The sequence below is a fragment of the Quatrionicoccus australiensis genome (genome assembly GCF_020510425.1).
GTDB lineage: Bacteria > Pseudomonadota > Gammaproteobacteria > Burkholderiales > Rhodocyclaceae > Azonexus > Azonexus australiensis_A.
This window is the reverse complement of the sequence record NZ_JAHBAH010000001.1, coordinates 1010373-1125715: the sequence shown is the minus strand read 5'-3', so window position 1 is coordinate 1125715 and position 115343 is coordinate 1010373. Positions and strand designations below refer to the sequence as shown.

General features: G+C 61.9%; 98 protein-coding genes and 1 tRNA gene (2 of these 99 cut by a window edge). 77 read left to right on the top strand and 22 right to left on the bottom strand.

Annotated features, from left to right (window positions below; all coding sequences use genetic code 11):
- From KIG99_RS05505 to KIG99_RS05485, 5 genes are all read left to right on the top strand, one after another.
- Positions 1 to 744: the 3' end of a response regulator gene (locus tag KIG99_RS05505; protein WP_226459229.1), read on the top strand. It extends 1806 nt beyond the left edge of the window; only the last 744 of its 2550 coding nucleotides appear in the window; its start codon lies off the left edge, out of view; the stop codon is at positions 742 to 744.
- Positions 745 to 868: 124 nt separating this feature from the next.
- Positions 869 to 2017, top strand: a complete 1149-nt coding sequence (carA, locus tag KIG99_RS05500) for a glutamine-hydrolyzing carbamoyl-phosphate synthase small subunit (protein ID WP_226461792.1) — start codon at positions 869 to 871, stop codon at positions 2015 to 2017.
- A gap of 21 nt (positions 2018 to 2038) precedes the next feature.
- Positions 2039 to 5245, top strand: a complete 3207-nt coding sequence (carB, locus tag KIG99_RS05495; RefSeq protein WP_226459228.1) for a carbamoyl-phosphate synthase large subunit — start codon at positions 2039 to 2041, stop codon at positions 5243 to 5245.
- A 68-nt stretch (positions 5246 to 5313) separates the two neighbouring features.
- Complete coding sequence (greA, locus tag KIG99_RS05490) at positions 5314 to 5790, top strand: transcription elongation factor GreA (RefSeq protein ID WP_226459227.1); 477 nt, start codon at positions 5314 to 5316, stop codon at positions 5788 to 5790.
- Positions 5791 to 5793: 3 nt separating this feature from the next.
- Positions 5794 to 6255 (top strand): DUF4149 domain-containing protein, encoded by a 462-nt coding sequence (locus tag KIG99_RS05485; protein WP_226459226.1) that lies wholly within the window; start codon positions 5794 to 5796, stop codon positions 6253 to 6255.
- Here KIG99_RS05485 and KIG99_RS05480 read toward each other — a convergent pair whose 3' ends face one another.
- On the bottom strand, positions 6256 to 6618 hold the full coding sequence (locus KIG99_RS05480; RefSeq protein WP_226459225.1) for a YhbY family RNA-binding protein: 363 nt from the start codon (positions 6616 to 6618) through the stop codon (positions 6256 to 6258).
- A 31-nt stretch (positions 6619 to 6649) separates the two neighbouring features.
- On the opposite strand from KIG99_RS05480, the gene rlmE reads away from it, so the two are divergent.
- The 22 genes from rlmE (at position 6650) to KIG99_RS05370 (ending at position 27939) form a co-directional block, all read left to right on the top strand.
- The gene (gene rlmE, locus KIG99_RS05475) at positions 6650 to 7267 is read left to right on the top strand and encodes a 23S rRNA (uridine(2552)-2'-O)-methyltransferase RlmE (RefSeq protein WP_226459224.1); all 618 of its coding nucleotides are present in this window, start codon (positions 6650 to 6652) and stop codon (positions 7265 to 7267) included.
- Positions 7268 to 7322: 55 nt separating this feature from the next.
- Entirely contained in the window at positions 7323 to 9203 is a 1881-nt protein-coding gene (ftsH, locus tag KIG99_RS05470; RefSeq protein WP_319002359.1) for an ATP-dependent zinc metalloprotease FtsH, read from the top strand.
- Positions 9204 to 9259: 56 nt separating this feature from the next.
- The gene (gene folP, locus KIG99_RS05465) at positions 9260 to 10081 is read left to right on the top strand and encodes a dihydropteroate synthase (protein ID WP_226459223.1); all 822 of its coding nucleotides are present in this window, start codon (positions 9260 to 9262) and stop codon (positions 10079 to 10081) included.
- A gap of 10 nt (positions 10082 to 10091) precedes the next feature.
- The gene (gene glmM, locus KIG99_RS05460; RefSeq protein ID WP_226459222.1) at positions 10092 to 11450 is read left to right on the top strand and encodes a phosphoglucosamine mutase; all 1359 of its coding nucleotides are present in this window, start codon (positions 10092 to 10094) and stop codon (positions 11448 to 11450) included.
- Positions 11451 to 11526: 76 nt separating this feature from the next.
- Positions 11527 to 12276 (top strand): triose-phosphate isomerase, encoded by a 750-nt coding sequence (gene tpiA / locus KIG99_RS05455; protein WP_226459221.1) that lies wholly within the window; start codon positions 11527 to 11529, stop codon positions 12274 to 12276.
- A gap of 11 nt (positions 12277 to 12287) precedes the next feature.
- Positions 12288 to 12659: a preprotein translocase subunit SecG gene (gene secG / locus KIG99_RS05450; protein WP_404817870.1), complete on the top strand. Its 372-nt coding sequence runs from the start codon at positions 12288 to 12290 to the stop codon at positions 12657 to 12659.
- 53 nt (positions 12660 to 12712) lie between these two features.
- Positions 12713 to 12797, top strand: a tRNA-Leu gene (locus tag KIG99_RS05445).
- 64 nt (positions 12798 to 12861) lie between these two features.
- Positions 12862 to 13233: an NADH-quinone oxidoreductase subunit A gene (ndhC, locus tag KIG99_RS05440; RefSeq protein ID WP_226459219.1), complete on the top strand. Its 372-nt coding sequence runs from the start codon at positions 12862 to 12864 to the stop codon at positions 13231 to 13233.
- A 3-nt stretch (positions 13234 to 13236) separates the two neighbouring features.
- Positions 13237 to 13713 (top strand): NuoB/complex I 20 kDa subunit family protein, encoded by a 477-nt coding sequence (locus KIG99_RS05435; RefSeq protein WP_226440981.1) that lies wholly within the window; start codon positions 13237 to 13239, stop codon positions 13711 to 13713.
- Between the two features lie 18 nt (positions 13714 to 13731).
- Complete coding sequence (locus tag KIG99_RS05430; RefSeq protein WP_226459218.1) at positions 13732 to 14337, top strand: NADH-quinone oxidoreductase subunit C; 606 nt, start codon at positions 13732 to 13734, stop codon at positions 14335 to 14337.
- Positions 14330 to 15583 (top strand): NADH-quinone oxidoreductase subunit D, encoded by a 1254-nt coding sequence (locus KIG99_RS05425; protein WP_226459217.1) that lies wholly within the window; start codon positions 14330 to 14332, stop codon positions 15581 to 15583. Before KIG99_RS05430 ends, KIG99_RS05425 begins: the two co-directional genes overlap by 8 nt.
- On the top strand, positions 15583 to 16056 hold the full coding sequence (nuoE, locus tag KIG99_RS05420) for an NADH-quinone oxidoreductase subunit NuoE (protein ID WP_226459216.1): 474 nt from the start codon (positions 15583 to 15585) through the stop codon (positions 16054 to 16056). The genes KIG99_RS05425 and nuoE overlap by 1 nt, the downstream gene beginning before the upstream one ends.
- Positions 16056 to 17384: an NADH-quinone oxidoreductase subunit NuoF gene (gene nuoF, locus KIG99_RS05415; RefSeq protein WP_226459215.1), complete on the top strand. Its 1329-nt coding sequence runs from the start codon at positions 16056 to 16058 to the stop codon at positions 17382 to 17384. Before nuoE ends, nuoF begins: the two co-directional genes overlap by 1 nt.
- 51 nt (positions 17385 to 17435) lie before the next feature.
- On the top strand, positions 17436 to 19766 hold the full coding sequence (nuoG, locus tag KIG99_RS05410) for an NADH-quinone oxidoreductase subunit NuoG (protein ID WP_226459214.1): 2331 nt from the start codon (positions 17436 to 17438) through the stop codon (positions 19764 to 19766).
- The gene (gene nuoH, locus KIG99_RS05405; protein ID WP_226459213.1) at positions 19767 to 20816 is read left to right on the top strand and encodes an NADH-quinone oxidoreductase subunit NuoH; all 1050 of its coding nucleotides are present in this window, start codon (positions 19767 to 19769) and stop codon (positions 20814 to 20816) included.
- A gap of 10 nt (positions 20817 to 20826) precedes the next feature.
- Positions 20827 to 21315 carry an NADH-quinone oxidoreductase subunit NuoI gene (nuoI, locus tag KIG99_RS05400; protein WP_226440974.1) on the top strand — a complete coding sequence of 163 codons (489 nt, stop codon included), beginning with the start codon at positions 20827 to 20829 and terminating at the stop codon, positions 21313 to 21315.
- 12 nt (positions 21316 to 21327) lie between these two features.
- The gene (locus KIG99_RS05395; protein WP_226459212.1) at positions 21328 to 21924 is read left to right on the top strand and encodes an NADH-quinone oxidoreductase subunit J; all 597 of its coding nucleotides are present in this window, start codon (positions 21328 to 21330) and stop codon (positions 21922 to 21924) included.
- A gap of 14 nt (positions 21925 to 21938) precedes the next feature.
- Entirely contained in the window at positions 21939 to 22250 is a 312-nt protein-coding gene (gene nuoK / locus KIG99_RS05390) for an NADH-quinone oxidoreductase subunit NuoK (protein ID WP_203467144.1), read from the top strand.
- A gap of 2 nt (positions 22251 to 22252) precedes the next feature.
- Positions 22253 to 24328, top strand: coding sequence for an NADH-quinone oxidoreductase subunit L (gene nuoL / locus KIG99_RS05385; protein ID WP_226459211.1), 2076 nt, complete (start codon positions 22253 to 22255; stop codon positions 24326 to 24328).
- 31 nt (positions 24329 to 24359) lie between these two features.
- The gene (locus tag KIG99_RS05380) at positions 24360 to 25841 is read left to right on the top strand and encodes an NADH-quinone oxidoreductase subunit M (protein WP_226459210.1); all 1482 of its coding nucleotides are present in this window, start codon (positions 24360 to 24362) and stop codon (positions 25839 to 25841) included.
- Between the two features lie 12 nt (positions 25842 to 25853).
- Positions 25854 to 27332, top strand: a complete 1479-nt coding sequence (nuoN, locus tag KIG99_RS05375; RefSeq protein ID WP_226459209.1) for an NADH-quinone oxidoreductase subunit NuoN — start codon at positions 25854 to 25856, stop codon at positions 27330 to 27332.
- A 64-nt stretch (positions 27333 to 27396) separates the two neighbouring features.
- The gene (locus tag KIG99_RS05370; RefSeq protein ID WP_226459208.1) at positions 27397 to 27939 is read left to right on the top strand and encodes an NUDIX domain-containing protein; all 543 of its coding nucleotides are present in this window, start codon (positions 27397 to 27399) and stop codon (positions 27937 to 27939) included.
- A gap of 123 nt (positions 27940 to 28062) precedes the next feature.
- On the opposite strand, the gene KIG99_RS05365 is transcribed toward KIG99_RS05370, so the two are convergent.
- From KIG99_RS05365 to fabI, 6 genes are all read right to left on the bottom strand, one after another.
- Entirely contained in the window at positions 28063 to 30945 is a 2883-nt protein-coding gene (locus tag KIG99_RS05365) for an adenosylcobalamin-dependent ribonucleoside-diphosphate reductase (protein ID WP_404817901.1), read from the bottom strand.
- 231 nt (positions 30946 to 31176) lie between these two features.
- Complete coding sequence (locus KIG99_RS05360; RefSeq protein WP_226459206.1) at positions 31177 to 32352, bottom strand: acetate/propionate family kinase; 1176 nt, start codon at positions 32350 to 32352, stop codon at positions 31177 to 31179.
- A gap of 1 nt (position 32353) precedes the next feature.
- A complete protein-coding gene (locus KIG99_RS05355; RefSeq protein WP_226459205.1) occupies positions 32354 to 33772 on the bottom strand; it encodes a bifunctional enoyl-CoA hydratase/phosphate acetyltransferase in 1419 nt (472 codons plus the stop codon).
- Positions 33773 to 33921: 149 nt separating this feature from the next.
- Positions 33922 to 34410, bottom strand: coding sequence for a hypothetical protein (locus KIG99_RS05350; RefSeq protein ID WP_226459204.1), 489 nt, complete (start codon positions 34408 to 34410; stop codon positions 33922 to 33924).
- 52 nt (positions 34411 to 34462) lie between these two features.
- The gene (locus KIG99_RS05345; RefSeq protein ID WP_226459203.1) at positions 34463 to 35041 is read right to left on the bottom strand and encodes a hypothetical protein; all 579 of its coding nucleotides are present in this window, start codon (positions 35039 to 35041) and stop codon (positions 34463 to 34465) included.
- A gap of 90 nt (positions 35042 to 35131) precedes the next feature.
- Positions 35132 to 35935: an enoyl-ACP reductase FabI gene (gene fabI / locus KIG99_RS05340; RefSeq protein ID WP_226459202.1), complete on the bottom strand. Its 804-nt coding sequence runs from the start codon at positions 35933 to 35935 to the stop codon at positions 35132 to 35134.
- Between the two features lie 257 nt (positions 35936 to 36192).
- Between fabI and KIG99_RS05335 the strand changes: the two genes are divergently transcribed.
- The 9 genes from KIG99_RS05335 to KIG99_RS05295 all read left to right on the top strand — a co-directional run bounded on the left by KIG99_RS05335 (position 36193) and on the right by KIG99_RS05295 (position 46931).
- The gene (locus KIG99_RS05335) at positions 36193 to 37989 is read left to right on the top strand and encodes an NADH-ubiquinone oxidoreductase-F iron-sulfur binding region domain-containing protein (RefSeq protein WP_226459201.1); all 1797 of its coding nucleotides are present in this window, start codon (positions 36193 to 36195) and stop codon (positions 37987 to 37989) included.
- A gap of 2 nt (positions 37990 to 37991) precedes the next feature.
- On the top strand, positions 37992 to 38789 hold the full coding sequence (locus tag KIG99_RS05330; protein WP_226459200.1) for a 2Fe-2S iron-sulfur cluster-binding protein: 798 nt from the start codon (positions 37992 to 37994) through the stop codon (positions 38787 to 38789).
- Between the two features lies 1 nt (position 38790).
- Positions 38791 to 39342: an NADH-quinone oxidoreductase subunit B family protein gene (locus KIG99_RS05325; RefSeq protein ID WP_226459199.1), complete on the top strand. Its 552-nt coding sequence runs from the start codon at positions 38791 to 38793 to the stop codon at positions 39340 to 39342.
- 13 nt (positions 39343 to 39355) lie between these two features.
- Entirely contained in the window at positions 39356 to 40819 is a 1464-nt protein-coding gene (locus KIG99_RS05320; RefSeq protein WP_226459198.1) for a Ni/Fe hydrogenase subunit alpha, read from the top strand.
- Entirely contained in the window at positions 40816 to 41385 is a 570-nt protein-coding gene (locus KIG99_RS05315) for a hydrogenase maturation protease (protein WP_226459197.1), read from the top strand. The genes KIG99_RS05320 and KIG99_RS05315 overlap by 4 nt, the downstream gene beginning before the upstream one ends.
- On the top strand, positions 41382 to 41906 hold the full coding sequence (locus tag KIG99_RS05310; RefSeq protein WP_226459196.1) for a hypothetical protein: 525 nt from the start codon (positions 41382 to 41384) through the stop codon (positions 41904 to 41906). The genes KIG99_RS05315 and KIG99_RS05310 overlap by 4 nt, the downstream gene beginning before the upstream one ends.
- Positions 41907 to 42018: 112 nt before the next feature.
- On the top strand, positions 42019 to 43005 hold the full coding sequence (locus KIG99_RS05305) for an HlyD family secretion protein (RefSeq protein ID WP_226459195.1): 987 nt from the start codon (positions 42019 to 42021) through the stop codon (positions 43003 to 43005).
- A gap of 6 nt (positions 43006 to 43011) precedes the next feature.
- On the top strand, positions 43012 to 45795 hold the full coding sequence (gene rbbA / locus KIG99_RS05300; protein WP_226459194.1) for a ribosome-associated ATPase/putative transporter RbbA: 2784 nt from the start codon (positions 43012 to 43014) through the stop codon (positions 45793 to 45795).
- Positions 45796 to 45797: 2 nt separating this feature from the next.
- A complete protein-coding gene (locus KIG99_RS05295; RefSeq protein WP_226459193.1) occupies positions 45798 to 46931 on the top strand; it encodes an ABC transporter permease in 1134 nt (377 codons plus the stop codon).
- 51 nt (positions 46932 to 46982) lie between these two features.
- On the opposite strand, the gene KIG99_RS05290 is transcribed toward KIG99_RS05295, so the two are convergent.
- Entirely contained in the window at positions 46983 to 47180 is a 198-nt protein-coding gene (locus tag KIG99_RS05290) for a hypothetical protein (protein WP_226459192.1), read from the bottom strand.
- A 539-nt stretch (positions 47181 to 47719) separates the two neighbouring features.
- Here KIG99_RS05290 and kdpF point away from each other — a divergent pair.
- The 11 genes from kdpF to KIG99_RS05235 all read left to right on the top strand — a co-directional run bounded on the left by kdpF (position 47720) and on the right by KIG99_RS05235 (position 58615).
- Complete coding sequence (gene kdpF, locus KIG99_RS05285; RefSeq protein WP_226459191.1) at positions 47720 to 47812, top strand: K(+)-transporting ATPase subunit F; 93 nt, start codon at positions 47720 to 47722, stop codon at positions 47810 to 47812.
- Positions 47809 to 49587 (top strand): potassium-transporting ATPase subunit KdpA, encoded by a 1779-nt coding sequence (gene kdpA, locus KIG99_RS05280; protein WP_226459190.1) that lies wholly within the window; start codon positions 47809 to 47811, stop codon positions 49585 to 49587. The genes kdpF and kdpA overlap by 4 nt, the downstream gene beginning before the upstream one ends.
- 18 nt (positions 49588 to 49605) lie before the next feature.
- Positions 49606 to 51672 (top strand): potassium-transporting ATPase subunit KdpB, encoded by a 2067-nt coding sequence (gene kdpB / locus KIG99_RS05275; protein ID WP_226459189.1) that lies wholly within the window; start codon positions 49606 to 49608, stop codon positions 51670 to 51672.
- A gap of 11 nt (positions 51673 to 51683) precedes the next feature.
- Positions 51684 to 52256 carry a potassium-transporting ATPase subunit KdpC gene (gene kdpC / locus KIG99_RS05270; RefSeq protein ID WP_226459188.1) on the top strand — a complete coding sequence of 191 codons (573 nt, stop codon included), beginning with the start codon at positions 51684 to 51686 and terminating at the stop codon, positions 52254 to 52256.
- Between the two features lie 17 nt (positions 52257 to 52273).
- A complete protein-coding gene (locus tag KIG99_RS05265; RefSeq protein ID WP_226459187.1) occupies positions 52274 to 53083 on the top strand; it encodes a TorF family putative porin in 810 nt (269 codons plus the stop codon).
- Positions 53084 to 53093: 10 nt separating this feature from the next.
- On the top strand, positions 53094 to 53660 hold the full coding sequence (locus KIG99_RS05260) for a PTS sugar transporter subunit IIA (RefSeq protein ID WP_226459186.1): 567 nt from the start codon (positions 53094 to 53096) through the stop codon (positions 53658 to 53660).
- Positions 53661 to 53758: 98 nt separating this feature from the next.
- Positions 53759 to 54166, top strand: coding sequence for a hypothetical protein (locus KIG99_RS05255; RefSeq protein WP_226459185.1), 408 nt, complete (start codon positions 53759 to 53761; stop codon positions 54164 to 54166).
- Positions 54167 to 54351: 185 nt separating this feature from the next.
- Positions 54352 to 57060 carry a two-component system sensor histidine kinase KdpD gene (gene kdpD / locus KIG99_RS05250; protein WP_226459184.1) on the top strand — a complete coding sequence of 903 codons (2709 nt, stop codon included), beginning with the start codon at positions 54352 to 54354 and terminating at the stop codon, positions 57058 to 57060.
- Positions 57061 to 57753: a two-component system response regulator KdpE gene (gene kdpE / locus KIG99_RS05245; protein ID WP_226459183.1), complete on the top strand. Its 693-nt coding sequence runs from the start codon at positions 57061 to 57063 to the stop codon at positions 57751 to 57753. It begins immediately after the preceding gene.
- Positions 57754 to 57761: 8 nt separating this feature from the next.
- Positions 57762 to 58067, top strand: a complete 306-nt coding sequence (locus tag KIG99_RS05240) for a hypothetical protein (protein WP_226459182.1) — start codon at positions 57762 to 57764, stop codon at positions 58065 to 58067.
- Between the two features lie 272 nt (positions 58068 to 58339).
- Positions 58340 to 58615 carry a hypothetical protein gene (locus KIG99_RS05235; protein WP_226459181.1) on the top strand — a complete coding sequence of 92 codons (276 nt, stop codon included), beginning with the start codon at positions 58340 to 58342 and terminating at the stop codon, positions 58613 to 58615.
- 21 nt (positions 58616 to 58636) lie between these two features.
- On the opposite strand, the gene KIG99_RS05230 is transcribed toward KIG99_RS05235, so the two are convergent.
- Together KIG99_RS05230 and KIG99_RS05225 are read right to left on the bottom strand one after the other, a co-directional pair.
- Positions 58637 to 61726 (bottom strand): ATP-binding protein, encoded by a 3090-nt coding sequence (locus KIG99_RS05230; protein WP_226459180.1) that lies wholly within the window; start codon positions 61724 to 61726, stop codon positions 58637 to 58639.
- A 95-nt stretch (positions 61727 to 61821) separates the two neighbouring features.
- Positions 61822 to 62265: a universal stress protein gene (locus KIG99_RS05225; RefSeq protein WP_226459179.1), complete on the bottom strand. Its 444-nt coding sequence runs from the start codon at positions 62263 to 62265 to the stop codon at positions 61822 to 61824.
- An 84-nt stretch (positions 62266 to 62349) separates the two neighbouring features.
- Here KIG99_RS05225 and KIG99_RS05220 point away from each other — a divergent pair, with 84 nt between their 5' ends.
- The 9 genes from KIG99_RS05220 to KIG99_RS05180 all read left to right on the top strand — a co-directional run bounded on the left by KIG99_RS05220 (position 62350) and on the right by KIG99_RS05180 (position 71208).
- The gene (locus KIG99_RS05220) at positions 62350 to 63759 is read left to right on the top strand and encodes an MBL fold metallo-hydrolase RNA specificity domain-containing protein (protein WP_226459178.1); all 1410 of its coding nucleotides are present in this window, start codon (positions 62350 to 62352) and stop codon (positions 63757 to 63759) included.
- Between the two features lie 41 nt (positions 63760 to 63800).
- Positions 63801 to 65549: a PHA/PHB synthase family protein gene (locus KIG99_RS05215; RefSeq protein WP_226459177.1), complete on the top strand. Its 1749-nt coding sequence runs from the start codon at positions 63801 to 63803 to the stop codon at positions 65547 to 65549.
- Positions 65550 to 65637: 88 nt separating this feature from the next.
- Positions 65638 to 66258, top strand: coding sequence for a chemotaxis protein (locus KIG99_RS05210; protein ID WP_226459176.1), 621 nt, complete (start codon positions 65638 to 65640; stop codon positions 66256 to 66258).
- A 20-nt stretch (positions 66259 to 66278) separates the two neighbouring features.
- On the top strand, positions 66279 to 67019 hold the full coding sequence (locus KIG99_RS05205; RefSeq protein WP_226459175.1) for an oxygen-binding di-iron domain-containing protein: 741 nt from the start codon (positions 66279 to 66281) through the stop codon (positions 67017 to 67019).
- A 79-nt stretch (positions 67020 to 67098) separates the two neighbouring features.
- Complete coding sequence (locus tag KIG99_RS05200) at positions 67099 to 67545, top strand: hemerythrin domain-containing protein (RefSeq protein ID WP_226459174.1); 447 nt, start codon at positions 67099 to 67101, stop codon at positions 67543 to 67545.
- Positions 67542 to 67781: a DUF2249 domain-containing protein gene (locus tag KIG99_RS05195; RefSeq protein ID WP_226459173.1), complete on the top strand. Its 240-nt coding sequence runs from the start codon at positions 67542 to 67544 to the stop codon at positions 67779 to 67781. Before KIG99_RS05200 ends, KIG99_RS05195 begins: the two co-directional genes overlap by 4 nt.
- 24 nt (positions 67782 to 67805) lie before the next feature.
- The gene (locus tag KIG99_RS05190) at positions 67806 to 69101 is read left to right on the top strand and encodes a hypothetical protein (protein WP_226459172.1); all 1296 of its coding nucleotides are present in this window, start codon (positions 67806 to 67808) and stop codon (positions 69099 to 69101) included.
- Complete coding sequence (locus tag KIG99_RS05185) at positions 69098 to 69478, top strand: SirB2 family protein (RefSeq protein ID WP_226459171.1); 381 nt, start codon at positions 69098 to 69100, stop codon at positions 69476 to 69478. Before KIG99_RS05190 ends, KIG99_RS05185 begins: the two co-directional genes overlap by 4 nt.
- Before the next feature lie 122 nt (positions 69479 to 69600).
- Positions 69601 to 71208, top strand: coding sequence for a methyl-accepting chemotaxis protein (locus KIG99_RS05180; RefSeq protein WP_226459170.1), 1608 nt, complete (start codon positions 69601 to 69603; stop codon positions 71206 to 71208).
- A gap of 83 nt (positions 71209 to 71291) precedes the next feature.
- Here the strand turns inward: KIG99_RS05180 and KIG99_RS05175 are convergent, their stop codons facing one another.
- From KIG99_RS05175 to KIG99_RS05165, 3 genes are read right to left on the bottom strand one after another with little or no spacing between them, the layout of a single operon-like run.
- The gene (locus KIG99_RS05175; RefSeq protein WP_226459169.1) at positions 71292 to 72143 is read right to left on the bottom strand and encodes a cache domain-containing protein; all 852 of its coding nucleotides are present in this window, start codon (positions 72141 to 72143) and stop codon (positions 71292 to 71294) included.
- A gap of 32 nt (positions 72144 to 72175) precedes the next feature.
- Positions 72176 to 72823 carry a response regulator gene (locus tag KIG99_RS05170; RefSeq protein ID WP_226459168.1) on the bottom strand — a complete coding sequence of 216 codons (648 nt, stop codon included), beginning with the start codon at positions 72821 to 72823 and terminating at the stop codon, positions 72176 to 72178.
- Positions 72824 to 72851: 28 nt separating this feature from the next.
- The gene (locus tag KIG99_RS05165) at positions 72852 to 74135 is read right to left on the bottom strand and encodes a sensor histidine kinase (protein ID WP_226459167.1); all 1284 of its coding nucleotides are present in this window, start codon (positions 74133 to 74135) and stop codon (positions 72852 to 72854) included.
- A 206-nt stretch (positions 74136 to 74341) separates the two neighbouring features.
- Here KIG99_RS05165 and KIG99_RS05160 point away from each other — a divergent pair, with 206 nt between their 5' ends.
- From KIG99_RS05160 to KIG99_RS05150, 3 genes are all read left to right on the top strand, one after another.
- Positions 74342 to 76210, top strand: coding sequence for a methanol/ethanol family PQQ-dependent dehydrogenase (locus KIG99_RS05160; protein WP_226459166.1), 1869 nt, complete (start codon positions 74342 to 74344; stop codon positions 76208 to 76210).
- A 193-nt stretch (positions 76211 to 76403) separates the two neighbouring features.
- Positions 76404 to 76904, top strand: a complete 501-nt coding sequence (locus tag KIG99_RS05155) for a pentapeptide repeat-containing protein (protein WP_226459165.1) — start codon at positions 76404 to 76406, stop codon at positions 76902 to 76904.
- A 5-nt stretch (positions 76905 to 76909) separates the two neighbouring features.
- Complete coding sequence (locus KIG99_RS05150; RefSeq protein ID WP_226459164.1) at positions 76910 to 77371, top strand: c-type cytochrome; 462 nt, start codon at positions 76910 to 76912, stop codon at positions 77369 to 77371.
- A 75-nt stretch (positions 77372 to 77446) separates the two neighbouring features.
- Here KIG99_RS05150 and KIG99_RS05145 read toward each other — a convergent pair whose 3' ends face one another.
- From KIG99_RS05145 to KIG99_RS05135, 3 genes are all read right to left on the bottom strand, one after another.
- Positions 77447 to 78709, bottom strand: a complete 1263-nt coding sequence (locus KIG99_RS05145) for a type II toxin-antitoxin system HipA family toxin (protein WP_226459163.1) — start codon at positions 78707 to 78709, stop codon at positions 77447 to 77449.
- The gene (locus KIG99_RS05140; RefSeq protein WP_226459162.1) at positions 78690 to 79028 is read right to left on the bottom strand and encodes a helix-turn-helix domain-containing protein; all 339 of its coding nucleotides are present in this window, start codon (positions 79026 to 79028) and stop codon (positions 78690 to 78692) included. Before KIG99_RS05140 ends, KIG99_RS05145 begins: the two co-directional genes overlap by 20 nt.
- Before the next feature lie 246 nt (positions 79029 to 79274).
- Positions 79275 to 81059 carry a PQQ-dependent methanol/ethanol family dehydrogenase gene (locus KIG99_RS05135; protein ID WP_264180395.1) on the bottom strand — a complete coding sequence of 595 codons (1785 nt, stop codon included), beginning with the start codon at positions 81057 to 81059 and terminating at the stop codon, positions 79275 to 79277.
- Positions 81060 to 81474: 415 nt separating this feature from the next.
- On the opposite strand from KIG99_RS05135, the gene KIG99_RS05130 reads away from it, so the two are divergent.
- The 7 genes from KIG99_RS05130 to KIG99_RS05100 are packed head-to-tail and all read left to right on the top strand — an operon-like array spanning position 81475 to position 89186.
- Entirely contained in the window at positions 81475 to 82254 is a 780-nt protein-coding gene (locus KIG99_RS05130) for a quinoprotein dehydrogenase-associated SoxYZ-like carrier (RefSeq protein WP_226459161.1), read from the top strand.
- A complete protein-coding gene (locus KIG99_RS05125; RefSeq protein WP_226459160.1) occupies positions 82251 to 83189 on the top strand; it encodes a quinoprotein relay system zinc metallohydrolase 1 in 939 nt (312 codons plus the stop codon). Before KIG99_RS05130 ends, KIG99_RS05125 begins: the two co-directional genes overlap by 4 nt.
- Complete coding sequence (locus tag KIG99_RS05120) at positions 83179 to 83940, top strand: energy transducer TonB (RefSeq protein ID WP_226459159.1); 762 nt, start codon at positions 83179 to 83181, stop codon at positions 83938 to 83940. The genes KIG99_RS05125 and KIG99_RS05120 overlap by 11 nt, the downstream gene beginning before the upstream one ends.
- A complete protein-coding gene (locus KIG99_RS05115) occupies positions 83937 to 86240 on the top strand; it encodes a TonB-dependent receptor (protein WP_226459158.1) in 2304 nt (767 codons plus the stop codon). Before KIG99_RS05120 ends, KIG99_RS05115 begins: the two co-directional genes overlap by 4 nt.
- 2 nt (positions 86241 to 86242) lie before the next feature.
- Positions 86243 to 87607: a HAMP domain-containing sensor histidine kinase gene (locus KIG99_RS05110; protein ID WP_226459157.1), complete on the top strand. Its 1365-nt coding sequence runs from the start codon at positions 86243 to 86245 to the stop codon at positions 87605 to 87607.
- Positions 87604 to 88251, top strand: coding sequence for a response regulator (locus KIG99_RS05105; protein WP_226459156.1), 648 nt, complete (start codon positions 87604 to 87606; stop codon positions 88249 to 88251). The genes KIG99_RS05110 and KIG99_RS05105 overlap by 4 nt, the downstream gene beginning before the upstream one ends.
- Before the next feature lie 2 nt (positions 88252 to 88253).
- Positions 88254 to 89186 carry an alpha/beta fold hydrolase gene (locus KIG99_RS05100; RefSeq protein ID WP_226459155.1) on the top strand — a complete coding sequence of 311 codons (933 nt, stop codon included), beginning with the start codon at positions 88254 to 88256 and terminating at the stop codon, positions 89184 to 89186.
- A gap of 244 nt (positions 89187 to 89430) precedes the next feature.
- Here KIG99_RS05100 and KIG99_RS05095 read toward each other — a convergent pair whose 3' ends face one another.
- A complete protein-coding gene (locus KIG99_RS05095) occupies positions 89431 to 91428 on the bottom strand; it encodes a sigma-54-dependent Fis family transcriptional regulator (RefSeq protein ID WP_226459154.1) in 1998 nt (665 codons plus the stop codon).
- Positions 91429 to 91784: 356 nt separating this feature from the next.
- On the opposite strand from KIG99_RS05095, the gene KIG99_RS05090 reads away from it, so the two are divergent.
- The 5 genes from KIG99_RS05090 (at position 91785) to KIG99_RS05065 (ending at position 98591) form a co-directional block, all read left to right on the top strand.
- A complete protein-coding gene (locus tag KIG99_RS05090; protein ID WP_226459153.1) occupies positions 91785 to 93932 on the top strand; it encodes a hydantoinase/oxoprolinase family protein in 2148 nt (715 codons plus the stop codon).
- Positions 93933 to 93943: 11 nt separating this feature from the next.
- Positions 93944 to 96268 carry a hydantoinase B/oxoprolinase family protein gene (locus tag KIG99_RS05085; protein WP_226459152.1) on the top strand — a complete coding sequence of 775 codons (2325 nt, stop codon included), beginning with the start codon at positions 93944 to 93946 and terminating at the stop codon, positions 96266 to 96268.
- Positions 96269 to 96304: 36 nt separating this feature from the next.
- Positions 96305 to 96808, top strand: coding sequence for an acetone carboxylase subunit gamma (locus tag KIG99_RS05080; protein WP_226459151.1), 504 nt, complete (start codon positions 96305 to 96307; stop codon positions 96806 to 96808).
- A gap of 176 nt (positions 96809 to 96984) precedes the next feature.
- The gene (locus KIG99_RS20935) at positions 96985 to 98376 is read left to right on the top strand and encodes a 3-oxoacid CoA-transferase (RefSeq protein ID WP_455431249.1); all 1392 of its coding nucleotides are present in this window, start codon (positions 96985 to 96987) and stop codon (positions 98374 to 98376) included.
- A complete protein-coding gene (locus KIG99_RS05065) occupies positions 98373 to 98591 on the top strand; it encodes a hypothetical protein (protein ID WP_226459150.1) in 219 nt (72 codons plus the stop codon). Before KIG99_RS20935 ends, KIG99_RS05065 begins: the two co-directional genes overlap by 4 nt.
- Before the next feature lie 51 nt (positions 98592 to 98642).
- Here KIG99_RS05065 and KIG99_RS05060 read toward each other — a convergent pair whose 3' ends face one another.
- The 3 genes from KIG99_RS05060 to KIG99_RS05050 form a co-directional block, all read right to left on the bottom strand.
- Positions 98643 to 98993: a thioredoxin family protein gene (locus KIG99_RS05060; RefSeq protein WP_226459149.1), complete on the bottom strand. Its 351-nt coding sequence runs from the start codon at positions 98991 to 98993 to the stop codon at positions 98643 to 98645.
- Positions 98994 to 99163: 170 nt separating this feature from the next.
- Complete coding sequence (locus tag KIG99_RS05055) at positions 99164 to 99688, bottom strand: superoxide dismutase family protein (RefSeq protein WP_226459148.1); 525 nt, start codon at positions 99686 to 99688, stop codon at positions 99164 to 99166.
- A 117-nt stretch (positions 99689 to 99805) separates the two neighbouring features.
- Positions 99806 to 100258, bottom strand: coding sequence for a DUF3465 domain-containing protein (locus tag KIG99_RS05050; protein WP_226459147.1), 453 nt, complete (start codon positions 100256 to 100258; stop codon positions 99806 to 99808).
- Positions 100259 to 100501: 243 nt separating this feature from the next.
- Between KIG99_RS05050 and KIG99_RS05045 the strand changes: the two genes are divergently transcribed.
- Positions 100502 to 102646: a TonB-dependent receptor family protein gene (locus KIG99_RS05045; RefSeq protein WP_226459146.1), complete on the top strand. Its 2145-nt coding sequence runs from the start codon at positions 100502 to 100504 to the stop codon at positions 102644 to 102646.
- Positions 102636 to 103136 (top strand): DUF302 domain-containing protein, encoded by a 501-nt coding sequence (locus KIG99_RS05040; RefSeq protein ID WP_226459145.1) that lies wholly within the window; start codon positions 102636 to 102638, stop codon positions 103134 to 103136. Before KIG99_RS05045 ends, KIG99_RS05040 begins: the two co-directional genes overlap by 11 nt.
- A gap of 21 nt (positions 103137 to 103157) precedes the next feature.
- Here the strand turns inward: KIG99_RS05040 and KIG99_RS05035 are convergent, their stop codons facing one another.
- On the bottom strand, positions 103158 to 105170 hold the full coding sequence (locus KIG99_RS05035; protein ID WP_226459144.1) for a sigma-54-dependent Fis family transcriptional regulator: 2013 nt from the start codon (positions 105168 to 105170) through the stop codon (positions 103158 to 103160).
- 234 nt (positions 105171 to 105404) lie between these two features.
- On the opposite strand from KIG99_RS05035, the gene pedF reads away from it, so the two are divergent.
- Genes pedF through KIG99_RS05015 form a run of 4 tightly spaced genes read left to right on the top strand, consistent with a single transcriptional unit; the run spans position 105405 to position 108136 of the window.
- On the top strand, positions 105405 to 105833 hold the full coding sequence (pedF, locus tag KIG99_RS05030) for a cytochrome c-550 PedF (protein ID WP_226459143.1): 429 nt from the start codon (positions 105405 to 105407) through the stop codon (positions 105831 to 105833).
- A complete protein-coding gene (locus KIG99_RS05025; protein WP_226459142.1) occupies positions 105823 to 106671 on the top strand; it encodes a substrate-binding periplasmic protein in 849 nt (282 codons plus the stop codon). The genes pedF and KIG99_RS05025 overlap by 11 nt, the downstream gene beginning before the upstream one ends.
- Before the next feature lie 8 nt (positions 106672 to 106679).
- Positions 106680 to 107606, top strand: a complete 927-nt coding sequence (locus KIG99_RS05020) for a beta-propeller fold lactonase family protein (protein WP_226459141.1) — start codon at positions 106680 to 106682, stop codon at positions 107604 to 107606.
- On the top strand, positions 107603 to 108136 hold the full coding sequence (locus KIG99_RS05015; RefSeq protein ID WP_226459140.1) for a cytochrome b: 534 nt from the start codon (positions 107603 to 107605) through the stop codon (positions 108134 to 108136). Before KIG99_RS05020 ends, KIG99_RS05015 begins: the two co-directional genes overlap by 4 nt.
- A gap of 134 nt (positions 108137 to 108270) precedes the next feature.
- Here the strand turns inward: KIG99_RS05015 and KIG99_RS20750 are convergent, their stop codons facing one another.
- Positions 108271 to 115343, bottom strand: the 3' portion of a protein-coding gene (locus KIG99_RS20750; RefSeq protein WP_319002358.1) for a hypothetical protein. The gene runs 859 nt beyond the window's last position; the window shows 7073 of its 7932 coding nt (coding positions 860-7932); the start codon falls outside the window, past its right edge — the gene reads right to left on this strand; the stop codon is at positions 108271 to 108273.

The following is a 115343-nucleotide window of genomic DNA, read 5'->3' as shown; positions in this document are numbered from 1 at the left end:
CTACGTCTGCTGCAGCACAAGTCGCACCGCGTGGTGGTCGCCAATAATGGCGCCGAGGCGGTGGAGCAGTTTGACGAGAAGCACTTTGACGTCATCCTGATGGACATGCAGATGCCGGTGATGGGCGGTATCGAAGCCACGGAGGCGATACGCTCGCGCGAAATGCGGCGCAGCTGGGTGGTCTCGCACGCATTCAAGCCGGTCTATATCGTCGCGATGACCGCCAACGTGATGTCCAGTGACCGTGATCGCTGCCTGGAAGCGGGCATGAATGACTATGTCGCCAAGCCCTTGCGTTCGGACATGCTCTATGCGGCCCTGGCCAGAGCCTCCGGTGAGGCCGGTGACGTGCTTGAGGTGCTGGTGGCGGAGCCCGAGCTTGTTGCTGGCGTGCAGCTTGATCTGCGCAGCGCCCTGCGGGACATCGGCGACGCCGATTTGTTCGCAACCATGGCCGGTATGCTGGTCGCCGAATGGGATGAGCATGTTGCCAGGGTTGCTGCGGCGCTGCAGGCGGCCAATGCGCACGAGTTGCGCATGCATGCACATACCCTGAAGAGTCTGCTCGCCATGTTCCATGCCGAATCGGCGCGGCGCCGGGCGATGGATCTTGAGCAGGCTGCCATGTCGGTTGAAAGCGTTGATTGGCCGAGTTGTCAGCTGATTTTCGCTGGCCTCGCCGAAGAAATGACCCGTCTGCGACCGCTCCTTGAGGACTATGTGAGAACTCGTGTAATCCCTTGAATTTGCCTGAAAAGCTACTTTTCGGCTAAAATAGGAAGGTTAAAAAGCACAAGCGGGAGGGCGCGAGCCTTCCCGCTTGGCACATGAATAAATAGAAATTTTAGGAGAGCCGGTCGTGTCATTGCTGCCCTCATTCATACCCGCCATTCTCGCCCTCGCCGACGGAACGGTATTCAAGGGCCAGTCCATCGGCGCTGATGGTGTTACCAGTGGCGAAGTGGTGTTCAACACCGCCATGTCCGGTTATCAGGAAATCCTTACCGATCCTTCCTATTGCCGCCAGATCGTCACGCTGACCTACCCGCATATCGGCAACACCGGTTGCAATGCGGAGGACTTCGAGTCCAACGCCAATTACGCTGCCGGTCTGGTCATTCGTGATCTGCCGCTGGTTGCGTCGAGCTGGCGTACCCAGGACGACCTGTCGTCCTATCTGAAAAAGCACGGTATCGTCGCCATTGCCGGCATCGATACGCGCAAGCTGACCCGCATCCTGCGGGAAAAGGGCGCCCAAGCTGGCTGCATTCTGGCCGGCGAAATCGACGAGTCCAAGGCGCAGGCGCTGGCCAAGGCTTTCCCCGGTCTGGCCGGCATGGATCTGGCCAAGGTGGTTTCCGCCAAGGAAAGCTACGCCTGGACCGAAGGCGAATGGACGCTGCAAGGTTATCAGCAAGGTCCGGCGCCGAAATTCCATGTCGTTGCCTACGACTTCGGCGTTAAGAAGAACATCCTGCGCATGCTCGCCCAGCGCGGTGTCAAGCTCACCGTCGTGCCGGCCCAGACGCCGGCTGCCGATGTCTTGGCGCTCAATCCGGACGGTATCTTCCTGTCGAACGGCCCTGGCGATCCGGAACCCTGCGATTACGCCATTGCGGCGATTCGCGAATTCCTCGAGCGTGGCATTCCGACCTTCGGCATCTGTCTCGGCCATCAGTTGCTGGCCCTGGCTTCCGGCGCCAAGACGCTGAAGATGAAGTTCGGTCACCACGGTGCCAACCACCCGGTCAAGGATGTGGATACCGGCCAGGTGCTGATCACCAGCCAGAACCACGGCTTTGCGGTCGACGCCGATTCTTTGCCGAAAAACCTGCGTGCCACGCACGTCTCGCTGTTTGACGGTTCCCTGCAAGGCATCGCCCGCACCGATGTGCCGGCTTTCTCCTTCCAGGGGCACCCGGAAGCCAGTCCCGGTCCGCACGACGTGGCTTACCTGTTCGATCGCTTCCTTGACACCATGACGCGTGGCGTTGCCGCGCTCAACAACGCGCAATAAGCGGCACAGAGAGAGATAAAGATGCCGAAACGTACAGACATAAAAAGTGTTTTGATTATTGGCGCCGGCCCGATCATCATCGGTCAGGCCTGCGAATTCGACTACTCCGGCGCCCAGGCCTGCAAGGCCCTGCGCGAAGAGGGTTACAAGGTCATCCTGGTTAACTCCAACCCGGCGACGATCATGACCGATCCGGAGATGGCCGACGTCACCTACATCGAGCCGATCACCTGGCAGGTTGTTGCCAAGATCATCGAAAAGGAACGCCCGGACGCGCTGCTGCCGACCATGGGCGGCCAGACCGCGCTGAACTGCGCGCTTGATCTCGACCGCGAAGGCGTGCTCGAGAAGTTCAGCGTCGAACTGATCGGTGCTTCCAAGGAAGCCATCGACAAGGCCGAGGATCGCCAGAAGTTCAAGGATGCGATGACCAAGATCGGTCTCGGTTCCGCCAAGTCGGCCACTGCGCACAGCATGGAAGAGGCTTACCAGGTGCAGGCCGTGATCGGCTTCCCGACCATCATCCGGCCGTCGTTCACGCTGGGCGGTACGGGCGGCGGTATCGCCTACAACATGGAAGAGTTCGAGACCATCTGCAAGCGCGGCCTCGAAGCTTCGCCGACCAATGAGCTGCTGATCGAAGAGTCGCTGCTCGGCTGGAAGGAATACGAGATGGAAGTGGTCCGCGACAAGGCGGACAACTGCATCATCATCTGCTCGATCGAAAATCTCGATCCGATGGGCGTGCATACCGGCGATTCGATCACCGTTGCGCCGGCCCAGACGCTGACCGACAAGGAATACCAGATCCTGCGTAACGCCTCGATCGCTGTGCTGCGCGAAATCGGCGTCGATACCGGCGGTTCGAACGTGCAGTTCTCGATCAACCCGAAGGACGGTCGGATGATCGTCATCGAGATGAATCCGCGCGTTTCGCGTTCGTCGGCACTGGCTTCCAAGGCGACCGGCTTCCCGATCGCCAAGATCGCCGCCAAGCTGTCGGTTGGTTACACGCTGGACGAACTGTCGAACGACATCACCGGCGGCAAGACCCCGGCGTCCTTCGAGCCGTCGATCGACTACGTCGTCACCAAGGTGCCGCGTTTCGCCTTCGAGAAATTCCCGCAGGCCGACAACACGCTGACCACGCAGATGAAATCGGTCGGCGAAGTCATGGCGATTGGTCGCACCTTCCAGGAATCGCTGCAGAAAGCCTTGCGTGGTCTGGAAGTCGGTGTCGACGGTTTCAACCTGAAATCGGTCGATCCGGAAACCATCGACGAACAACTGGCCCGGCCAACGCCGGATCGCCTGTGGTACGTCGCCGATGCGTTCGGTGTCGGCATGTCGGTTGACAAGGTTTTCGAGCTGACCAAGATCGATCCGTGGTTCCTGGTGCAGATCAAGGAGATCGTCGATCTCGAGCTGGAAGTGGAAAAGCGCGATCTGGCCTCGTTGACCGCTGAGGAATTGCGTTTCCTGAAGCGCAAGGGTTTCGCCGACCGTCGTCTGGCTTATCTGCTGAAAACCAGCGAGTCCGAATTCCGCGCCCGTCGTCATGAGCTGAACGTGCGTCCGGTGTACAAGCGCGTCGATACCTGCGCCGCCGAATTCTCGACCGATACCGCCTACATGTACTCGACCTACGAGGACGAGTGCGAGGCCAATCCGACCGACAAGAAGAAGATCATGGTGCTGGGTGGCGGTCCGAACCGCATCGGCCAGGGCATCGAGTTCGACTACTGCTGCGTGCATGCCGCGATGGCGATGCGCGAAGACGGTTACGAAACGATCATGGTCAATTGCAACCCGGAAACCGTGTCGACCGATTACGACACTTCGGATCGCCTGTATTTCGAGCCGCTGACGCTGGAAGACGTGCTGGAAATCGTCGCCATCGAAAAGCCGGTCGGCGTCATCGTCCAGTACGGTGGTCAGACCCCGCTCAAGTTGGCGCTGGCCCTCGAAGCCAATGGCGTGCCGATCATCGGCACGACGCCGGAATCGATCGACATCGCCGAAGACCGCGAGCGCTTCCAGAAGCTGCTGCACGAACTCGGCCTGAAGCAGCCGCCGAACCGCACGGCGCGCACCGAAGAAGACGCCCTGCGCCTGGCTGCTGAAATCGGCTATCCGCTGGTCGTCCGTCCGTCCTACGTGCTGGGCGGCCGCGCCATGGAAATCGTCCATGAGCAGAAGGATCTGGAGCGCTACATGCGTGAAGCCGTCAAGGTTTCGCACGATTCGCCGGTGCTCCTCGATCGCTTCCTGAACGATGCCGTTGAATGCGACGTCGATGCCCTGTCGGATGGTGATGAAGTCATCATCGGCGGTGTCATGGAGCACATCGAGCAAGCTGGTGTGCACTCCGGCGACTCGGCCTGCTCGCTGCCGCCGTATTCGCTGTCGGTTGCCGTGCAGGATGAACTGCGCCGCCAGACCAAGCTGATGGCCAAGGCGCTCAACGTCTGTGGTCTGATGAACGTGCAGTTCGCGATCAAGGACAACGACGTCTACGTGCTCGAAGTCAATCCGCGCGCCTCGCGTACCGTGCCCTTCGTCTCCAAGGCGACCGGCCTGCAACTGGCCAAGATTGCGGCGCGCTGCATGGCGGGCCGCAGCCTGAAAGATCAGGGTGTAACCGCCGAAGTCATCCCACCGTATTTCTCGGTCAAGGAAGCTGTTTTCCCCTTCGTCAAGTTCCCCGGTGTCGATACCATTTTGGGCCCGGAAATGAAGTCGACCGGTGAGGTGATGGGCGTCGGCGTGACTTTCGCCGAAGCCTTCGTCAAGTCGCAACTGGCCGCCAGCGTCAAGCTGCCGACCAGCGGTCGCGTCTTCATGTCGGTCAAGGACAGCGACAAGGCCAAGGCAATCGAGATCGCCCGCCATCTGGTCGACGCCGGTTTCCACATCGTGGCGACGCGCGGTACGGCGCATGCCATTGAAGCGGCCGGTTTGCCGGTGCAACAGGTCAACAAGTTCACCGAAGGTCGTCCGCACATCGTGGATATGATCAAGAACAACGAGATTGCCCTGATCATCAACACGGTTGAAGAAAAGCGCCAGGCAGTGAATGACTCGCGTAACATCCGTACCTCCGGCCTGCAGGCCCGGGTTACGATGTACACGACGATCTGGGGTGCCGAGGCGGCTGCCGAAGGTATCCGCAATCTGGGTGAATTGGTGGTGTATCCGATTCAGGCTCTGCATCAGCAGTTGCACTGAGACAAACCCGAAACCGCCGGGTGGCCCTTTTTCGGGCGCCGGCGGTTTTGCTTTTGCTGGAATAAATGATGAATAAAATCCCGTTGACCGTCGCCGGTGCCGAAAAATTGCGCGAAGAGCTGCATCGCCTCAAAACGGTGGAGCGTCCTTCGGTAATCGCTGCGATTGCGGAAGCTCGTTCGCATGGCGATCTTTCCGAGAATGCCGAGTACGATGCCGCCAAGGAGCGTCAGGGTTTCGTCGAAGGGCGCATCCAGGAAGTCGAAGGCAAGCTGTCGAATGCCCAGATCATCGATCCGAAGCTGCTCGATGCAGATGGTCGCTGCGTTTTTGGCGCGACGATCGATATCGAGGATCAGGATTCCGGGGGGGCGGCGACCTATCAGATCGTCGGTGAAGACGAGGCCGATATCAAGCTGCGCAAGATCTCGGTGAATTCGCCGATGGCGCGCGCCCTGATCGGCAAGTACGTCGGCGATATCGCCCAGGTGCAGGCACCGGGCGGGATTCGTGAATATGAAGTGATTGACGTTCGCTACGAATAATTCGTGCGCAAGCTTTCCGAAGCGGTTTATTTTTTTCTGATTACGCTATGGGTCGGTGGTCTGTGGGCCATCGGCTACATGGTGGCTCCCGTCCTGTTTGCCAGTCTGGGTGACCGTCAGTTGGCCGGTGTGGTTGCCGGCAAGCTGTTTGCACTGATTGGCTGGATCGGTTTGGCAAGCGCGGCCAGTCTGCTGCTTATCATGCTTTCCCGGAGCGGCCTGCGAGCAGGCAAGAACGGGTTATTCTGGGTGGTCGTCGTGATGGCGCTGATGACTGCGGCCAGCCTGTTCGGTATCCAGCCGCTGATGGTTCAGCTCAAGGCAGATGCCTTGCCGCGCGAAGTCATGGAAAGTGTATTGCGCGACCGCTTTGTTGTCTGGCACGGGGTTTCCAGCATTCTCTACTTGTTGCAGAGTTTGCTGGGCCTGTGGCTGGTGTTGTGGAGCAGTCGCGGGCTGAAATGATCAGCCCTGGAAGGCGCGCTTGCTTTTGCGTGGCGCGGCGGCCGGGCGGCGCGCCGGTGCAGGCTTGGCGGCCTTGGCGGCAGCGCTGCCGGCAGGGGCTGGACGGTATACGATGAGCAGCTTGCCGATATGTTGTACGGCAGCGGCGCCCAGTTCGGTGCAGATCTGTTCAAGATAGGCAAGGCGGTTTTCACGGCTGTCGCCATAAACGCGGATCTTGATCAGTTCGTGAGCCGTCAGATTGACGTCGATTTCCTTGAGGACAGCCTCGGTGAGGCCATTTTCGGCAATGGAAACGACGGGATTCAGGTTGTGGGCACGGGCGCGCAGTTCGCGGCGCTCGATAGACGATAATTGCAGCATAGTAAACCTTTCAAAAACGGCATTTTACCGAATGAAGAGAACCAGGACCAGCAAAGCTTGGATGCGCGAGCATGTCAACGACACGTATGTGCAGCTTGCCAAGAAGGAAGGCTGGCGTTCGCGAGCCGCTTTCAAGTTGATGGAGATAGACGACAAGGACAAGTTGCTGCATGCCGGCGAGGTTGTTGTCGACCTCGGGGCGACCCCTGGCGGCTGGTCGCAGGTGGCTGCCAAGCGAATCGGCGAGAGCGGCATGGTAGTTGCGCTCGATTTGCTTGAGATGGAACCCATCCATTGTGTCGAGTTCATCCAGGGCGACTTTCGTGAAGATGATGTGCTCAAGCAACTCGAAGAAAAGCTTGGCGGGCGTCGGGTGGGGCTTGTAATGTCGGACATGGCACCCAACATGTCGGGTGTGCCCCTCGTCGATCAGGCGCGGATCATGTATCTGGCGGAGTTGGGTCTGGAATTTTCCAAAGCCCATTTGAAACCGGATGGCGCATTTCTGGTCAAAGTATTTCAGGGAACGGATTATGAAAGTTTTCTTCGCGCCATGCGCGAAGCTTTCAAGACGGTTGTGGTTCGTAAACCCGATGCCTCGCGTGATCGCAGTGCCGAGCTTTATTTGCTCGGTCGTGTGTTGCGCTGATAGTTGTGTATAAAATGGCGTTTTTGTCGTTCGACGCCGTCGAAGGAGAGCAAGCTTGAACAACATGTTCAAAAACCTCGCAATCTGGCTCGTCATCGGTCTGGTGCTGATGACGGTGTTCAATCAGTTCAACAGTCGTCAGGTTGCGACGGGGGCGGTCGAATACTCCCAGTTCATCGAAGAGGTGAAGCAGGGCCGGATCAGCAAGGTGGTCATGGAAGGTCGCACGCTGAAGGCGACGACCAACGACGGCAAGCGCATTACTTCCTACGCGCCTCCTGATCTCTGGCTGGTTTCCGATCTGCTGAAGAGCGGCGTCAAGATCGAGGCGAAGCCGGAGGAAGAGCCCTCCTTCCTGATGAATCTTTTCGTCAGCTGGTTCCCGATGTTGCTGCTGATCGGTGTCTGGGTGTTTTTCATGCGCCAGATGCAGGGTGGCGGCAAAGGTGGCGCCTTCTCCTTCGGCAAGTCGAAGGCCCGCATGATGGACGAGTCGACCAATATCATCACTTTTGCCGATGTCGCCGGTTGCGATGAGGCGAAGGAAGAGGTTCAGGAAATCGTTGATTTCCTGCGCGATCCCTCGAAATTCCAGAAACTGGGCGGCCGCATCCCCAAGGGCGTGCTGATGGTCGGCAACCCCGGTACTGGCAAGACCCTGCTCGCCAAGGCGATTGCCGGCGAAGCCAAGGTGCCGTTCTTCTCGATTTCGGGTTCCGATTTCGTTGAAATGTTTGTCGGCGTCGGCGCCGCGCGCGTTCGCGACATGTTCGAAAATGCCAAGAAGCATGCGCCGTGCATCATCTTCATCGACGAAATCGATGCCGTCGGTCGCCATCGCGGCGCTGGTCTTGGCGGTGGTAACGACGAACGTGAACAGACGCTCAATCAGTTGCTCGTCGAGATGGACGGTTTCGAGGGCCATACCGGCATCATCGTGATTGCCGCGACCAACCGTCCGGACATTCTCGATCCGGCGCTGCTGCGTCCGGGCCGGTTCGACCGTCAGGTTGTCGTGCCGTTGCCTGATATCCGCGGCCGTGAGGAAATCCTCAAGGTGCACATGCGCAAGGTGCCCATTTCCGGCGACGTCAAGGCTGACATTATTGCTCGCGGTACGCCTGGTTTCTCCGGTGCGGATCTGGCCAATCTGGTCAATGAGGCGGCCTTGTTTGCAGCGCGTGGCAACAAGCGCCTGGTTGATATGGATGACTTCGAAAAAGCCAAGGACAAGATCATGATGGGCGCCGAGCGCCGCAGCATGGTGATGTCTGAAGAAGAAAAGATGAATACCGCGTACCACGAGTCCGGTCATGCGGTGGTCGCCAAGGTGATGCCGAAGTCCGATCCGGTGCACAAGGTCACGATCATCCCGCGCGGTCGGGCGCTTGGCCTGACCATGCAATTGCCGGAACAGGATCGTTATGCCTACGACCGGCAGTATCTGATGAGCCGTATTGCCGTGCTGTTTGGTGGCCGGATCGCCGAAGAATTGTTCATGGATCAGATGACGACCGGTGCTTCCAACGACTTTGAGCGGGCAACTGCGATGGCGCGCGACATGGTGACTCGTTACGGCATGTCCGATCTGGGAGTCATGGTCTACGGCGAAAATGATGGCGAGGTTTTCCTTGGTCGTTCGGTGACGCAGCACAAGAACGTTTCCGAGGCGACCATGCAGAAGGTTGATGCAGAGATTCGCCGCATTATCGATGAGCAGTACGCTCTGGCTCGCAAGATTCTCGAAGAGAACCGCGACAAGGTTGAGGCCATGACCAAGGCCTTGCTGGAATGGGAAACCATTGATGCCGAGCAGATTGACGACATCATGAACGGCAAGCCACCGCGTCCGCCCAAGCCGACCCAGATGAAGCCGCGCTCCTCGGCGCCGGACGACTCTACTGGTGCCGAACCGAGTGCTGCAGCTGCGGTCTGAGTTTCTGATTTGTTGATACAGCCGGGGGCTTGCTCCCGGCTTTTCCTTTTCTAGTCATGTCAATTCTGCAATGCGGCCATTTCCGGCTATCCCTGGAGCGTCCCCTGATCATGGGGATAGTCAATCTGACGCCAGACTCGTTTTCCAGCGACGGGCTGGTCGGCGATCTGGAAAGGGCGGTTGATCACGCCAGGCATCAACTCGAGGCGGGGGCGGATATTCTCGACATCGGTGCCGAGTCCTCGCGTCCGGGTGCCATTCCAACCCTTGAAGATGAAGAGTTGCGTCGCCTTCTGCCTTTGCTTGAGCGTATTGCCGATTGGGGGGTGCCGATCTCGGTCGATACCTACAAGCCGGCGGTGATGCGAGCGGCGTTGGCCGCCGGTGCGACGATGATCAATGACATTTCGGGCTTGCGGCATCCGGAGGCGCTCGCTGCTGTACGGGGCAGCGATTGCGCGGTTTGCATCATGCACATGCAGGGTGAGCCGGGTACGATGCAGCAGGCGCCGGAGTATGCGGATGTGGTGGCCGAGGTTGGTATGTATCTGGATCAGCAGCTTGCGTGCTGCCTTGCGGCGGGGGTCGGGGCGAATCGTATCGTGCTTGATCCCGGCTTCGGTTTTGGTAAAACGCTGGCCCACAATTTGGCCCTTTTTCGTGCGTTGACCGCTATGGCGGCCGGGGGCTATCCGTTGCTGGTCGGGGTTTCGCGCAAGACCATGCTGGGGGCGATTACCGGTCGTCCGGTCGAGCAGCGTCAGGCGGCGAGTGTGGCGGCGGCAATGCTGGCGGCGCAAAAGGGTGCGAAAATATTGCGCGTGCATGATGTGGCTGCTACGCGAGACGCTTTGGCTGTGCTCGCGGTTGTTGAATAGGGAGAAGAAAATGTCTAGAAAATATTTTGGAACGGATGGTATTCGTGGTCGGGTGGGGGTTGCGCCGATTACGCCCGATTTCGTCATGCGGCTTGGTTATGCGGCAGGCAAGGTCCTGGCGGAGAGTGCCAAGATGCCGGTGGGCGAACGTCCTTCCGTGCTGATCGGCAAGGATACCCGGCTCTCCGGCTATATGCTCGAATCGGCCCTGGAAGCGGGATTTGCCGCGGCCGGTGTCGATGTCTGTCTGGTTGGGCCGATGCCGACCCCTGCTGTGGCCTATTTGACTCGCGCCCTTCGTTTGCAGGCGGGGATCGTGATTTCGGCGTCGCACAACCCCTACTACGATAACGGGATCAAGTTTTTTTCGGCACAAGGAACCAAGCTGCCGGATGCTATCGAGCATGCGATCGAGGCGGCGATTGATCAGCCTATGGCCTGTGTGGCGCCTGCCGATCTTGGGCGGGCGCGGCGTATCGATGATGCGCGCGGGCGTTACATCGAATTCTGCAAGAGCACCTTCCCCAATGATCTTGACTTGCGGGGCCTGAAAATTGTCGTTGATTGTGCGCATGGCGCTGCTTACCACACGGCTCCGGATGTGTTTCACGAACTTGGTGCCGAAGTGGTTCGCATCGGGGTGCAGCCCAACGGCTTGAATATCAACGATGGCTTTGGGGCAACCGCGCCGCAGGCGCTATGTGATGCCGTGCTGGCGCAGCGTGCCGATCTCGGCGTTGCGCTTGACGGGGATGCTGACCGGATTCAGATGGTTGATGCCGGTGGTCGTCTGTATGACGGCGACCAGTTGCTCTATGCCATCGTATGCAACCGGGCGCGACATGGCCGGGTGAGTGGCGTTGCCGGGACTTTGATGACGAATCTGGCGCTTGAGCATGCGCTGGCAAAAATGGGGATACCTTTCGGAAGGGCTGCAGTTGGCGATCGCTACGTTGTTGAAATGCTCAATGAACGTGGTTGGCTGTACGGCGGCGAGAACTCCGGTCATATTCTTGCGATGGACAGGCATACGACCGGCGACGGTACCGTGGCTGCATTGCAAGTGCTGGCTGCCTTGCGCGAGGCAGGGGGTAGCTTGCGAGAGTTGCTGGCAGGGCTGGAGCTATATCCGCAGAAGCTGATCAATGTGCCTATCGTCAAAGGTTTTCCCTGGCGCGACGATCCCGCTATTCAGTCTGCGCTGGCAGAGGTCGAGCGGCGAATGGAAGGAAGAGGGCGGGTGTTGTTGCGGGCTTCGGGTACGGAGCCGTTGCTGCGCGTCATGGTTGAGGGTGAAGATGCCGCGATGGTTGTCGCGGCCGCCGAAGAGTTGGCGACGGTGGTGCGCGAGGCGGTGCATCCTTCTTGAGGCTGTGTTGCCTTGACCCTAATTCACGCTGGCAGCTATAATCCGAAGGTTTTTGCCAACCGAGGCTGACTGATCTATGCGGAAAAAGCTTGTTGCCGGGAACTGGAAGATGCATGGTGGTCTCCAGGCGAATGCGGCTTTGCTCGATCAGATTGCTGACGGTTTGCCAGGTGTTGCTTGTGATGTGCTTGTCTGTGTGCCTTTCCCTTATTTGTCTCAGGTGGCGGAGCGGCTTGTTGATTCGCGAGTGGCTCTTGGGGCGCAAAATGTAAGTGAGCATGCTGCTGGTGCTTTTACGGGTGAGGTTTCGGCCTTCATGCTGGCTGAGCTGGGTTGTTCTTTTGTCATTGTTGGGCATTCCGAGCGGCGTGCCTTGTATGGCGAAAGCGATCTGGTGGTGGCGCACAAGTGCCAGGCTGTTCTGGCGGCGGGAATGCAGCCCGTGCTTTGTGTTGGCGAAACGCTGGCGGAGCGCGAGGCTGGAGAAACTCTTGCCGTGGTTGCCCGGCAGTTGCATGTGGTAATTGATTGTGTGGGTGTCGAGAGTTTTGCCCGCATGGTTGTTGCTTATGAGCCGGTCTGGGCGATTGGTACCGGTTTGACGGCTTCCCCTGCTCAGGCGGAGGCCGTGCATGCGGCGATTCGTCTGCAGTTTGCCGGGCTTGATTCGGTGGTTGCTGAGGGCTTGCGCATTCTTTATGGTGGTAGTGTCAAGCCACAGAATGCGCTGGAATTGTTTGCGCAGTCCAATATCGATGGCGGTTTGATCGGTGGGGCGGCGTTGGTGGCGGATGATTTTCTTGCGATTTGCCGTGCGGCAAATTGATGGGCGGTGAAATGAACTGGTTCTTCTCTGTTGTTTTGACGGTGCATATTCTGGTTGCGCTGGCCATTATCGGTCTGGTGCTGATGCAGCATGGTAAGGGTGCCGATATGGGGGCTGCTTTTGGTAGCGGAGCTTCCGGTAGTTTGTTCGGTTCGTCGGGTTCGGCTAATTTTCTCAGTCGGACGACCGGTGTTTTGGCTGCGGTGTTTTTTGTTACCAGTCTGGCGTTGGCTTATGTTGCTTCCAGCAAGCCAAAAACGACTGGTAGTGTGATGGAAGAAACGGTACAATCGCAGGCGGTTTCGCAGCCGGTTCCGGCTGCGGGGGATTCTTCGGCAGCGTCTGCTGGCGCGGGTTCCAAGGCGAAAGACGTACCTAAGTAAGTAGTATGGTCTGCCTGGCAGAGTTTCCTCGCCGGTTGGGTCAAAAATGCAGTGCCGACGTGGTGAAATTGGTAGACACGCTATCTTGAGGGGGTAGTGGCGCAAGCTGTGCGAGTTCGAGTCTCGCCGTCGGCACCAATAAATGGGCAGTGACCGAAAGGTTTGCTGTTTCTTACAAGAAACTGAATATTGGCGGCGGGTCATGGAAAACTACTTTCCAATCCTGATGTTCGTTCTGGTGGGTGTTGCAGTGGGTGTTCTGCCCGTTGCAATGGGTTTTGTGCTTGCGCCTAGCAAGCCTGATCCGGAGAAGCTTTCTCCCTACGAGTGCGGCTTTGAGGCTTTCGAAGATGCGCGCATGAAGTTCGATGTGCGCTATTACCTGATAGCCATTCTTTTTATCTTGTTTGATCTGGAAATCGCTTTCCTCTTCCCTTGGGCGACGATTTTCAAAGATATCGTCGCGACCGAATCGATCAAGTTGTTCGGTTTCATCGAAATGCTGGTTTTTGTCGCCATTCTGGTCGTTGGCTATGTGTATGCCTGGGCCAAGGGTGCGCTGGAATGGGAATAAAGCATGTCCATTGAGGGAATTCTCCAAGAGGGTTTTGTCACCACGACGGCTGACAAGCTGATCAATTACATGCGTACCGGCTCGATGTGGCCGATGACTTTTGGTCTGGCTTGTTGTGCGGTCGAGATGATTCATGCGGGTTGTGCGCGTTACGATCTGGATCGTTTTGGGGTTGTTTTTCGCCCTAGTCCGCGTCAGTCTGATGTGATGATCGTGGCGGGTACCCTGACCAACAAGATGGCGCCTGCCTTGCGCAAGGTCTATGACCAGATGGCTGAGCCGCGCTGGGTTATCTCCATGGGCTCTTGTGCCAATGGCGGTGGCTACTATCATTACTCCTATTCTGTGGTGCGTGGTTGTGACCGGATTGTGCCGGTTGATATTTACGTACCTGGTTGTCCCCCGACGGCAGAGGCCTTGTTGTACGGCATTATTCAGCTGCAAAACAAGATTCGTCGTACCAATACCATCGCCCGTTAATTGCCAAGGCTGATCACTATGTCCGCCAAGCTGGAAACGCTTAGCCAGAACTTACAGAAGCACTTTGGTGACAAGATTTTGTCGCAGAAGCTTGCTTTGGGTGAGGTGACCATCGAGGTTGCCGCTGCCGATTATCTTTCCGTAATGCAGACGCTGCGCGACGAGGCCGAGTTGGGCTTTGAAGAGTTGATCGATCTGTGTGGCGTCGATTACTCCACTTATGGTGATGGGGCTTGGCAGGGCAAGCGTTTTGCCGCTGTGTCGCATCTGCTCTCGCTTGCCAATAACTGGCGTTTGCGAGTTCGTGTTTTTGCCGAGGATGATGATTTCCCGGCGGTTGCATCCGTAACCGGGGTCTGGACCAGTGTCAATTGGTTCGAACGCGAAGCCTTTGATCTGTATGGCATTGCTTTCGTTGGGCATGATGACCTGCGCCGCATTCTTACGGATTACGGATTTATTGGTCATCCTTTCCGCAAGGATTTTCCTATTTCGGGCCACGTCGAGATGCGCTACGACCCCGATCAGGCGCGTGTTATTTATCAGCCGGTGACCATCGAGCCGCGCGAAAACACTCCGCGCATCGTGCGCGAAGACACTTTCGGGGATACTGCTCATGGCTGACATCCGTAATTTCACCCTGAACTTCGGTCCGCAACACCCGGCGGCGCACGGTGTGCTGCGTCTGGTGCTTGAGTTGGATGGCGAAGTCGTTCAGCGTGCCGATCCGCATATCGGTCTGTTGCATCGTGCTACCGAGAAACTGGCGGAAACCCGTACTTGGGTTCAGTCTGTTCCTTACATGGATCGTCTCGACTACGTGTCGATGATGTGTAACGAGCACGCTTACTGTCTGGCGACGGAGAAGTTGCTCGGTATCGAGGTGCCGGAGCGCGGCAAGTACATTCGCACGATGTTTGACGAAGTCACCCGCATCCTGAATCACTTGTTGTGGATCGGTTGTCACGCACTCGACGTTGGTGCGATGACCATGGCGCTTTATACCTTCCGTGAGCGCGAGGACCTGATGGACGCCTATGAGGCGGTCTCCGGGGCTCGTTTGCATGCTGCCTATTACCGGCCGGGTGGTGTTTATCGCGACTTGCCGGATCGCATGCCGCAATATGAAGCTTCGACCTGGACCAGTGCCAAGAAGGCGGGGGAACTCAACGAGAATCGCAGTGGTTCTCTGCTCGATTTTCTCGAAGATTTCACCGATCGTTTCCCGACCTATCACAGCGAATATCACACGTTGCTGACCGACAACCGGATCTGGAAGCAGCGTCTGGTCAACGTCGGTGTGGTGACCCCCGAGCGTGCCAGGCAGATGGGCTTTACCGGAGCGATGTTGCGCGGTTCCGGTATTGCCTGGGATTTGCGCAAGAAGCAGCCGTATGCTGCTTATGACAAGGTTGATTTCGATGTGCCGGTGGGCGTCAATGGCGACAGCTATGACCGTTATCTGGTTCGGATGGAGGAAATGCTCCAGTCAAACAAGATCATCAAGCAATGTATTGCCTGGCTGCGTGTCAACCCCGGCCCGGTGATCACCGAGAATCACAAGGTTGCACCGCCTTCGCGCGAAGGCATGAAGTCCAACATGGAAGAGCTGATTCACCATTTCAAGCTTTTCACTGAAGGTATTCATGTTCCGGCTGGCGAGGCGTATTCCGCTGTAGAACACCCGAAGGGCGAGTTCGGCATCTACTTCATTTCCGATGGGGCGAACAAGCCGTACCGGATGAAGATTCGTGCGCCGGGCTATGTCCATCTGGCTGGTATGGATGAGATGTCCAGAGGCCACATGCTTGCCGACGTCGTTACGATTATCGGTTCCCAGGATATTGTTTTTGGCGAGATCGACCGCTGATGTTTTCCGCTGAAACCCTCCAGAAATTTGCGCGCGAAGTCGCCAAATACCCCGCCGAACAGAAACAGTCGGCGGTCATGGCCTGTCTCGCTCACGCCCAGGAAGAAAAGGGCTGGCTGCCTCCCGAAGTGATCGAGGCTGTCGCCGTTTATCTTGGTATGCCGCCGATGGCGGCCTACGAAGTGGCTTCCTTCTACAACATGTATGACCTCAAGCCGGTTGGGAAGTACAAGATCACGATCTGTACGAACCTCCCCTGTGCGCTGTCCGGTGGCTACCATGCCGGCGAATACGTGCAAAAGAAGCTCGGTATTGGCTACGGTGAGACCACTGCCGACGGCAAATTTACGCTGAAAGAGGGCGAGTGCATGGGCGCCTGTGGCGACGCACCGGTCTTTATCGTGAACAACCGCTCGATGTGCAGCCACATGCATCCGGAACAGATCGACAAGCTGCTCGAGGAGCTCAAATAATGACGATGCTCGGTTCGATCAACGGCGTCCTGATGGAAGGTCTGGATGGCGACAAGACCTGGCGCCTGCAGGACTACGTGGCGCGTGGCGGTTATTCGCAATTGCGTCGCATCCTTGCTGACAAGCTGTCGCAGGAAGATGTCATTGCTGAGGTCAAGAAATCGGTTTTGCGTGGTCGTGGCGGTGCTGGCTTCCCGACTGGCCTTAAGTGGTCATTCATGCCGCGCTCCTTTCCTGGTGACAAGTACATAGTCTGCAACACCGATGAGGGTGAGCCGGGGACCTTCAAGGACCGCGATATCATGGCCTACAACCCGCATGCGGTGATTGAAGGCATGGCCATAGCAGCCTACGCAATGGGCGCAACCCGCGGCTACAACTATGTTCACGGCGAAATCTGGGAAATTTACCAGCGCTTTGAAGCTGCGCTCGACGAAGCTCGCGCAGCCGGCTTCATCGGCCAGAAGATTCTCGGTTCAGAGTTCAACTTCGAGCTGTTTGCCCATCATGGTTATGGTGCCTACATCTGTGGCGAGGAAACCGCGCTGCTCGAATCGATCGAAGGCAAGAAGGGCCAACCGCGCTTCAAGCCGCCATTCCCGGCCTCCTTTGGCCTGTATGGCAAGCCGACGACGATCAACAACACTGAAACCTTCGCTTCCATTCCCTTTATCCTGAAAATGGGTGGCGAAGAGTTCCTCAATCTGGGTAAGCCCAATAACGGCGGCACCAAGCTGTTCTCTGTTTCGGGTCATGTCAATCGGCCCGGGAATTACGAAATTCCGCTTGGTACACCGTTCGCCACCCTGCTCGAAATGTGTGGCGGCATGCGCGGCGGGCGCAAGCTCAAGGCAGTCATTCCCGGTGGCTCGTCTGCCCCGGTTATGCCGGCCAGCGTGATCATGGACTGCACCATGGATTACGACTCGATCAGCAAGGGCGGCTCGATGCTCGGTTCGGGTGCCGTGATCGTCATGGATGAGACGGTCTGCATGGTCAAGGCTCTGGAACGACTGTCATTCTTCTACCACGAGGAGTCCTGCGGTCAATGTACGCCCTGTCGTGAAGGTACGGCCTGGATGTACAAGATTATTCACCGGATCGAAAACGGTCTGGGCAAACCCGAAGACCTCGACCTGCTGGGCAGCGTTTTGGGAAATATCTCCGGTCGCACGATCTGTGCGCTCGGTGACGCTGCTGCCTTCCCGGTGCAGAGTTTCCTGAAGCATTTCCGCAGCGAGTTCGAATACCACATCGAGCACAAGACCTGTCTGGTGCCCAAGGATGTGCAATGGGCGGGTAGTGGTTTCCACAAGGTGGCGGCTTAAGCCCCTCCTTCCAAGCGATAGATACGAAAGAACTGGCTACAAGGTAGCGACATGCTAGAAATCGAGATCGACGGCAAGAAAGCGCAAGTGCCTGACGGCAGCACGGTGATGGACGCCGCGCAGCAGGTTGGGGTTTACATTCCGCATTTCTGCTACCACAAAAAATTATCGATTGCCGCCAACTGCCGCATGTGTCTTGTGCAGGTGGAAAAGGCACCGAAGCCGCTGCCTGCCTGTGCGACGCCGGTGACCAACGGCATGAAGGTATTTACCCACTCCGAACTGGCCGTCAAGGCACAGAAGGGGGTGATGGAATTCCTGCTTATCAACCATCCGCTGGATTGCCCGATCTGCGATCAGGGCGGCGAATGTCAGCTGCAGGACATGTCGGTCGGTTATGGTCCGATGAAGAGTCGGTATACCGAAGAGAAACACGTGGTGTTCCACAAGAATGTCGGGCCGCTGATCTCCATGGAAGAGATGAGCCGTTGCATTCACTGCACCCGTTGCGTTCGCTTTGGTCAGGAAGTGGCCGGGATCATGGAGCTTGGCATGGCCAATCGCAACATGCATTCCGAAATTACGACCTTCCTCGGTCGTACGGTCGACTCCGAATTGTCGGGCAATATGATCGATCTCTGTCCGGTCGGCGCCTTGACTTCCAAGCCTTTCCGCTACACCGCCCGCTCGTGGGAGTTGCAGCGCCGCAAGTCGGTCAGCCCGCACGATTCCGTCGGTGCCAACCTAGTTGTCCAGGTCAAGCACGACAATGTGATGCGCGTCCTGCCGCGCGAAAACGAAGCGGTCAATGAGTGCTGGATCTCCGACAAGGAGCGTTTCTCTTACCAGTCCCTGAGTTCCGATCAGCGCCTTACCAAGCCCTTGGTCAAGCAGGGTGGCGAGTGGCGTGAAGTCGACTGGAATGTGGCACTCGACTACGTCGCGCATGGTCTCAAAGACGTTGCTCGCAATCACGGTGGGGACGCGATCGCTGCGCTGGCATCGCCGGCGTCGACGCTGGAAGAACTTTATCTGCTGGGCAAGGTCTTCAAGGGCCTGGGTAGCGGCAATGTCGATTTCCGTCCGCGTCAGCTCGACTTCGGTACCGATTTCAAGCGCGCCGGTACGCCGTGGCTAGGCCTCAAGCTTGCCGACATCAAGGATCTTGATGCCGCCCTCGTCGTCGGTTCCTTCCTGCGCAAGGATCATCCGCTGATCGCCCAGCGCCTGCGTCAGGCCGCCAAGAAATTTACCAAGGTCAGCCTGTTGTCGGTGACTTCCGACGATCAACTGATCCAGTTGCACGCCAACCTCACGGTTGCCCCCGCGCAACTGGCGCAGTCGCTGGCTGCCGTGGTCAAAGCAGCTGCCGAACTCAAGGGCACTGCCGTTCCGGCCGGTCTGGAAGGCGTCGCTGTTTGCGAAACCAGCAAGAAGATCGCACAGAGCCTTCTTGAAGGCGAAAAGCGCGCAGTCTTCCTCGGCAATGTTGCGACGCAGTCGGCGCAAGCCACCCAGTTGCATGCCTTGGCGCTTGAACTCGGCAAGCTGACCGGTGCCACCGTCGGCTTCCTTGGTGAAGCCGCCAACGTCGTTGGTGGTCATTCTGGCTGGGCCCTGCCGTCCGGTGCCAATGCACGTCAGATGTTCGAACAGCCGCGCAAGGCCTACTTCCTGCTCGGCATCGAACCGGAATTCGATTATGCGAACCCGCAAGTTGCGTTTGCTGCATTGAAGCAGGCCAGTCTGGTCGTCTTCGCTTCGGCTTTCAAGAATGATCTTGCCCTCGAATACGCCGATGTGATCCTGCCGATTGCGCCTTATACCGAAACGGCGGGTACCTTCGTGAATATCGAAGGTCGTGTCCAGAGCTTCAATGGTGTCGTCAAGGCCCGCGGCGATGCCCGTCCGGCCTGGAAGTTGTTGCGTGTTCTCGGCAACGTCCTGACCCTCGATGGTTTTGCTTACGAATCCAGCGAAGCGGTGCGTGACGAAGTGCTTGGCAAGGATGCCGAGTTTGTCGCCAACCTCGACAATGGTTTGAACGGCGTCGCAATTCAACTGCCGTCCGGTGTTGAAGGCCTGCAACGTATTGCCGATGTGCCGATCAACTTTGCCGATCCGATGGCTCGTCGTTCGCCGGCGTTGCAACAGACTGCTGATGGTGTCGCACCCAGCGCCCGCATCAATGAACAAACCCTGGCGCAGCTTGGTTTGGTGGCCGGTTCACCGGTTCGCCTGAAGCAGGGCAGCGGCGAGGCCGTCCTGACCGCCAAGGCAGACAACAATGTACCGCTCGGTTGCATCCGTGTTGCCGCGGCGCATGCCTCGACCGCCGGTCTTGGCGAGATGTTTGGCCTGATTACCGTGGAGCGTGCATAAATGGACGCACTGATGAATTTCGGTCTGGGTATCTTTGGTGGTGCCTGGCCTGCCGTCTGGACCCTGCTCAAGATCGTCCTGATCGTTGCCCCGCTGATGCTGAGCATTGCCTATCTGACCTGGGCGGAACGCAAGGTGATCGGCTACATGCAGGTTCGTATCGGTCCGAACCGGGTTGGTCCCTGGGGCTTGATCCAGCCGATCGCCGACGGTCTGAAGCTGTTGATGAAGGAAATCGTGGTGCCGAGCGGTGCCAACAAGGCGATCTTCATCATTGCGCCGATGCTGGCCATCGCGCCGGCGCTGGCTGCCTGGGCTGTCGTGCCTTTCACCGATACGCTGGTGCTTGCCAATATCGATGCCAGCCTGCTTTACATCATGGCCATCACCTCGATGGGCGTCTACGGCATCATCCTGTCGGGCTGGGCATCCAACTCCAAGTACGCTTTCCTTGGTGCCATGCGTGCCGCGGCCCAGATGGTTTCCTACGAAATCTCGATGGGCTTCGCGCTGATCTGTGTGCTGATGGTGTCCAACAGCCTGAACCTGGTCAGCATCGTGCATGCGCAGGAACATGGTCGTTTTGCCGACTGGGGCCTGGGTTTCCTTTCATGGAACTGGTTGCCGCTGTTCCCGATGTTCCTGGTTTACCTGATCTCCGGGGTTGCCGAAACCAACCGTGCGCCGTTCGACGTTTGCGAAGGTGAATCGGAAATCGTTGCCGGTTTCCACGTTGAGTATTCGGGCATGGCCTTCGCGGTATTCTTCTTGGCCGAATACGGCAACATGATTCTGGTCTCCACGCTGACCTCGATCATGTTCCTCGGCGGTTGGTTGTCTCCGGTCGGTTTCCTGCCGGATGGCATTCTCTGGCTGTTTGCCAAGGTTGCCGCGATTCTCTTCCTGTTCCTCTGGTTCCGTGCCACCTTCCCGCGTTATCGCTACGACCAGCTGATGCGTCTGGGCTGGAAAGTGTTCGTGCCGGTTTGCCTGGTTTGGCTCGTTGTCGTGGGATGCTGGATGATGTCCCCGCTGAATATCTGGAAGTGAGGAGAGACTGATGGGTTCGATGAAGGAAATCTTCAACAGCCTGCTCCTCAAGGAGCTGTTGAAAGGTATGGCGGTGACCGGCAAGTATTTCTTTGCCCGCAAGATCACCGTTCAATATCCCGAGGAAAAAACGCCGCAGAGCTTCCGTTTCCGCGGTCTGCACGCCCTGCGCCGCTACCCGAACGGGGAAGAGCGTTGCATCGCCTGCAAACTGTGCGAAGCGATCTGTCCGGCGATGGCGATCACCATCGAGGCCGAGCCGCGTGACGATGGTTCGCGCCGTACGACGCGTTACGACATCGATCTGACCAAGTGCATCTTCTGCGGCTTCTGCGAGGAAGCCTGTCCGGTCGATGCGGTCGTCGAGACCCGCGTTTTCGAGTACCACGGCGAGAAGCGTGGTGACCTGTACTACACGAAGCAGATGTTGCTGGCCAATGGCGATCGTTATGAAGATCAGATCGCCAAGGACCGTGCCCTTGATGCTTCCTACCGATAACGGGAACACGTGATGGATTTTCAGACTCTGGTCTTCTTCTTCCTGTCGGCGATACTAATCGTCGCCAGCCTGCGCGTGATTACTGCCCGTAATCCGGTCCACGCCGCCCTGCACCTGATTCTCGCCTTCTTCACCTGTGGCGGTATCTGGGCTTTGCTGCAGGCCGAATTCCTGGCCATCGCCATCATCCTCGTCTACGTCGGGGCGGTCATGGTGCTGTTCCTGTTTGTCGTGATGATGCTCGACATCAACATGGATCGCATTCGTCAGGGTTTTTGGAACTACCTGCCGCTGGGGGCCATCCTTGGCCTGCTGATGGTCCTCGAGATGGGCCTGGTGCTGGGCAGCAAGTATTTCCAGGTGCCGGCCGCAGAAGCGCTGGTGCCGGCCGGTATTTCCAATACCAAGAGTATTGGCGCGCTGATGTTCAGCGAATATGTCTATCCGTTTGAACTCGCTTCCATCGTGCTGCTCGTCGGCATGATCGCAGCGATTGTTCTGACCTACCGTGGTCCCAAGAAGACCAAGTACACCAACCCGAATCAGCAGGTCTTCGTCAAGGCGAAGGATCGCGTCCGCGTGCTGCAGATGCCGGTTGAAAAAGACTGAACCCCGGGAAGACCATGCTAACTCTGTCACTCTCGCATTTCCTGATTCTGGGCGCGATCCTCTTCGCGATCAGCGTTGTCGGCATCTTTCTTAACCGGAAGAACCTGCTGGTGTTGCTGATGGCCATCGAACTGATGCTCCTGGCGGTCAACATGAATTTCGTGGCCTTTTCGCACTACCTGCAGGACTTGTCCGGCCAGATCTTCGTCTTTTTCATTCTGACTGTCGCCGCAGCCGAATCTGCCATTGGCCTCGCCATACTGATCGTGCTGTTCCGCAACCTCAAGAGCATCCATGTGGATGACCTGGACAGCCTGAAGGGTTAACCATGGAAATGCAGAAACTTTACCTGCTCGTCCCGCTCGCGCCGTTGTTCGGCGCGATGATTGCCGGCCTTTTTTGTCGCGTGATTCCGCGTTGGCTGGCGCATACCGTCACCATCGCCGGGGTTGGTGCTGCCTTCGTCCTGTCCCTGATCATCTTTAAGGACGTGCAGGCCGGTCACACCTTCAACGGCCCGGTTTATACCTGGCTGACTACCGGTGATTACAAGTTTGAAGTCGGTTTCCTGATCGACACGCTGACTACCACGATGATGCTGGTTGTCACCTTCGTGTCGTTGATGGTGCACATCTACACCATCGGTTACATGCAGGAAGACCCGGGTTACAACCGTTTCTTCAGCTACATCTCGTTGTTCACTTTCTCCATGCTGATGCTGGTGATGAGCAATAATTTCATGCAACTCTTCTTCGGCTGGGAAGCGGTTGGTCTGGTTTCCTACCTGCTGATCGGTTTCTGGTATACCCGTCCGACGGCGATCTTCGCCAACATGAAGGCCTTCCTGGTCAATCGCGTCGGTGACTTTGGCTTCATTCTCGGCATTGGTCTGGTTCTGGCCCACTTCGGTTCGCTCGATTACGCCACCGTGTTTGCCAAGGCACCGGAGCTGGCCACTAAGACGATCAACATCTGGGGTTCGGCCGAGTGGTCGCTGCTCAGCGTCACCTGTATCTGCCTGTTCATCGGCGCCATGGGCAAGTCAGCTCAGGTTCCGCTGCATGTCTGGCTGCCGGACTCGATGGAAGGCCCGACCCCGATTTCCGCGCTGATTCACGCTGCAACCATGGTGACTGCCGGTATTTTCATGGTGTCGCGCATGTCGCCGCTGTTCGAACTGTCGACGACGGCCCTGTCCTTCGTTCTGATCATCGGTGCAATCACCGCGCTGTTCATGGGCTTCCTCGGCATCATCCAGAACGACATCAAGCGCGTCGTCGCCTACTCGACGCTGTCGCAGCTCGGTTACATGACGGTCGCACTGGGTGCCTCCGCCTACTCGGTCGCCATCTTCCACCTGATGACGCACGCTTTCTTCAAGGCGCTGCTGTTCCTTGCCGCCGGTTCTGTCATCATCGGCATGCACCACGATCAGGACATCCGCAACATGGGCGGCCTGCGCAAGTACATGCCGATCACCTGGCTGACCTCGCTGGTCGGTTCGCTGGCCCTGATCGGTACGCCCTTCCTGTCGGGCTTCTATTCGAAGGATTCGATCATCGAAGCGGTTGAGCTGTCGCATATTCCCGGTGCCGGCTTTGCATACTTTGCCGTACTGGCAGGTGTCTTCGTAACCGCCTTCTACTCCTTCCGGATGTACTTCCTCGTCTTCCACGGCGAAGAACGTTTCGGCAAGGCAGATGCCCATCACGATGATCATCACGCTGCGCATGACGCCGATGCCCATGACGCCCACGGCGATCATGATGACGCGCACGATGCGCATGAACATCACGGTCTGGCCCCGGGTCAGAAGCCGCATGAAACGCCGTGGGTTGTCACGCTGCCGCTCGTCCTGCTGGCTATTCCGTCGCTTGCCATCGGTTTCTTTGCCATTGAGCCGATGCTCTACGGCGAATACTTCAAGGGCGTGATCTTTGTCGATAACGAAGCTCACCCGGCGATGGAACACCTGGCGGAACACTTCCACGAGCACTTCCACGACGCGTTCGGCATGGCTACGCATGCTTTCACCAGTCTGCCCTTCATCCTGGCTTTCGCTGGGGTCGCCCTCTCCTGGTTCTTCTACATGAAGCGTCCGGATATCCCTGCAGCGATTCAGCGTCGTTTCTCGGCAATCAACACGCTGTTTGAAAACAAGTACTACTTCGACAAGATCAACGAAGTCGTTTTCGCCGGTGGTGCCCGTCTGCTGGGCAAGACCTTCTGGCAGGTTGGCGATGTGGCCATCATCGACGGCATGATCGTCAATGGTTCCGCCCGCCTGGTCGGATGGATTTCATCGATAGCCCGTCTGTTCCAGACCGGTTACGTCTATCACTACGCTTTCACCATGATCATCGGCCTCTTTGCGCTGATGACCTGGTCGATATTCCGCGCCTGATCGTAGAGCCCGCAGAGTACCAAGGAAAAACATGTCGAATTACCTGCTCTCACTTGCCATCTGGATCCCGATTTTCGGCGGCTTTGGCGTACTTGTCGCCGGCAGTCTGGGTGATGACTCCAAGGCGCGTGCCACTGCGCTGTTGGTCGCTGTTGTCGGCTTTCTGGTCACGATCCCGTTGTGGACCGGTTTTGATGTTGCCAATGGCGGCATGCAGTTCGTCGAACTGAAGACCTGGATTCCCCGCTTCAATATCAACTATCACCTCGGGGTTGACGGCATTTCGATGCTCTTCGTGCTGCTCAATGCCTTCATCACGATCATTGTTGTTGCGGCAGGCTGGGAAGTGATCCAGAACAAGGTTGCCCAGTACAACGCGGCTTTCCTGATCATGTCCGGTTTGATGAACGGTATTTTCACCTCGCTTGACGGAGTGCTGTTCTATGTCTTCTTCGAAGCTTCGCTGATCCCGCTCTACCTGATCATCGGTATCTGGGGCGGCCCGAAGCGTGTATACGCCGCTTTCAAGTTCTTCCTCTATACCCTGTTCGGTTCCCTGCTTCTGCTGATTGCCCTGATGTATCTGTTCATCCAGTCGGGCGGCAGTTTCTCGATTCTCGAATGGCACAAGCTGCCGCTGCAACTTGGTCCGCAGATCTGGATTTTCCTGGCCTTCATGATTTCCTTTGCGGTCAAGGTGCCGATGTGGCCGGTGCATACCTGGTTGCCGGATGCTCACGTCGAAGCGCCGACCGGTGGTTCCATCGTGCTGGCCGCGATCGCCCTGAAGCTCGGTGCTTACGGTTTCCTGCGGTTCTCGCTGCCGATCGCGCCGGATGCCTCGCATGAGTTGTCGAGTCTGGTCATCGGCCTGTCGCTGATCGCTGTGGTTTATATCGGCTTTGTCGCACTGGTTCAGTCCGACATGAAGAAGCTGGTGGCCTATTCGTCGATCGCGCACATGGGCTTTGTGACCCTGGGTTTCTTCCTGTTCAGCGCGATCGGTATCGAAGGCGCTCTGGTTCAGATGGTTTCGCACGGTTTCGTGTCGGGCGCCATGTTCTTCTGTATTGGCGTCATGTATGACCGCGTGCATAGCCGGCAAATTGCCGATTACGGCGGTGTGGTCAATACCATGCCGAAGTTCGCTGCCCTGTTCATGCTGTTCTCGATGGCCAACGCCGGTTTGCCGGCTACCTCCGGCTTCATCGGCGAATTCATGATCATTCTGGGTGCCGTCAAACTTAATTTCTGGGTTGCCTTCGCTGCCGCCAGCTCGCTGATCGTCGGCGCTGCCTACACCTTGTGGATGTACAAGCGCGTGGTCTTCGGCGATGTTGCCAACCACCACGTGGCCGAGATGAGCGATATCAACAAGCGCGAGTTTGCCATTCTTGGCGTGCTTGCCCTCTGCACGCTGGGTATGGGTCTCTATCCGCAACCCTTCACGGAAGTCATGCACGCTTCGGTCAACGAGCTGCTGAATCACGTCAACATCAGCAAGATTCACTAAACGGTAGCCGACATGTTCGACAATTTCGTTGTTCCCGATCTCCTGCCCGCCGCTCCGGAAATTTTCCTGGCGGTCATGGCCCTGGCCATTTTGATGATCGACCTGCTGGTCAAGGATAGCCGTCGTACGGTGACCTTCGTGCTGACCCAGCTGACCCTGGTCGGCTGTGCACTGCTCCAGTTCGGAAGCAGTACCGGCGAGATCGTCTATACCTTCAGCAACATGTTTGTCGACGATCTGATGTCCGACCTGCTGAAGCTCTTCCTGTACATGACCGTCATCGTTGTGATGTTCTACTCGCGTGGCTACATCATCGAACGTCCGACCATGAACAAGGGCGAATACTACGTACTGACGCTGTTCGCGACGCTGGGCATGATGGTGATGATTTCCGCCAATCATTTCCTGACCATCTATCTTGGTCTGGAACTGCTCTCCCTGTCGCTCTATGCAATGGTGGCGATGAATCGCGACTCGGCGACTTCAACCGAAGCTGCGATGAAGTATTTCGTGCTCGGCGCCCTGGCTTCCGGCCTGCTTCTCTACGGCATGTCGATGATCTACGGCGCCACCGGTACGCTGGAAATCACCGGTGTCGGCGAGCGTTTGCTGAGTGGCGGTGTCAACAAGAGCGTGCTGGTCTTTGGCCTGGTCTTCCTGGTTTCCGGCCTGGCCTTCAAGCTTGGCGTGGTGCCGTTCCATATGTGGATTCCTGACGTCTATCACGGCGCCCCGACCTCGGTCACGCTGTTCATCGGTTCCGCCCCGAAGCTGGCTGCGTTCGCCATCGTCATGCGCCTGCTGGTCAATGGCCTGATCACCATGGCTGCCGACTGGCAGATGATGCTGATCATCCTTTCCGTGCTGTCCATGGCAATCGGTAATCTCGCCGCCATTGCCCAGACCAATCTGAAGCGCATGCTGGCCTATTCCGCGATTTCGCACATGGGCTTCATGCTGCTCGGCATCACCACCGGCGTGGTCAGCGGCGATGCGCGCTATGCGCTCAATGCCTACAGCTCTGCCATGTTCTACGTCATCGCTTACGTGATGATGTCGGCCGGTACTTTCGGCATGATCCTGCTGATGTCGCGTGCCGGCTTCGAGGCCGATAACCTTGAAGATTTCAAGGGGCTCAACAAGCGTAGCCCGTGGTTCGCCGGCGTCATGCTGATGCTGATGTTCTCGATGGCGGGTGTGCCGTTCTTTATCGGCTTCTTCGCTAAGTTCTCGGTGCTGCAGGCAGTCGTCGCAGCCGGTTACATGTGGCTGGCCATCGTCGCAGTGCTGTTCTCGCTAATCGGTGCCTTCTACTATCTGCGTGTGGTCAAGCTGATGTACTTCGATGCGCCGGCCGACGAAACGCCGATCGCTGCCGGTCTCGACATGAAGATTCTGGTTTCGGTGAATGGTCTGGCGGTAGCCGGCTTCGGGATCTTCCCGCAGATGATCATGTCGCTGTGTGCCTATGCACTGCTGCGCTCGCTTTGAGTAGTACCCCGATCTGAATTGAACGCCCCGCTTGTCGGGGCGTTTTACTTTGTGGAGTCGATACATGTCGCACGATAGTCACCTGATTGAATCCGAGATCACATCGGAAAGCGTGTTCAAGGGTTGCCTGCTCAACGTTCGCAAGGACTCTGTGCGGCTGCCCGACGGCAATGAGTCGGTGCGCGAATACATCGTGCATCCCGGCGCCGTCGTCATCCTGGCTTTCCTGCCCAACGGCAATCTGTTGTTCGAGCGCCAGTTCCGCTACCCGCTACGCCGCGTTTTCCTTGAGTTGCCGGCGGGCAAGATTGATCCGGGCGAAGCGATCCTCGATACCGCCCGCCGCGAATTGCGCGAAGAAACCGGCTACGAAGCGAGCGACTGGGAATACCTCGGCGTGATGCATCCCTGCATCGGCTACTCGGACGAGCGCATCGAAATTTTCGCAGCGCGCGGCCTGCATCCGGCCGGCGCGCAGGAGCTGGATCACAACGAGTTCCTGGAGGTCGTCGAATTGTCCCCTGCGGATGCCAAGCAGGCGGTCTGGGATGGCCGGATCACCGATGCCAAGACCATCACCTCCTTGTTCTGGCTGGACAAGCCCTGAGCAAAAATGGCCTTTTCCAGCGGTCGACCGCTGGAAAAGGCGGAATTCCGGATTCAGGTTTTCCTGCCCAGAAATGCAAAACGCCCCGGTTTTCCGGGGCGTTTTCTTTGTCGCAGCCTGAACTTAGCCGCAGGTTCCGACCGCGCCGCAGGCTGTACAGAAGTCACAGCCATCCTTGCGGATCATCGTGTGGTTGCCGCACTCGCCACAGAGCTTGCCCTGCGTCGGCAGCACCTTGTTGCTGGAACTGTCTTCCGGCGCTTCAAGGATGCCCATCTGCTGGAGCGGGAAGCCCTTGTCATCGAGGATGCCGAGCATCGAGTAGCGATGGATGATCAGGTTGGCGATGTAGGCGACCGTGGATGGATAGGTCTGCTGCTTGCGCGAACCCGGTACGAAGGCCATGAAATCGCCGAGCGGTTCCGGATAGTCGAGCAGCTTGCGCAGCTTCATGCCGATCCAGGCCGGGTCGAGCACGCGCATGTCGAGCGACAGCAGCTTGCACAGGCCATCGAGGGCGCGCGGGTAGTTGCCGGCCAGCCACATCGAGTAGGGGCGGGTGACGCCATCCGGCAGCGTGATTTCCTTGAGGCCGAGAACGAAGTCTTCGCCGCTTGACGGATTGGTCACGTCGACCGTCCAGGACAGCGTGCCGTCGGTGCCGGTCTTCGGTTCCTTGGCGCTGAACAGGGCATCCTTCACCGGCGTCGGGCCGTCATGCTTGAAGGCGCCGAGTTGTTCGCAACGCCAGCGGATGATCTGGGCCATTGCCGAGACAACGGACGGCACGCGCTTGCGTTCGCCATGCGGCGGCATCGGCAGTTCGAAGGAGTCGCCCGGCGTCTTGGCCAGGGCATCCAGCTTCATTTCCAGCCAGCCGTGATCGTTGGCGCGCATGTCCATCGACAGGGTCTTGGCAACGGCACCCAGGCCACGCGGTTCGGCCGGGCCGTTCGCCCAGACTTCGAACGGCCAGGCACGGCCTTCCGGTTCGACGTGGCCGACGAACAGCGCAAACTTACCGATCGGCGAGTCGAGCATGTAGGTCCAGCACAGGTTGCCTTCCGGCAGGTTCGGGCGGCCCGGCCAGCGCAGGCTGGAGAGCACCGGTGCCGGCAGGTTCTTGATCGACAGGCGACGGTTGGCGTCAGAGACGAAATCCTGCGGCGACTTGGCATCAGCGGCAGCGGCGGCTTCGGCCTTGCTCGGCTCCGGCGTGACGGAGAGAACGGAACCCAGGATGCTGTTCGGACGATAGGTGGCCAGACCCTTGAGGCCGGATTTCCAGGCGCTCATGTAGAGATCCTGGAAGTCTTCGTAGGGGTAGTCGCCCGGCACGTTGACCGTCTTCGAGATGGCGGTGTCGATATGTGGCGCAACGGCAGCAACCATGTCCTTGTGCGCGGCAGCCGAGATTTCCAGGGCGGTAACGAAGTACTCGGGCAGCTTGCTGACATCGCCGCCGAGGTGCTTGTACAGGCGCCAGGCGTAGTCCTCGACCGAGTATTCCTTGAGCGTGCCATCCGGCATGCGCTTCTTGCGGCTGTAGGTCCAGGAGAAGGGCGGTTCGATACCGTTCGATGCGTTGTCGGCGAAGGCCAGCGAAATGGTGCCGGTCGGGGCGATCGACAGCAGGTGCGAGTTGCGCAGGCCGTGCTTGCGGATCTCGGCCTTGACGTCGCCCGGCAGGCGGGACGCGAAGTTACCACCGGACAGATACAGTTCGGCATTGAACAGCGGGAAGGCGCCGCGTTCCTTGGCCAGTTCGACCGAGTACAGGTAGGCGGAGTCGCGCATGTGTTCGGTGATGCGGGTGGCCATGGCACGGGCTTCCGGCTTGTCGTAACGCAGGCGCAGCATAGCCAGGGCATCGCCCAGGCCGGTGAAGCCGAGGCCGACGCGGCGCTTGTTGGCGGCTTCCTGCTGCTGGCGCTCGAGCGGCCAGTGCGTGGCATCGAGCACGTTGTCGAGCATGCGGGTCGAGACGCGGCAGACTTCGGCGAATTCGTCGAAATCGAACTCGGCCTGTTCGGAGAACGGGTGACGCACGAACAGGGTCAGGTTGATCGAACCCAGGCAGCAGCAGCCGTACGGCGGCAGCGGCTGTTCGGCGCAGGGATTGGTCGCCTCGATCACTTCGCAGTAATTGAGGTTGTTGTCCTTGTTCATGCGATCGAGGAACAGGATGCCCGGTTCGGCGTGGTCGTAGGTCGACTTCATGACCTGGTCCCACAGATCGCGGGCGCGTACCTTGCGATAGACCCACAGGCCGTCTTCACGCTGGAAGGCGCCGGAGGACTTCATGTCGCCGTTCGGTTCGGCGCGATGGGTCAATTCGACGTCGCCATCGCAGTCGACCGCTTCCATGAAGGCATCAGTGACGCCGATCGAGATGTTGAAGTTGGTCAGGTCGCCCTTGTCCTTGGCGTGAATGAATTCCTCGATGTCCGGATGGTCGCAGCGCAGCACGCCCATCTGGGCGCCGCGGCGGGCTCCGGCGGACTCGACGGTTTCGCAGGAGCGGTCGAAGACGCGCATGTACGACACCGGGCCGGAGGCGCGTGACTGGGTGCCTTTGACGCGAGCGCCTTGCGGCCGGATGGAGGAAAAGTCGTAACCGACGCCGCCACCACGGCGCATGGTTTCCGCGGCCTGGGCGAGGGCGGTATAGATGCCCGGCTTGCCGTCGGTGTTTTCGACGATGGAATCGCCGACCGGTTGCACGAAGCAGTTGATCAGGGTCGCCTGCAGATCGGTACCGGCGGCGGAATTGATCCGGCCGGCCGGGATGAAACCGTTTTCCTGGGCCCACAGGAACTTCGATTCCCAGTGCGCGCGATCCTTTTCCTGCTCGATCTGGGCCAGGGCGTAGGCGACGCGACGACGCACGTCGTGAACGTTGGTTTCCTTGCCTTTGGCGTACTTCTCGATCAGGACTTCAGCCGAGATTTCCTGTTCGGCGAGCGGGGCGAATTCGGGTGCGGCTGGAATGTCGGTCAGTGACAGTTGTTCGGCGACTGGGCTCAATTTTTGCTCCTCAGCATTGTGTGCATTGATTGGTTTGTTGATTTTTTGAATGACCAACAATCTACTATATCTAGTAGGTCAATACAATCCGTTGACTAGATACGGGGTTCTGTGCCGGTCATGCAACCCCCTTGTCATGCTGCTGAAAAGCCCGAAAAAACAAAGCCCCGGCGGCTTTCGCGACCGGGGCTTGCGGTGAAAATATTTTTGTTAAAGGGCGAGCAGGGTCTGTGCGTGATGCGCCATCATCCACTCTTCGTTGGTCGGAATAACCAGCACGTCGACGCTGCTGGTGCCGGCGGCAATATTCAGATCGTGACGGGCGTTGGCTTCCGGATTGACGCGAATGCCCAGCCATTCGGACAGCAGGCAGACGCGGCGACGGACTTCGGCGGCGTGTTCGCCGATGCCGCCGGTAAATACCAGGGCATCGATGCCGCCGGCCGCGGCGGCGAGCGAACCGAGTTCGCGGGCGATGCGATAGCAGAACAGGTTAACCGCTTCCTCGGCTTCCGGCTTGTCGGAAGAGAGCAGGGTGCGCATGTCCTGGCTGATGCCGGAAACGCCGAGCAGGCCGGATTCCTTGTAGAGCATCTTGGTCATGTCCTTGACGCTGAGGCCCTTGGTTTCCATCAGGTGCAGGATGACACCGGGGTCGAGGTTGCCGCAGCGGGTGCCCATGACCAGGCCGTCGATGGTCGAAAAACCGAGCGTCGTGGCGACGCACTTGCGATTGACCATGGCCGCCATGCTGGCGCCGTTGCCGAGGTGGGCTACGATGACGCGGCCGTCGGCACGCCGGGAGTGTTGCGGCAGGGCGCGCGCGATGTACTCGTAGGACAGACCGTGGAAGCCGTAGCGCCTGACGCCTTCGGCGGTGATCGAGCGGGGCAGGCCGAAGATCTGGGCGACGTCGGGCTGGCTGCGATGGAAGGCGGTGTCGAAGCAGGCGATTTGCGGCACTTCGGGCAGCAAGGCCTGCAGCGCGAGAATGCCGGCGACGTTGTGCGGCTGGTGCAGCGGCGCGAGCGGGAAGTAGCTGGTCAGTCGCGTCAGCACATGCGGTGTGACGACGATCGGCTTGGAATAGTGTTCGCCGCCATGCACGACGCGGTGGCCGACGGCGACGATTTCCCAGTCCTGGTGGCTGGCGGTGAACCAGTTGAGCAGGGCGTCGAAGGACTGGTCGTGATTGACCTTGCCCAGCGATTCTTCGGCAATCAGTTTGCCGGCGCGGTTCTTGGCAACCAGCTTGGTGTCTTCGGCGCCGATGCCGTCGATCTGGCCCGAGACTTCGGCGATCGACAGAATGGGGCGGGCAAGCGGGAAGAGCGCGAATTTGATCGATGAAGAGCCGGCGTTGATGGTGAGAATACCCTGTTGCATGTCAGGCGTTTCCTTTGTTGCGGTTGGCGTGGGCAATCAGTGCGGCGATGACGCATGAAGCCGTGCGGGTTTCGGCCGAGTCAGCACGGCTGGTCAGCACTATGGGGACCCGGGTGCCGAGCACGATGCCGGCAGTCAGGGCGTTGGCGAGATATTCGAGTTGCTTGGCAACCATGTTGCCGGATTCAAGATCGGGTACGACGAGAATCTCGGCATGGCCGGCGACCGCGGATTTGATGCCCTTGGTCTTGGCGGCGACGATGGAAACGGCATTGTCGAAAGCGAGCGGGCCGTCCAGGATGCCGCCGCGAATCTGGCCGCGATCAGCCATCTTGCACAGTGCAGCGGCGTCCAAAGTGGACTGGATTTTCGGGTTGACCGTCTCGACGGCCGAGAGAATCGCCACCTTGGGTTCCGGGATGCCGATGATGTGGGCCAGCTCGATGGCGTTCTGGATGATGTCGACCTTGTCTTCCAGGGTCGGTGCGATATTGATTGCCGCATCGGTGATCAGCAGCGGCCGGTGATAGGTCGGCACATCCATGACGAAAACGTGACTGATCCGGCGCGAGGTGCGCAGGCCGTTGGCGCGCGAGACAACCTCGCCCATCAGCTCGTCGGTATGCAGGCTGCCCTTCATCAGCGCCTCGGCATCGCCGGTGCGGACCAGCGAGACGGCGATGGCCGCGGAATCGTGACTGTGCGCGGCATTGACGATGCGGATGCCGTGCAGGTCGATGCCGAACTCCTCGGCGACCGAGCGGATCTTGGCTTCCGGGCCGACCAGGATGGGTTCGATGATGCCCGCCTGGAAGGCCATGACCGGACCTTTCAGGGATTCCAGGTCGCAGGGGTGGGCGACGGCGGTCGGGATCGGCTCCAGGCCCTTGACCCGCGACAGCAGTTGCGTGTAGCGCTCGTATTTGTCGTCGATGCGGATTTCCGGCATATGCACGGCCTGCATGTGCGTGACTTTTTCCGACGGGGCTAGTACTTCGGCCGTGCCGCGCACGACTTGCAGGCCTTCCTGGTTGGTGCACACGCAGTCGAAGATGACATGCCGGTTGTGATCGAACTTCTGTTTGGCGGTGACGGTGATCGTGATCGTGTCGCCGATCGTCACCGGACGCGCGAAATGCAGCGCCTGATCGACCAGGATGGTGCCCGGTCCGGGAAACTGGGTACCGAGCACGGTCGAGATCAGCGAGCCGCTCCACATGCCGTGCGCAATCACTTCGCGGAACATGCCGCTTTCGGAATATTGCGGATCGACGATGCTCGGATTGATGTCGCCGGTCAGAATGGCGAAAAGCTTGACGTCTTCCGGGCGCAGGGTGCGGGTCAGGCTGGAGGTGTCGCCAATGCGGATTTCATCGTAGGTGCGATTGACGAGATAACGTTGTTCGTGGCTCTCATGCATGCTGTTGCTTCCCAAGAAAGGCGGTTTTCCGAATATCTGCCGGCAGAGTTCGAGTATAGGGTGTTGCAGTGCAGCAAACAATTGAGCCGGTGAGTTTTGTCATCTGCTGCCTGCGAGGGCGATTCCTGATTGGCGCCTGGCGAAACCGCTCAGGCAGCGCGCGGCGCCGTCCGGCGATCGTGTGCCAGTGTTTTGGGCGGCGCTTCGATCAGCAGTTCAGGATGTAGCTGCGAGAGCTGGTCGATGACCCACTGGTTGGCCTCGTAGGTGAATTCGCGGGCGACCAGCGGGGCGCCGGAAAAGGCCTCGACAAAGAGGGCGACCGCAGCCGAACGGCTGACGCCGTATTCGCAGTGCACCATCATCGAGATTTCGAATGGCGCGCGGTGCAGTTCGCCGACGAAGTTGCTGATGCGGCGGGCGATCGGATAGTCGAACATGCCGGGAATCGGCGATGGCAGATATTCATCGGCCGGTACGGCGTCGTAGAACGACAAGCGCAATACGTGCTGGAACATCGGATCGAGTTTTGCATCCGGCGTGCCGGGATCGGTGATCGAGATGACTGCCATGTACGGATTGCCGGCGAGCGACTCGGCCAGTTCGCGCGAGGCGTAACAAACGTGATTGATGGTCATGACGGGATGCCGGCGGGAAAATGGGCTGAAATTGAAGGTCGACCGTTGCGCATCATTCCATGAAGACCGGATCGGAAAAGACCAGCGTGCCGTCCTTGCGCATCATCAGGTTGTCGGACTTGATGAGGTCGGGCAGGGCACCGTATTCGCTCGAGAACTCCTCCAGTGCCTTGAGCGACTCGCGGACCGTATCGGTCCAGCCCATGGGCGTGACAACCAGGTGATGCAGGGCGATGCGTCCCATGTCCTGGGCCAGGTTGCGCCACATCACGCAGGCGTCGAAATAGGAGGTCGAGATCTTGGTCGCTACTTCTGCGGCATCGCCGCCACCGGGCAGCGGGTAGAGCTTTTCGACTTCGACGATATGGAAGGGAAAGCCGCGGCTGGAGCGCCCGGCCGTGCCATGGTCAGCATAGACAACCGGAAAGTGCCGCCCGGTCGGGCGGTCTTCCGCCGTGTAATAGGCATAGTCGGTCGGTGAGGAAAGGATCTTGAAGACACGTTCCTGGCCATCGACGATGTCGCCGTCTACGACGATGGTGTTTTCGCCGCGCCCGATCTCCTTGCGGCCGTTCAGCAACGGGTGATCAGGTACCGGATCGGGGATGATCAGGTCGCAGTTGGTTTCCATAGGCGGCTCCATCAGGTTGTCCCAGACACCGGAAGCATAGCGCAAGACGCAGACGGACTGCGCCTTGCGCTAACGTGTGCCGAAGCTGGCTCAGGCGACGATATGGGCGCCGGCGTCGACGAAGATCGTCTGGCCGGTCATGCCCGACGAGCCCGGGGTGCACAGGAAGGCGGTCAGGGCGCCGACTTCGTCGATGGTGACGGTGCGGCCGAGCGGCGCCTTGTCGGCATCGGATTCGAGCAGCTTGTCGAAGTGGGCGATGCCGGAGGCGGCACGGGTCATGATCGGGCCGGGCGACACGGCGAAAACGCGAATACCCTTGGGGCCGAGATCGTAGGCCATGTAGCGGACGGCCGATTCAAGCGCGGCCTTGATGATGCCCATCACGCCATAGTTGCGGACGACGCGTTCGGCACCGAGGTAAGACATGGTGATCAGCGAACCGCCATGCGCCATCAGCGGCTCGACCGCCTTGGCCATGCGCAGGAAGCTGTGGCAGGAAATGTTCATCGCCGAGTCGAAGCCGGCTTCGGTGGTGTCGATGACGCGGCCGTGCAGGTCGTCGCCATTGCAGAAAGCCATCGAGTGAATGGCGAAGTCGATCTCGCCGAATTCGTCGCCACACTGCTTGATGGCGGCTTCGAGGCTGCCTTCCTCGGTCACGTCGAGCTTCACAAACAGCTTGGCGCCAAGGGCTTCCGCCAGCGGCTGGGTGTACTTGGCGGTCTTGTCATTCTGGTAAGTCAGGGCAATTTCGCCGCCCAGCGCGCGAATTGCTTTGGCGACGGCAAAGGCGATCGACTTGTCATTGGCGACGCCGGTAATCAGGCCTTTTTTGCCGGCGAGCGGCAAAAGGGCGGTAGCGGTCGAGTTTTGTTCGGAGATCGTGGTCATGCTGTTCTACCTTTCCTGGACGGGCTTTGTTTGTTGTGCGTTGCAGCACCAAAAACTGGTTATTGCCGAATCGTTAAGCCGGAGCGGTTGCGGCGGTGCAGCATTATTGTGGCACAGAAATGGCCTTCGGTTGATTAAGGGATTATTTCGCAAATTCAACCGGATACGTTTCCGAAACAATTGTTGATCCAGCGCAATATTCGTCATGGTGAAGCTCATTATTGTTACGCGATTCTTACCGTCCAGGAATTGCAGCCATGTCTGAAGTTTCGGAATTTTCCCGTCTCGTTGAACCTGTTCTACAGCGGCACCAGTGGCGACCCGATCGCCTGCTCCAGATCCTGCGCGATGTCCAGGATGTGCTCGACTACCTGTCGGACGACACACTTGTCCGACTCGCCGAGGAACTCAGGATTTCGTATGCGCAGGTGCGCAGTACCCGTGATTTCTACGCCTTTCTCTACAGCGAGAACCGCGGTCGCTACCGGGTCCTGTTTTCCGACAACATCACCGATCGCATGCTCGGCAACCAGGCGCTGTTCGAACAGATGCTGGCCAATTTCGGTCTGGCTGCCGGTCAGGTTTCTGCCGATGGCCTGGTCAGTGTCGATCTCACCTCCTGTACCGGCATGTGCGATCAGGGGCCGGCCATCCTGGTCAATGAGCTGGCAATTACCCGGATGACGCCGCAACGCGTCGATGAGATCTGTGTCCTGGTCAAGAACGAAGTGCCGCTTGCCGACTGGCCGGCCGAGTTTTTTGTCGTCGAGGACAATATTCGCCGCGCCGACATGCTGCTCGGTACGCCGCATGAGCCGGGGCATGCCATCCGCGCCGCGATTACCCGTGGCCGCGACGGCATGCTGGCCGAAATGCGGATCGCCAACCTGCGCGGCCGCGGCGGCGCCGGCTTCACCACCGCGATCAAGTGGGAGGCCTGCCGCCAGGCGCCGGGTGAGCAGCGCTACATTGTCTGCAATGCCGACGAAGGCGAGCCGGGTACCTTCAAGGATCGTGTGCTGCTGCAGTCGTATGCGGGCCGGGTCTTCGAGGGCATGGTCATTGCCGCCTACACGGTCGGCGCCCGGTTGGGCCTGCTCTACCTGCGCGCCGAATACCGTTACCTGCGGCCGCAGCTCGAAGCCTTCCTCGCCGGCATGCGGGCGCAGAACCTGTTGGGCAAGGACATTGCCGGTGACAAGGGCTTCGATTTCGATATCGAGATCCATCTCGGGGCCGGTGCCTACATTTGCGGCGAAGAGTCGGCGCTGATCGAGTCGCTCGAAGGCAAGGCCGGCAAACCGCGGGTGCGCCCGCCCTTCCCGGTGACTTGCGGCTACATGAACCAGCCGACCGTGGTCAATAACGTCGAAACCCTGTGCAAGGCGACCGAAATCGCCATTCATGGCGGCGCCTGGTACGAGGCGATCGGCACCAAGCAGTCGACCGGCACCAAGATCATTTCAGTGGCCGGCGATTGCGAACGGCCCGGTCTTTACGAATACGCCTTCGGCGTGCGCATTGCCCAGATCCTCGAGGACTGCGGTGCCAGCGAGGCAATGGCGGTGCAGGTCAGCGGCGCTTCCGGCGTTTGCCTGTCCGAGCGCGAGTTCGGCCGGCGGATTGCCTTCGAGGATGTGCCGACTGCCGGCTCCTTCATGATTTTCGACACGCAGCGTGACCTCTTTGAAGTGGCACGCAATTTTGCCCATTTCTTCCGCCACGAATCCTGCGGTTTCTGTACCCCCTGCCGGACCGGCACGGCCTTGCTCAGCGACTTGATGGACAAGATTGCCGACGGGCGCGGCACCCAGTACGAGATGAACGAACTGCTGCGCGTGCAGGCGGTGATGAAGGCGAGCAGTCACTGCGGTCTTGGCCAGACGGCCGGTAATGCGGTGGCCGATACCGTGCAGAAATTCCGCCCGGCCTATGAGCGCCGGCTGGCACAGACCGACTTCATGCCCGCCTTCGATCTCGATGCCGCACTGGCCAAGGGGCGGGCGATTACCGGGCGGGACGATGCCCTGGCCCACCTCGATCAGGGAGCTTGAACATGAGCGATTACAACACCAGCGGATTCGACAGCGCCAACATGTTCTCGATCGACGGTCGGCGCATTCCCTTCAAACCCGGCCAGACCATCCTGCAGGCGGCACTCGAGGCCGGAGTCTACATCCCGCACCTGTGTCACCACCCGGATCTCAAGCCGCACGGCAGTTGCAAGCTGTGTACGGTGACGGTGAATGGCCGCAACGGCTCGGCCTGTACGGCACGGGCGCTGCCCGGCCTGGAAGTCGAAAACGACACGCCGGCCCTCAACGACCGGCGCCGCGTGCTGCTCCAGATGCTCTTCGTCGAGGGCGATCACTTCTGCCCAGGCTGCGAAAAGAGTGGCAACTGCCAGTTGCAGGCGCTGGCCTACGATCTGGAAATGGTCGCGCCGCACTTCCGGCATTTTTTCCCGAAGCGCACGGTCGATGCTTCGCATCCGGATATCTGGCTCGATCTCAACCGCTGCATCATGTGCGAACTCTGTGTGCGCGCCAGCCGCGACATCGACGGCAAGAACGTTTTCATGCTCGCCGGCCGCGGTGCCAATTCGCAGGTCGTCGTCAATTCGCCGACCGGCCTGCTCAAGGACAGCGCCCTGACGGCCGATGACGCGGCCGCGCAGATCTGCCCGGTCGGCGCCATTCTGCACAAGCGGGTTGGCTACAGCGTGCCGATCGGCCAGCGCCAGTTCGACGACGCGACCATCGGCCACCAGGTCGAATACTTGGCCCGCCGTCATATCCCGATCAAGCCGGTGGCGGTCGACGCCCCGAAAATGCCGGAAAAGGAGGGTGTCTGAAATGAATGCCCCGCACCAAATAGCGCGCAAGCTGCGGGTGGCGACGACCTCGCTGTCCGGCTGCTTCGGCTGCCACATGTCCCTGCTCGATATCGACGAGCGCCTGCTGGAACTGGCGCATCTGGTCGAGTTCGACCGCTCGCCGATCACCGACATCAAGCATTGCGGGCCGTGCGACATCGGCCTGGTCGAAGGCGGTGTCTGCAATGCCGAGAATGTCCACGTGCTGCGCGAGTTGCGCGAGAACTGCAAGGTGCTGGTCGCCCTCGGCGCCTGCGCGGTCAATGGTGGTTTGCCGGCGCAGCGCAACAATCTTGACATCAACCAGTGCCTGAGCCAGGTCTATCGCAACGCCGACGGCGTGGTGCAGGTGCCGAACGATCCGGAGCTGCCGCTGCTGCTCGACAAGGTCTACCCGATCAATGAAATCGTCCGTGTCGATTACTTCCTGCCCGGTTGTCCGCCCTCCGGCGACACCATCTGGAAGTTCCTGACCGATCTGCTGACCGGGCGCACGCCCCGCATCGAGCACCCGTTGCTCAAATTTGACTGAAATCGGAGTCCCCATGTTCGCTCTGGAAACCGCTGCCCATCCCGAAAACCTGCGCCGAATCGCGATTGACCCGGTGACGCGGGTCGAGGGTCACGGCAAAGTGACGCTGCTGCTCGACGAAAACAACAAGGTGCACCAGGTGCGCCTGCACATCGTCGAGTTCCGCGGCTTTGAAAAATTTATCGAAGGCCGCCCGTACTGGGAGGTGCCGGTCACCGTGCAGCGCCTGTGCGGCATCTGCCCGGTCAGTCATCATCTGGCCGCGGTCAAGGCGATGGATCAGATCGCCGGCTACGGTCCACTCACGCCGACGGCCGAAAAGCTGCGCCGCCTGATGCATTACGGCCAGATGGTGCAGTCGCACGCCGTGCATTTCTTCCATCTTGCCTCGCCCGACATTCTGCTCGGCTTCGACAGCGACTTCACCCGGCGCAACATCGTTGGCGTCGCTCTCGATCATCCGGAAATCGCCAAGCAGGGCGTGCTGCTGCGCAAGTACGGTCAGGAAGTGATCCGTCATACCGCCGGCAAGCGCGTGCATGGCACCGGCGCCATTCCGGGCGGCATGAACAAGGCGCTGAGCCTGGCCGAACGCGACGAAATGGCCAAGGATATCGATCAGATGATCGCCTGGTCGCTCGGCGCCGTGCATATGGTCAAGCAGTTGCACGAAACCAATCCCGGCTTCTACAACGTGTTCGGCGAGTTCCGCTCGAACATGATGGGTCTGGTCCGGCCCGATGGCGCGCTCGATTTCTACCATGGCGCGCTGCGTGCGGTCGACGCTGATGGCGGCACCATTTTCGACCAGGTCGATTACGCCACCTACCAGCAGGTGCTGGAGGAAGAGATCAAGCCGTGGAGCTACATGAAGTTCCCGCACATCAAGAGCCTGGGGGCGGAAAACGGCTGGTACAAGGTCGGCCCGCTCGGCCGTGTGCAGGCCGCCAGCTTCCTGTCCACACCGCTCGCCGAGGCCGAACGCCAGGCGATGATGGCGCTCGGCGGCGGCAAGCCGGTGCATGGCACCCTGATGTATCACTGGGCGCGCCTGATCGAAGTCGTGCATGCCGCCGAAATGATCCGCGACCTGCTCAACGATCCCGAAATTCTTGGCCTCGACCTGATGGCCGACAAGGGGCCGCGCCGGCACGAAGCGGTCGGCGTCATCGAGGCGCCGCGCGGCACGCTGTTCCACCATTACCGCGTCGATGACGACGATCTGGTCACCTACTGCAACCTGATTGTGTCGACAACCAATAACAACCAGGCGATGAACGAGGCGGTCCGCACCGTTGCGCGGCAGTATCTCGACGGGCGGGTGATCACCGAAGGCCTGCTCAATCACATCGAGTGCGCCATCCGCGCCTACGATCCGTGCCTGTCCTGCGCGACGCATGCGCTGGGCAAGATGCCGATGACCGTCGAGTTGGTCGATCCGGCCGGGCAGGTGATCAGCTCGCTGAGCAAGGGATGAGTCTCGCGACTGTCCCGCCGGTCGTCGTCATCGCCATCGGCAATCCCAGCCGCGGCGATGATGCGATCGGGCCGCTGCTTTACGGTCGACTGTGTGAATGGCTCGAAAATCAAGGTCTGGCCGGCGAGTTCGATCTTTATGAAGACTTCCAGCTGCAGATCGAGCATGCCCTCGATCTGAAAGGCCGACGCCTGGCCTTGTTCATCGATGCCGGCGACAACACGCCGGGGCCCTACACCTTCGGTCAGGTTGCCGCCGCCGAAGGCATCATGCACACCTCGCACGCCCTGCCGCCGGAATCGGTGTTGCAGGTCTATCGCCAGGTCGAAGGCGGCGAACCGCCGCCGTCCTTCGTGCTGTGCGTGCGGGGCGAACAGTTCGCGCTTGGCGCCGAGCCGGGCGACGCGGCGCTGGCGCATGTCGAGGCGGCTTTTGCCTTGCTCTGCGAACTGTGCCGGGAGCCGCAAGTGTCCGCCTGGTTGGCGCAGGCGGAAACAGGCGGCAACAGCGCGCCGGTTTCTGCCAGAATGGCAGCGTCGACCGCCAGCCCATCACTCGCCCCTTGATCACCACGCTCCGCCGGACCTGTCTTCTTCTCGTTTCTTTGTTGCTTGCCGCCTGTGCCGGTTATGCCGGGCGCGGCTTGCAGCCGGGCATCGCGACCATCGATGACGTGGTCGCCAGCATGGGGCCGCCGGCGCTGCGCTGGCAGGATGCCGATGGCAGCCGGCAACTCGCCTTTCCGCGCGGGCCGGCCGGCGTGCATACCTTCATGGCGTTTTTCGCGCCAGACGGGCGTCTGATCCGCATCGAAAACGTCCTCGACATGCCGCATTTCGCGCGCATCCAGCCCGGCAAGCATGATCAGCAGGACATCCTGCGCCTGCTCGGCCCCTCCAACCCGGCGTGGACAGCCTATTTCGAGGCGCGCGACGAACTGGTCTGGGAATGGCTGTTCTGTGACGACTGGAACCGGCTGGCCCGCTTCGACGTGTTGTTCGATGGCCGTACCGGCATCGTGCGCACCACCTACCAGCGTCCCGAACTGCAGGGGCGGAGCAATATTTCGCCTTACTGCAGTCGCTGATTGCGGCTCGCCCCGGGACGGTTTTTCGGCGAAAAGCCTTCTCCCCGCGCGGTCGCGCGCCTATAATCGGAACAACTAATGACCGTCTGGTCAGTAACCGATCGGGTGCCACATGAACCGTTCTCGTCTTGGCAAAACCTTGATTTTTGCCTTTCTCGCAGCGTTGACCGCTGCCGCCGCCTTCTACCTCTATCAACAGCGCCCGACTGGCTTGCCGGCCGGTCTGGCGAGCGGCAACGGCCGTCTGGAAGCGATCGAGGTCGATGTGTCGACCAAGATTGCCGGCCGGCTGAGCGTCCTGACACCGCGCGAGGGCGACATGGTCGAGGCCGGTAGCGTCGTCGGGCGCATTGATGCGGCCGACCTGCAGGCCCAGTTACGCGCCGCCGAAGCACAGGCATTGCAGGCCAGGCAGGCGGTCAATGAAACTCAGGCCGGGGTGGAAAAGTCGGCCAGCGATGCGAAGCTCGCCGGCAAGACCCTGCAACGCTCGCAGGAGCTGGTGGCGCGCGGCTTCCTGTCCGGCGCCACGCTGGATAAGGATGTGACTGGCGTGCAGGGCGCGCGGGCCGGTCTTTCCCAGGCCCGGAGCCGGGTCGCCGAGGCCGATGCGGCAGTGGCTGCGGCGGTGGCCAAAGCCGAGAGCCTGAAGGTCAATGTCGACGATACGGCGCTCAAGGCGCCGATCAGCGGCCGCGTTCTCTACCGTCTGGCCGAGCCGGGCGAAGTGCTGGCGGCGGGCGGCAAGGCGCTGACCCTGCTCGACCTGACCGACATGTACATGACCATCTATCTGCCGACCGCGAAAGCCGGGCAGGTGGCCCTGAACAGCGAAGCGCGCATCCTGCTTGATGCGCTGCCCGGCCAGCCGATACCGGCGACGGTCAGTTTCGTTGCGCCCAAGGCCCAGTTCACGCCGCGCGAAGTCGAAACCAGCAGCGAACGCGAAAAACTGATGTTCCGCATCAAGCTCAAGGCCGATCCGGCCTGGCTGGCGGCGCATCGCGACCTGGCCAAGGCCGGCATGCCGGGTATCGGCTATGTGCGGATCGATGCCAGCCAGCCCTGGCCGGCCGAACTGCCGGGTACCGGAAAGTAGGCTGCGATGAACGCGGCCGTCACGCCGCCCGCCGCCGGCTCTGCCGCCCGGCCGACCATCGTTCGCCTGAGCGCGGTCAGCCAGCGCTATGCCAGCGCGGTCGCCCTCGATAACGTCGATGTCGCGTTGCCGGCCGGCTGCATGGTCGGCCTGATCGGGCCGGACGGCGTCGGCAAGTCCTCGCTGCTCGCCCTGGTCTCCGGCGCCCGCCAGATCCAGACGGGCAAGGTCGAGGTGCTCGGCGGCGACATCGGCGAGCGGCGTTTTCGCGCTTCGGTACAGCCGCGCATCGCCTACATGCCGCAGGGCCTGGGCAAGAATCTCTATCCGACGCTGTCGGTCTTCGAGAATGTCGATTTCTTCGGTCGACTGTTCGGTCAGGGCAAAAAGGAACGCGCCGTGCGCATCGCCGAACTGCTTGAAAGCACCGGCCTGACGCCATTTCGCGATCGCCCGGCGGCCAAGCTGTCGGGCGGCATGAAGCAGAAGCTCGGTCTGTGTTGCGCGCTGATCCACGATCCCGACCTGCTCATCCTCGACGAGCCGACGACCGGCGTCGATCCCTTGTCGCGGCGACAGTTCTGGGAGTTGATCGATTCCATCCGGGCGCGCCGGCCGGGCATGAGCGTGCTGGTTGCCACCGCCTACATGGAAGAAGCCCAGCGCTTCGACTGGCTGGTGGCAATGGATGCCGGCCGCGTGATCGGTGCCGGCACGCCGGCCGAACTGCTGGCGCAGACCGGGCAGACGACGCTCGACGGTGCCTTCATCCAGTTGTTGCCGGAAGCGCGCCGGCAGACCCACCACGAACTGGTCATCCCGCCGCGGCCGGCCGACGACGGCAGTTTTGCCATCGAGGCCGATGCCCTGTCGCAGCGTTTTGGCGATTTTACGGCGGTCGACCGGGTCAGCTTCAAGATCGCGCCGGGCGAGATTTTCGGCTTCCTCGGTTCGAACGGCTGCGGCAAAACGACGACCATGAAGATGTTGACCGGTCTGCTGCCGCCGACCGAGGGCGAGGCGAAACTGTTCGGGCGTACGGTCGATGCGCGCGACCTGGAAACGCGCAAGCAGGTCGGCTACATGTCGCAGGGTTTTTCGCTCTACGGCGAGTTGAGCGTGCGCGCCAATCTCGAGCTGCACGCCCGCCTTTTCCATCTGCCCGACGCCCGGCGCGGCCCGCGCATTGCCGAGCTGATGCAGCGTTTCGGGCTGGATATCTACGCCGACCAGGCTGCCGCCGAACTGCCGCTCGGCATCCGCCAGCGCCTGTCGCTCGCCGTCGCCGTGGTGCATGAGCCGAAGCTGCTGATCCTCGACGAACCGACCTCCGGCGTTGATCCGATCGCGCGCGACGAGTTCTGGGAACTGCTCGTCGAACTGTCGCGGCAGCAGGGCGTCACCATCTTCATCTCGACGCATTTCATGAATGAGGCGGCGCGCTGCGACCGCATCTCGCTGATGCACGCCGGCAAGGTGCTGGCCAGCGACACGCCGGCGGCGCTGTGCGAGCAGCGCGGCAAAGCGACGCTGGAAGAGGCCTTCATCAGTTACCTGGAAGAGGCGAGCGCAGCGGTCAACCCGGAAAAACAGGCAAAAACGGCGGTCGACCGTATGGCGCCGGCGGCCACCGAGTCCGCGCCGCATTCGGCCGCCGCAACCAGCTTCTTCAGCCTGCGCCGCCTGCTCGGCTATGCCTACCGCGAGGCGCTCGAACTACGCCGCGATCCAATCCGCCTGGCCTTTGCGCTGCTCGGCTCGGTCCTGCTGATGTGCGTGCTCGGCTTTGGTATTTCGCTCGACGTCGAGGGCCTGCGCTTTGCCGTGCTCGACCGCGACCAGTCGCCGGAGAGCCGCGCCTATATCCAGAACATTGCCGGCTCGCGCTATTTCATCGAGCAGCCGGCCATCCTCGACGATGCCGAACTCGAGAGCCGCATGAAGAACGGAGAACTGGCGCTGGCGGTCGATATTCCCGTGCATTTCGGGCGCGACCTGCGGCGCAGCCACTGGCCGGAAGTCGGCGTCTGGATCGACGGCGCCATGCCGTATCGCGGCGAGACCGTGCGCGGCTACGTGCAGGGCCTGCATCTCGATTACGTGCAGCAGATCATCCGCGAGAAAACCGGCGTCAGCAGCGGCTATCCCGCCAATATCGTGGCGCGCTACCGCTACAACCAGGATTTCAAGAGCATCTTCGCGATGGTGCCGGCGGTGATCCCGATCCTGCTGATCTTCATCCCGGCGATCCTGATGGCGCTCGGCGTCGTGCGCGAGAAGGAGCTCGGCTCGATCACCAATCTCTACGTGACGCCGGTGACGCGCCTCGAATTCCTGCTCGGCAAGCAGTTGCCCTACATCGTCGTCGCGCTGATCAGCTTCGTGCTGCTGATTATCCAGTCGCAGCTGATGTTCCATGTGCCGATCAAGGGCAGCCTGCTTGCCCTTGCCTGCGGCGCCTTCCTTTACGTCATCGCGACGACCGGCTTCGGCCTGCTCATCTCGACCTTCACCAGCACGCAGATTGCCGCGCTGTTCGGCACTGCGATCCTGACCATCCTGCCCACCGTCAGCTTCTCCGGGCTGACCACGCCGGTGGCGGCGTTGCAGGGCGCCAGCTACTGGATAGGCCAGTTCTTCCCGGCCAGCTACTTCCTGATCATCAGTCGCGGCACCTTCACCAAGGCGCTCGGCTTTGCTGATCTGGTGCCGCAGTTCATCGGTCTGGCCTGTTTCATTCCGGTGCTGACGCTGCTCTCGGTGGCGCTGCTCAGAAAGCAGGAGAAATAGGCATGCGCTGGGTTACCTGGAGCAATATCTACCGCCTCGGCTTGAAGGAGCTGAAAAGCCTGGGCGCCGACAAGGTGCTGCTGATCCTGATCGCCTGGGCCTTCTCCGGCGCCATCTACACGGCGGCGACCGGCGCTTCGCTGGAATTGCGCAACGCGCCGGTGGCGGTGGTCGATGAAGACCAGTCGCCCTTGTCGCGGCGCATCGTCGATGCGTTTTACCCGCCATATTTCAGTCCACCGTACCAGGCGACATTGGCCGAACTCGACAAGGGCATGGATTCCGGGCGCTACAACTTCACGCTGATCATCCCGGCCAACTTCCAGCGCGACGTGCAGGCCGGCCGCAAGCCGGATGTGCAGCTCAATATCGACGCGACGATCATGAGCCAGGCCTTCATCGGCTCGACCTACATCAAGAGCATCGCGCTTGGCGAGGTCAACGAATACCTGACCGGCACCCGCAACAGCACACAGACGCCGATCACGTTGAGCACCCGGGTGCGCTTCAACCCGAACCTGACCGGCGTCTGGTTCGGCGGCGTCATGGAGGTGATCAACAACGTCACCATGCTGACCATCATCCTGGTCGGTGCCGCCTTCATCCGCGAGCGCGAGCACGGCACCCTCGAACACCTGCTGGTGATGCCGCTGACGCCTTTCGAAATCATGCTCGCCAAGATCTGGGCAAACGGCTTGGCCGTGCTGCTCGGCGCCAGCTTCGGGCTGATCGTCATGGTCCAGATGGTGCTCAAGGTGCCGATCGCCGGTTCGGTGCCGCTTTTCCTGGCGGCGGCGACCTGCTACCTGTTCGCGGCGGCCTCGATCGGCATCTTCCTCAGCACGCTGGCCCGGTCGATGCCGCAGTTCGGGCTGCTGATCATTCTCTGCATCATCCCGCTGCTGATGCTGTCCGGCGGCGTCACGCCGCGCGAAAGTATGCCGCAACTGGTCCAGGACATCATGCTGGCGGCACCGACCACCTATTTCGTGCGATTGGCGCAGGGCATCCTGTATCGCGGTGCCGACTTTTCGGTCATCTGGCAGGATCTGCTGGCGATGACCGGCGTCGGGGCGGCCTTCTTCAACCTGGCGCTGTTCCGCTTCCGCAAGTCGGTAACGCAGACGCAGATATGAAAAAGGGAGGACAGCTTGCCTGTCCTCCCCATGTCTTCGAACAAGTCGTGCTCAGGCCGGCATGAGCGCGTTGGCCTTGACGAAGATGTCCCACTCCTCGGGATCGAGTTCAAGGCTTTCCGGCTCCCCGGCGATGTCGACCGCTGCGAGGAAATAGCCCTCGGCATCGGTGTATTCCTTGACTGCGCGAACCGTGACTTCAGGGAAACCACTGCCGGATTTCCAGATACCTGTTGCGGGTTTGGCCATGTTGGGTACTCCAGGGTTGGGGATATGCAGACTGCCTGCACAAAAACTGACTGACTTCGGGGCGGGAAGTTCCGTTGTTGTGGGGTGGAGAAAGTATTGCGCCGGGATTTGCGGCAAGGCGCTTTATACCGAGATGCCGGTCAGGGAGGTCTGCATCGGGATCGAGGCGTCAGCCATTCCTGACGCCAGCAATGCATTGCCCGGCCTGCGCCCTTGGCGGGGCGATTGTGCAAACTCGCTATCCGCTCCGCGTATCCCAATACAGGCGACTCAATGGCCATGACTTCGCGGGCATGAAGTTGTCTGTTGCCATTGGCGCACGAGTTTTTACGACTCATCGCGCCCGCGATTTTTACCGTTTCTTTATATTTCCCACCCCGTATTTCTAGAAGATTTTGATAGCGATTTTTCTAGTATGCCCCTGTCGCAATTTCAACATGGGGTGTACATATGGATCTCGTCTATCTCGCCGGTATCGGGCTGTTTCTTGCCCTGATGCTGGCTCTCGCCAGCGGCTGTGCCCGGCTGGGAGGTGCCAAATGATCTGGCTATTCGTCCTTAGTGGCGGCGTTGCCGCCGGCCTGCTGGTCTATCTGATCGCGGCACTGCTCAATCCGGAGAATTTTTCATGAGTCATCATGCCTGGATTCTTCTTGGGACTTTTCTTTGCGTCCTGCTGCTGACCGTCAAACCATTGGGCACCTATATTGCCAATGTGATGGAAGGCCGCTTGCGTCTGGCCGGCAAGATCGAATCACCCCTCTATCGCCTGTGCGGTATCCGCCCGGACGAGGAAATGGGCTGGTTGAAATACGCCTTTGCCATTCTTTTGTTCAATTTTCTCGGCTTCCTTGCGGTTTATGCCCTGCAACGCCTGCAGATTTATCTGCCACTCAATCCGCAGGCTTTCCCGAATGTCAGCCCTGACTCGTCGTTCAATACCGCCATCAGCTTTGTCGCCAATACGAACTGGCAGGGGTATGTTGGCGAAGCAACAATGAGTTACCTGACGCAGATGCTGGGTCTTGCGGTTCAGAACTTTCTTTCGGCAGCCACCGGCATTGTCGTGGTGATTGCCCTGATCCGCGGTTTCGCCCGTCATTCGGTGAAAACCGTCGGCAATGCCTGGGTTGATCTGACCCGTGTCACGCTGCATATCCTGTTGCCGCTTTCCGTCGTTTGTGCGCTGGCACTGGCCAGCCAGGGCGTCATCCAGAATTTTGACGCCTACAAGGAAGTCACGACGCTGGAAGTGACCAGTTTCGACAATCCGAAAGTCGATGCTGCCGGTCAGCCGATGAAGAACGACCAGGGTGCTGTCGTTACCGAACCGACGCAGACGCAAAGCCAGACGCTGGCCATGGGGCCGGTTGCCTCGCAGGAAGCAATCAAGATGCTGGGTACCAACGGTGGCGGTTTCATGAACGCCAACTCGGCGCATCCCTTTGAGAATCCGACGCCGTTGTCCAATTTCATCGAGATGCTGTCCATCTTTCTGATCCCGGCCGCGCTCTGCTTTGTCTTTGGTCGGATGGTCGGCGATACGCGTCAGGGCTGGGCTGTACTCGCGGCGATGACCCTGATGTTCGTCACGCTGGCCTATGGTGCGATGCATTTCGAACAGCAGGCCAATCCGCTGCTCACCCAGTTGGGTGTCGACTCCGCCGCCGGCAATATGGAAGGCAAGGAAACCCGCTTCGGCGTTGCCGATTCCGGCCTGTTCGCGACCATCACCACGCTTGCCTCCTGCGGTGCGGTCAACGCCATGCACGACTCGTTTACGCCGCTTGGCGGCCTCGTGCCGTTGATCGACATGCAACTCGGCGAAGTGGTGTTCGGCGGCGTCGGTACCGGCCTCTATGGCATGCTGGTCTTCGCCATCCTGGCGGTGTTTGTTGCCGGCCTGATGATCGGCCGCACGCCGGAATACCTGGGCAAGAAGATCGAAGCCTTTGAAATGAAGATGGTCTCGATCGCCATCCTGGTCACGCCGCTGCTGGTGCTGGTTGGCACCGCCATTGCGGTGATGGCGGTCGATGGCAAGGCGGGTGTCGCCAATCCTGGGGCACACGGTTTCTCGGAAATTCTTTATGCCTTCACTTCGGCCGCCAACAACAACGGCAGCGCCTTTGCCGGGCTGTCCGCCAACACGCCGTTCTACAACGTGATGCTCGGCATCGCCATGTGGTTCGGCCGCTTCGGCGTGATCGTGCCGGTGCTGGCGATTGCCGGCTCGCTGGCCGCCAAGAAGCGCATCGCCGTCGGTGCCGGCACGCTGCCGACGCATGGCCCGCTGTTTGTCACGCTGCTGATCGGCACCGTGCTGCTGGTCGGCCTCCTGAATTACGTCCCGGCGTTGGCTCTCGGCCCCGTCATCGAGCACCTGGTGCTCTGGGCCGGTCACTAAGCGAGGGGAGAGAAAATAATGACCCGCAAGACTTTTACCCTGTTCGATCCGGCGCTGGCCCTGCCCGCCATCGCCGATGCCTTCCGCAAGCTCAATCCGGCGGTGCAATGGCGCAATCCGGTGATGTTCGTCGTTTACGTCGGCAGCATCCTGACCACCATCCTCTGGGTGCAAGCCCTCGGTGGCGAGGGGGAGGCGCAGCCCGGCTTCATCCTGGCCATCACCATCTGGTTGTGGTTCACGGTGCTTTTCGCCAATTTTGCCGAAGCGCTGGCCGAGGGCCGCAGCAAGGCGCAAGCTGCTTCGCTGCGCGGCCTGAAAAAGGAAACCTGGGCCAAGAAACTGCGCGAACCCCGCTTCGGTGCGGAGTGGCAGATGACCCCGGCCGCCGACCTGCGCAAGGGTGACGTGATCGTTGTCCAGGCGCAGGAAACCATCCCGGCCGACGGCGAAGTCATCGAAGGCGTTGCCTCGGTGGACGAATCCGCCATCACCGGCGAATCGGCTCCCGTTATCCGCGAATCCGGCGGCGACTTCTCGGCCGTGACCGGCGGCACCCGCGTGCTGTCCGACTGGATCGTCGTCCGGGTCACGGTAAATCCGGGTGAAACCTTCGTCGACCGCATGATTGCCATGGTCGAAAACGCCAAGCGTCAGAAGACGCCGAACGAAATCGCCCTGACCATCCTGCTCGTCGCGCTGACCATCGTCTTCCTCGGTGTCGTCGTCACCCTGCTGCCGTTCTCGCTGTTCAGCGTCGAAGTGGCCGGGGCCGGTACGCCGATCAGCATCACGGTGCTGATCGCGCTGCTCGTCTGCCTGATCCCGACCACCATCGCCGGGCTCCTTTCGGCCATCGGTGTCGCCGGCATGAGCCGCATGATGCAGGCCAACGTGATTGCCACCTCCGGCCGTGCCGTCGAAGCGGCCGGCGACGTCGATGTGTTGTTGATGGACAAGACCGGCACGATCACGCTGGGCAATCGTCAAGCTTCCACTTTCCTGCCGGCTGATGGTGTCAGCGAAGCCGAACTGGCCGACGCCGCCCAACTGGCCTCGCTGGCTGACGAAACGCCGGAAGGGCGCAGTATCGTGGTGCTGGCCAAGCAGCGCTTCCAGTTGCGCGAGCGTGATATTCACGCGCTGGATGCCCATTTCGTGCATTTCTCGGCCAATACCCGGATGAGCGGCGTGGACATGGCAGGCCGTCAGATCCGCAAGGGCGCGGCCGAAGCCATCAGGAAACACGTCGAGGCGCTGGGCGGCAGTTTTCCCAAATCGGTCATCGGCAAGGTCGATGAGGTCGCCCGGCGCGGCAGTACGCCGCTGGTGGTCACCGACGGGACGCGCGTCATGGGTGTCGTCGAACTCAAGGACATCGTCAAGGGCGGCATCAAGGAGCGTTTTGCCGAACTGCGCCAGATGGGCATCAAGACCATCATGGTGACCGGTGACAACCGCATTACCGCTGCCGCCATCGCTGCCGAAGCCGGGGTTGATGACTTCCTGCCGGAAGCGACGCCGGAAGCCAAGCTGGCGCTGATCCGCCAGTACCAGGCGGAAGGCCGCCTGGTGGCGATGACCGGCGACGGGACCAACGACGCGCCGGCGCTGGCCCAGGCCGACGTCGCGGTGGCCATGAACACCGGCACGCAGGCGGCAAAGGAAGCCGGCAACATGGTCGACCTCGATTCCAACCCGACCAAGCTGATCGAGGTGGTCGAGACCGGCAAGCAGATGCTGATGACGCGCGGTTCTCTGACGACGTTTTCCATCGCCAACGATATCGCCAAGTATTTCGCGATCATCCCGGCCGCTTTCGTGACGACTTACCCGCAACTCGCCGCGCTCAACGTCATGGGGCTGGCCAGTCCGGCCTCGGCCATCCTGTCGGCGGTGATCTTCAATGCGCTGATCATCGTCTTCCTGATCCCGCTCGCCCTGAAAGGCGTCAAGTACCGGCCGCTCGGCGCTGCAACGCTGTTGCGCCAGAATCTGGCGATCTACGGCCTAGGTGGCGTCATCGTTCCCTTTATCGGCATCAAGCTGATCGACATGGCAATTGCCGCCGTCGGTCTGGCCTGAGGAGAAAACTCATGAAAACCCTGTTGCGTCCTGCCGTCAGTCTCTTCGTTCTGCTTACTGCCGTCACCGGTATTGCCTACCCGCTGGCCGTCACCGGCGTCGCCAAGCTCGCTTTCCCCGAAGCCGCCGCTGGCAGCCTGATCGTCAAGGATGGCAAGGCAGTCGGTTCCCGACTGATCGGCCAGAACTTCAGCGATCCCAAGTATTTCTGGGGCCGTCCCTCGGCCACCGGGCCGATGCCGTACAACGCCAGTGCCTCCAGCGGCTCCAATCAGGGACCGCTCAATCCGGCCCTGGTCGATGCCGTCAAGGGGCGGATCGAGGCTTTGCAGGCGGCTGACCCTGACAACAAGCTGCCGATCCCGGCCGATCTGGTCAACGCTTCGGCCAGCGGGCTCGACCCGCACATCAGTCCGGAAGCCGCTGTCTACCAGGTAGCCCGCATTGCCGGCCAGCGCCATCTGCTGGTTGCCGATGTCAAGGCGCTGGTCAGCCAGCATACCGAAGGCCGCCAATGGGGCGTCTTCGGCGAGCCGCGGGTCAATGTCCTGCAACTCAATATTGCGCTTGATGCACTTCGTTAAACTACAGAGAGATTTTCATGCAAAAGAATACCGCTTCGCTTCGTTCCCTTGTCGCCCTTGCCCTGGCTGCTGCTTGTGCGGCACCGGTTCTGGCCGAGGATGCGCCGACCTCCGAGCATAGCCTGACCGGCAATCTCGGCCTGTTTTCCAGCTACCGTTTCCGTGGTATCGACCAGACCTTCGGCAAGCCGGCCCTGCAAGGCGGCCTCGATTACACCCATTCGAGCGGTCTGTATTTCGGCAACTGGAATTCCAATGTCTCTTCCGGTGCCGGTTATCCGGAAGGCAATCTGGAAACGGATTTCTACGGCGGTTACAAGGCCAGCTTTGGCGATTTCGGGCTTGATGTCGGTGGCCTGTATTACTACTACCCGGGTTCCACCTATCTCGGCAAGACAGTCGATAACGGCGAGTTGTACGTCGCTGCCAGCTGGAAATTCATCTCGCTCAAGTATTCCTATGCCGTGACTGACTACTTCGGTGCAAAAACCTCCACCGGTGGCAACACCAAGGGGGCTGGTTACATTGATCTCAGTGCCAACTACGATCTGGGCGAGGGCTGGGCGGTCAATGGTCACCTTGGTCATCTCGACTTTGGCAAAGTCAGCGACGCTTCCTACACCGACTGGAAACTTGGTGTGACCAAGGATGTCAGCGGTTACGTCTTTGGTCTTGCCTACGTGGACACCGATGCCAAGGGTGACTGCGCTACCAGTCAAGTCTATTGCTTCTCCAATAATCTTGATGCCCAGGGCAACAAGACCGGCACGAAGAGCAAAAATGGCGGTCGCGGCATCGCCGTCCTTTCTGTCGTCAAGGCTTTCTGAACGCAGGCCCATGCCCGCGCAGTTCATCAAGCGCGATGCTGCGGGCCATCCCGCAGCATCGTGCCGCCAGTGGATCGAACGCTGGCGGATACATCGTCCCGAGGAGGAATACCCTTTGAAATCGATCGCTGATCTTCTTCCCGCACGGGACATCATCCTTGATCTGGAGGTGGCGAACAAAGAGCAACTCTTCGACGCCATCGGTCGGCACATGGAGGCGATGCACGGCATGCCGAAGGAGTGGGTTGTCCTCAGTCTGTCGCGTCGTGAACAGGTTGGATCAACAGGCCTGGGCGAGGGGGTTGCCATTCCACACGCGCGCATCAAGGACCTTCTTTGCATACAACTGGCCTACGTTCGTCTCCAGTCGCCGATTCCGTTCGGCGCCCCGGATGGCAAGCCGGTATCCGATATCCTTGTCCTGCTGGTGCCGAAGCAGGCGACGGAGGAACACCTGAGCATCCTGGCTGAAGCGACGCGGCTGTTTTCCGATGCCCGTTTCCGCGAGCGTTTGCATCAGGGCCGGGAGTCGGCAGCGGTAAAACAATTGTTTGCGGACTGGCCCGTTCCAGTCTGACCCGGCAGACTGGTTTTTACGTTCTTTTTATATCCGCCCCCCGATATTTTGCAAAATCTTGAAATTGTCCTGTCTAGTATTCGTCTGGTACCAGACCTGTGGAAACGAGGAAATATGGATGCCGTGAATTTTCTGCTGACGGTGGCCGTTATCGTCGTACCACTGGGGATGGCCTGGTTGTTTATCAATCGAAAGTGAAGGATCACATGAACTCGGACTTATGCATCGGTATTGCTTCGACGAATGGCTCGCTTGAAATCGCTGCCCTGGAACCCGGCAAGGCTGCCGTGGTGATGACATTTCCGGCGACGGGAATGGGGGTTGAAGGCATTCGGGTCTTTTTGTCCGGATATGGCAATCCGGTGCGCATGGCAGTGGCGGGAGTCGCAGCGCTCAGTTTGGCGCTGGCTCTCGGAAATGTCTGCGGGCGGGAAACTTTTATCGTTTCCTCAAGCATTGCCAATCAGGCGGTGGCCCTGGCACGTTATGCGGAACACGCGGCATAACTCACCATGGCGCGACATATATGCCCGGTTTGCGGCAAGGCGCATGAAGTCCATGCGGTACTGGATCAGTTGTCCTATGGTCGACCGCGGACCTGTTCTCCGCATTGCAAGTCGGTTTACCCCGGACTGGTTCGGGCCAGGGTTCTGGCCGAAATAGCCAAAGGCTTACAGGAAAAATAAGGCTCATGTCAGATCAAAGACCCGATCCCGACCAACTGCTAAATCGCCTGAATGTGGAAGAGGCGAAGGCCAGGCGCGGCAAGCTGAAGATATTTTTTGGCGCCTCGGCTGGCGTTGGCAAGACCTACGCCATGCTCGGTGCGGCGCGGCAGCAATTGCTGGCCGGCGTCGATGTGCTGATCGGTGTCGTCGAGACGCACGGCCGCCTGGAAACCGAGGTCATGGCCGATGGCCTGGAGTGCCTGCCGCAGCGTGATGTGCCTTATCGCGAGCGCACGCTCAAGGAATTCGACCTGGATGCAGCGCTGGCCCGCAAACCGGCGCTGATCCTGATGGATGAACTGGCCCACTCCAATGTCGCCGGCTCGCGCCATGCGAAGCGCTGGCAGGACGTCGACGAATTGCTGGCGGCCGGCATCGACGTCTATTCAACGATCAATGTCCAGCACCTGGAAAGTCTCAATGATGTGGTTAGCGGCATTACCGGCATCCGGGTCTGGGAAACGGTGCCCGACAAGGTTTTCGATGCGGCCGACGAGGTTGTGCTGGTCGATCTGCCGCCTGACGAATTGCTGCAGCGTCTGCAGGCCGGCAAGGTCTATCTGCCAAATCAGGCGGAGCGGGCGATTCGCAACTTTTTCCGCAAGGGCAACCTGATTGCCCTGCGGGAACTGGCGCTGCGCCGCACGGCTGACCGCGTCGATGACGAGATGCTGCAATACCGGCGCGACCAGTTCGTTTCGCCCGTCTGGCAAACCCGCGACTCCTTGCTGGCCTGCATCGGCACCGGTGCTGGTGCGGAAAAGGTCGTTCGCACCACGGCCCGCATCGCCAGTCGCCTGGAAGCGCCATGGCACGCGATCTATATCGAAACGCCTACCTTGCAGCGTTTGTCGGAGGCCAGCCGGCACCGCATCCTGCGCAATCTGAAACTGGCCGAGGAACTGGGCGCGCAGACGGCAACTTTGTCGGGTAGCGAGGCCGACCAGGTCGCGATCAAATACGCCCGAGATCACAACCTGGCGAAAATTGTTGTCGGTCGCGATCACCTGCGTGCCTGGCGACCCTGGTACCGCTCCTTCGCCGACCGGGTCGGGCAACAGGCCCCGGATCTCGATGTGTTGCAGATTGCCCGCTCGGATGCCGAACGTGAGTTGGGGCAGTCTGCCCGGGAAACCACCACTGAAAACGTATTTGACCAGTGGACAAGCTACGCCAAGTCGGCTGCCGGTTGTGCCCTGGCCGGCTTGGCTGCCGCTGCCTTGTTTCCGATCGTCGATCTGCCGAATATCGTCATGGTTTTCCTGCTGGCAGTGGTGCTGGTCAGCGTGCGTTACGGGCGAGGCCCAGGCGTCCTGGCTTCCTTCCTGTCGGTGGCCATCTTCGATTTCTTCTTCGTTCCGCCTCGCTTCTCTTTCGCGGTCAGCGATGTGCAGTACCTGATGACCTTTCTCGTCATGCTGGCGGTCGGTCTGATCACCGGTCAACTGACTGCAGGCTCGAAATACCAGGCCAAGGTGGCGACCCGCCGTGAACAGCGTGTCCGTTCCCTTTACGAAATGTCGCGCGATCTTTCCGGTGCGCTGATGCCGGAGCAGATTGCCGAAATCGGCGAGCGTTTCATCGTCGCCGAACTTGGTGCCCGGGCGGCTTTTCTGCTGGCCGATGACGGCGACCGCTTGCAGCCGGCGCTGCCGTCGGCCAATACATTGCCCGTCGTCGACCTGGGCATCGCCCAGTGGGCCTTCGATCATGGCGAGGCAGCCGGGCAGGGGACCAATACCCTGGCGGCCAGCCCCATCCTGTATTTGCCGCTGAAGGCGCCGATGCGCCAGCGTGGCGTACTGGCGCTCGAAATGCAGCACTCCGATCGTCTGCTGATTCCGGAGCAGCGGCGCCTGCTCGACACCTTCGCCTCGCTGATCGCTATCGCCCTGGAGCGCGTGCATTACGTCGAGGTGGCGCAGAGCACCACTGTGCAAATGGAGTCCGAGCGTTTGCGCAATTCCGTGCTGTCGGCCATCTCGCACGATCTGCGTACGCCGATGAGTGTCCTGGTCGGCCTCGCCGACTCGATGTTCCTGACCCAGCCGCCGCCGAGCGGCCCGCAGGCCGAGATCGCCCGCTCGCTGAAGGAGGAGGCTCTGCGGGTCAGCGGCCAGGTTAACAACTTGCTCGACATGGCTCGTTTGCAGGCTGGTCGCGTCGAGTTGAACCGGCAATGGCAGCCGCTGGAAGAGGTTGTCGTCAGTGCCCTGAAATCTCTGGAGCGGGCTTTTGCCCAGCATCAGATCAAGGTCTCGCTCGATGAGAATCTGCCGCTGGTCAATATTGATTCCGTATTGATGGAGCGGGTGATCTACAACCTCTTGGAAAATACCGTGAAATACACGCCCACGGGCAGTTTGGTGGAAATCGGCGCGAATGTGATGCAAAGCACCATTGAGGTCTGGATTGACGATAACGGTCCCGGCTTGCCCAAAGGCAAAGAGGAAGTCATTTTCAAGAAATTCGAACGCGGTCAGCCGGAGGGGGCTACCCGCGGTGTCGGGCTTGGGCTGGCCATTTGTCGGGCCATCGTCGAAGCGCATGGTGGCGAGATTCATGCTGAAAATCGGCCGCTGGGTGGAGCCCGTTTCATGTTCACCTTGCCGAAAGGCAATCCGCCGCTTCTTGATGATGAAGAAGCTACGGAAAACGAAGGGGCTTGCTGAATGTCCACCACCACACCCATCGTGATCGTTGTCGAAGATGAAGGGAAGATCCGGCGCTTCGTCCGCCTGGCACTGGAGGCCGAGGCGCTCGAGGTTTACGAGGCGGACTCGGTGGCACGCGGCTTGATCGAGGTGGGTACCCGGCAACCCGATCTGGTGGTCCTTGATCTTGGTCTGCCGGATGGTGATGGAATCGACCTGATCCGCGACCTGCGCAGCTGGTCAGACATTCCCATCATCGTCCTTTCCGCCCGCACGGCAGAAGCCGACAAGGTGGCTGCGCTGGATGCCGGTGCCGACGATTACCTGATCAAGCCGTTTGGTGCCGCGGAATTGCTGGCGCGCGTCCGGGCACATTTGCGCCGGCGTTTCCGGTCGGGGGCAACCGGCATGAGCGTATTCGAGTTCGGCAATGTTCGCGTCGACCTCGGCAAACGGATTGTCGAAAAAGCCGGGCAACAAATTCACCTGACCCCGATTGAATTCCGGCTGCTCGCCCATCTGATCGCCAATCCGGACTCTGTACTGACCCATCGGCAACTACTGAAGGCTGTCTGGGGGCCATCCCATGCCGAAGACAGCCACTATGTCCGTGTCTATATGGGCCATGTCAGGAAAAAGATCGAGGACGATCCGACCCGGCCGCAACACATTCTGACTGAATCCGGTGTCGGCTATCGTTTCGTGAGCTGAGTATGGGTATGCGTGAAGTCCTGCGGTCAAGGAAACGGCAATGCCCGGAATGCCTGCAGCAAACAGCGGTGGTGACCCGCCGCTGCCACTGCGGATTGCGATTTGGGTCGAGACCGGTCTTCCTATCAACGCTATCGAGCAAAGTGTTGTTTTTTTCCGGGGCGTTATTGTTGGGCAGTTCTCTATCCGGGACGCTGAATGCGATGGGCTTTTCCACGCTTGGCGCTAGTCGGCTGCTGATCGATTTGGGCCTGGGAACGGCTTATTACTTTGTGGTTCGCTTCGTCTATTTTTTGTGCCAGCGCTCAAATTGAATCGCCCTGCGTTCAACAGCTACTCCCGAGTCCGTTGAAATACTGCGATGCGAACTGAACAAGAGAGAGTCAGCCAATAGGGGCATCAAGCCGGGTTTTTCGCATGGGCCCTCCGGCAGGTTTCAGCGTCAAGCTGCAGTTTGGATGGCGTCTCTGGAAGGATTGGGGAGCATCGGCTCCCGTGGCCGATTTTTGCCTGATCAGAATCGTTTCCGCCGGGCTCGGGTAAACTCGGGTTTCACGCGATGCCCATCGGGCGGGAGGATGCCATCATGGCCAAGAAGACACAGGTCGCTGTTGCCAACGACGCAGCGGACTATCGGGATGTGGTTGTCCGCATCAATCTGGATGGGAAAACCGACTGGTTGTTCACGATCAGTCTGGACAAGGAGTTCGATTTTCTCCTTGAGGACGCTACGCCACGTTCTTCGGCAACAGATGCCGAGGCGTTTGTCGACAACGACAAGGTGCCGGACGATGTGCTCGCGGAACTTGAACGTGTTCAGCCTCAGGTGATGGCTCTGCTGCAGCCCGACGCGTCAGCCTGACCGGCCAAGGCCGGCGTGCGCTCAGTGTATGCCGGCGATGGTTCGCGCCAGGGCGGCGCGGACTTCCTTTTCGCTGATCGGCTTGGCGATGTAGTCGTTCATGCCGGCGGCGATGCATTGTTCGCGGTCGCCCTGCATGGCGTGGGCGGTCATGGCGATGACCGGGATGGCCGGGTTGATGGCCGTGCTTGAGCTGCGCAGGCGTTGGGTGGCAGTGAAGCCGTCCATGACCGGCATCTGGCAATCCATCAACACTAGGTCGTAATTGCTGCGTCCGAGCGCTTCGAGCGCCAGTTGGCCGTTGCCGACGATTTCGACGAGATGGCCGAGGCGGGAGAGGATGCCTTCGGCGACTTTCTGGTTCACCAGGTTGTCTTCGACGAGCAGGATGCGTTGCGGTGGCAGGTCTGCATCGACAAGGGGCGTCTGGCTGGCTTCCCGGTGGCTGATTTCCAGCGGCAGTTCGAACCAGAAGCTCGAACCCTTGCCCGGTCTGCTGCTGACGCCGATTTCGCCGTGCATCAGTTCAACCAGTTGCTTTGAAATCGAGAGGCCAAGCCCGGTGCCACCAAAGCGGCGGGTTGTCGAGTTGTCGGCCTGGGAGAACGGGGTGAACAACTCGCTGATCTGCTCGTCGGAAATGCCGATGCCGGTATCGTGGACCGTAAAGCGCAGACGAATCCTGTCGGTGTCACGGGTGAGCGGTGCGACCCGCAGCCGGACCGAGCCGAAGCTGGTGAATTTGATCGCATTGCCGAGCAGGTTGGTCAGCACCTGTCGCATGCGGCCGGCGTCGCCGCGCAGCCGCTCGGGCAGGCCGGCTTCCGGTTCGTAAATGAATTGCAGGCCTTTTTCCCGGGCCTTGATGCCGGGCAGCAGACAGGTCTGGGCCAGCATTTCTTCAAGATTGAAATCGATATGCTCGATGTCGAGCTTGCCGGCTTCGATTTTCGAGAAGTCGAGAATGTCGTTGATGATGGTCAGCAGCGAACCGGCGCTGTTGCGGACGATCTGGGCATATTCCTTCTGCTCGGCATCGAGCTTGGTGTCGAGCAGCAAGTCGGTCATGCCGATCACGCCGTTCATCGGCGTACGGATTTCGTGACTCATGTTGGCGAGAAACTCGCTCTTGGCCCGGCTTGCCGCTTCGGCCCGCTCGGAGGCTTCCTTGCGTGCGGCCAGCGTGCGGTCGTTGGCAATGGCCAGCGCGAACAGTTGGCCGATCTGGTGCAGCGTTTCGAGACGCAATGCCGAGTGCGACGGATTGGGTTGGGTATAGAGAAAAAGGATGCCGAGACATTCCTGGGCAAGCAGCAGCGGCACGATGTAATGGCCGTGGTTGCCCTCTGGCGGCCAGCTGTTTTCGTGTTCCGGGTTACTCTGGCAGCCATCCGAGATGATGATTTCACCGGATTTTGCCGCCCGTCCGCACAGGCAGTGAGCGAGCGGCACGTTTTGTTCGCCGGCGAGGGATTCGGGCGAAAAGGCGCCAAGCGAGGTGCACAGGCTGAGTTGCTCTGTGCCTGGCTGCAACAGGAAGACGCCGCCCTTCTTCTCGATACTCAGGCCGTGCATCGCAAAAATGGCGGCGAGCGAATCGTTGAAGCGCTCCTGCAGGGGGCGGGCCGTGTCCTGCAGGATGCTGGCGATGGCGAACTTGGTTTCGGCGCCTTCGCGGGCATCGTGTTCGTCTTCTTCGTGCTGTTTCTTGGCGGTGATGTCGGAGGCTGCGCCGCGGTAACCGACGAAATTGCCGTGCCGGTCAAAGACCGGAACACCACTCAGGCTGAGCCAGCACAGGGCACCATCCGCGCGTTGCATGCGGTACTCGAACTGGTGGAAGGGCCGATGTGCTTCAAGCTCGGCAATGTGGCGATCCATTTCGGCCAGATCGCGCGGGTCGACCGATGCGAGGATGTCGCGGCGTGTCTTGCCAAGTAGTTTGCTTGTGTCGATGCCGAGGATGGCGTTGGTACTGTCTGAAAAGAATGAGAAGCGCAGTTCTGCATCCATTTCCCAGAACCACCAGCCGGCGCTGGTCGAGAAAATATCGTGAAAGCGTTGCTCGTTGGCGGCCAGCGATTCATGCGCGTCGAGCAGGCGGTTTTCGACGCTCTGCAGGCGGCGCGAAAGCGCTAGAAAGAGCAGGATGGCGAGAAGAGTGGCACCCAGTATCAGCATCACCAGTTGCTGCTTGCTGGCTTGCCGGCTGCTGCTGACGTCGCGCAGGATGGCGATGGAAACCACCGGTTGCTGGTTGTAATCTTCCAGGGTCAGGATGCGGCTCAACCAGGTTTTGCCAGCATCCCTGACCTCGACAACGCCTGGGTCATGCCCGGCAACGGCCTGCTCCCACGGCGCGACCAGGCCGGCCGGAATCTTGTCCAGGCTCTGGTTGAGCAGCGCGAATCGGGGGTGCTCATTCCATTCGCCGCTGAAGCCGAGCGCATGCTTTCCGGTCAGGAAGGCTTTTTCACTGGTCTGCGCCTTGTGTACCGCGGTCATGACCTCGACCTTGAGCAGCTTGTGAATCATGTTGGCGAACCAGTCGACCTCGGTGCCCATTTCGATGTAACCGATCAACTGACCGTCGACGTGCCAGGGTTTGACATGGCGCAGCGTGTAGGTTGCCGTCATGCCGAGTTCCAGGCCGCTGGCCGGCAGGTCCTTGCTCGATGCTTCGCGGAAGGTCTTGCGCTTGACCAGGTCGCCGGCTACTGCCGGTTCGTGCACGCGCAACAGGATATGGCCATCGGGCGCGATGAAATACCAGTGGCTGATGCCGAATTCCTGGCGCAACTGCTGCAGTCTGTCCTGTGTCGCGGCAAGCAGGGCGGCGCGGTCGCCATGCCGCATGGCGGCAATCAGCGTCTTGTTATGTGCGGCTTCGTCGGCGAACCAGGCCAGTTGCCGCGTGCTGTCGACCTGCATGTTTTCCCATGCGGTGCGCACCAGTTCGGCGCTGGCTTCGGTCGCCTGTATTTCTTGCTGCTGCAGATGCTTGCTGAAAAGTTGTGCGAAAACGACGACCAGCACCAGCAGCACCAGACCGACCGGGAGCAGTATCTGGCGCTGGAAGCGAAAGGCGGAAGCGGTTTCAGGTGCGCCCATGGCGATGGCTTTGGAGCGAGTACAGCCAGATTCCGGTCATTGCCGGAGCAAGACCGGAACAAACAGGATGGCGGTTTTATCGGGAACGGATTTGCCTAGCGGTAAACCAGCACGGGGATCTTGGAATGAGTCAGGACCTTGTTGGTTTCGCTGCCCAGCAAAAAGCCGCTGATGCCGCGTCGACCGTGCGAGGCCATGAAGATCAGGTCGCAACCCGCGGTTTCGGCGGCGGCGATGATCGCTTCGTAGGGAATGTCGCTGGTGGCGGATATCGTGCTGCATTCGACGCCGGCATCGGCGCACAGTTTCTGGACTTCGCCGAGATATTCGGCGGCCTGCTGCTCGGCCAGTTCGGCAAATTTTTCCGGCGTGGTCGGGTCGATCAGGGCGCCTTCGCCGAAGTAGGCGATCGGGTATTCCGGCTTGGCGAAAAAGATGGTGACGCGGGCGCCGGTCTCGCCGGCAAAGGACACGGCACGGGCGGCCGTGGCACGGGAAAGTTCGGAACCGTCGGTCGGAACGAGAATGTGCTTGAACATGAGTCTATCTCCTGAAACGTTGTGCCAGCGTTGCATTCGGCTTTGTTGAGGTTCATGCTACGCCAAGTCAGGAGGAAATAAAACATGCGACTCGGTTTCTTGGGCGCCACCGGTGAAGTGACCGGTTCCTGCTATCTCCTTGAGGCTGGAGATACGCGTTTTCTCGTCGATTGCGGCATGTTCCAGGGCGGACCGGAGGCGCGCAGCAAGAACCTGCGGGCCCTGAACTTCGGCTTTGATGTACGCGACATCGACTTCGTGCTTCTTACGCACGCGCACATCGATCATTCCGGCCTGCTGCCGCGCCTGTCCATGCTCGGTTACAAGGGGCCGATCTACACGACGCCGGCGACCATCGATCTGCTCGAAGTGCTGTTGCCGGACAGTGCTCACATCCAGGAAAAGGAAGCCGAGTGGCAATTGCGCCATCGGCACCGGCGCGGCGCCACCGAGCGCGGCATTCCGGCGCCGCTCTATTCGGTGATGCAGGCGCAGGCCGTGCTCGAGCAATTGAAACCGGTCAACTATGGCGAAAGCTTCAATCCGGCAGAAAATGTTTCGGTCCGCTTTCGCGATGCCGGTCATATCCTCGGTTCGGCTTTGCTCGAAGTGACCGTCAGCGGTGAAGGCCGGCCTCGCCGCCTGGTCTTCTCCGGCGATCTCGGCATGCCGGACCGGCCGGTGCTGTGCGATCCGGAACAGCCGCTGGCCGCCGACGTCCTGCTCGTCGAGTCGACCTACGGCAATCGTTCGCATCGTTCGCTGCAGGAAACCGAAGACGAAATTGTCGATGCCTTCGAGCGCACCCGTGCCGCACACGGCAACCTGATCATTCCCGCCTTTGCCGTGGGTCGCACGCAGGAACTGCTCTACATGCTGGCCGACCTGATCCGCCGCAAGCGCCTGGCGCCGCTCAAGGTCTATGTCGATTCGCCGATGGCGAGCAAGGCGACGCAGATCACCATGGCGCACCAGGAACTGCTCGATCCGGAAACACGCGAGCTGATTGCCTGGCAGGAAGGGCATCCGAACAAGATGCGCATCCAGTTCGTCGGCGATGTCGAGGAGTCGAAGGCGCTCAACGAGGTCCGGCAGGGGGCGGTGATCGTTTCGGCGAGCGGCATGTGCGAGGCCGGGCGGATCAAGTACCACCTGCGCGAAAACCTGCCGCGCAGCGAGTGCAGCATCCTGATCACCGGCTTCCAGGCCGCCGGTACGCTTGGCCGACGCCTGGTCGACGGCGCCCGCCTGGTTCATATCTTTGGTCAGCCGGTGCCGGTCCGTGCACGCATCTACACCGTTGGCGGGCTGTCGGCACATGCCGATCAGGGCGCCTTGCTCGGCTGGCTGGGCGGCTTTCGCGCGCCGCCGGGCAAGACTTTCGTGGTGCATGGCGAAGCCGGGGCCAGTGCTGCGCTGGCCGCCGCGATCGAAGAAAAACTGGGCTGGCCGGAGGTGCATCTGCCACGGCCCGGCGAGTTCGTCGTAATATGATGACTCTCTAGTCAGTAAGCATTCAGGAAGAGGTAAGCGCCATGTCCGGTAATTCGTCCTCGCGTCATAACAGTGTCGATATCAGCAGCCTGAGTCCCCTCGAGTCGGTCGGCAAGGCGGTCAGCAATGCCTTCGACCCCTATGGCGTCACGACTTCCCTGCTCAACGCCCAGATGGCGTGGATGATGCATCCGCAGGAACTGACGCGGGCGGTCAACGCCCTGTCGGGCGATCTTTTTGCTCTGCAGTCGCATGTCACGCGGCGGGCCATGGGGCTGCCTTCAACCGACGTCATCACGCCGCACGGCGATGATGCGCGTTTTGCCAATCCGTTGTGGACCGAGTCGGCCTCCTGGGACATCATCAAGGAATGGTACCTGGCCTTCACCCACCGGCTGCAGGACATGTACTTCGAGACGCCAGGCATGTCCGACAAGGAGCGGCGTCGTGCCGCCTTCTGGTTGCGCGAATGGCTGAACATGGTGGCGCCGACCAATTTCTTCTGGCTCAATCCGGTGGCGATGCAGCGCTGCGTCGAGACCAATGGCGAAAGCCTGAAACTGGGTTGGGAAAATTTCCAGCGCGATGCCAAGGCCAAGAACATCCAGATGGTCGAGCCCGATGCCTTCACGGTCGGCCAGGATCTGGCGACGACGCCGGGCAAGGTGGTGTTCCGCAACCGCCTGGTCGAGATCATTCATTACACGCCGACCACCGACAAGGTGCGGGCGATGCCCATCGTCATCACGACGCCGTGGATCAACAAGTTCTACATCCTCGACCTGAATCCCAAGAAGAGTCTGGTCAAGTACCTGACCGACCAGGGCTTCTCGGTGTTCATCACCAGCTGGAAGAATCCCGGCCCCGAACTGGCCGATGTCCGCCTCGACGATTACTTGCTCGAAGGTGTCAACGAAGCGGTGCGCGTCGCCTGCGAATTCTGCAAGGTGCCGCAGGTGCATCTGGTCGGCTACTGCATCGGCGGTACGCTGGTGTCGACCTACATGGCCTGGGCCAACAAGCGCTTTGGCGCCGACAAGGTGCCGGTCGCGCACTGGACGCTGTTCACTACGCTGACCGACTTCTCGCATCCGGGCGACATCGATGTCTTCATCGACGACGCCTGCATCGCGGCGCTTGAAGAGTCGATGGCGAAAAAGGGCTATCTTGACGGCACCGAAATGGCGACCTCCTTCCGCCTGCTGCGCTCGAACAGCCTGATCTGGCATTACTGGGTCAGTAGCTACCTGCTCGGTGAAAAGCTGCCGCCGTTCGATGTGCTGTTCTGGAACGTGGACGCGACGCGCATGCCGCAGGCCATGCACTCCTATTACCTGCACGAGATGTATCTCGAAAACAACCTGGTCAAGCGCGACAAGCTGACCATCGCCGGCGAAAGCATCGATCTCGACCGCATCGTGCAGCCGCTCTACGCGGTGACCGCCGAGGACGACCACATCGCACCGTGGAAGCAGTGCTACCGCATCCGCAAGTACGTCAATGTCGCCGCGCCGGTGCGTTTCGTGCTGTCGACCTCCGGTCACATTCTCGGCATCGTCAACCCGCCGGCCAATCCGCCGAAGCGGGCCTACTGGATTGCCGAGCCGGAACGCAACGAGCACTGGGAACACTGGCAGGAGCGCGCCGAGAAGCGGCCAGGCACCTGGTGGGAAGACTGGACGCAGTGGCTGGGCGAACGCACCGGCAATCTGGTCGACGCCTATCCGGCCGCCAACCGCAAGTTCCCGGCGCTGGCCGACGCACCCGGTACCTACGTGCTGGAAAAATAGCGGCATCCCCCTTGCAGTAGCGTGGGCTATCCACCAGCGGCCTGAATTGATACAGTAGCCGCTGGCTGGAAACCCCATGGTGCCTGCAATGACGAATTTCCCGACGACAATCGAGCAAGGGCCGCAGGCGGGTGACGACCTGCTGCGCATTGTCCGTATCAATGAAGAGATCAAGCGGGTCGTCGGTGTTTCCTTCAAGATCAACATCATGGCGCTCAACGCCATTTTCCTCGCCAAGCGGGCGGGGACTGCGGCACGCGGCTTCGGCGTGCTCTCCAACGAATTCCGGGTTTTTTCGCAGGACCTGCGGACCTGCATGGATACGCTGACCAAGCTGGTCTATGCCTGCGTCAACGAGGTTTCGGTGATGCTCCAGGATCTGCGTTTCACGCGTTTGCTGATCGATGCCAGCAAATTGGCGCCGCAGGATGCGTTGACCGCCATTCTGCAACGGCGCCAGGGCAAGAGCGAGCAGCATGAGGCGCAACTGGCCAGCCTGCGCCGGCAGCTCAAGCTGGCCATGGAAGATGCTTTCCGGATGGTCGAACTGGGCGGTGTACTCGCCAAATCGGCCAAAATCGAAGCCGCCTACGGCCAGGCCTTTGCCGTGCCGCTGGCCCAGGTGTCGGGCGAATTCGACAACATCGTCGAAGAAATCCATCTCTCGCTCGAAGCACTGCGCCGCTCGGCGTTTTTTACCGGCAACTGAAGCGGGAGGGGGAGAAAGCAATGAAAACGACAAAAACCATTTTTCAGGACGGCAACCACAAGTGGGTGGCGATCGTTCGCGATCCGGCCAAGCCGGACTTCATCGTCGATACCAACGAATACCTGGTGACCAACGGCGGGCGCGGCCTGCTGGTCGATCCGGGCGGAGCCGAGATTTTCCCGGCGGTCTTTTCGGCGCTTTCTGCCGAGTTCGATCCGACCGCGCTGGCCGGCATCTTCGCATCGCACCAGGATCCCGATATCTGTTCATCCCTGGCGCTCTGGCTGGAATTCAATCCGGGCATGCGCTGCCATATCAGCTGGCTGTGGAGCAGTTTCATTCCGCACTTCGGTGGTACCGCCGATACGTTTGTCTCGATCCCGGACCAGGGTTCGGAAATTTCGCTCGAAGGCCTGATCCTGCAGGCGGTGCCGGCGCATTACCTGCACTCCTCCGGCAACTTCAATCTCTACGACAAGATCGCCAAGGTAATGTTTTCCGGCGATGTCGGCGCAGCCCTGCTGCCAGCGGGCGAGACCGGCCTGTTCGTCGAGGATTTCGACCGCCACATCCGGCATGCCGAAGGTTTTCACCGGCGCTGGATGGGCTCGAACGAAGCCAAGCGGCGCTGGTGCGAGCGGGTGTCGCAGATGGATATCGACATGCTCTGCCCGCAGCACGGCGCGATTTACCAGGGGGCGGACGTGGCACGCTTCATCAACTGGTTTGACGAATTGCAGGTCGGGATCGTCAGCGCCTGATTTTTGCGGATTTGATCGTGGTCAAAGATGCGGGCGGTAGCGCTCCGGACAATGGGTTTTCCCAACGCAGGAGCCCGCCATGACCACTATCCGCAGTCTGATGACCGACGATCATCGCCATTGCGACGATCTTTTTGCCGTTGCCGAAGAGGCGATGGCCGAAAACAAGATAAGCACGGCCGCCGCGGCCTTTGCCTGCTTCCGGCAGGCGATGCTGGCGCATTTCGCTGCCGAGGAAAAAACGCTGTTCCCGACTTTCGAGGCGAAGACCGGCATGAGCATGGGGCCGACCCAGGTCATGCGCCTTGAGCACACCCAGATGCGCACGCTGCTCGACGATGCCGCCGCCGCGCTGGCGGCCGGTAATGCCGACGACTATCTCGGCGTGGCCGAAACCCTGGTCATCATGATGCAGCAGCACAACATGAAGGAAGAGAACATTCTCTACCCGATGTGCGATCAGCACTTGCCGGGCGAACTGCCGGCCGTGCTCGAACGCCTGAACAGCGACCTTGCCCTGGTATGACTGACACCCCGCTTCACGCCAAAACGCCGCATGTCGTCGACGCCCGCTTCATGGAGCCGCCCGAGCCTTTCGTGCAGACCATGGAAATGCTCGATACGCTTCAGCCGGGCGAAAAAATGCTGCTCCTGCTCTACCGTGAGCCGCATCCGCTCTACCAGGTCCTGACGCGGAACGGGCATGCCTACAGCACCGAACTGTTGCCCGACGGCACCTTCGAAATCCTGATTTCACGCTGAACGGCCGAAACGAGCGGCTTTCCCATGCAGGCACTGCTTTCCTTCGAAAACGCGCCGCCCTTTGCCGCGCCGCTGCGCTTCTTCATCACGGCGCCGCTCTTTGCGCTGCTCGCCGGTTTGCTGTTGCTGATCGATGGCCCTGACCTGTTTGCCTCGCGCTGGTTGCCGGCCACGTTGGCGGCCACGCACCTGATGACGGTCGGTTTCATGCTGCAGGTCATGCTCGGTGCGCTGATCCAGATTCTGCCGGTGGTAGCCGGCGCCAACCTGGCGCAGCCGCTGCGCGTCGCCGCCGTTGTTCATCCCTGCCTGAGCGGTGGCGTCCTGCTGCTGGCGGCCGGGTTTTATTTCGGCCAACCGCTGCTGCTCGAAAGCGGCGCCGGGCTGCTCGGCCTGGGTGTTCTCGTCTTCCTGATCGTCGGCGGGCGCGCCTTGTTTGCTGTGCCATCGACCAGCCCGACCATCCGAGGTTTGAAATTGGCTTTTTTTGGCCTGTTGACCGTTGCCGGCCTCGGTGTCGTGCTGGCGCTGGCCATGGCGCGCGGCTGGGCCTTGCCCCTGCCGGAACTGACCGATCTGCACGCCGGCTTGGGCCTGGCTGGCTGGGCCGGCGTCTTGCTGGCTGCCGTGGCCTATGTCGTGGTACCGATGTTCCAGCTGACGCCGGGTTATCCGGCGCGGCCCGGCTGGTTGTTCCCGTTGCTGATCATCGGCCTGTTGCTGTTGTGGAGCCTGGCCGTGCTGCTCGCCATGCCGCTGCTGGTGCGAGTGGCCCAGGCCGGGTTGGCGCTGGCCGGGCTGGCCTTTGCCGGCCTGACCCTGCGTTTACAAGGCCGGCGCCGGCGGGCGCGTGCCGATGCGACCTATCGTTACTGGCAACTCGGTCTGGTCGCGAGCATTTTTGCCCTTTGCATGCTGTTGACCGCTGCGCTCGCGCCCAAGCTTGCCGAGTTGCCCGGCTGGCCCCTGTTTTTCGGGATTTTGCTGATCGCCGGCGGTTTTCTGCCTTTCATCATCGGCATGCTTTACAAGATCGTGCCTTTCCTCGCCTGGCTGCATCTGCAGAACCAGGGGCAGGGCAAGCTGCCGGCCCCGAACATGAGCCGCATCCTGCCCGATCTCGCCATGCAGCGCCAAATGAAGGCCTGGTTGCTGGCTGTCGTGCTGCTGCTCGCTGCGGTCGTCTTTCCCGACTGGCTGGCGCGGCCGGCCGGGCTGGCGCTGATGCTGGCCAGCGGCGGGCTGGCTTTCAACCTGCTGGCGGCGCTGCGGCGTTACCGGCAGCATGGTGCCGTGATTCGCGAGAAACTGGCGGCATGAGCTATCTCGCAGTCAAATACCTGCACGTCGGCTGTGTCGTGCTGAGCGGTCTCGGCTTCGCCTTGCGCGGCATCTGGATGCTGCGTTCCTCGCCGCTGTTGCAGGCGCGCCTGACCCGGCGTCTGCCGCATCTGCTCGATAGCCTGTTGCTCGGCAGCGCACTTTGGCTGGCCTGGTCTAGCGGCCAGTATCCGCTGGCACAGGACTGGCTGAGCGCCAAGCTGGGTGGCCTGCTCGTCTACATCGTTTGCGGCGCGCTGGCACTCAAGCGCTGCAGAAGCAGAAACGGGCGCATCGTCTTCCTGTTTCTGGCGGTGCTGGCCTACGCCTATATCGTCAGCGTTGCCCTGCGTCGGCAAGTCCTGCCCTGGCTGTAGCAGGGGCATTCCGGACAATTTCTCGGCGCTTGCCTGGCTTGCGCGTGCAATGACTCGTTTTTCTTCCGAACCCGGTTTACTATGCGTAAAGTAATATGTTGCGTTAATTGGGGGGAGACAAAATGACTATTGCAAAACGTTTGGCCATCTTGATTTTGGTGGCCGTCGCCGGCCTGATCGTGGTTGGCCTGTTCGGCCTGCGCCAGATGGGGGCGATCGATGCCAACCTGAAGTACGCCAACGAAAATTCGATTCCGAGTATTCGCAAGGTTGCCAACATGGACAGCAGCTTCCTGCGCTTGCGGGTTGCCGTGCTTGGCTTCCTGGTCAGCAATGAGGAACAGCGACCGGCTTACGAAAAGCGGATCGAATCTGCCAAGCAGGAAATCGATCAGCATATTCTCGCTTATGAAAAGCTGATCAGCGATGACAAGGACAAGCAGTACCTGGAGACGACCCGCAGCCTGGTCAAGGATTACATCCCTCTGCTTGACGTTGCCTTGTCGGCGACCAAGGCGGGGCAACCCGACAAGGCCAAGGCCGGCATGGGCCCGGCCGGTGAAATCTCCAAGAAGATCAGCGAGAACATCGAGGCGCATGCCAAGTACAACGAGTCGCTGGCCGAGCAGGAAGTGCAAAAGGCGGAAGAGGCCTACTCGAGCGGCAAGACCGTTTCAACGCTGGTCATCCTGCTCGCCATGGCGCTGACCGGGACGATGGGCTTCCTGCTTTACAGCCATGTCACGTCATCGCTGGGCGGCATGGTCGAAATCTTCTCGCGTATCGAAAGCTCGCTCGATTTCACCGGCCGTCTGCCGGTCAAGGGCGAAGACGAGGTAGCCAAGGCGGCCGGTGCCTTCAATCGCCTGCTCGATCGTCTGCAGGGGAGCCTTAAGGAAATTTCCCGTCACACGACGGCGGTGAATTCGGCGGCCAACCGTGTCGCGACTTCGTCGACCCAGATGTCGATTGCCTCCTCGCAACAGAGCGAAGCGGCTTCCAGCATGGCGGCGACGGTCGAGGAAATGACGGTCAGCATCAACCACGTTGCCGACCGCGCCCGCGAAGCCAACGAGCTGTCGCTGTCCTCCGGCGAGCAGGCGCAGCGTGGCGAAAGCATCATTGGCCAGACCGTCAGCGGCATCAACGGCATTGCCGAAACCGTACGTAGCGCCGCCGACCAGATTTCCTGCCTTGAACAGCAGAGCGAGCGGATCAGCCATGTCGTGGCGGTGATCAAGGAAGTGGCCGATCAGACCAACCTGCTGGCGCTCAATGCCGCGATCGAAGCGGCGCGGGCCGGCGAGCAGGGGCGCGGTTTCGCGGTGGTTGCCGACGAAGTGCGCAAGCTGGCCGAGCGGACGACGCAATCGACCCAGGAAATCGGCAAGACCATTGCCGAGATGCAGACCAGTGCCCAGTCGGCCGTGCAGGGTATCCGCCAGGTGGTGGACAAGGTCGAAGCCGGGGTGAGCAGTGCCGAACAGGCCAATGTGGCGATCCAGGCAATCGGCAGCAGTTCGCGTCAGGCGGTCGACATGGTTGGCGACATCAGCAGCGCGATTCGCGAACAGAGCATGGCGAGCACCAGCATCGCGCAGCAGGTCGAACATATCGCCCAGATGTCGGAAGAAAACAGCTCGGCATCGAGTGCGACCTCCGACACGGCCGGCGAACTGGCTGGTCTGGCCGAGGAAATGCATCGGGTCGTGGCCCAGTACCGGGTCTGAGCGCGTGCCGAACACCCGGTCGGGGGGCCGGATGTTCTCTGATAGCGCCCGCTTCTTATGGAGCGGGCGTTTTTTTGCCCGAATTATTCGCTGTAGAAGCCGACGCCGATCAGGCTGCCGTTTTCGCGCCGGATGAAAGTGCGTTTTTTCTCGACCGCATTGGTCACCGGGTTGCGCCAGACGTAATCGACCGTGCCTTCGCCCTTGCTCCGGGCCAGTTCGATCATCTCGCGGATCAGCGGATGTCCTTCGACATCGTGAAGGTCGCTGGCATCGGTGCCGACCCATTTCGGGTTCATGCCGTGCGCCTCGAACTTGCCGCTTTCCAGGTTGACGGCAAAGACGTAAAGGTCGTCGCGCACGAAGCTGCCGCGCGTGTCGTTGAACTTGCCGGCGGCGCTGCGAATGCCTGACTTGCGCACCTCGGCGCTCGCCGCGTCGAGCAGTTTGCGGGCATCGTCGGCGGTTGACCGTGGCGCGTAGTAGCCGACGCCGAGGATGTAGTCGCCTTCGCGATGCAGCCAGGCGACCTTGGGTTCGACATGGTTGCTCTTGCGGTTGAGCCAGACGTAGCGGATGCGCGCCTCCGGCTGCTTGTCGGTGACGGCGATCATCTGGCGGAAAATCGGGCTGCCGGCGGCGTCGACCGTATCGAGCACCTTGAGGCCGATCAGGCTGTCCGGGGCGGCGCCGTTGGCAACATAGGTGCCCTGGCGGTCGATCACATAGACATAGAGGTCCTTGCGCACGAACGCTCCCTTGCGCTCGTTGAAGGCCGGCCAGGCCTTGTCCGGGCCGTTCGCCTGCAGGTGTTTGACCGCCTGGTCGAAGAGGGCGCGGGCCTCGCGCGGCGTCGCGTGTTCGCCGGCCGTGGCCAGCGAGCTGGTCGCGAGCAGGACGATGCCGGCCAGGCCGAGGGTGGGTTTCTTGTGCATTGCTAGGTCTCCGTAACGTTGGTTTGGGTGTTTCAGGCGCCGATGCCCTGGCGAATATCGACCAGGCCGTGTCGTGCGGCCAGGTGGAGCAGCTTGAAATCGCTGTCGGTATCGAGCTTCTGACGGATCAGCGAAAGATAGTTGAGCACCGTCTTCTGGCTCAGGTGCATGGAACTGGCGATCACGCTGGCCGGCTCGCCGTGCGCGAGCAAGCGCAGGACCTCGAATTCGCGCGGCGTCAGCTGCTTGAGCGGGGCGTCGCCGTCGATCGCCTCGCGCGCCAGGATCTCGGCAATTTCGGGCGAAAAAACACGTTTACCGCTGGCGACGCGGCGGATGCCGGCGATCACGTCCTCCGGCTCGCAATACTTGGTCAGATAGCCGTGCGCGCCGCTTTTCAGCGCCTGCGTGACGTGCCCGGCGCTGTCGTGCATGGACAGCACGAGAATGCGCAAGGCCGGCAGGCGGGCCAGCATGCCGCGGATCGCCTCGATGCCGCTGCTGCCTTTCAGGCTCAGGTCGACCAGCGCGACATCGGGCCGGCAGCGCAGCGCCAGCGCGTTCGCCTCGTCGGCGCTGGCGGCCTCGCCGACCACCTGCAGGCCGGGTTCGGCGTCGAGCAGCCGGCGATAGCCGGTGCGGACCACGGCGTGGTCGTCGATCAGGGCGATGCGTATCATGTTCGTCTCCTTGTTGTTCTACTGTGTCCTACCCCGGTACTGCCCGCGGCAGGACTGCGCAGAGGCGCAATCCGCCGGTTTTTTCATTGCTCGCGTGGCAACGTCCGCCCACCATCTCGAGCCGTTCGGTCATGCCGAGCAGGCCGCCGCGGCCGGCATGGGCGGTGTCCGGCAGGCCGCAACCGTCATCGACGATTTCGGCCCGGATTTCGCCGTCGACCGCCAGCAGCCCGACTGCACAGAAGCGCGCGCCGCTGTGTCGGACGACGTTGGTCAGCGCCTCCTGTACCACCCGGTAGAGCGCCAGCGCCGCCTCGTCGGAAAGCGCCGGCAGCTCGCCCGGCAGATCCAGGTGAAAAACGATGCCGGTGCTGCGTGCCTGCCAGCCGTCCACCAGTTCGCGCAAGGCGCCACCCAGACCACCGGCATCCAGCCCGTGCGGGCGCAGCGACTTGAGCATCTGGCGCAACTGGCTGCCACCCTGACGCAGGTCGCGGCGCAACTCGCCGGCACAGGCGGCAACCTCGAGTGGTGAGAGTTGCCCGGCATGGCGTTCAAGATGCGCCGCAGTCACGTTCAAGGCGGTCAGCGTCTGCCCCATCTCGTCATGCAATTCCCTTGCCAAAGTCCGGCGCTCCTCTTCCTGGACGCGAATCAACTGGTGCGCCAGGTCGCGCCGGGCGGCGCGCGATGTCTTGAGCGCAGCAGCCAGCGCCTCGATGGCACCGGCGACGCGGCGGAATTCGTGGAGCCGGAAGGCGGGCAGGGCGGGATCGGCATCGCCGCCGGCCAGGCGTTCCAGCCCGGCCTCCAGTTCGCGTACCGGACTCAGCGCCCGGTGTGCCGACCACCACGCCAGCAGCAGGGTTGCTCCAGAAAAGAGCAGCAGGGTGATCAATAGTCGAACACTGTCACCCAGGCGCTCGTCGATTTCCGAGGCCGGGTTGGGCGCGATATGCAGCGTGCGCGTGCCGAGCACGATGCGCTCGACTGCGGCCGGTGCCGTCGGCGCAAGCAGCCCGGCCAGGCCGCCGCGCTCGGGGGCGGGCAGGGCGGCCGCGTCGAAGGCGATATTGAGGTGACGCAAGGCGGCATCGGCGGCAAGGGCATGCAACTGCGCTTCGGCCGCGGCGGCGGGCAGTGCCGGGTCGAGCGCGGCGACGGCGCCGAGCAGACGGGCGAGGCGGGCCGAGGCCGCGGTTTCGGTGTTGATGTCGCTGCGCAGCGAATACAGGTTGATCGCCAGCGCAACCACCAGCAGGCCGCCGAGCAGGGCACCGAGTGTATGCAGCAGGCGTTTGCGCAGATCCATTGCCAGACTCCGGAATGAGGTTGCCTGTCCTACAGCAGGTTTCATACCGGCGGCCCGGATGACCGGGAAGATTTCCCGGTTTGCCGGTGAGCTTCTCCCGAGACGGGCGGCCCACGCCGGATGAATACTCGGCTCGCCTGCTGCCCAAGCCAGGCCGGCCCGACCGACGGGGACGCAAGAAAATCATCCAGGAGACAAAGGAAAACATGAAACCGAACCGCTTCAACCCCCGCCCGACCCTGCTCGCCGCACTGCTCGCCGCCTGCTTCTGCGCCCCGGCCCAGGCCGGCAAGACGGTGAGCTGGGAAGACATCCTCAATGACGACAAGACGACCGGCGACGTGCTGTCCTACGGCCTCGGCCTCAAGGCGCAGCGCTTCAGCCCGCTGAGCAAGGTCAATACCAAGAACGTCGAGCACCTGGTGCCGGCCTGGAGTTTCTCCTTCGGCGGCGAAAAGCAGCGTGGCCAGGAAGCGCAGGCGCTGGTGCATGACGGCGTGATCTACGTCACCGCATCGTATTCGCGCATTTTCGCGATCGATGCGCGCAGCGGCAAACGCCTCTGGGAATATGAAGCCCGCCTGCCCGACGACATCCGTCCGTGCTGCGACGTGGTCAACCGCGGCGCCGCCATCTACGGCAACAAGATCTACTTCGGCACGCTCGACGCGGCCATCGTCGCGCTCGACAAGGACACCGGCAAGGTCGCCTGGCGCAAGAAGTTCGGCGACCACAAGGTCGGCTACACGATGACCGGCGCGCCCTTCGTGGTCAAGGACGAAAAGAGCGGCAAGGTGCTGCTGGTGCACGGTTCGTCAGGCGACGAATTCGGCGTCGTCGGCTGGCTGTTCGCACGCGATCCGGATACCGGCGAGGAAGTCTGGGCGCGACCGATGGTCGAAGGCCACATGGGCCGCCTGAACGGCAAGGAATCGACTCCGACCGGCGACAAGGACGCGCCGTCCTGGCCGCGCGACAAGGAGGGCAAGCTCGTCGACGCCTGGAATCACGGCGGCGGCGCGCCCTGGCAGACGGCCAGCTACGACGTCGAAAAGAACATGGTGGTGATCGGCGCCGGCAACCCGGCCCCGTGGAACACCTGGCACCGCACCAAGGAAGGCGACGATCCGCGTAACTGGGACAGCCTGTTCACCTCCGGCCAGGCCTATGTCGATGCCAGTACCGGCGAGTTGAAGGGCTTCTTCCAGCATACCCCGAACGATGCCTGGGACTTCTCCGGCAACAACTCGGTCGTCCTCTTCGAATACAAGGATCCGAAGACCGGCAAGCCGGTCAAGGCCTCGGCGCACGCCGACCGCAACGGCTTCTTCTTCGTCACCGACCGCGAGAAACTGACCAGCGGTGCCGGCTACCCGAACAAGCCGACGGCGCTGATCGGTGCCTGGCCCTTCGTCGAAGGCATTACCTGGGCTTCCGGTTTCGATCTCAAGACCGGCCGGCCGATCGAGAAGGGCAACCGGCCGCCGCTGCCGAAGGAAGGCTCAGAAAAGGGCGACTCGGTGTTCGTCTCGCCGCCTTTCCTGGGCGGTACCAACTGGATGCCGATGAGCTACAGCCCGCAGACCGAGCTGTTCTACATTCCCGCCAACCACTGGGCGATGGACTACTGGACTGAAAAGCTGACCTACAAGGCCGGTTCGGCCTACCTTGGCCAGGGTTTCCGCATCAAGAAGCTGTTCGACGACCACGTCGGCACGCTGCGCGCGCTGGACCCGAAGACCGGCAAGATCGCCTGGGAGCACAAGGAGAAATTCCCGCTCTGGGCCGGCACCATGACCACCGCCGGCGGCCTCGTGTTCACCGGCACCTCGGACGGCTACGTCAAGGCCTTCGATGCCAAGAACGGCAAGGAACTGTGGAAGTTCCAGACCGGCTCCGGCGTGGTTTCGGTGCCGATTACCTGGGAAATGGACGGCGAGCAGTTCATCGGCATCCAGTCCGGTTACGGCGGCGCCGTGCCGCTCTGGGGGGGCGACCTGGCCGACTTGACCAAGCAGGTGACGCAGGGCGGATCGATGTGGGTCTTCAAGCTGCCTAAATCGCTCAAGCGCTAGCACGGCGCAGTCTTCCGGCCCAAGCAGCTGCCGTCTCCCTGCGGCAGTTGGCGATGGCCGCCGGCACCGGCATGGGGTGTCGGCGGTCGGGTCGGGGGCCTGGCCGGCAATGGATGATTCTGCAATGACACTGCGTTCCCTGATTTTTGCCCTTTTTTTCGTGTCGACCGCTAGCTTGGCCGCCGAGCCCTTTATGCCGACAGTCATTAACGGTTGCGGCATCTGGCCGCATGCCCGTTGTGCCGGTGCCGACCTGCGCCACGCCAACCTGGCTGGCAAGAACCTGGCCGGGGCCGACCTGCGCGGTGCGCAACTGGCGCGTGCCGATCTGCGCGGCGCCAACCTGGCCGGTGCCAATCTCGACGGCGCCGACCTGACGGCGGCCCGTCTCAACAAGGTCAGCGCGCCGACCGCAACCTTTCGCGGCGCCCGCCTGGTCGGTGCCGATCTCGAATTCGCCCGCCTTTTCCGGACCGATTTCTCCAATGCCGACCTGAGCGGTGCCAACCTCGAGGCGGCCAAGGCCAATTTCGCCTGGTTCATCGGCGCCCGCCTGGTCGACACCAACCTGCAGGAAAGCAAGTTCTACACGGTCAACTTCCAGGGGGCCGACCTTTCCGGCAGCTACCGCCGCTACACGGTATTCCAGGATGCCGATTTCACAGGCTGCCGCGCCTGTCCGACCGACTGGTGAGACCCATGCGCAAACTTTTTTCCCTGTTCTGTGCGGTACTGTTCAGTGCCGCCGTCCATGCCAACGAAGTCGCCGTCGCCCCCGATGTCGCGCCGGACGGCCTGGCGCCGCTCGGCGAAACCTGGCTCGAAGCCAATCCCTACCGCGGCCAGCCGGCCGCCGTCAGTATCGGGCGGGCGGCCTACAACCAGGCCTGCGCCCGTTGCCACGGCGCCGATGCGGCGACCAATGCGGCACCGGCCCCCGATCTGCGCCAGATCAACCGCTACTGCCGGCGGATCGACGACGCCGAACTGAACGCCGCCTGCATGCGCGACAACGACGCCTGGTTCGCCAAGTCGGTGCGCTACGGCAAGGTCATCGTCGGCGTCACCCACATGCCGCCCTGGCAAGGCGTGCTCAAACAGGAACTGGCCTGGGCCATCCAGACCTTCATCGAGGCGCAGGCGAGCCGGGGGCGCGAGTGAGCGCTAGCGGTCGACAAGAAAAAACAGGCAAAAATGAGGCAAATCCGCCTTCTTGCAGCTTGCTATTCGTCCCCTTCAGTAAGCGAACTTGCCGGCGCCGATGATTTCCTTTTGCCGCTCAAAACAGCTTTGCAGGCGTTTGCGCAGCGTATCCGGCACCTCGTTCAGCTTTGCGTACAGCCACCACTGGCCGTAAACGATGCCGGCCATTTCCTTGATCAGCGCGCAGGCCTGATCGGCCGAAAGATCGAAATGCGCCGCCGATTGGACCGCCAGCGCCAGACTCGATTCCTGCGTTGTGCCATCGATCGACAGCATCTGGTAGCCGAGATTGGTCAGTTGCGGGACGACGTCGAAGGCCGGCGACAGAACGTATCGGTCTTGTCCCGCCCAAAGCATGCCGTGGTTTTTCAGATGGTCATCGCTGTTGTCGATCAGCAGGTTGAAGAGCATGCGGCGAAACAGCTCCTTCAAGTCGGCGCCCGGCCGCAAGCTGAGCCGGCGGATGACGCGGGCGAACTCGACGTAGCTGCCGGCGCTCGACTCATAGGGAATGTCGAGCAGGGCGCTGGCCGAAAGGTAGTGCAGGCGCTGCTGCGCATCCTCGCCAAAACGGTCGAAGCGCCGTGAAAGAAAGGCCGTTTCGCCGCGCCCGACCGGCAGGGTCATGAACTGCGGTACCTGGATGCCGCAGTGCGTGGCGAGACCGAGGGCGGTGGCTTCGAGCGTCTGAATGTCGAGTGGATCGCCGGCAGCAGGAAACTTGGCCAGCCACAAGGCATGCTCGTGCGTAAGCGACGCCTTGGGGCGGGCGCCGCCCAGGCTGCCGCCGCGCAGCAGCAGGCGCTTGAGCGGCGGCGGGATTTCCATGTCGTATTGCAAGCGGCGGACCGCATCGGCCAGTTGCGCCAGTTCGTGGTGCGGCAGTTCGGCTGGCGGCGGCATCTCCCGGCTTGCGGAAAAAACCATGGCGCCGATACGATCCTCGTTGGTCAGCAACAGTTGTTCGCGCTCGCTCGGCAGGCGGCCACCCAGTTCATTGGCGAGTACGCGTAGCCCCCAGGCGTCGGGCAAGGCGTCCTTGATGCTCAGCGGCAAGGCGCCACCGTCGCGCAGCAGACGCGCCGGCAGGCGGAAAGTGTCGCGTTGCAAAGGCAGGTGCAGCGGATTCAGGGCCAGCGCAGAGGGGCGTTCGAGGTAGCCCAGGCCGTAAGCCAGATGGCCGCTTTCCTGCAGGTTGTTGCGTTCGAGTTTGAGCAGGGCAGCCGTCGTTGGTGACTCTTCCCCCGGCAGGTAAAGACCGACGTACAGCGTGCTTTCAGAAATCCCGTTCGTCATTGCCGATTCCTTTGCTGGTCGGGCGTGCCCGTTGGCTACGCTTGTTGCCGAGCATGCCGATGTCGAGCGGGCTGAGTTGCTCGATGTCTTCATGGCGACCGAACAGCCACAGGGCATGCGCCAGCAACCCCAGGCTGACCGTCGGCTTGCCGCCTTCCAGCGCGCGATAGGTGGTCGGCGAGCAGAGCAGGCGCTCGGCCGCCTGTTCCAGCGTCATGTTCCCGGCAAGACGCCTGGCGCGCAGGCGCAAGCCGAGGTTTTTCAACATCGCAAGCGCTTCGGGCGGCAGGGCGTTGATACTGTTTGTCGAGCGCGGCATGGTTAATAAACTGGCGATTAAGTTGTTTAGTAGTCAGTCTATCAGCTATGTTGGGTTTGTGTACCTGCTTTCCACCATCCCATCTCCGGTCAGCCGGGTTTGCGGCGCGTAGCGAAAACAGCGGCTCCATGCGTGCGAGTGAGCGCTGGCGGTCGACGCCCCGCCAGCACGCAAAAACGGCGTACCCGCTTGCGCCGGTACGCCGTTGCCGGCGGGGGCTGTTGCCCCCGCGTCAGGTGGCAAAACTCAGTTCTTGTGCAGCTTGAACACCCAAACCGAACCGCCCTGTTCGAGGAAGTTCACGCGCTTGGCGACGTCGCCGCCCCAGAGCGGCACGGCGCCGCCCCAGCCGGTGGTGACGGCGATCATCTGCACGCCGTCCTGTTCCCAGCTGATCGGCGGGGCAACGATGCCGGTGCCGGTCTGGAAGGACCACAGTTCCTGGCCGGTCTTGGCATCGAGCGCCTTCAGGTAGCCTTCCGGCGTACCGTAGAAGACCAGGCCGCCGGCCGTGGTCAGCACGCCGCCCCAGAGCGGCGCGTAGTTCTTGTTTTCCCAGACGATCTTGCCGGTCGCCGGGTCCATGGCGCGCAGCACGCCGATGTAGTCGTCGTGGATGGCCTTGATCGTGAAGCCGGCACCGAGGTAGGCGGCGCCCTTCTTGTAGGCAACCGGTTCATTCCAGATGTCCATCGACCACTCGTTGGCCGGCACGTAGAAGAGGCCGGTCTGCGGGCTGTAGGCCATCTGCTGCTGGTTCTTGCCGCCGAGGAAGGACGGGGCCGAGAAGACGACCTTGCCCTTCTTGCCATCGGCTTCGTCCGCCGGGTTGCCCGGACGGCCTTCCTCGATGTAGTTCGGACGGCCGGTTTCCAGGTTGAAGCCGGTGGCCCAGGTGATCTTCCTGACGAAGGGATGGGCGCCGAGCAGCTTGCCGTTGGTCCGGTCGTTGACGAAGAAGAAGCCGTTGCGGTCGGCCTTGGCGCCGGCCTTGACGATCTTGCCGGTCTTCGGGTCCTTGAAGTCGAAGGAGACGAACTCGTTCACCCCGTCAAAGTCCCAGCCGTCGTGCGGCGTGCCCTGGAAGTGCCAGACGATCTTGCCGGTGTCGGCATCGATCGCCACGGTCGAGGACGAGAACAGGTTGTCGCCGGGGCGCAGGTGGCTGTTCCACGGCGCCGGGTTGCCGGTACCGGCGAAGATCAGGTTGGTTTCCGGATCGTAGGTGGCGCCGTTCCAGGTGGCGGCGCCGCCGGTCTTCCACAGGTCGCCTTCCCAGGTCGCGTTGGTGGTGCCGGAAATGCCGTTCTCGAGCTTGTTGCCGTCCTTGTCCCAGGCGTAGCCCATGTGACCTTCGACGGTCGGGCGCGTCCACAGCAGCTTGCCGGTTAGCGGGTCGCGCGCGTCGATGCGGCCGACGACGCCGAACTCGCCACCGGAAACGCCGGTGATCAGCTTGCCCTTGGCGACGATAGGCGCGGCGGTGGCCGAGTAGCCGGCGGCGTAATCGCCGAGCTTTTCCTTCCAGACGACCTTGCCGGTGTTCTGGTTGAGGGCGACCAGTTGCGCGTCGAGCGTCGCGAAATAGACGAGGTCGCCGTACAGCGCGGCACCGCGGTTGATCACGTCGCAGCAGGGCATGATGCCGTCGGGCAGGCGATGCTCGTACTTCCACAATTTCTTGCCGGTCTTGACGTCGACCGCAAACAGGCGGCTGTACGACGCGGTGACGAACATCTTGCCGTTATGGACGACCGGCTGCGACTCCTGGCCGCGCTGCTTCTCGCCGCCGAAGGACATCGACCAGGCCGGGACCAGGTTCTTGACCGTCTTGGTATTGATCTGCGTGGACGGGCTGAAGCGCTGGCCCTGGGTGCCGAGGCCGAAGCTGACGACATCGCCGGTGGTCTTGGCGTCGTTCACGATGTCAGCATCGGTCACCGTGGCCAGGGCCGGGCTGCCGGCGATCGCCAGCGAGGCGGCCAGGGCCAGGGCAAGGTTGCGCTGCCGTGGGGATTTGCAAATGTGCATGGATTGTCTCCTTGATTATTCATAGGCGCCTGACGACCGCCCTGAGGCAGCGTTCGGCATGACCTGCCGGCGAATGCCTTCCCTTTCCCTGGAACGATTCGCTGACTGAAGGCCCGGATTGCAAGGCGCGTGCCATTGCCCGGCGCACGCCTTGCCGTGCCTGCTGTAACGGCGTTTTGGCCTATTTTTCGTGGTTGACCGTGGCGCGCTGTGCGGAGCAGGGCGAGTGCTGCAAATGAGGGCAACTGTTCCAAACTTGCGCAATCGGGGGCGCAGCGGTCGACCGCCGGAAAAGCCGATAAATCGTTTTCGCCCCGGCTGGCGGCCCGTCGCGCCTTCCCTTTACTGATTGGCACGCCGCTTGCAGACATTCCTGCCATAGAGACCCGCAAGGGCGAGAAGGAGCGAGACAGGCATGGCACAGATCAATTACCCCCTGAGTGTGGCGGCACTGGCGCTGGCGGCGCTGATGTCGCCGGCCGACGCGGCGGCCTTGCGCGAGCAGGGCGACCCGCTCGCCTCGGCGCGCTGGGAAGACATGCGGCGCAGCTTCCTCGCCGACGCGCCGGTGCTGTTCGATCCGCGGATCAAGGTGATCGCCCCGTCCACCGCCGAAAACCCCATGCAGGTGCCGGTCACCGTCGATGCGACCGGTCTGCCCGGCGTTGTCGAGGTAGTCGTCTTCGCCGACTTCAATCCGATTGTCGAAGTGCTGCGCTTCTACCCGGATAGCGCCGCCGCGCTGCTCGGCTTTCGCGTCAAGCTGCAGCAATCGACGCCGGTCCGCGCCGCGGCCCGCACGGCCGACGGCGTCTGGCATGTCGGCGGCACCTGGGTGAATACCGTCGGCGGCGGCTGCACCGCGCCGGCTGCCGGCAAGGCGGCGCCCGACTGGCAGGCCAGCCTCAACCAGGTGAGCGGCCGGCAATGGTCGGAAGGCCCCAATGCCAGCCGCCTGCGCCTGCGCATCGTGCACCCGATGGACACCGGCCTGGTCGCCGGCACGCCGGCCTTCCATCTGGAAGAAATCGAGTTCCGCGACGAAGCCGGGCGCCGCCTGATGCGCCTGCGCACCTTCGAGCCGGTCGCCGAAAACCCGGTATTCACGCTGCAACCGGGCATCGTCGGGCAAACCGTGATCAGCGCCGGACGCGATAACAACGGCAACCGTTTCGAAGCGCGCATCGCCCCATGAAACGCCTCCTCGCCGCCCTCCTGATCCTTGCCGTGGCGCCCGCCGGCGCCGCCGGCTACGACTACGCGCTCAAGGTGCAGGCGGTGGCGCCCGACGTCTACGCCTTCATCGGCCGCACCGAGGATTTCGATACGCTCAACGGCGGCAATATCGTCAATACCGGCTTCATCGTCGGGCCGGCTGGCGTCGTCGTCATCGATACCGGCCCCTCGCTGCGCTACGGCCGCCAGATGCGCCAGGCGATTGCCGCCGTCACGCCGCTGCCGCCCGTCTTCGCCATCAACACGCACCATCACCCCGACCATTTCCTTGGCAACCAGGCCTTTGCCGACCTGCCGCTCGCCGCTTTGCCGGCCACCGCTCAGGGCATCGCCGCCGACGGCAACGCCTTCGCCGAGAACCTGTTCCGCCTGAGCGGCGACTGGCTGCGCGGCACCGAGGTCGTCGTGCCGACGCGCAGCCTGAGCGCCGGCCCGCTCGCCGTCGCCGGCCGCCGCCTGCGCCTGATCGCGCTGACCGGCCACACCGGCGCAGACCTCGCGGTCTACGACGAAAAAAGCGGCGTTTTGTTCGCCGGCGACCTGGTCTTCAACGGCCGCGCCCCGACCACGCCGCATGCCGACGTCGCGCACTGGCTGCAGGCACTCGACCAACTCGAAGCCCTGACCCGCGAACCCGGCTTCGTCGCGCTGGTCCCCGGCCATGGCGCGGTGGCGCGCGATGCGGCGCCGATCCGCCAGACGCGCGCCTGGCTTAATTGGCTGCAAGCCGCCATGCGCGATGCCGCGGCCGCCGGCCTCGACATGAACGAAGTGCTGGCCCGACCGCTGCCCGCCGAATTTGCCGGCATGGCGCAGGGCGTCAGCGAATACCGGCGTTCGGTTGGGCATCTTTTCCCGGCCGCCGAAATCGAGGCCCTGCCGCATGCGCACTGAGGCGCTTTCCTTGCCGCAAGGCTTTGCCCCCGGTTTTGAGCATTTCCCGGCGGTCGACCGTAAATTGCTGGCCATTTTGCTCGCCTCGCTCGCCCTGCACGCCGGCCTGCTCGCCTGGACGCAGGCGCCGCGCCGGCCGCTGGCATTCGAGTTGCCACCCATCGTCGCCAGCTTGCGGCCCATGGCCGTCACCCCATCCGGAGCCGCGCCCGGCGCGCTCCCCCAAGAGGTCCGGCAGCCTGCGCCGCGCCCGCAGCCGAAGGCGGCTGCGCGCGTCCTGGCGGCTGCCGGGCCGGCCGATTCGGTGCGCGTGCCTGCACCGCCTGTCACGCCGGCCGTTGTTCCCGCCGCAGCCGTTGCTCCTGCTGCACCTGCTGCCGCCAGCGCCCGGCCCGCTGCAGAAAATGCCGTTTTGCCGGCGTCGACCGCTGCGGCCGGACCGTTGCAGGCCGATCTGCTCGCCGCCTACCGTCGCCAGCTCGCCGAACTGTTCGCGCGCCACCAGGAATATCCGCGCGTCGCCGCCCTGCGCGGCTGGGAGGGCGAGGTCCGCCTGCGCTTGACCGTGGCGCGCAAGGGCAATCTGCTGCATATCGAAGTCGAGCGTTCGAGCGGCTACGGCATTCTCGATCAGCACGCCCTGGCCATGGTCGGCGAGCTGTCGGGCCTGCCGGCCCTGCCGGCGGCGCTGGAGGGCAACGAGATCCAGGTGCTGGTCCCGGTCAATTACAAGCTCAAAAAAACAACATGAGACAAATCCCCAAACGCGCCCTCGGCCTTGCCCTGGCCGCCGCCTTCGGCCCGGCCCTGGCCGCCGAAAACCTGATCGAAACCGCGACCGTCGAGGTGATCGGCAACTCGCCGCTGGCCGGCCTCGGCATTCCGCGCTGGCAGGTGCCGGCCAATGTGCAGTCGGTCGGCAGCCGTCAGCTTGAAGAGCAGGAAAGCCTCAACCTGCCCGAATTCATGGCGCGCCAGTTGCCCAGCGTTAACGTGAACGAGATCCAGGGCAATCCCTTTCAGGTCGATCTCAATTACCGCGGTTTCACCGCCTCGCCGCTGCTCGGCACGGCGCAGGGCCTGTCGGTCTATGTCGACGGCGTGCGCGTCAACGAGCCCTTCGGCGACACGGTGAACTGGGAATTGCTGCCGCATTCGGCGATTGCCGGCATGGAGCTGATGCCCGGCTCGAACCCGCTGTTCGGCCTGAACACGCTGGGCGGCGCGCTCTCCATCCGCACCAAGAGCGGCTTCAGCCAGCCCGGCAGCAAGATGGAATTGTCCGGCGGCAGCTTCGGACGCAGCAATCTCGAACTCGAACACGGCGGCAACGACGGCACGCTGGGCTGGTATGTCGGTGGCGACTGGTTCCGCGAGGACGGCTGGCGCGATCATTCGAAATCGGATGCGAAAAACCTGTTCGCCAAGCTTTCCTTGCGCGGTGCCGCCGGCGAGGCCGACCTCAGCCTGAGCCGCGCCCTGACCCGGATGACCGGCAACGGTCTGTTGCCCGAATCGATGTGGGCCGAACGCCGTGCCCAGGTGTTCACGCACCCGGATCGCACGCGCAACGACCTGACCCAGCTCGTGCTCTCCGGCCGCCTCTGGCTGAGCGACACGCAGAGCCTGTCGGGCAATGTCTATGTCCGCCACAACCAGACGCGCACCTTGAACGGCGACGTCAACGACGAGTTCGAGGACGGCGCCTTCGACGGCGTCTCCAACCAGGAATCCGGTGCCTACAACCGCACCCATACCCGCCAGTTTGGCAGCGGCGGCGCCGTGCAGTGGAACCTGAGCAGCGAGCGGCAGCAATTGACCCTCGGCGTCTCCTACGACCATGCCCGCATGCGTTTCCAGCAGACGCAGGAACTCGGCATCATCGACGCGACGCGCGATGTCTCCGACCTGGCGCCGGCCAGCGAAGAGAACCGCCTGCGCGGCATGACGCGCACCGCCAGCCTGTTCGCCACCGACACCATCCGCTTGCAGCCCGATCTGCACCTGACCGCCTCGCTGCGCTACAACCAGAGCCGGGTCACGACGCAGGACGAACTCAACCCGGTGGCGCCCAATCTCGACGGCAACCATTCCTACCGCAGCCTCAACCCGGCGCTCGGCATCAGCTGGCAGGCGGCGACGGCGCTCAACACCTACGCCGGCTTCAGCCAGGGCAACCGCATCCCGACGCCGATCGAACTCGGCTGTGCCGACCCGGCCAATCCGTGCACCCTGCCCAATTCGATGGCGGCCGATCCCTATCTCAAGCAGGTCATCGCGCGCACCGTCGAAGCCGGGCTGCGCGGCCGCCTGGCCGGCAATATCGAGTGGAATGCCGGCGTCTACCGTACTGTCTCGTCGAACGACATCCTCTTCGTCGGCACCTCGACCAGCGCCGGCTATTTCACCAATTTCGGCAAGACGCAGCGCCAGGGCCTGGAACTCGGCATCAACGGCCGCCGGCGCAGCGTCGACTGGTTTGCCAATTACAGCTGGCTGCACGCCACCTTCCAGTCCGCCGCCTGCATCCTGGCCGCCAACAACAGCACGCGCGGCACGGCGCCGGAATGCACGGGCGGCGGCCAGGACGACGAGATTTACGTGAAAAAGGGTGATCGCCTGCCCGGTTTGCCGGCGCACAGCCTGAAAATCGGCCTTTCCTGGCAGTCGACCGACTGGCTGCGCGTCGGCGGCGACATCCAGGCCTTTTCCAGCCAGTACGCGCGCGGCAACGAAAACAACCAGCACCAGGCCGGCACGTACACCGACAGCCTCGGCACGACGCGCACCTACGAAGGCGCCGGCAAGATTCCCGGCTACGCCATCCTCAACCTCAATGCCGAAGTGCGCCTGGGCAGCGGCTGGCAGCTGTTTGCCAAGGTCAACAACGTCTTCGACAAGCGCTATGCGACGGCCGGGGCGCTCGCCGAGAACCCGTTTGCCGGCGGCGCCTTCCAGATCGATTCGGCCAACTGGCGGCGCGAAACCTTCGTCGCGCCGGGCGCGCCGCGCGCCGCCTGGCTCGGCCTGCGCGTCGCCTTCGGGAGCTGAACATGCGTCGCCTGCATCCGGCCAGTCTGCACACCCGCATCAGCCTCGTCCTGACCGGCTTTGCCGCCAGCCTGCTGCTGGTGCTGGCCGGCCTCTGGCTGCACGGCGCACGCGAGGCGATCCACGAAGAAGTCGAAGCCGCCAACCGCGTTTCGTTGCAATGGCTGACCGCGCTAACTGCCGAAATGCAGGGCGTCCCGGCGGCCGAACTGGAGGCGCGCGTGCTCGGCATGGTCCGTCCGCTCGGCCGCATCCGCGCCAACGCGCTGGAAGTTTTTGCTGCCGACGGCCGGCGTCTCTACAAATCGCCGCCGCCGACCTACAAGGCCGGACGCAGCGTGCCGGCGGCGTTTGCCGCCTTGCTTGAGCCCGAGCTGGCACCGCGTCAACTAGCCGTCGGCGAACTGCAACTGCTGCTGACGCCGGATGCCTCGCGCTCCCTGATCGACGCCTGGGACGACCTGCTGGCGATGAGCGGCTGGGCGCTGTTGCTGCTCGGCCTGCTCTTCTTCGCGACGCGGCGCGCCCTCGACCGTGCCCTGCGCCCGCTGGCGCAGGTCATGCAGGCGCTCGAGCGGACCGGCGCCGGACGTTTCGACACCCGCCTGCCGGTCTTCGCGACGCCCGAACTCGGCCGCCTGTCGCGCGCCTTCAACGGCATGGCCGACCGGCTGGCGGCAGCGGTCGACAGCAATGTCCGCCTCGAAACCGAGCGCGAAGTCGGCGAACGCCTGCAGGCCCGGCTCGATGAAGAACGCCGCGCCATCGCGCGCGAACTGCATGACGAACTGGCGCAAGGCATCACTGCCGTGCGCGCCCTGGCCGGCGCCATCGTCCAGCGCAGCGCCGAACAGCCGGCGCTGCACGCGCCGGCGCAGGGCATCGTTGCGGTGACCGGCGAGATGCAGGAAGGCGTGCGCGGCATCCTGCACCGCCTGCGCCCGCCGGCCAGCGGCAGCCTGGCGGCGCGTCTCGAACGCAGCCTGCTCGCCTGGCAACTGCAGCATGAAGAAATCGAACTGCGCAGCAGTGTCGCACAGGGTGATGGCGCGCTTGGCGAGGTCGTCGAACAGACCGTGCTGCGCATCGTCCAGGAAGGCCTGACCAATGTCGCCCGGCATGCCGGCGCCAGTCGCGTCGAACTCGACATCCGGCGCCAGGGCGATGTCCTGCAGATCGTCCTGCGTGACAACGGCCGTGGCCGCGGCAGCCGCTCGGCCCAGGCCGGCAGCGGTCTCGGCTTGACCGGCATGGCCGAGCGCATCGCGTTGCTCGGCGGTCAACTAAACCTGAATAACCGGGCCGCGGGCGGCTTCGCCCTCGAAGCCTGCCTGCCGCTCTCGCTTTCCCTGGAGGAAATCGCATGAACCCCGCACTCAAGGGCGTCCGCGTCCTGCTCGCCGACGATCACGCGATCGTCCGTCTCGGCTTTCGCCTGCTACTCGAAGGTGCCGGCGCCGAGGTCGTCGCCGAATGCGCCGATGGTGAGTCGGCGCTGCGCAGCTTTGCCGAAGTACAGCCCGACCTCGTCGTCATGGATGTCTCGATGCCCGGCATCGGCGGCCTTGCCGCGCTCGAACGCCTGCTCGCCTGGGAGGCGAAGGCGCAGGTGCTGATGCTCTCGGCGCATCACGACGACATCGTGCCGGTGCGCGCGCTGCGCCTCGGGGCGCGCGGCTACCTGTGCAAGCGCGCCGAACCGGCGGAATTCCTGCGCGCCGTCGGCCAGGTCGCCGGCGGCCGCCGCTACCTCGATCCGGCCCTGGCACAGACCGTCGCGCTGGCCCAGCTTGTCGGTTCCGACAACCCGGTCGACACGCTGACCGAGAAAGAGCTGGCAGTGTTCATGAAGCTCGCCGAGGGGCGCTCGGTGAACGATGTCGCCGCCAGCTTCTGTCTCAGTCCGAGCACGATCGGCACGCACCTTTATCACATCAAGCAGAAGCTCAATGTCAGCAACGCCAGCGAACTGACCCTGGTCGCCATGCGCAACGGTCTGCTTGAGGCTTGAGCTTGAACACGCAGCTTGCCGCCCGCCAGACACGCTGCGCTCGCCAGATGGCGGTCGGTGATGGTCATGTTGTCTACGTCGAGGAGTGTGCCGCGGTCGACGGCCTGCCGGTGCTGTTTTTGCCGGGCGGCCCGGGCACCGGCTGCGCGCCGCAACTGAGCCAGCTTTTCGACCCGCAACGCTTTCACGCCATCCTGCCCGATCCGCGCGGCTGCGGCCATAGCCAGCCGCGCGGCGCACTGCAGGCGAACACCACGCCCGACCTGGTCGCCGATCTCGACTACGTGCGCGAGGCGCTCGGCCTGCCGGCCTGGATCGTCTTCGGCGGCGGCTGGGGCAGCCTGCTCGCGCTGGCCTATGCCGAACTCTACCCGGAGCGGGTGCAGGGCCTCGTCCTGCAAGGCGTCTTCCTCGGTTCGCGCAGCGAGATCGCCGCCTACGTCCAGGGCAGCAACGATCCGCGACCTGCCGGCTGGGCCACCTTCGCCGCCGCCATGCCGGCCGCCGAGCAGGACGACCTGCTCGCCGCCTACGCCCGCCGCATCCTCGGCCCCGACCCGCTGGCCGCAGCCGCGGCGGTGCGCGCCTGGCTCGATTACGAAAGGGCACAGCACGGCGCGCCGCCGCTCGCCGCGCCACCCGACGCCGCGCAAATCGCCCAGGCCCGCGTCCGCCTGCATTACCTGCTGCACGACTGTTTCATCGCGCCCGGCCGCCTGCTGGACGGGATTGACCGCATCCGCCACATTCCGGCCGCCATCGTGCACGGCACCGCCGACCCGGTTTGCTCCCCCAACATCGCCCGTACGCTCTACCGCGCCTGGCCGGAAGCTACCTGGCTACCGGTCGCCGGCGCCGGCCACGGCTACTCCCCTCCAATCACCCGCGCCTGCAGCAAGGCCCTGGGCTGGGTCGCGGAGTACGCGGCGGGCTAGGGAAAAACGGCGATTTTGCATGGTTGACCGCTGGGGGAGCGGCCGATGGCATATGCAATGAAAAATGGCCGGTTCTGGTTGCAGACCGGTCATATGTATTTTGCGTGGGGGAGCGTGCCCGCTCTTGGTGTCCGGCCAAACAGGCTTCGAATCCTTGGGCGGAGCCCGACCTGAGGTCGAACCGCGCTCATTGGCTGTCAGGCAGATCCTTGTGCGAAGCGCACCCTTGAGTGACCGAAAACATCTACGACAACGTTGGTGGTCCAGCGGTCAGTGCCTCACGCATGGCTGCCAATTTGACGTAGAGCGTGCTGCGCGAAATCCCCAGTGTCCTTGCTGCCATCGAAAGGTTGCCGTGGCAGTTGGCAATTGCCGCATTGATTGCCGTGCGTTCCATTTCAGCCAGGCGGCCGGCTGCCATCGCCGGCAATATCTCACCATGGGCCAGCACCGCATCGACTGTCGCACCTGCAATATGCGATGGGAGCAGGCTGCTGTCGATACGATTTTCATCGCTTAGCGCAAACATGGCCTCGAAGACATTCTGCAGTTCGCGGATATTTCCCGGCCAGCGATAGCGCAGCAGATGATGCAGGACTTCCGGGGCCAGGCTCTTCGGCGGGCAGCCGTATTTGCGGGCCAGGCGCTGGTTGAGGTAGTCGATGATCGCTTCGGTATCCTCGGGGCGCTCGCGCAAGGGCGGCAGGTGCAGGCTGACGACGCAGAGCCGGTGGAAAAGGTCTTCACGGAAGCGGCCGGTGCTGGAATCCCTTTGCAGGTCGCGATTGGTTGCGGCAACGATGCGCACCGCCACTTTGCGTTCCTTGGTGTCGCCCAGCCGGACGACCACGCCATCCTGCAGCACACGCAAGAGGTGAGGCTGCATGTCGAGCGGCATTTCGCCGATTTCATCGAGAAAAAGAGTACCGCCATCGGCCTGTTCGAACTTGCCGGGCAGCCCGCCACGGCGGGCGCCGGTAAAGGCGCCTTCGCTGTAACCGAACAATTCGCTGGCCAGTAGCTCGCGGGTCAGGGCGCCGCAATTGACAGCGATGAAAGGCCCTTCCGGTTTGCTGCTCGCCTTGTGGATGGCGCGGGCGAAAATCTCCTTGCCGGCGCCGGTTTCACCGAGCAACAAGACGGGCAGATCAAGTGGTGCAATTTTTCTGGCCCGGATTTTTGCTGCCGAAATGGCATGGCTGGTGCCGATGATTTCGGCGAAGACTGCGTCTGTCGCTTTGCTGGGCAGAGAGGGGATGTTGATCGTTTGTCGAGTCGGTGTGCCGATGGGGATGACCAGCAATGTGCCGAGATCGCCATCGCGGGAACGCACCGGATGTAACCATTCCGGGCGTAGCCAGCGCGGCGTCTGCAGGATGCGCTCATCGGGGTGGATGGCGAAATCCAGGGCCGGTAGCTGACTGCCAACCTCGAAAGGCAGGCGCACTCCGTACATCTCGCGGGCCTGTTGCATGCTGCCGCTGGTTTTGACGATACGACCGCGCTGGTCGAACAGTACGACGCAATCGTTGCCATAGCGGCTGAAGCCATCGACGGCGTGCTCGAGCAGGTGGCCATGCAATTCGGCATCGCGCCGGGCAAGTACACCTTCGATCTGCTTGGCGGCTGAAATGACCAGTCCCAGCGTGTGGCCATGGAAGGTTTCCTTGACGCCGGAGACGTCGACGACGCCGAGCAGGTTCCTGCCCAGCGGGTCAAGGATGGGGGCGGCGGCACAGGTCCAGTGCTTGACGTCGATGCAGTAGTGCTCGCTGGCGTAGATTTGCACTGGTTGATGCGTGGCAATGGTTGTGCCAATGGCATTGGTGCCGATCAGGTCTTCGCTCCAGCAACCGCCGGGGGCCAGGTTGATTTGCTCGCCTGCATCGCGGGCGCGGGTTTCGCCATTGAGGTCGAGAATGGTCCCGCTCGGGTCGCTGAGCATGATCAGCGTGCCTGACTCGCGCAGGATTTCGCGCAGGGTTTCGAGCACGGGCTTGGCCGCCTCGTATAGATCATGGGAGCGCGCCCGCAACAGGTGAATCTTGTCGCCATTGGCGGTCGGGGCGCTGCCGATGCCTGGATCGACGGCCTCCGAACGGCTGCGCCGCCAAGAGTCGAGGACCACATTGCGGACGCCGACACCAGGCAATGGCCGGTTCTCGAGGAATCGTTCCCATGAACTGGCGACAGCCGACTCGTCACCGATTCGCGGAATAAGAAGATTGCTGTTGGGGGTCACATTGGGCTCGTGGCGGGCTTCGGGTTATTCACAGTAAAACAACAAATTAACTTAATCGTAATCGTAGCAGACGCTGCTGTTCAGGTCAATAAAGTCCTTGTGCATCAATGGCTTGTGCGCTGCAATAAAAAACTTGCGAACTGTCCGGAATCCGGACAGTTCGAAATTGGCGTCGTTATTCAGGACGTTTTTTGCTTTTTCATCGGACAGTTGCTGTTTTTCGAAAGTTTTCTCCAAGCCGATGATTCGTCAACGGAATTTTGTGAGTCGCCAGTTTTTTTGCGGCCTGGCCCGGGCCTTGCCATTAAGTCGGCGTGGGATCACTCACCACGACACACCAATGACAGGAGACAAACATGGAAACTCAGCAGTCAAACGTACAGGTGATGGGAATCGATGCCGGCGGCACGATGACCGATACCTTCTTTGTCCGGGCCGACGGTCGTTTCGTCGTCGGCAAGGCACAAAGCAATCCCGGCGACGAATCGCTCGCCATCTACAACTCTTCGGTCGATGCGCTCGAACACTGGGGGCGCAAGGTTGATGACGTCTATCCGGAACTGGCCACCTGCGTCTATTCCGGCACGGCCATGCTCAACCGCATCCTGATGCGCAAGGGGCTCGATGTCGGCCTGATCTGCAACAAGGGCTTCGAGCAGATCCACTCGATGGGTCGGGCGCTGCAAAGCTACCTGGGCTACGCCCTGGAAGATCGCATCCACCTCAACACCCACCGTTACGACGAGCCGCTGGTGCCGGTTTCCCGCACCCGCGGCGTTACCGAGCGCACCGACGTGCAAGGCAAGATCGTCATTCCGCTGCGTGAGGAAGAAGTGCGTCAGGCCGTGCGCGAACTGGTTGATGCCGGCTCCCAGGCCATCGTTATCTGCCTGCTGCAATCGCACAAGAATGAACTCAGCGAGCAGCGCGCCCGCGATGTGGCCAAGGATGAACTGAACAAGCTCAAGTCCGACATCCCGGTCTTCGCCTCGGTGGACTACTACCCGTCGCGCAAGGAAAGCCACCGCATGAATACGACCATTCTCGAAGCCTATGGCGCCGAACCGTCGCGCCAGACGCTGAAGAAGGTCAGCGACCGCTTCAAGAAGCATGGTGCCAAGTTCGACCTGCGCGTCATGGCCACGCACGGCGGCACGATCAGCTGGAAGGCCAAGGAACTGGCCCGCACCATCGTTTCCGGCCCGATCGGCGGCGTCATCGGCTCGAAGCTGCTGGGTGAATACCTCGGCGACGAGAACATCGCCTGCTCCGACATCGGCGGCACCAGCTTCGACGTGGCGCTGATCACCAAGGGCAATTTCGCCATCAAGTCCGACCCGGACATGGCACGCCTGGTCCTCTCCCTGCCGCTCGTCGCCATGGACTCCGTTGGCGCCGGCGCCGGCAGCTTCGTGCGCCTCGATCCGTACAGCAAGTCGATCAAGCTCGGTCCGGACAGCGCCGGTTACCGCGTCGGCACCTGCTGGCCGGAAAGCGGCCTGGATACCGTGTCGGTCTCCGACTGCCACGTCGTGCTCGGCTACCTGAACCCCGAGAATTTCCTCGGCGGCGCCATCAAGCTCGATGTGCAACGCGCCCGTGACCACATCAAGGCGCAGATTGCCGATCCGCTCGGCCTGTCGGTGGAAGATGCGGCGGCCGGCGTCATCGAACTGCTCGACCTGACGCTGTCCGAGTACCTGCGCGCCAACATCAGCGCCAAGGGCTACAACCCGGCTGAATTCACCTGCTTCTCCTACGGTGGTGCCGGTCCGGTCCACACCTACGGCTATACCGAAGGTGTCGGCTTCAAGGACGTCGTGGTGCCGGCCTGGGCGGCAGGCTTCTCGGCTTTTGGTTGCGCCTGTGCCGACTTCGAGTATCGCTACGACAAATCGGTCGACCTCGGTGTCGCCCAGTTTGCCAGCGACGAGCAAAAGGCCGCCGCTTGCGCGACCCTGCAGGAAGCCTGGGGCGAGTTGGCGGTCAAGGTCATCGACGAGTTCGTCATCAATGGCTACAAGCCGGAAGACGTGCTGTTGATCCCGGGTTACAAGATGCAGTACATGGGGCAGCTCAACGACCTCGAAATCGTTTCGCCGGTGACCAGCGCGGCCACCGCCGCTGACTGGCAGCAGATCATCGAGTCCTTCGAAAATACCTATGGCCGCGTTTACGCCAACTCGGCGCGCTCGCCGGAACTGGGCTTCTCGGTCACCGGCGCCATCCTGCGCGGCATGGTCGTGACCCAGAAGCCGGTGCTGCCGGAAGATCCGGATGCCGGCCCGACGCCGCCCAAGGAAGCCTATCTCGGCACGCGGCCGTTCTACCGCCACAAGAAGTGGGTCGAGGCGGCGCTGTGGAAGATGGAGTCGCTGAAGGCCGGCAACCACATCACCGGTCCCGCCATCATCGAATCCGACGCGACGACCTTCGTCGTTCCGGACGGCTTCGAAACCACGATCGACAAGCATCGCCTGTTCCATCTCAAAGAAGTCAAGTGAGGAGACCCACCATGAATATGATGAGCACCAAAGAAATCGGCATCGGCAATTTGCTGGCCAGCGGCATGACGCTCAAGCAGCACCGCGATGCCATCCTCGAGCGCACCCAGGCGACGGGTTACTACAACGGCCTGGAAAAACTCGAATTCCGCGACTCCGACCCGATTGGCTACGAGAAGCTCTTTTCCAAATTGCGCGGCGGCCTGGTCCATGCCCGTGAAACGGCGAAAAAGATTGCCGCCAGCCCCATCGTCGAGCAGGAAGGCGAACTCTGCTTCACGCTCTACAACGCCGCCGGCGACTGCATCCTGACCTCGACCGGGATCATCATCCACGTCGGCACCATGGGCGCGGCGATCAAGTACATGATCGAGAACAACTGGGAAGCCAATCCGACGATCAATCCCGGCGACATGTTCACGACCAACGACTGCGCCATCGGCAACGTGCATCCCTGCGACATCGCCACCATCGTGCCGATCTTCTGGGACGGCAAGCTGATTGGCTGGGTCGGCGGCGTTACCCACGTCATCGATACCGGCGCCGTCACGCCGGGCTCGATGTCCACTGGTCAGACGCAGCGTTTCGGCGACGGCTACATGATCACCTGCCGCAAGACAGGGGTGAACGACGAACCGCTGCGCGACTGGTTGCATGAGTCGCAGCGTTCGGTGCGTACGCCGAAATACTGGATTCTCGACGAAAAGACCCGCATCGCCGGCTGCCACATGATTCGCGAACTGGTCGAGGAAGTGATCCGGGCCGACGGTCTCGAAGCCTACGAGAGGTTCTCGGGCGAAGTCATCGAAGAGGGTCGCCGCGGCCTGATGAGCCGGATCAAGGCGATGACCCTGCCGGGCAAATATCGCAAGGTGTCCTTCGTCGATGTACCGTTCAAGCACGAGGACATCCAGGTGTCCAACGCTTTCGCCAAGCTCGACTCGATCATGCACTCGCCGGTCGAAATGACCATCAAGCCGGACGGCAAGTGGCGCCTCGACTTCGAAGGCGCCAGCCGCTGGGGCTGGCATACCTTCAATGCCCACCAGGTGGCTTTCACCTCGGGCATCTGGGTGATGATGTCGCAGACGCTGGTGCCGACCCAGCGCATCAACGACGGTGCCTACTTCGCCACCGAGTTCCACCTGCCCAAGGGCACCTGGTGCAACCCGGACGACCGTCGCACCGGTCACGCCTATGCCTGGCACTTCCTGGTCTCCGGCTGGGCAGCGCTGTGGCGCGGCCTCTCCCAGTCCTACTTCAGCCGCGGCTATCTGGAAGAGGTCAATGCCGGCAACGCCAATACCTCCAACTGGCTGCAGGGCGGCGGTATCAACCAGGACGGCGATATCCACGCGGTCAACAGCTTCGAGGCTTCGTCGTGCGGTACCGGCGCCTGCGCCGTCAAGGACGGTCTGAACCACGCCGCCGCCATCTGGAATCCGGAAGGCGACATGGGCGACATCGAAATCTGGGAAATGGCCGAGCCGCTGCTGTACCTGGGGCGCAACGTCAAATCCAACTCCGGCGGCTACGGCAAATACCGTGGCGGCTGTGGTTTCGAGACCCTGCGCATGGTCTGGAATGCCCAGGACTGGACGATGTTCTTCATGGGCAACGGCTACATGAACAGCGACTGGGGCATGATGGGCGGTTACCCCTCGGCCACCGGCTACCGTTTCGAAGCGCACAACACCGGCCTCAAGGAACGCATTGCCATCGGCGACTCGCTGCCGCTGGGCGGCGACATTGATCCGGGCGCCCCCGACTACGAGCGCCACCTCGACGCGACGGCCGTGGTCAAACGCGACAAGCAGTGCATGACGACCGAGGACTGCTATGAAAATCATGACCTCTACCTGAACTACCTGCGGGGCGGCCCGGGCTTCGGCGATCCGATCGATCGTGACGTCAAGGCCATCGAGAACGACCTCAACCAGAAATTCCTGCTGCCGGAATTCGCGCAGAAGGTTTATGGCGCCGTGTTCACCCAGGATGCCAAGGGTGTGTTCCACATCGACGCCGCCAAAACCCAGGCGCGTCGCGGTGAAATGCGCAAGGAACGTCTGGCCCGTGCCCTGCCGACCCGCGAGTGGATGAAGGAAGAGCGCGAACGGATCATCAACAAGCATGCGGCGGTACAGGTTCAGCACATGTTCGCCACCAGCTTCGGACTGTCCGAAAAGTTCACCAGGGAGTTCAAGGATTTCTGGAACCTGCCGGCCGACTGGGAATTGCTCGAAGACGAACTGGGCGTACCGACCTACGGCTCCAAGCACCGCATGGATCTCTCGCTGATGCCTGACGTGACAACCGTCGTTCAGGTCGAAGAGTAAGCCGAGCAAGTCACTAATTGAATCAAGGAGACAAAAATGTCATATACCAATGAACAGGTTTCACATCTGGTTGAAGGCTCGCTGGACTGGGAAACGACCTTCCGCATGCTGTCGATGCCCAAGGACAACAGCCGCTTCGAACAGTACCTCGCAGCGCTGCAGGCCAAGGTCAGTTTCAAGGATCGCATCGTTCTGCCGCTGGCGCCGCACATGTACATCGTGCAGTCGGCCAAGACCAAGCAGTGGCTCATCAAGTGCGACTGCGGCCACGAGTTCTGCGACTACAAGGAGAACTGGAAGCTGCACGCCTCGATCTACGTGCGCGACACCGAAGAAGCAATGACCGAGGTGTACCCGAAGCTGATGGCGCCGGATACCCAGTGGCAGGTCTACCGCGAGTACTACTGCCCGACCTGCGGCACGCTGCACGATGTCGAGGCGCCGACCCCGTGGTACCCGGTGATCCACGACTTCGAGCCGGACATCGAGGCCTTCTACAAGGAATGGGTGCATCTCCCGGTACCGGAGCGGGTTGATTAAGAGCGTACTTCTCCTCCCCCTTGCCTGCAGGAAATCCCCTTGGGGGACAAGGGGGAGGTCGGGTGGGGGATGGGGGCAACTGCGTCCTCATAACCCATCCCCACCCCAGTCCTCCCCTGGAAGGGGGGCGAGCGGACTTGTCTGCCTCGCGCAAATCCCATGGAGACAGTGAAAAAATGAACAAGGTTTATGCAACGAGCGAGGCCGCACTGGACGGCCTGCTTTTCGACGGCATGACCGTCGCTGCCGGCGGCTTCGGTCTGTGCGGCATTCCGGAGAATTTGATCGACGGCCTGTTGCGCGCCGGTACGAGCGATTTGACCATCGTCGGCAACAATGCCGGCGTCGATGATTTCGGCATGGGGCCGTTGCTCAAGACGCGGCAGGTCAAGAAGGTCGTCGCCTCCTACGTTGGCGAGAACAAGGAATTCGAACGCCAGGTGCTGGCCGGCGAACTGGAGCTCGAACTGGTGCCGCAGGGCACCCTGGCCGAGCGCCTGCGGGCTGGCGGGGCTGGCATTCCTGGCTTCTACACGCGGACTGCTTTTGGCACCCGATTGGCCGAAGGCAAGGAAATCCGCCATTTCGACGACCAGGAATACGTCCTGGAACCGGCTATCCGGGCCGATGTGGCCATCGTCAAGGCGTGGAAGGGCGACCATGCCGGCAACCTGGTTTTCCGCAAGACGGCGCGCAATTTCAACCCGATGATCGCCACCTGTGGCCGGGTCACAGTGGCCGAAGTCGAGGAACTGGTTGCGCCGGGTGAACTCGATCCGGACCAGATCCATACGCCGGGAATTTACGTGGACCGCATCATTCAGGGCGCCGGTTACCAGAAGCGTATCGAGTTCCGCACCACGGTCGGCGGCGCGACGTTGGGCAAGCAAGATCCGCTGCGCGAACGGATGGCGCGGCGGGCGGCGCAGGAGTTGCGCAACGGCTATTACGTCAATCTCGGTATCGGTATTCCGACCTTGGTCGCCAATTTCATCCCCGAGGGTATGCAGGTCACGCTGCAGTCGGAAAACGGCCTGCTCGGCATTGGCCCTTTTCCCGGTAGCGAAGATGTCGATGCCGACCTGATCAACGCCGGCAAGCAGACCATCACGAGCATTCCCGGCAGCAGTTTCTTTTCCAGCGCCGATTCCTTCGCGATGATTCGCGGTGGTCACATCGACCTTTCCATCCTCGGCGGCCTCGAGGTTTCCGAAAACGGCGATCTCGCCAACTGGATGGTGCCCGGCAAGATGGTCAAGGGGCCGGGCGGGGCGATGGACCTGGTGTCGGGCGTCGGGCGCGTGATTGTTTTGATGGAGCACACCGCGAAGGACGGCGCGCCGAAGATTCTGCCGAACTGCAGCCTGCCGCTGACCGGCAAGGGCGTGGTGGACATGATCATCACCGACCTGTGCGTGTTCTCCGTCAATACGGGCGGCGGCCTCACCCTGAGCGAATTGCACCCCGGCGTTTCGATAGACGAGGTCAGGGCGAAAACTGCTTGCAGCTTCTCCGTGTCGCCGGGCCTCAGCGCACGCCATCACACGGAGCTTGCTGCCGTCTCATGAAAGCCGATGCCGCCACGGTGGACGGTGGTCTGCCGTGGCTCGGCAATTCGCGTGAAACGATCGATCTGGTCGGCAAACTGTGGGATATTGAGTGCCGCCATTTACTCGGGAAACTGACCCGGGCCGAGTACCGGCGCACTGTTGTGGCGCTGCGCGGCGACTCGGTAAAATGGCGCTCGCCAGCGGCTAACTCAAGGAAGAAAATCGGTGACTGATCATGCCGTCTGGCATCTTCTAGCAATTCGCGCGACTCCTGGTTGATCGGTTCATCCTCGACCAGCAGGATGCGCTCCGGTGTGCAGGCTGGCGAGTGCCTCGGAGATTGGCGTGTTTTCCGTCGGCCGGACCAGGCGGGCGACTTCGCGGCCATCCTGGAGAAAGACCAGCGTCGGCCACAGCTTGACGCGGAAGGAGCGGCCGAGCGCGCGGCCCGGGCCATCTTCGATTTTCAGGTGGCGCAAGGCAGGCTGGTCGGCCAGCGCGGCGTGCAACGGTGCCTGTGCGGCCAGGCAATGGCCGCACCAGTTGGCGCCGAATTCGAGCAGGGTGGGGCCGGGCAGGGCATCGATTTCACTGCGCTCCGGGGCTTGCGGGCTGTAGTCGGGGGTGGGATGCATCGAATCTTTCCATGGATTGAGCAGGGGCGGCCGGCGGCAAGATTGCCGCAAAATGGCCGGACTGGAACGGTCGACCGCTAAAAAGACGGCAAATTCAGCTTGCCGGCAGTCGGCGCCAGCCAAGGGGCGCGGGGAGCGGGGCGGCCGCTGCCCGGTCCGCCCGTCCTATCTCAGCGTCCGGCGATCCGGCCACAGGCAATGCGCTTGCCGGAATTGCCGGCCGGTTGCGACTTGTAATCGTCCGGGTCGGCATGCACCACCACGCTGCGTCCGACGATGCCGTTCGGGCCGCCGAGGGCGACGCCCTTCAACTCGACGCGATAACTGGCCTCGCCCTGGGCGTTGGCGACCAGGTTGGGCATGTCGCCGCCGTGATGTTCGGCCGCGGCATGACTGCCATGCGCCGTCGCCGCCGGGTTGAAGTGGCCCTTGGCGCTGCTCGCGTCAGGCGCCGAACAGTCGCCGAGCTCATGCACATGAAAGCCGTGCTCGCCCGGCATCAGGCCGCTGACCTGCGCTTCGATCCGGACGCCGTTGGTCATGGCGAAAAAGCTGACCTTGCCGGCCACCGTGCTGCCCGACTTGGCTTCCAGTGCGGCGACGGCGGCCGGCGGCGAGTCCAGCTCCACCGCCGCACAGCCGGCCAGCAAAACAGTGGCGAGTGTGCTCAGAACAAACGCGTTGCGAGATTTCATGGTTGTCTCCCGTAATGAGGTCCCGTCCGCCGATGCGGCGTGGAAATCCATATGGGATGACAGGGCGGGCGGGGGAACGTTCCCCGCTGGAGAAAAATAAATGCTGTTCGGCTGGGTTTACTGGTAGGTCTGGCCGCGGTGGCGCAGCCAGCCGGCGGTGTGCCTGCCGTTCGGGTCGCGGTGCGTCCAGTGCAGCACGCCGCCTTTTTCGTTCCACTCGTAGATCCCGTTGAAGTCTATCGAATCGCCTTCGCCCAGGCCGCTGACACGCGGCGCGATATCGATGTTGTGCGCTACCAGCAGGGTCTGGCCGCTGCTTAGGCGGAGAATGAATTTCTGATGCCGGCTGCCGTCGTTGTCATCCGGCAGTATTTTCCTGACCACACCCTGACCGGAGACCTGCACGTTGCTTCTGCGGTCTGCGATTGCACTGGCGATTGCGCTATCGGCGCGACCGTCTGCCTGGCTTTGGGGAGCATTTGCGCTGCCCGGGGGGAGTAAGCCGTGCGGCTTGGTGAAGTAGGAGTAGCCGGCAAAAAGGATGACGGCGATCAGGATGAGTCTTTTCATGGCTTGCTTGAGAGGAGAGCGCGGCAACGGAGCATACGTAGCGCTGCGTTTAATGTCGAGTGGGTTTTTTGCCGCCTTGCGCCGCCTGTTTTCGGCGATCTCATGATTTTCGCTAGTCCTCTTTCGCTAAACCACGGAGGCCGGGTTTTGCGGCGGCGCTGACAATTGCTTCCGGGGGCGGCATGGGTCGCGCCTGTCCGGATGCGATGCCGGGCTGCTGACGATTTCACCGAGCGCAACATCATGAACCCTGTGCCCAAACGCCTCGTTCTTCTCCTGGCTGCCGCCTTTCCCTGTTACGCCATGGCCGATGCCGAGCTGACGCTCGATTCGGTGGTGGTCACAGGCAGCCGGGTCGAGCACAGCAGTTTCGATCTGCCGGCGGCGGTCGACGTCGTCGATGCCGGCAAAATCGGCGCCGACCAGGCGCGGGTCAATGTTTCCGAGGCGCTGGCCGGGGTGCCCGGGATCAATGTGCAGAACCGCCAGAACTACGCGCAGGATCTGCAGATTTCCTCGCGCGGTTTTGGTGCCCGTTCGGCCTTCGGTGTGCGCGGCATCCGCCTCGTCGCCGACGGCATCCCGGCGTCGATGCCGGACGGCCAGGGCCAGGCGGCGACCTTCAACCTCGACCGCGCCGAGCGCATCGAAGTCATGCGCGGGCCGCTCTCGGCGATCTACGGCAACCACGCCGGCGGCGTCATCCAGTTGTTCACGCCGGACGGCAAGGGCGCACCCACGATCGAAACGAGCTTTTCCGCCGGCAGCTACGGCACCTGGAAGGCCGACGTCAGCGCCCAGGGCGAGGTCGGCGGTATCGGTTACGTGCTCGACACCTCGCGCTTCGCGACCGACGGCTACCGCGAGCACAGTTCGGCCGAGCGCGAGCAGAGCCTGGTCAAGCTGACTTTCCGGCCGAGCCAGGATGGCAAGCTGACCTTCATCGCGAACAGCTTCCACCAGACGGCGGACGATCCGCAGGGCGTGCAGTGGGGCGAATACAAGACCAATCCGAAGGGCACGGCCTGGGATGCGACGCGCGGCTATTACCCGGCGCTCGCCTTCGATACGCGCAAGAGCATCGATCACGCGCAGGGCGGGCTGAATTACGAGCACCGTTTCGGCGAGCACACGCTGCAGCTTTCGGTTTATGCCGGCCAGCGGTCGACCATCCAATATCAGTCGATTCCGGTCGGCGCCCAGTCCAACCCGGTGCATTCGGGCGGCGTGATCGACTTCGACCGGACTTTCGGCGGCATGTCGGCGCGCTGGATCGGTCGCTTCGATGTCGCCGGCGGCCGCCTGACGACGACGGTCGGCACCGACTACGAGCAATCGACCGACGACCGGCGCGGTTACAACAACTACATCGGCACCGGCGCACCGGCCAACTGCGTCGCCAACGCCTGCGGCGTCAAGGGCACGTTGCGCCGCAAGGAAGAGGATCGCGTCGCCAGTTTCGACCAGTATGTGCAGGCCGAATGGCAGGGCGAGAACTGGACTTTCAGTGGCGGCGTGCGTCACAGCCATCTCGCCTTCAAGGTCAGCGACAGCTATTTGAGCAACGGCGACGACAGCGGCTCGGTCAGCTACGACAAGACGACGCCGACCCTGGCCGCGCTCTATCGCCTGAGCGACACGGTCAATCTCTACGCCAGCGCGGCGCGCGGTTTCGAAGCGCCGACCTTCAACGAGATGTTCTACTCGAGCGGCGGCGGTTCGCTGAATCTTGGTCTCAAGCCGTCGAACAGCACGCATTTCGAGACCGGCCTCAAGGCCATGCTCGGCAACAGCCGCCTCGACCTGGCGCTGTTCCAGGTCAAGACCGACAACGAGCTGGTCGTCCTCTCCAGCACCGGCGGCCGCACCGCCTACCAGAACGCCGGCCCGACCACGCGCCAGGGTCTGGAGCTGGCGGTCGACAGTCGCTGGACGGGCAATTTGACGAGCCGCCTTGCCTATACCTGGCTGGATGCGCGTTACGACGAAGCGTTCAGCTTCCAGAGCGGCACACCGGCCGTGACCAAGAACGTCAGCGCCGGCAATCGCCTGCCCGGCGTCGCGGCGCAGACGCTGTACGGCGAGCTGGCCTGGAAGCATGCGGCGAGCGGTTTCCATGCTGCCATCGAAGGCATCGCGCGCAGCAAGGTCTATGTCGAGGACACCAATGGCGACACGGCGGCGCCGGCCTACGCCATCGCCAACCTGCGCGCCGGCATCGAACGGACATTCGGGCCGCTCAAGATTTCGACCTTTGCCCGCCTCAACAACATCTTCGACCGCCAGTACGTCGGTTCGGTGATCGTCGGCGACAGCAGCCAGCGCTATTACGAAGCGGCACCGGGCCGCAACTGGCTGGCCGGGGTGAGCGCCCGCTATGCGTTCTAGGCTGATCCGGCTGGGCTGCGGCCTGATTCTGGCGGCGGCTGTGGCGGCATCGGCCCAGGCGGTCGACGCGCTGGAAAAGCACATTTTGCCGGCCGCCGATTTCGCGACGGTGCATGAAGTCCTGGTCGAAAGCATCGAGGCGGAAGGCCTGGTCGTCGCTGCAGTGATTCCCTTCAACCGCATGCTGCAACGCACGGCGACGACGCTGGGCAAGAGCGGCAGTCCGTTCGCCGAGGCCGAGATCGTGCAGTTCTGCAGCAGCGTGCTGGCCTGGCAGATGCTGGAAGAAGACCCGGCGCAGATCGCTTTTTGTCCGCTGTCATTGGCGATTTATGAAAAAGTCGGACAGCCGGGGCGGGCGATGCTGGTTTTTGCCCGGCCGCGCCCGTCGACCGCTGGCCATCGCGCCGCGGCGCGCCTGCTGCACAAAATCGCCAGCCAGGTTGAGGCGACGCTCAAGCGCCGCAGTGGCGCGGCGGGCGGACGGTAAACGTCGCGCCCGCCGGCTTTTCTACATGCGGCCCAGCTTGCGGTACAGCGTGTTGCGGCTGATGCCGAGCTGGCGTGCCGCCGCCGAGATGTTGCCGCCGGCGGCTTCCAGCGTGCGCAGCGCAACCTGGCGGCCCATTTCTTCGAGATTGCCGTCGAGCGGCGCCGCCGCCCACGGGTCATGCGCGCTTTTCGTACTGGCGGTCGGCGCCAGGCCGATCGGCGCTTCGAACAGCTCCTCCGGCAGATGCGTTTCGGTGATCAACGTTTCGCCCTCGTCGAGCAGTGCGATGGCGACGCGGATCGCGTTGAACAGCTGGCGGATGTTGCCCGGCCAGGCGTAGGCCTCGATCGCCTGCAGCGCACCTTCCGAAAAACGCACCGGCGTCTCGCGCGGGCCGGCTTCGGCAGCGGCCAGCTTGGCGACCATGCTGCGGATGTCGGTGCGTTCGCGCAGCGACGGCAGGGTCACCGACATGCCGTTCAGGCGGTAGTAGAGATCCTCGCGGAAGCCGCCGCGCGCCACTTCCTCGCGTAGCTTGCGGTGCGTCGCGCAGACCAGCGAGATGTCGACCTGGATCGAACGCGTGCTGCCGAGCGGCGTTACGCAGCGCTCCTGCAGCACGCGCAACAGCCGCGCCTGCAGGTTGAGCGGCATGTCGCCGATTTCATCGAGGAAGAGGGTGCCGCCGTGCGCCTGCTGGATCTTGCCCGGTGCGCCTTCCTTGCGCGCGCCGGTGAAGGCGCCGCCCTGGTAGCCGAAGAGTTCCGACTCGATCAGGGTTTCCGGAATCGAGGCGCAGTTGAGCGCGACGAAAGGCGCGTCGGCGCGCGGCCCGCTGTTGTGGAAAGCCTTGGCGAACATTTCCTTGCCGGCACCCGATTCGCCCTGGATCAGGATGGGGATGTCGCGCCCGAGGATGCGCCGGGCGCGGTCGATCGCCGCCTGCAGGCGCAGGTCGCCGGTATTCAGCGTGTCCAGGGTCAGCGGCGGCTTGGCCGGGGTGGCCGCCTTGGCCGGTTCGACTGATTCCGGCCGGCGGCCGGCCGGGCGCTGCAGCGGCGCTTCGTCGAAGATGCGGCCGGCCACGGCCATCGGCGGCAACTGGCCGCGCAACTGGACATGCAGGCTGCGCCCGTTCGGCCGGATCTCGATCGTGCCCTGCGGCTGATGGCGCAGGCGGTCGACCAGTCCGGCCAGGCTGCTTTCGAAAACCATCGAAAAATCGCGGTTGACCGCATCGACCTGGCGGATACCGAGCAATTCGGTGCCATTGCGGTTGATGGCCAGCACCTGGCCGTCCGGCGAGACGGCCGCGAGACCTTCCTTCGGACTGTCGAGGAAGTCGGCGCGGCTGTGGAAGCAGACCAGGATGTCGCGGGCGTGCACCGACTCGAACAGGCGCTTCTCGACGATGGCCGAAGAGAGGCGGACCAGGCCGAGCGTGTGGCGCTGCTGGCTGCGGTAGTCGCCGGAAATGTCGAGGACGCCGATCAGCCGGCCGTCCGGCCCAAAAATCGGGCTGGCGCAGCAGGTCAGGAAACTGTTGTGTTCAAGAAAATGCTCGCCGCCAAAGACGGAAACGGCGCTTTCTTCCGACAACGCGGTGCCGATCGCATTGGTGCCGCGCAGGTTTTCGTCCCACGAGGCGCCGGCAAGCAGCGCGACGCGGTCGGCGCGGCCGACGAAATCGGCATCGCCGACGGTTTCAAGGAGCAGGCCGTTGGCGTCAGCCAGGATGACCATGCTGCCCGATTCGCGGATCTGCTCGTAGACATGCTCCATGATCGGCCGGCCCTGCAGCAGCAGGTAGCGGTTGCGCTCCTGCTCGCTCTTCAGCGCCATGCGGTCGAGCGATTCGCCGGGCGGGCGATAGCTCGCATCGCCGAGGCCGAAGCGGCGGCAGCGTTCCCAGGAACGCACGATCATCGGGTCGAGCAGGCCGTCGGGGCGACGATCCTGGTCGAAAAACAGCTGACGTGCCTGTTGCAGGCGCTGACCGTGCGTCTCGGCCAGCAATTGAAAAGTCTCCATCTCTCCTCCGGTTTGGTCGGACGATTTTTATTTTTGTGTTGTTGCAAAAAGTAACACCTGCACTTTTTCTAAGCAATGTATCGAGCACTGCTGTGCAACTCTCAGCAAATGGTATGCCAATACACCCCGATCTGCCGTGTTTACTTGCATTCATGACGTCACGGGCGGCCTGGCACAGGGCTTGCAGAACGTGCTGCACAAAAGCTGCAACCCGAACCTAACCAAGGAGACAATGTGAAACATTCCGCCCGCCACCTCGCCGCGCTTGCCGCCGCGCTCATTCTCGGTACTGCCGCAGCCCAGGTCTTCGCCCACGGCGACGTCGTGCCGCAGGCGGTCGACACCACCGGCTTGAAGAATCTCGGCGCCGATTTCCTGCCGGCCAACCCGTACCGCAAGGATAAGACCGCAACGCGCATCGGAGATTCCGCCTTCAACCAGAATTGTGCCCGCTGCCACGGCCTCGGCGCCGTCTCCGGCGGCATCGCACCTGACCTGCGCTACCTGCCGCAGGGCGACGAAGGCGACGAAATCTTCCTGCAGCGCATCCGCAAGGGTTCGGTGCGCGACGGCCGTGTTTACATGCCGCCGTTCGAAGGTACGCTGAGCCAGGAAGCGATGTGGGCGATCCGCACCTGGCTGGAAACTGTCCATGAAGAATGATCGCCGCCGTCTGCTGCAGGGCCTTGCCCTGCTGCCCTTCGCTGCCGTGCTGCCGGCTTTGGCCGGTGACGGCCTGGCCGCGATCCGTCAGCGCGGCCGCCTGCGCGTCGCCGTCTATAACGATTTTCCGCCTTACGCGATGGCCGGCGGCAAGGGCATCGACGCCGACCTGGCCCGTGCCATCGCCGGCAAGCTCGGCCTGAGCGCCGAAGTCGTCGGCTACAACGCCGACGAAGACATGAACGACGACCTGCGCAACATGGTCTGGAAGGGGCATTACCTGGGCACCCAGCCGGCCGACGTGATGATGCATGTGCCGGTGGACGAATATCTCGCCAGGGCCAACGACAAGGTCCGCATCTTCGGCGCCTATCACCGCGAAAGCCTGGCCCTGGCCCGCAATCCGCAGCGCGTCCCGGCGCTCGCCGGTTCGGCCGCGGTGGCGCTGGAAATCTTCACGCGCGAGAAGATCGCCGTCGAGACTTCCTCGCTCGCCGACTCTTTCCTGCTGAGCGCGTTGAACGGTCGCCTGCGCGAGAATGTCGTGCATTTTGGCACCGTCGGCGAAGCCGCCGCGGCCTTGCGCAGCGGTCAGGTGTCAGCGGTGCTGGCAACGCGTGCCGAGCTGGAAGCCGCCTTGCGCCCGGATGATCGCATCGCGGTCGACCTGCCGAAATTCGCCGAATTGAAGGTCGATGGCTGGCCGCTCGGCATGGCTGTCAAGGCGGAAGAGCGCGAACTGGCCGAGGCCATCGCGCAGGCGCTCGGCGAGCTGAAAGCTGACGGCACGGTCGCCGCCATCTTCCGCCGCCACGGCATTTCCTACCAGCCGGTCTGAGGACGATCATGCGCCTACTTGCTCTATTATTGCTCGCTTGTTCCAGTCTCGCCCTGGCCGGGCCGCTCGCCTATGTGCCGAACGAGAAGTCGGCCAGCGTCAGCGTCATCGATACGGCCAGTGACGCCCGTCTCGCCGACATCGTCGTCGGCCAGCGGCCGCGCGGTATTGCGGCCGGTAAGGAGCATCTTTACCTGACCGATGCGACAACGGCCAGTCTGTTGATTGTCGATCTGGCCAGCGGCAAGCTGCTCAAGAGCGTGCCGGTCGGCGCATCGCCGGAAGGTGTCAGCCTGTCGGCGGACGGTCGGCGGCTGGCGGTCGCGGTCGAGGATGATAACGCCGTCGTGCTGCTTTCGGCACCGCAGGGCAACGAACTGGCGCGCATCAAGGTGGCCGGCAAGAACCCCGAGCATGCGGTGTTCAGCCCGGACGGGCGCTGGCTTTACGTCAGTGCCGAAGAGGCCGAGCAGGTCGATGTGATCGATGTCGCCAAGCAGAAGCAGGTGGGCAGTATTCCGGTCGGTAAACGGCCGCGCGGCATTGGTTTTCTGCCCGACGGCAGCCGTGCCTACGTGGCCAGCGAACTGGCCGGCAAGGTTTATGTGATCGATGTCGCCCGCCGTAGCGTGCTGGCTGAAATCACGGCCGGTCAGTTTCCCAACGGGATTGCGGTCGACCCGTTGGGCAAGCGCGTTTTCGTCTCGAACGGGCGCGACCCGAGCGTGATGGCGATCGATGTCGCCAGCCATACCGTGCTGGCCACCATCGAGGTCGGCAAACGTCCATGGAACATGGCGATCACGCCGGACGGCAGCAAGCTCTACGTTGCCAACGGGCGCTCCGGCAGCGTCAGCGTGATCGATGCGGTCAACCTGAAAAAACTGGCAGAAATCGCCGTCGGCGAACTGCCCTGGGGAGTGGCCATCCAATGAGCAATGCCCGTTATACCTGGCCGGCGATGCTGCTCCACTGGCTGATGGCCGGGCTCATCGTCTGGCTGCTCTGGCTTGGTCTGAGCATGACCGAACTGCCCAAGGGGGCGGAGCGCAGCGCGGCCTACAGCCTGCACAAATCGCTTGGCCTGCTCGCCTGGTTGCTGGTTGTCGTGCGCCTTGCCTGGCGGCGTACGCACCGGCCGCCGGCCGCGCTCGGCAATGGCTGGGAGGCACAACTGGCGACGGCGGTGCACCACGGGCTTTACCTGTTCATGTTCGTCGCGCCGCTGGCCGGTTACCTGGCCTCGTCATTCACGCCTTACGCCATCAAGTTCTTCGGCATCGAGCTGGCCAAAGCCGGCTGGCCGGACGAGGGCCTGAACGGCGCCTTCAAGCTGCTGCATTTCGCCTTTGTCTGGGGCGGCGGCGGGCTGATCGCGTTGCATGTCGCCGGCGCGCTCAAGCATGTCTGGCAGCGTGACGGCACGCTGCAACGCATGTTGCCCGGTCGACTGTTCAAAAACTGAACAATTGCTCCATGTTGGAGCGGTGTGCGCAGCGGCGGGCGGTCGACCCGCAGAAAAGTGCAAAAACCGCAGCGTTTGTTGCAGCCGGCTTGGTCGTGGCAATCGGCCCTCAGCATGACCGAGGGCCGTAATGATCAGAAAATGACGAAGTCGGACGCGGTCAGTGTCGGCTGGCCGATCAGGGTTGCGAACTGGACGGCCGCGCCGGCACCGTTGCCGTCTGCATCGTAGTAAAGCTTGCCAGTCGTCGTGTTGTAGAGGATGTGATCGTTGGCATCGACGGCCACCCCATTGCCAGCAACAAAATTGGCATTGGACAAGCTGCCGGTTGCAGTCAGCTTGGTGAAGATGCTGTTTTCCAGCTGGATGACATCCTCAAGGTGGGCAAAATCGGTGATGGTGTCGACGTTGGTGCTGCCATTCAGGGCGGTATCAAACCGGAAGGTGTCATTGCCCGTACCGCCAGTCAGGACGTCATTGCCCAGTTTGCCCTGGATCAGGTCGTTCCCGTCATTGCCTTCCAGTTCGTTAATGCTGGCATTGCCGATCAGGGTGTTGGCATCATCGTTGCCTGTCAGGTTGAAGAGGCCTGTTCCGGTGAGTGTCAGATTCTCGAAGTTCACGAAGTTGGGGTGAGACGTCAGGTTCGAGAGATCGATATCGATTGCCGAGGTAGATGTGTTGGAGAAGCCAATCACAATGGTGTCGTCGCCTTCCCCCGCCTGTTCGGTGACATTGGCCAGTTCAGCACTCAGGTCGAGGATGTAGGTGTCGTTGCCCAATCCTCCGATAAAGGTATCTACGCCTGCCTTACCGTCGAGTGTGTTGTTGCCGTCGTTGCCGGTAAGAAGGTTGCCAAGTGCGTTCCCCGTGCCGTTGAGATCGCTGATGCCAGTCAGCGTCAGATTTTCAACGAAGTTGCCCAAAGTCCAGGTCACCGAGGCTTCAACGGTATCGACGCCGGTGGCGTCGATACTGCTGGTGCTTGCTGTCGTTTCGTAGACTTTGTCCCCCAGGTTGTCGACAACGTAGGTGTCGTTGCCGGCTCCGCCCAGCAGGATGTCGGCACCGTTGCCACCATCGAGTCGGTTATTGCCACTGTTGCCGGTGAGGGTGTTGATCAGCGCGTTGCCCGTGCCGTCGATGTGACTGACGCCGAGCAGAGTCAGGTTCTCGATGTTGTCGGAGAGGGTGTAGGTCACGCTGCTTTTCACCAGGTCAACTTCGGTTGTCAGCGTGGAGGTTTCGACAGCGACATCTGACGAGTTATCGACCAGATAAATGTCGTTGCCTTTGCCGCCGACAAGCCGGTCGGCGCCAACGCCGCCATCGAGGATATTGGCCAGATCGTTGCCGCTCAGGGTGTTGTCCAGCAAGTTGCCGGTCAGGTTATAGGCGACTGCGTTGATCAGCATTGCATGCTCAACATTCTCTGCGAGCCTGTAGGTGCCGCCGCTTGTGGCGATGGCTACCTTGACCAGGTCCGTCCCTTCGCTGCCGACTTCCGTGATGACGTCAAGGAGGTTGTCGACGATGTAGGTGTCGTTGCCGGCGCCACCGATGAGGGTGTCGATCCCGGTGCCACCATCAAGGGTGTCGTTGCCGCCATTGCCAATCAGGGTGTTGACTGCTGCGTTGCCGGTGAGGACGTTGTCCAGAGCATTGCCGGTGAGGTTGAAGGCAACCGTATTGGTCAGCGTGGCCTGCTCGAGGTTGTCGCCTAGGGTGTAGGTGCCGTTGGCGGTGGCGATGGCAATCATCACCGTGTCAACTTGAGGGCCGGTGAGGCCAAAATGGGTGTAGTCCTCATCGTAAATGTCATCAGCAAGAGAATCGATGATATAGGTGTCGTTGCCAGGCCCGCCGAGAAGGATGTCGCGACCGGCTCCGCCATCGAGCGTGTCGTTCCCGGCATAACCTTGGAGAACGTCGTCGCCGGCAAGACCCAAAATCACGTTGTCGGCATCATTGCCAAAGAGGGTGTTGCGAGCGGCATTGCCGGTGAGGTTGAGTTTACTGGTGCCGGTAGCTCCAGCGTCAATTTCTTCAATGAATTGCAGGGAGGCCGCGAGGGTCAAAGTGACGGCAGTGGTATTGGTGGAGATGCCTCGCAACTGAATTAAATCGCCGTAATCCGTGGTTGAGGTTTCGATGATTTTGTCCTGCAACATCCCGGCCGAGGTGAGGTCGACGATATAGGTGTCGCTGCCGGTTCCGCCAATGAGAGTGTCGGCACCGGCACCACCGTCAAGGGTGTTGATCCGATCATTGCCGGTCAGAATGTTGTCCAGTCCATTGCCGAGAAGGTCAATAGCAACATAGACATCGTTTTCAAGGCGCGCGTTTTCGAGATTGGCGCCGAGAGTGTAGTAACCGCCGAACATGGGGATGGCCACCTTGACCGTGTCAATGCCTCCGGAAGCCTCTTCGGTGATGATGTCGGCGAAGGTGTCTACGACATAGGTGTCGTTCCCGGCCCCCCCTCTCAGGGTGTCAGCGCCGGCGCCGCCGTCGAGGATATTGGCGGCGGCATTGCCGGTGATCGTATTGGCATCGGCGTTGCCGGTGCCGTTGATGGCGGCGCTGCCGGAGAGGGTCAGGTTCTCCAGGCCGGCGGCCAGTGTGTAGGTGCCGCTCGCCAGTTTTGCGATGACGGTGTCTGTCCCTGATGTTTCCGAGATCACATCGCCGGCGACATCGACGATGTAAGTGTCGTTACCGGCCCCGCCGATGAGGCGGTCGATCCCGGTGCCGCCATCGAGGGTGTCGTTGCCGTCGCCACCGTTCAGGATGTTGGCGACCGCATTGCCGGTGAGGACATTGTCCAGAGCATTGCCGGTGAGGTTGTAGGCAACCGTATTGGTCAGCGTGGCCTGCTCGAGGTTGTCACCCAGTGTGTAGGTGCCGTTGGCGGTGGCGATCGCGACCTTGACGAGATCAGTGCCGGCGTCGTTGCCTTCAGTGATGCTGTCACCGATGCTGTCGACGAGATAGGTGTCGTTGCCGGTGCCACCGATGAGGCTGTCGTTGCCGATGCCACCGTCGAGGGTGTCGTTGCCGGCACCACCGTAGAGCGTGTCATTGCCGGCCAGGCCGGCCAGGGCGTTGTCCGCATCGTTGCCGGTGAGGATGTTGGCGGCCGTGTTGCCGGTCAGGTTGAGTTTGCTGGTGCCGGTGGCGCTGGCGTCGAGGTTCTCCAGGGTGGCCGCGAGCGTCAGGGTGACGGCGGCTGCATTGCCTGATGTGCCGCGCAATTGCAGGGTATCCCCGGTGTCGGTGGTGGGGATTTCACTGACCGTGTCCTGCAGTGCCCCCGCCGCCGTCAGGTCGACGATGTAGGTGTCGTTGCCGGCACCACCGATCAGGGTGTCGATCCCGCCCGCTCCATCGAGGATGTTGGCACCGGTGTTGCCCGTGATCGTGTTGGCGAGTGTATTGCCGGCCCCGTTGATATCAGCGCTACCGGTCAGGGTGAGCTTCTCGACGTACTGCAACTGATTGCCGTTGGTGGTGTCGGCAAGGCTGTAGGTGATGCCTGACTGAACCGTGTCGATTTCGCCGGCAAGGCTGCTCGTTTCCTGCACGACATCGCCCGCAGTGTCGACGACATAGGAGTCCCCGCCGGCACCACCGATCAGGGTGTCAGCGCCGGCGCCGCCGTCGAGGATATTGGCGGCGGCATTGCCGCTGATCGTATTGGCATCGGCGTTGCCGGTGCCGTTGATGGCTGCGCTGCCAAAGAGGGTCAGGTTCTCGAGGCCCGCGGCCAGGGTGTAGGTGCCGCTCGCCAGTTTGGCGATGACGGTGTCTGTCCCTGATGTTTCCGAAATCACATCGCCGGCGACATCGACGATGTAGGTGTCGTCGCCGGTGCCGCCGACCAGGGTATCGATGCCGGTGCCACCATCGAGGGTGTCGTTGCCGTCATTGCCAATCAGGGTATTGACTGCCGCATTGCCGGTGAGGGTGTTGTCCAGAGCATTGCCGGTGAGGTTGTAGGCGACGGTGTTGGTCAGCGTGGCCTGCTCGATGTTGTCACCCAGAACATAGGTACCATTGGCCGTGGCAATGCCAACCTTGACGAGGTCTGTGCCGGCGTCGTTGCCTTCGGTGATGCTGTCAACGGTGCTGTCGACCAGATAGGTGTCATTGCCGGTGCCACCGATGAGGCTGTCGTTGCCGATGCCACCGTCGAGGGTGTCGTTGCCGGCGCCGCCGTAGAGCGTGTCATTTCCGGCCAGGCCGGCCAGGGCGTTGTCCGCATCGTTGCCGGTAAGGATGTTGGCGGCGGTGTTGCCGGTGAGGTTAAGTTTGCTGGTGCCGGTAGCGCTGGCGTCGAGGTTCTCCAGGGTGGCTGTGAGCGTCAGGGTGACAGCGGCGGCGTTGCCTGACGTGCCGCGCAATTGCAGTGTGTCGCCGGTGTCGGTGGTGGGGATTTCACTGACCGTGTCCTGCAGTGCCCCCGCCGCCGTCAGGTCGACGATGTAGGTGTCGTTGCCGGCACCACCGATCAGGGTGTCGATCCCGCCCGCTCCATCGAGGATGTTGGCACCGGTGTTGCCGGTGATCGTATTGGCCAGGGCGTTGCCGGTGCCGTTGATGTCTGAGCTACCGGTCAGGGTGAGCTTCTCGACGTACTGCAGCTGATTGCCGTTATTCATGTCGGCAAGGCTGTAGGTGATGCCTGACTGAATCGTATCGATTTCGCTGGCGAGGCTGCTGGTTTCCTGCACGACATCGCCCGCAACGTCGACGACATAGGTGTCTCCGCCGGCCCCTCCGATCAGGGTGTCAGCGCCGGCGCCGCCGTCGAGGATATTGGCGGCGGCATTGCCGGTGATCGTATTGGCATCGGCGTTGCCGGTGCCGTTGATGGCGGCGCTGCCGGAGAGGGTCAGGTTCTCCAGGCCGGCGGCCAGTGTGTAGGTGCCGCTCGCCAGTTTTGCGATGACGGTGTCTGTCCCTGATGTTTCCGAGATCACATCGCCGGCGACATCGACGATGTAAGTGTCGTTGCCTGCGCCGCCGATGAGGGTGTCGATACCGGCGCCACCATCGAGGGTGTCGTTGCCGTCGCCACCGTTCAGGGTGTTTACGGCGGCGTTGCCGGTGAGGACGTTGTCCAGGCTGTTGCCGGTGAGGTGGTAGGCAACCGCGTTGGTCAGGGTGGCATTCTCGAGGTTGTCGCCGAGGGTGTAGGTGCCATTGGCGGTGGCGATCGCGACCTTGACGAGATCGGTGCCGGCGTCGTTGCCTTCGCTGACGCTGTCACCGGTACTGTCGACGAGATAGGTGTCGTTGCCGGTGCCACCGATCAGGCTGTCGTTGCCGATGCCGCCATCGAGGCTGTCATTGCCGGCGCCACCGTCGAGCGTGTCATTGCCGGCCAGGCCGGCCAGGGCGTTGTCCGCGTCGTTGCCGGTGAGGGTGTTGGCGGCGGTGTTGCCGGTCAGGTTGAGCTTGCTGGCGCCGGTGGCGCTGGCGTCGAGGTTCTCCAGGGTGGCTGCGAGCGTCAGGGTGACGGCGGCTGCGTTGCTTGATGTGCCGCGCAATTGCAGGGTGTCGCCGGTGTCGGTGGCGGGGATTTCGCTGACCGTGTCCTGCAGGGCGCCCGTTGCCGTCAGGTCGACGATATAGGTGTCGTTGCCGGCGCCGCCGAGCAGGATGTCGATCCCGCCGGCGCCATCAAGGGTGTTGGCGCCGGTGTTGCCGGTGATCGTGTTGGCGAGGGTATTGCCGGTGCCGTTGATGTTTGAGCTACCGGTCAGGGTGAGCTTCTCGACGTACTGCAGCTGATTGCCGTTATTCGTGTCGGCGAGGCTGTAGGTGATGCTCGACTGAACCGTGTCGATTTCGCTGGCGAGGCTGCTGCTTTCCTGCACGACATCGCCCGCAGTGTCGACGACATAGGTGTCCCCACCGGCACCACCGATCAAGAGGTCAGCGCCGGCGCCGCCGTCGAGGATATTGGCGGCGGCATTGCCGGTGATCGTATTGGCATCGGCGTTACCCGTGCCGTTGATGGCCGCGCTGCCGAAGAGGGTCAGGTTCTCGAGGCCTGCGGCCAGGGTGTAGGTGCCGCTCGCCAGTTTGGCGATGACGGTGTCGGTGCCCGAGGTGTCGGAAATCACGTCGCCGGTGACATCGACGATGTAGGTGTCGTCTCCAGCGCCACCGATGAGGCTGTCGATCCCGGCGCCACCATCGAGGGTGTCGTTGCCGTCGCCGCCGTTCAGGGTGTTGACTGCCGCATTGCCGGTGAGGACGTTGTCTAGGCTGTTGCCGGTGAGGTGGTAGACAACCGCGTTGGTCAGGGTGGCATTCTCGAGGTTGTCGCCGAGGGTGTAGGTGCCATTGGCGGTGGCGATCGCGACCTTGACGAGATCCGTGCCGGCGTCGTTGCCTTCGCTGACGCTGTCACTGGCGCTGTCGACGAGATAGGTGTCGTTGCCGGTGCCGCCGATCAGGCTGTCGTTGCCGATGCCACCATCGAGGCTGTCGTTGCCGGCGCCGCCGTCGAGCGTGTCATTGCCGGCCAGACCGGCAAGGGCGTTGTCCGCATCGTTGCCGGAGAGGATGTTGGCGGCCGTGTTGCCGGTGAGGTTGAGCTTGCTATTGCCGGTGGCGCTGGCGTCTAGATTCTCCAGGGTGGCCGCGAGCGTCAGGGTGACGGTGGCTGCGTTGCCTGACGCGCCGCGCAATTGCAGGGTGTCGCCGGTGTCGGTGGTGGGGATTTCGCTGACCGTGTCCTGCAGGGCACCCGTTGCCGTCAGGTCGACGATATAGGTGTCGTTGCCGGCGCCGCCAATCAGAGTGTCGATCCCGCCCGCTCCATCGAGGGTGTTGGCGCCCGAGTTGCCGGTGATCGTGTTGGCAAGCGCATTGCCGGTGCCGTTGATATCGGCCGCGCCGGTCAGGGTGAGTTTCTCGACGTACTGCAGCTGATTGCCGTTATTCGTGTCGGCGAGGCTGTAGGTGATGCTCGACAGCACCGTGTCGATTTCGCTGGCGAGGCTGCTCGTCTCTTGCACGACATCGCCCGCAACGTCGACGACATAGGTGTCTCCGCCAGCACCCCCGATCAGGGTATCGGCGCCGGCGCCGCCGTCGAGGATGTTGGCGGCGGCATTGCCGGTGATCGTATTGGCATCGGCGTTGCCCGTGCCGTTGATGGCGGCGCTGCCGGAGAGGGTCAGTTTCTCCAGGC

Excerpts from the sequence above, each read along its gene's own strand:
- carB (WP_226459228.1), top strand. The coding sequence starts at position 2,039 with ATGCCGAAACGTACAGACATAAAAAGTGTTTTGATTATTGGCGCCGGC.
- greA (WP_226459227.1), top strand. The coding sequence starts at position 5,314 with ATGAATAAAATCCCGTTGACCGTCGCCGGTGCCGAAAAATTGCGCGAA.
- KIG99_RS05480 (WP_226459225.1), bottom strand. The coding sequence starts at position 6,618 with ATGCTGCAATTATCGTCTATCGAGCGCCGCGAACTGCGCGCCCGTGCC.
- rlmE (WP_226459224.1), top strand. The coding sequence starts at position 6,650 with ATGAAGAGAACCAGGACCAGCAAAGCTTGGATGCGCGAGCATGTCAAC.
- folP (WP_226459223.1), top strand. The coding sequence starts at position 9,260 with ATGTCAATTCTGCAATGCGGCCATTTCCGGCTATCCCTGGAGCGTCCC.
- glmM (WP_226459222.1), top strand. The coding sequence starts at position 10,092 with ATGTCTAGAAAATATTTTGGAACGGATGGTATTCGTGGTCGGGTGGGG.
- tpiA (WP_226459221.1), top strand. The coding sequence starts at position 11,527 with ATGCGGAAAAAGCTTGTTGCCGGGAACTGGAAGATGCATGGTGGTCTC.
- secG (WP_404817870.1), top strand. The coding sequence starts at position 12,288 with ATGAACTGGTTCTTCTCTGTTGTTTTGACGGTGCATATTCTGGTTGCG.
- ndhC (WP_226459219.1), top strand. The coding sequence starts at position 12,862 with ATGGAAAACTACTTTCCAATCCTGATGTTCGTTCTGGTGGGTGTTGCA.
- KIG99_RS05435 (WP_226440981.1), top strand. The coding sequence starts at position 13,237 with ATGTCCATTGAGGGAATTCTCCAAGAGGGTTTTGTCACCACGACGGCT.
- KIG99_RS05430 (WP_226459218.1), top strand. The coding sequence starts at position 13,732 with ATGTCCGCCAAGCTGGAAACGCTTAGCCAGAACTTACAGAAGCACTTT.
- KIG99_RS05425 (WP_226459217.1), top strand. The coding sequence starts at position 14,330 with ATGGCTGACATCCGTAATTTCACCCTGAACTTCGGTCCGCAACACCCG.
- nuoE (WP_226459216.1), top strand. The coding sequence starts at position 15,583 with ATGTTTTCCGCTGAAACCCTCCAGAAATTTGCGCGCGAAGTCGCCAAA.
- nuoF (WP_226459215.1), top strand. The coding sequence starts at position 16,056 with ATGACGATGCTCGGTTCGATCAACGGCGTCCTGATGGAAGGTCTGGAT.
- nuoG (WP_226459214.1), top strand. The coding sequence starts at position 17,436 with ATGCTAGAAATCGAGATCGACGGCAAGAAAGCGCAAGTGCCTGACGGC.
- nuoH (WP_226459213.1), top strand. The coding sequence starts at position 19,767 with ATGGACGCACTGATGAATTTCGGTCTGGGTATCTTTGGTGGTGCCTGG.
- nuoI (WP_226440974.1), top strand. The coding sequence starts at position 20,827 with ATGGGTTCGATGAAGGAAATCTTCAACAGCCTGCTCCTCAAGGAGCTG.
- KIG99_RS05395 (WP_226459212.1), top strand. The coding sequence starts at position 21,328 with ATGGATTTTCAGACTCTGGTCTTCTTCTTCCTGTCGGCGATACTAATC.
- nuoK (WP_203467144.1), top strand. The coding sequence starts at position 21,939 with ATGCTAACTCTGTCACTCTCGCATTTCCTGATTCTGGGCGCGATCCTC.
- nuoL (WP_226459211.1), top strand. The coding sequence starts at position 22,253 with ATGGAAATGCAGAAACTTTACCTGCTCGTCCCGCTCGCGCCGTTGTTC.
- KIG99_RS05380 (WP_226459210.1), top strand. The coding sequence starts at position 24,360 with ATGTCGAATTACCTGCTCTCACTTGCCATCTGGATCCCGATTTTCGGC.
- nuoN (WP_226459209.1), top strand. The coding sequence starts at position 25,854 with ATGTTCGACAATTTCGTTGTTCCCGATCTCCTGCCCGCCGCTCCGGAA.
- KIG99_RS05370 (WP_226459208.1), top strand. The coding sequence starts at position 27,397 with ATGTCGCACGATAGTCACCTGATTGAATCCGAGATCACATCGGAAAGC.
- KIG99_RS05360 (WP_226459206.1), bottom strand. The coding sequence starts at position 32,352 with ATGCAACAGGGTATTCTCACCATCAACGCCGGCTCTTCATCGATCAAA.
- KIG99_RS05355 (WP_226459205.1), bottom strand. The coding sequence starts at position 33,772 with ATGCATGAGAGCCACGAACAACGTTATCTCGTCAATCGCACCTACGAT.
- KIG99_RS05350 (WP_226459204.1), bottom strand. The coding sequence starts at position 34,410 with ATGACCATCAATCACGTTTGTTACGCCTCGCGCGAACTGGCCGAGTCG.
- KIG99_RS05345 (WP_226459203.1), bottom strand. The coding sequence starts at position 35,041 with ATGGAAACCAACTGCGACCTGATCATCCCCGATCCGGTACCTGATCAC.
- fabI (WP_226459202.1), bottom strand. The coding sequence starts at position 35,935 with ATGACCACGATCTCCGAACAAAACTCGACCGCTACCGCCCTTTTGCCG.
- KIG99_RS05335 (WP_226459201.1), top strand. The coding sequence starts at position 36,193 with ATGTCTGAAGTTTCGGAATTTTCCCGTCTCGTTGAACCTGTTCTACAG.
- KIG99_RS05330 (WP_226459200.1), top strand. The coding sequence starts at position 37,992 with ATGAGCGATTACAACACCAGCGGATTCGACAGCGCCAACATGTTCTCG.
- KIG99_RS05325 (WP_226459199.1), top strand. The coding sequence starts at position 38,791 with ATGAATGCCCCGCACCAAATAGCGCGCAAGCTGCGGGTGGCGACGACC.
- KIG99_RS05320 (WP_226459198.1), top strand. The coding sequence starts at position 39,356 with ATGTTCGCTCTGGAAACCGCTGCCCATCCCGAAAACCTGCGCCGAATC.
- KIG99_RS05315 (WP_226459197.1), top strand. The coding sequence starts at position 40,816 with ATGAGTCTCGCGACTGTCCCGCCGGTCGTCGTCATCGCCATCGGCAAT.
- KIG99_RS05305 (WP_226459195.1), top strand. The coding sequence starts at position 42,019 with ATGAACCGTTCTCGTCTTGGCAAAACCTTGATTTTTGCCTTTCTCGCA.
- rbbA (WP_226459194.1), top strand. The coding sequence starts at position 43,012 with ATGAACGCGGCCGTCACGCCGCCCGCCGCCGGCTCTGCCGCCCGGCCG.
- KIG99_RS05295 (WP_226459193.1), top strand. The coding sequence starts at position 45,798 with ATGCGCTGGGTTACCTGGAGCAATATCTACCGCCTCGGCTTGAAGGAG.
- KIG99_RS05290 (WP_226459192.1), bottom strand. The coding sequence starts at position 47,180 with ATGGCCAAACCCGCAACAGGTATCTGGAAATCCGGCAGTGGTTTCCCT.
- kdpF (WP_226459191.1), top strand. The coding sequence starts at position 47,720 with ATGATCTGGCTATTCGTCCTTAGTGGCGGCGTTGCCGCCGGCCTGCTG.
- kdpA (WP_226459190.1), top strand. The coding sequence starts at position 47,809 with ATGAGTCATCATGCCTGGATTCTTCTTGGGACTTTTCTTTGCGTCCTG.
- kdpB (WP_226459189.1), top strand. The coding sequence starts at position 49,606 with ATGACCCGCAAGACTTTTACCCTGTTCGATCCGGCGCTGGCCCTGCCC.
- kdpC (WP_226459188.1), top strand. The coding sequence starts at position 51,684 with ATGAAAACCCTGTTGCGTCCTGCCGTCAGTCTCTTCGTTCTGCTTACT.
- KIG99_RS05265 (WP_226459187.1), top strand. The coding sequence starts at position 52,274 with ATGCAAAAGAATACCGCTTCGCTTCGTTCCCTTGTCGCCCTTGCCCTG.
- KIG99_RS05260 (WP_226459186.1), top strand. The coding sequence starts at position 53,094 with ATGCCCGCGCAGTTCATCAAGCGCGATGCTGCGGGCCATCCCGCAGCA.
- kdpD (WP_226459184.1), top strand. The coding sequence starts at position 54,352 with ATGTCAGATCAAAGACCCGATCCCGACCAACTGCTAAATCGCCTGAAT.
- kdpE (WP_226459183.1), top strand. The coding sequence starts at position 57,061 with ATGTCCACCACCACACCCATCGTGATCGTTGTCGAAGATGAAGGGAAG.
- KIG99_RS05240 (WP_226459182.1), top strand. The coding sequence starts at position 57,762 with ATGCGTGAAGTCCTGCGGTCAAGGAAACGGCAATGCCCGGAATGCCTG.
- KIG99_RS05235 (WP_226459181.1), top strand. The coding sequence starts at position 58,340 with ATGGCCAAGAAGACACAGGTCGCTGTTGCCAACGACGCAGCGGACTAT.
- KIG99_RS05230 (WP_226459180.1), bottom strand. The coding sequence starts at position 61,726 with ATGGGCGCACCTGAAACCGCTTCCGCCTTTCGCTTCCAGCGCCAGATA.
- KIG99_RS05225 (WP_226459179.1), bottom strand. The coding sequence starts at position 62,265 with ATGTTCAAGCACATTCTCGTTCCGACCGACGGTTCCGAACTTTCCCGT.
- KIG99_RS05220 (WP_226459178.1), top strand. The coding sequence starts at position 62,350 with ATGCGACTCGGTTTCTTGGGCGCCACCGGTGAAGTGACCGGTTCCTGC.
- KIG99_RS05215 (WP_226459177.1), top strand. The coding sequence starts at position 63,801 with ATGTCCGGTAATTCGTCCTCGCGTCATAACAGTGTCGATATCAGCAGC.
- KIG99_RS05210 (WP_226459176.1), top strand. The coding sequence starts at position 65,638 with ATGACGAATTTCCCGACGACAATCGAGCAAGGGCCGCAGGCGGGTGAC.
- KIG99_RS05205 (WP_226459175.1), top strand. The coding sequence starts at position 66,279 with ATGAAAACGACAAAAACCATTTTTCAGGACGGCAACCACAAGTGGGTG.
- KIG99_RS05200 (WP_226459174.1), top strand. The coding sequence starts at position 67,099 with ATGACCACTATCCGCAGTCTGATGACCGACGATCATCGCCATTGCGAC.
- KIG99_RS05195 (WP_226459173.1), top strand. The coding sequence starts at position 67,542 with ATGACTGACACCCCGCTTCACGCCAAAACGCCGCATGTCGTCGACGCC.
- KIG99_RS05190 (WP_226459172.1), top strand. The coding sequence starts at position 67,806 with ATGCAGGCACTGCTTTCCTTCGAAAACGCGCCGCCCTTTGCCGCGCCG.
- KIG99_RS05185 (WP_226459171.1), top strand. The coding sequence starts at position 69,098 with ATGAGCTATCTCGCAGTCAAATACCTGCACGTCGGCTGTGTCGTGCTG.
- KIG99_RS05180 (WP_226459170.1), top strand. The coding sequence starts at position 69,601 with ATGACTATTGCAAAACGTTTGGCCATCTTGATTTTGGTGGCCGTCGCC.
- KIG99_RS05175 (WP_226459169.1), bottom strand. The coding sequence starts at position 72,143 with ATGCACAAGAAACCCACCCTCGGCCTGGCCGGCATCGTCCTGCTCGCG.
- KIG99_RS05170 (WP_226459168.1), bottom strand. The coding sequence starts at position 72,823 with ATGATACGCATCGCCCTGATCGACGACCACGCCGTGGTCCGCACCGGC.
- KIG99_RS05165 (WP_226459167.1), bottom strand. The coding sequence starts at position 74,135 with ATGGATCTGCGCAAACGCCTGCTGCATACACTCGGTGCCCTGCTCGGC.
- KIG99_RS05160 (WP_226459166.1), top strand. The coding sequence starts at position 74,342 with ATGAAACCGAACCGCTTCAACCCCCGCCCGACCCTGCTCGCCGCACTG.
- KIG99_RS05155 (WP_226459165.1), top strand. The coding sequence starts at position 76,404 with ATGCCGACAGTCATTAACGGTTGCGGCATCTGGCCGCATGCCCGTTGT.
- KIG99_RS05150 (WP_226459164.1), top strand. The coding sequence starts at position 76,910 with ATGCGCAAACTTTTTTCCCTGTTCTGTGCGGTACTGTTCAGTGCCGCC.
- KIG99_RS05145 (WP_226459163.1), bottom strand. The coding sequence starts at position 78,709 with ATGACGAACGGGATTTCTGAAAGCACGCTGTACGTCGGTCTTTACCTG.
- KIG99_RS05140 (WP_226459162.1), bottom strand. The coding sequence starts at position 79,028 with ATGCCGCGCTCGACAAACAGTATCAACGCCCTGCCGCCCGAAGCGCTT.
- KIG99_RS05135 (WP_264180395.1), bottom strand. The coding sequence starts at position 81,059 with ATGCACATTTGCAAATCCCCACGGCAGCGCAACCTTGCCCTGGCCCTG.
- KIG99_RS05130 (WP_226459161.1), top strand. The coding sequence starts at position 81,475 with ATGGCACAGATCAATTACCCCCTGAGTGTGGCGGCACTGGCGCTGGCG.
- KIG99_RS05125 (WP_226459160.1), top strand. The coding sequence starts at position 82,251 with ATGAAACGCCTCCTCGCCGCCCTCCTGATCCTTGCCGTGGCGCCCGCC.
- KIG99_RS05120 (WP_226459159.1), top strand. The coding sequence starts at position 83,179 with ATGCGCACTGAGGCGCTTTCCTTGCCGCAAGGCTTTGCCCCCGGTTTT.
- KIG99_RS05115 (WP_226459158.1), top strand. The coding sequence starts at position 83,937 with ATGAGACAAATCCCCAAACGCGCCCTCGGCCTTGCCCTGGCCGCCGCC.
- KIG99_RS05110 (WP_226459157.1), top strand. The coding sequence starts at position 86,243 with ATGCGTCGCCTGCATCCGGCCAGTCTGCACACCCGCATCAGCCTCGTC.
- KIG99_RS05105 (WP_226459156.1), top strand. The coding sequence starts at position 87,604 with ATGAACCCCGCACTCAAGGGCGTCCGCGTCCTGCTCGCCGACGATCAC.
- KIG99_RS05090 (WP_226459153.1), top strand. The coding sequence starts at position 91,785 with ATGGAAACTCAGCAGTCAAACGTACAGGTGATGGGAATCGATGCCGGC.
- KIG99_RS05085 (WP_226459152.1), top strand. The coding sequence starts at position 93,944 with ATGAATATGATGAGCACCAAAGAAATCGGCATCGGCAATTTGCTGGCC.
- KIG99_RS05080 (WP_226459151.1), top strand. The coding sequence starts at position 96,305 with ATGTCATATACCAATGAACAGGTTTCACATCTGGTTGAAGGCTCGCTG.
- KIG99_RS20935 (WP_455431249.1), top strand. The coding sequence starts at position 96,985 with ATGAACAAGGTTTATGCAACGAGCGAGGCCGCACTGGACGGCCTGCTT.
- KIG99_RS05065 (WP_226459150.1), top strand. The coding sequence starts at position 98,373 with ATGAAAGCCGATGCCGCCACGGTGGACGGTGGTCTGCCGTGGCTCGGC.
- KIG99_RS05060 (WP_226459149.1), bottom strand. The coding sequence starts at position 98,993 with ATGCATCCCACCCCCGACTACAGCCCGCAAGCCCCGGAGCGCAGTGAA.
- KIG99_RS05055 (WP_226459148.1), bottom strand. The coding sequence starts at position 99,688 with ATGAAATCTCGCAACGCGTTTGTTCTGAGCACACTCGCCACTGTTTTG.
- KIG99_RS05050 (WP_226459147.1), bottom strand. The coding sequence starts at position 100,258 with ATGAAAAGACTCATCCTGATCGCCGTCATCCTTTTTGCCGGCTACTCC.
- KIG99_RS05045 (WP_226459146.1), top strand. The coding sequence starts at position 100,502 with ATGAACCCTGTGCCCAAACGCCTCGTTCTTCTCCTGGCTGCCGCCTTT.
- KIG99_RS05040 (WP_226459145.1), top strand. The coding sequence starts at position 102,636 with ATGCGTTCTAGGCTGATCCGGCTGGGCTGCGGCCTGATTCTGGCGGCG.
- KIG99_RS05035 (WP_226459144.1), bottom strand. The coding sequence starts at position 105,170 with ATGGAGACTTTTCAATTGCTGGCCGAGACGCACGGTCAGCGCCTGCAA.
- KIG99_RS05025 (WP_226459142.1), top strand. The coding sequence starts at position 105,823 with ATGAAGAATGATCGCCGCCGTCTGCTGCAGGGCCTTGCCCTGCTGCCC.
- KIG99_RS05020 (WP_226459141.1), top strand. The coding sequence starts at position 106,680 with ATGCGCCTACTTGCTCTATTATTGCTCGCTTGTTCCAGTCTCGCCCTG.
- KIG99_RS05015 (WP_226459140.1), top strand. The coding sequence starts at position 107,603 with ATGAGCAATGCCCGTTATACCTGGCCGGCGATGCTGCTCCACTGGCTG.